85 protein-coding genes, 2 rRNA genes, 5 pseudogenes and 1 riboswitch are annotated in these 97,436 nt (G+C 70.9%); of the genes and pseudogenes, 43 read left to right on the forward strand and 49 right to left on the reverse strand.

Annotated elements, in window-relative coordinates; translation table 11 throughout:
* The 5 genes and pseudogenes from H297_RS38015 to H297_RS0123490 all read right to left on the reverse strand — a co-directional run.
* Window positions 1–1,200 (reverse strand): annotated as a pseudogene (locus tag H297_RS38015) (type I polyketide synthase); the annotation flags it as partial.
* A 56-nt stretch (window positions 1,201–1,256) separates the two neighbouring features.
* Window positions 1,257–2,129 carry a DUF5995 family protein gene (locus H297_RS44520; RefSeq protein ID WP_486589635.1) on the reverse strand — a complete coding sequence of 291 codons (873 nt, stop codon included), beginning with the start codon at window positions 2,127–2,129 and terminating at the stop codon, window positions 1,257–1,259.
* A 244-nt stretch (window positions 2,130–2,373) separates the two neighbouring features.
* Window positions 2,374–3,390: a 3-oxoacyl-[acyl-carrier-protein] synthase III C-terminal domain-containing protein gene (locus tag H297_RS0123480; protein WP_051352109.1), complete on the reverse strand. Its 1,017-nt coding sequence runs from the start codon at window positions 3,388–3,390 to the stop codon at window positions 2,374–2,376.
* 73 nt (window positions 3,391–3,463) lie between these two features.
* Window positions 3,464–5,089, reverse strand: coding sequence for an AMP-binding protein (locus H297_RS0123485; RefSeq protein ID WP_027739053.1), 1,626 nt, complete (start codon window positions 5,087–5,089; stop codon window positions 3,464–3,466).
* A gap of 53 nt (window positions 5,090–5,142) precedes the next feature.
* Window positions 5,143–6,150, reverse strand: coding sequence for an acyl-CoA desaturase (locus H297_RS0123490; RefSeq protein ID WP_027739054.1), 1,008 nt, complete (start codon window positions 6,148–6,150; stop codon window positions 5,143–5,145).
* Window positions 6,151–6,717: 567 nt separating this feature from the next.
* Here H297_RS0123490 and H297_RS0123495 point away from each other — a divergent pair.
* The 5 genes from H297_RS0123495 to H297_RS0123515 all read left to right on the forward strand — a co-directional run bounded on the left by H297_RS0123495 (window position 6,718) and on the right by H297_RS0123515 (window position 11,236).
* Window positions 6,718–6,969: an acyl carrier protein gene (locus H297_RS0123495; RefSeq protein WP_027739055.1), complete on the forward strand. Its 252-nt coding sequence runs from the start codon at window positions 6,718–6,720 to the stop codon at window positions 6,967–6,969.
* Window positions 6,966–7,832 carry an SAM-dependent methyltransferase gene (locus H297_RS0123500; protein ID WP_027739056.1) on the forward strand — a complete coding sequence of 289 codons (867 nt, stop codon included), beginning with the start codon at window positions 6,966–6,968 and terminating at the stop codon, window positions 7,830–7,832. The genes H297_RS0123495 and H297_RS0123500 overlap by 4 nt, the downstream gene beginning before the upstream one ends.
* A gap of 132 nt (window positions 7,833–7,964) precedes the next feature.
* Window positions 7,965–9,290: an NAD(P)/FAD-dependent oxidoreductase gene (locus H297_RS0123505; protein ID WP_027739057.1), complete on the forward strand. Its 1,326-nt coding sequence runs from the start codon at window positions 7,965–7,967 to the stop codon at window positions 9,288–9,290.
* Entirely contained in the window at window positions 9,287–10,297 is a 1,011-nt protein-coding gene (locus tag H297_RS0123510) for an SDR family oxidoreductase (RefSeq protein WP_027739058.1), read from the forward strand. Before H297_RS0123505 ends, H297_RS0123510 begins: the two co-directional genes overlap by 4 nt.
* Before the next feature lie 21 nt (window positions 10,298–10,318).
* The gene (locus H297_RS0123515; RefSeq protein ID WP_027739059.1) at window positions 10,319–11,236 is read left to right on the forward strand and encodes an SDR family NAD(P)-dependent oxidoreductase; all 918 of its coding nucleotides are present in this window, start codon (window positions 10,319–10,321) and stop codon (window positions 11,234–11,236) included.
* Here H297_RS0123515 and H297_RS0123520 read toward each other — a convergent pair.
* Together H297_RS0123520 and H297_RS0123525 are read right to left on the reverse strand one after the other, a co-directional pair.
* Window positions 11,211–11,972 carry a 4'-phosphopantetheinyl transferase superfamily protein gene (locus H297_RS0123520; RefSeq protein WP_027739060.1) on the reverse strand — a complete coding sequence of 254 codons (762 nt, stop codon included), beginning with the start codon at window positions 11,970–11,972 and terminating at the stop codon, window positions 11,211–11,213. The two genes, H297_RS0123515 and H297_RS0123520, sit on opposite strands and share 26 nt — an antisense overlap.
* 41 nt (window positions 11,973–12,013) lie before the next feature.
* Window positions 12,014–12,337 (reverse strand): LuxR C-terminal-related transcriptional regulator, encoded by a 324-nt coding sequence (locus H297_RS0123525; protein WP_078514521.1) that lies wholly within the window; start codon window positions 12,335–12,337, stop codon window positions 12,014–12,016.
* A gap of 234 nt (window positions 12,338–12,571) precedes the next feature.
* Between H297_RS0123525 and H297_RS0123530 the strand changes: the two genes are divergently transcribed.
* The gene (locus tag H297_RS0123530; RefSeq protein WP_027739062.1) at window positions 12,572–13,540 is read left to right on the forward strand and encodes a beta-ketoacyl-ACP synthase 3; all 969 of its coding nucleotides are present in this window, start codon (window positions 12,572–12,574) and stop codon (window positions 13,538–13,540) included.
* A 287-nt stretch (window positions 13,541–13,827) separates the two neighbouring features.
* On the opposite strand, the gene H297_RS0123535 is transcribed toward H297_RS0123530, so the two are convergent.
* Window positions 13,828–14,721 (reverse strand): LysR family transcriptional regulator, encoded by an 894-nt coding sequence (locus H297_RS0123535; RefSeq protein WP_027739063.1) that lies wholly within the window; start codon window positions 14,719–14,721, stop codon window positions 13,828–13,830.
* Between the two features lie 112 nt (window positions 14,722–14,833).
* On the opposite strand from H297_RS0123535, the gene H297_RS0123540 reads away from it, so the two are divergent.
* Window positions 14,834–15,922, forward strand: a complete 1,089-nt coding sequence (locus H297_RS0123540) for a quinone oxidoreductase family protein (protein WP_027739064.1) — start codon at window positions 14,834–14,836, stop codon at window positions 15,920–15,922.
* Between the two features lie 41 nt (window positions 15,923–15,963).
* Here H297_RS0123540 and H297_RS44525 read toward each other — a convergent pair whose 3' ends face one another.
* From H297_RS44525 to H297_RS38025, 3 genes are all read right to left on the reverse strand, one after another.
* Window positions 15,964–16,092 (reverse strand): hypothetical protein, encoded by a 129-nt coding sequence (locus H297_RS44525; RefSeq protein ID WP_486589636.1) that lies wholly within the window; start codon window positions 16,090–16,092, stop codon window positions 15,964–15,966.
* 346 nt (window positions 16,093–16,438) lie between these two features.
* Window positions 16,439–18,601 carry an MMPL family transporter gene (locus tag H297_RS38020; protein ID WP_486589637.1) on the reverse strand — a complete coding sequence of 721 codons (2,163 nt, stop codon included), beginning with the start codon at window positions 18,599–18,601 and terminating at the stop codon, window positions 16,439–16,441.
* A gap of 10 nt (window positions 18,602–18,611) precedes the next feature.
* Window positions 18,612–19,244 carry a TetR/AcrR family transcriptional regulator gene (locus H297_RS38025; RefSeq protein ID WP_037795257.1) on the reverse strand — a complete coding sequence of 211 codons (633 nt, stop codon included), beginning with the start codon at window positions 19,242–19,244 and terminating at the stop codon, window positions 18,612–18,614.
* 119 nt (window positions 19,245–19,363) lie between these two features.
* Here H297_RS38025 and H297_RS0123560 point away from each other — a divergent pair, with 119 nt between their 5' ends.
* On the forward strand, window positions 19,364–20,143 hold the full coding sequence (locus H297_RS0123560) for a DUF4097 family beta strand repeat-containing protein (RefSeq protein ID WP_051352110.1): 780 nt from the start codon (window positions 19,364–19,366) through the stop codon (window positions 20,141–20,143).
* Window positions 20,144–20,276: 133 nt separating this feature from the next.
* Here H297_RS0123560 and H297_RS0123565 read toward each other — a convergent pair whose 3' ends face one another.
* The 3 genes from H297_RS0123565 to H297_RS0123575 all read right to left on the reverse strand — a co-directional run bounded on the left by H297_RS0123565 (window position 20,277) and on the right by H297_RS0123575 (window position 22,831).
* Window positions 20,277–21,068 (reverse strand): histidine phosphatase family protein, encoded by a 792-nt coding sequence (locus tag H297_RS0123565; RefSeq protein ID WP_027739066.1) that lies wholly within the window; start codon window positions 21,066–21,068, stop codon window positions 20,277–20,279.
* Window positions 21,069–21,111: 43 nt separating this feature from the next.
* Window positions 21,112–21,525, reverse strand: coding sequence for a nuclear transport factor 2 family protein (locus H297_RS0123570; protein WP_027739067.1), 414 nt, complete (start codon window positions 21,523–21,525; stop codon window positions 21,112–21,114).
* A 133-nt stretch (window positions 21,526–21,658) separates the two neighbouring features.
* Window positions 21,659–22,831, reverse strand: coding sequence for an LLM class flavin-dependent oxidoreductase (locus tag H297_RS0123575; RefSeq protein ID WP_158693723.1), 1,173 nt, complete (start codon window positions 22,829–22,831; stop codon window positions 21,659–21,661).
* Between the two features lie 281 nt (window positions 22,832–23,112).
* On the opposite strand from H297_RS0123575, the gene H297_RS0123580 reads away from it, so the two are divergent.
* From H297_RS0123580 to H297_RS0123660, 17 genes are all read left to right on the forward strand, one after another.
* Window positions 23,113–23,352 (forward strand): acyl carrier protein, encoded by a 240-nt coding sequence (locus H297_RS0123580; RefSeq protein WP_037795248.1) that lies wholly within the window; start codon window positions 23,113–23,115, stop codon window positions 23,350–23,352.
* A complete protein-coding gene (locus tag H297_RS0123585; protein WP_051352111.1) occupies window positions 23,349–24,689 on the forward strand; it encodes an AMP-binding protein in 1,341 nt (446 codons plus the stop codon). Before H297_RS0123580 ends, H297_RS0123585 begins: the two co-directional genes overlap by 4 nt.
* Window positions 24,686–25,915, forward strand: a complete 1,230-nt coding sequence (locus H297_RS0123590; protein ID WP_027739071.1) for an FAS1-like dehydratase domain-containing protein — start codon at window positions 24,686–24,688, stop codon at window positions 25,913–25,915. Before H297_RS0123585 ends, H297_RS0123590 begins: the two co-directional genes overlap by 4 nt.
* Window positions 25,915–27,243: an FAS1-like dehydratase domain-containing protein gene (locus H297_RS0123595; protein WP_027739072.1), complete on the forward strand. Its 1,329-nt coding sequence runs from the start codon at window positions 25,915–25,917 to the stop codon at window positions 27,241–27,243. Before H297_RS0123590 ends, H297_RS0123595 begins: the two co-directional genes overlap by 1 nt.
* Entirely contained in the window at window positions 27,243–28,550 is a 1,308-nt protein-coding gene (locus H297_RS38030) for a DegT/DnrJ/EryC1/StrS aminotransferase family protein (protein ID WP_051352112.1), read from the forward strand. Before H297_RS0123595 ends, H297_RS38030 begins: the two co-directional genes overlap by 1 nt.
* 48 nt (window positions 28,551–28,598) lie before the next feature.
* On the forward strand, window positions 28,599–29,627 hold the full coding sequence (locus tag H297_RS0123605) for a hypothetical protein (RefSeq protein WP_027739073.1): 1,029 nt from the start codon (window positions 28,599–28,601) through the stop codon (window positions 29,625–29,627).
* Window positions 29,620–30,264 carry a hypothetical protein gene (locus H297_RS0123610; protein WP_027739074.1) on the forward strand — a complete coding sequence of 215 codons (645 nt, stop codon included), beginning with the start codon at window positions 29,620–29,622 and terminating at the stop codon, window positions 30,262–30,264. Before H297_RS0123605 ends, H297_RS0123610 begins: the two co-directional genes overlap by 8 nt.
* A complete protein-coding gene (locus H297_RS0123615) occupies window positions 30,261–31,142 on the forward strand; it encodes an NAD(P)-dependent oxidoreductase (protein ID WP_037795250.1) in 882 nt (293 codons plus the stop codon). Before H297_RS0123610 ends, H297_RS0123615 begins: the two co-directional genes overlap by 4 nt.
* Window positions 31,139–32,062, forward strand: coding sequence for an NAD(P)-dependent oxidoreductase (locus tag H297_RS38035; RefSeq protein ID WP_051352113.1), 924 nt, complete (start codon window positions 31,139–31,141; stop codon window positions 32,060–32,062). Before H297_RS0123615 ends, H297_RS38035 begins: the two co-directional genes overlap by 4 nt.
* A complete protein-coding gene (locus H297_RS0123625) occupies window positions 32,059–32,811 on the forward strand; it encodes an SDR family oxidoreductase (protein WP_027739076.1) in 753 nt (250 codons plus the stop codon). The genes H297_RS38035 and H297_RS0123625 overlap by 4 nt, the downstream gene beginning before the upstream one ends.
* Window positions 32,808–33,854, forward strand: coding sequence for a Gfo/Idh/MocA family protein (locus H297_RS40455; RefSeq protein WP_051352114.1), 1,047 nt, complete (start codon window positions 32,808–32,810; stop codon window positions 33,852–33,854). Before H297_RS0123625 ends, H297_RS40455 begins: the two co-directional genes overlap by 4 nt.
* A gap of 31 nt (window positions 33,855–33,885) precedes the next feature.
* Complete coding sequence (locus tag H297_RS0123635; protein WP_027739077.1) at window positions 33,886–35,106, forward strand: GNAT family N-acetyltransferase; 1,221 nt, start codon at window positions 33,886–33,888, stop codon at window positions 35,104–35,106.
* Window positions 35,081–36,106 carry an aldo/keto reductase gene (locus tag H297_RS0123640; protein ID WP_051352115.1) on the forward strand — a complete coding sequence of 342 codons (1,026 nt, stop codon included), beginning with the start codon at window positions 35,081–35,083 and terminating at the stop codon, window positions 36,104–36,106. The genes H297_RS0123635 and H297_RS0123640 overlap by 26 nt, the downstream gene beginning before the upstream one ends.
* A gap of 65 nt (window positions 36,107–36,171) precedes the next feature.
* Window positions 36,172–38,121: an MFS transporter gene (locus H297_RS0123645; RefSeq protein ID WP_027739079.1), complete on the forward strand. Its 1,950-nt coding sequence runs from the start codon at window positions 36,172–36,174 to the stop codon at window positions 38,119–38,121.
* A gap of 331 nt (window positions 38,122–38,452) precedes the next feature.
* The gene (locus H297_RS0123650) at window positions 38,453–38,977 is read left to right on the forward strand and encodes a PadR family transcriptional regulator (RefSeq protein WP_027739080.1); all 525 of its coding nucleotides are present in this window, start codon (window positions 38,453–38,455) and stop codon (window positions 38,975–38,977) included.
* Complete coding sequence (locus H297_RS0123655) at window positions 38,974–39,666, forward strand: ABC transporter ATP-binding protein (protein WP_027739081.1); 693 nt, start codon at window positions 38,974–38,976, stop codon at window positions 39,664–39,666. The genes H297_RS0123650 and H297_RS0123655 overlap by 4 nt, the downstream gene beginning before the upstream one ends.
* A complete protein-coding gene (locus tag H297_RS0123660; RefSeq protein WP_027739082.1) occupies window positions 39,663–42,005 on the forward strand; it encodes an FtsX-like permease family protein in 2,343 nt (780 codons plus the stop codon). The genes H297_RS0123655 and H297_RS0123660 overlap by 4 nt, the downstream gene beginning before the upstream one ends.
* A 146-nt stretch (window positions 42,006–42,151) precedes the next feature.
* On the opposite strand, the gene H297_RS0123665 is transcribed toward H297_RS0123660, so the two are convergent.
* Window positions 42,152–43,234, reverse strand: coding sequence for a glycoside hydrolase family 130 protein (locus tag H297_RS0123665; protein ID WP_078514511.1), 1,083 nt, complete (start codon window positions 43,232–43,234; stop codon window positions 42,152–42,154).
* A 212-nt stretch (window positions 43,235–43,446) separates the two neighbouring features.
* Here H297_RS0123665 and H297_RS0123670 point away from each other — a divergent pair, with 212 nt between their 5' ends.
* Window positions 43,447–43,686 carry a hypothetical protein gene (locus tag H297_RS0123670; protein WP_027739084.1) on the forward strand — a complete coding sequence of 80 codons (240 nt, stop codon included), beginning with the start codon at window positions 43,447–43,449 and terminating at the stop codon, window positions 43,684–43,686.
* On the opposite strand, the gene H297_RS0123675 is transcribed toward H297_RS0123670, so the two are convergent.
* From H297_RS0123675 to H297_RS0123685, 3 genes are all read right to left on the reverse strand, one after another.
* Entirely contained in the window at window positions 43,671–44,213 is a 543-nt protein-coding gene (locus H297_RS0123675) for a class I SAM-dependent methyltransferase (RefSeq protein ID WP_027739085.1), read from the reverse strand. The genes H297_RS0123670 and H297_RS0123675 overlap by 16 nt on opposite strands.
* 183 nt (window positions 44,214–44,396) lie before the next feature.
* Window positions 44,397–45,908 (reverse strand): aldehyde dehydrogenase family protein, encoded by a 1,512-nt coding sequence (locus tag H297_RS0123680; protein WP_037795251.1) that lies wholly within the window; start codon window positions 45,906–45,908, stop codon window positions 44,397–44,399.
* Window positions 45,905–46,810 (reverse strand): dihydrodipicolinate synthase family protein, encoded by a 906-nt coding sequence (locus H297_RS0123685; protein ID WP_027739087.1) that lies wholly within the window; start codon window positions 46,808–46,810, stop codon window positions 45,905–45,907. Before H297_RS0123685 ends, H297_RS0123680 begins: the two co-directional genes overlap by 4 nt.
* Before the next feature lie 279 nt (window positions 46,811–47,089).
* Between H297_RS0123685 and H297_RS0123690 the strand changes: the two genes are divergently transcribed.
* The 3 genes from H297_RS0123690 (at window position 47,090) to H297_RS38045 (ending at window position 50,746) form a co-directional block, all read left to right on the forward strand.
* Complete coding sequence (locus H297_RS0123690) at window positions 47,090–48,280, forward strand: enolase C-terminal domain-like protein (RefSeq protein ID WP_027739088.1); 1,191 nt, start codon at window positions 47,090–47,092, stop codon at window positions 48,278–48,280.
* Between the two features lie 72 nt (window positions 48,281–48,352).
* The gene (locus tag H297_RS0123695) at window positions 48,353–49,081 is read left to right on the forward strand and encodes a GntR family transcriptional regulator (RefSeq protein WP_078514525.1); all 729 of its coding nucleotides are present in this window, start codon (window positions 48,353–48,355) and stop codon (window positions 49,079–49,081) included.
* Window positions 49,082–49,354: 273 nt separating this feature from the next.
* Complete coding sequence (locus tag H297_RS38045; protein ID WP_064744869.1) at window positions 49,355–50,746, forward strand: MFS transporter; 1,392 nt, start codon at window positions 49,355–49,357, stop codon at window positions 50,744–50,746.
* 40 nt (window positions 50,747–50,786) lie between these two features.
* Here H297_RS38045 and H297_RS0123705 read toward each other — a convergent pair whose 3' ends face one another.
* Genes H297_RS0123705 through H297_RS0123725 form a run of 5 tightly spaced genes read right to left on the reverse strand, consistent with a single transcriptional unit; the run spans window position 50,787 to window position 55,418 of the window.
* Window positions 50,787–52,022: a cytochrome P450 gene (locus H297_RS0123705; RefSeq protein WP_027739090.1), complete on the reverse strand. Its 1,236-nt coding sequence runs from the start codon at window positions 52,020–52,022 to the stop codon at window positions 50,787–50,789.
* A 50-nt stretch (window positions 52,023–52,072) separates the two neighbouring features.
* Window positions 52,073–53,305 carry an FAD-dependent oxidoreductase gene (locus H297_RS38050; protein WP_051352116.1) on the reverse strand — a complete coding sequence of 411 codons (1,233 nt, stop codon included), beginning with the start codon at window positions 53,303–53,305 and terminating at the stop codon, window positions 52,073–52,075.
* A complete protein-coding gene (locus H297_RS0123715) occupies window positions 53,302–53,502 on the reverse strand; it encodes a ferredoxin (RefSeq protein ID WP_027739091.1) in 201 nt (66 codons plus the stop codon). Before H297_RS0123715 ends, H297_RS38050 begins: the two co-directional genes overlap by 4 nt.
* 42 nt (window positions 53,503–53,544) lie before the next feature.
* Window positions 53,545–54,192, reverse strand: coding sequence for a TetR/AcrR family transcriptional regulator (locus H297_RS0123720; RefSeq protein ID WP_486589638.1), 648 nt, complete (start codon window positions 54,190–54,192; stop codon window positions 53,545–53,547).
* A 5-nt stretch (window positions 54,193–54,197) separates the two neighbouring features.
* Complete coding sequence (locus H297_RS0123725) at window positions 54,198–55,418, reverse strand: cytochrome P450 (protein ID WP_027739093.1); 1,221 nt, start codon at window positions 55,416–55,418, stop codon at window positions 54,198–54,200.
* A 1,092-nt stretch (window positions 55,419–56,510) separates the two neighbouring features.
* Here H297_RS0123725 and H297_RS42895 point away from each other — a divergent pair.
* From H297_RS42895 to H297_RS44535, 5 genes and pseudogenes are all read left to right on the forward strand, one after another.
* Window positions 56,511–56,867 (forward strand): annotated as a pseudogene (locus H297_RS42895) (hypothetical protein); the annotation flags it as partial.
* 31 nt (window positions 56,868–56,898) lie between these two features.
* Window positions 56,899–57,696 carry an SAM-dependent methyltransferase gene (locus H297_RS0123730; protein ID WP_027739094.1) on the forward strand — a complete coding sequence of 266 codons (798 nt, stop codon included), beginning with the start codon at window positions 56,899–56,901 and terminating at the stop codon, window positions 57,694–57,696.
* A gap of 96 nt (window positions 57,697–57,792) precedes the next feature.
* A pseudogene (locus H297_RS44530) lies at window positions 57,793–57,959 on the forward strand (IS982 family transposase); the annotation flags it as partial.
* 75 nt (window positions 57,960–58,034) lie between these two features.
* Window positions 58,035–58,643, forward strand: a complete 609-nt coding sequence (locus H297_RS0123735) for a hypothetical protein (RefSeq protein WP_027739095.1) — start codon at window positions 58,035–58,037, stop codon at window positions 58,641–58,643.
* Between the two features lie 523 nt (window positions 58,644–59,166).
* A pseudogene (locus tag H297_RS44535) lies at window positions 59,167–59,498 on the forward strand (IS982 family transposase); the annotation flags it as partial.
* 30 nt (window positions 59,499–59,528) lie between these two features.
* On the opposite strand, the gene H297_RS0123740 reads toward H297_RS44535, so the two are convergent.
* A complete protein-coding gene (locus H297_RS0123740) occupies window positions 59,529–60,170 on the reverse strand; it encodes a TetR/AcrR family transcriptional regulator C-terminal domain-containing protein (RefSeq protein ID WP_027739096.1) in 642 nt (213 codons plus the stop codon).
* A 57-nt stretch (window positions 60,171–60,227) separates the two neighbouring features.
* Here H297_RS0123740 and H297_RS0123745 point away from each other — a divergent pair, with 57 nt between their 5' ends.
* Complete coding sequence (locus H297_RS0123745) at window positions 60,228–61,706, forward strand: FAD-dependent monooxygenase (RefSeq protein ID WP_027739097.1); 1,479 nt, start codon at window positions 60,228–60,230, stop codon at window positions 61,704–61,706.
* 60 nt (window positions 61,707–61,766) lie between these two features.
* Here H297_RS0123745 and H297_RS0123750 read toward each other — a convergent pair whose 3' ends face one another.
* The 5 genes from H297_RS0123750 to H297_RS42900 form a co-directional block, all read right to left on the reverse strand.
* Window positions 61,767–62,960, reverse strand: coding sequence for a winged helix DNA-binding domain-containing protein (locus tag H297_RS0123750; protein ID WP_027739098.1), 1,194 nt, complete (start codon window positions 62,958–62,960; stop codon window positions 61,767–61,769).
* Between the two features lie 196 nt (window positions 62,961–63,156).
* Window positions 63,157–64,686, reverse strand: coding sequence for a sulfatase family protein (locus tag H297_RS0123755; protein ID WP_037795267.1), 1,530 nt, complete (start codon window positions 64,684–64,686; stop codon window positions 63,157–63,159).
* Between the two features lie 100 nt (window positions 64,687–64,786).
* A complete protein-coding gene (locus H297_RS38055; RefSeq protein ID WP_051352117.1) occupies window positions 64,787–66,232 on the reverse strand; it encodes a sensor histidine kinase in 1,446 nt (481 codons plus the stop codon).
* Complete coding sequence (locus H297_RS0123765) at window positions 66,229–66,981, reverse strand: response regulator transcription factor (protein WP_486589639.1); 753 nt, start codon at window positions 66,979–66,981, stop codon at window positions 66,229–66,231. The genes H297_RS38055 and H297_RS0123765 overlap by 4 nt, the downstream gene beginning before the upstream one ends.
* Window positions 66,982–67,557: 576 nt before the next feature.
* A complete protein-coding gene (locus H297_RS42900; protein WP_027739101.1) occupies window positions 67,558–67,983 on the reverse strand; it encodes a DUF3459 domain-containing protein in 426 nt (141 codons plus the stop codon).
* 146 nt (window positions 67,984–68,129) lie between these two features.
* Between H297_RS42900 and H297_RS43345 the strand changes: the two genes are divergently transcribed.
* Window positions 68,130–68,288, forward strand: coding sequence for a type 1 periplasmic-binding domain-containing protein (locus H297_RS43345; RefSeq protein WP_158693724.1), 159 nt, complete (start codon window positions 68,130–68,132; stop codon window positions 68,286–68,288).
* A gap of 44 nt (window positions 68,289–68,332) precedes the next feature.
* Here the strand turns inward: H297_RS43345 and H297_RS0123780 are convergent, their stop codons facing one another.
* Window positions 68,333–69,016 (reverse strand): cysteine hydrolase family protein, encoded by a 684-nt coding sequence (locus H297_RS0123780; RefSeq protein WP_027739102.1) that lies wholly within the window; start codon window positions 69,014–69,016, stop codon window positions 68,333–68,335.
* Window positions 69,017–69,150: 134 nt separating this feature from the next.
* Here H297_RS0123780 and H297_RS0123785 point away from each other — a divergent pair, with 134 nt between their 5' ends.
* Window positions 69,151–69,615, forward strand: coding sequence for a pyridoxamine 5'-phosphate oxidase family protein (locus H297_RS0123785; RefSeq protein WP_027739103.1), 465 nt, complete (start codon window positions 69,151–69,153; stop codon window positions 69,613–69,615).
* A 160-nt stretch (window positions 69,616–69,775) separates the two neighbouring features.
* Here the strand turns inward: H297_RS0123785 and H297_RS0123790 are convergent, their stop codons facing one another.
* Window positions 69,776–71,107 (reverse strand): aminotransferase class I/II-fold pyridoxal phosphate-dependent enzyme, encoded by a 1,332-nt coding sequence (locus H297_RS0123790; protein WP_078514515.1) that lies wholly within the window; start codon window positions 71,105–71,107, stop codon window positions 69,776–69,778.
* A gap of 36 nt (window positions 71,108–71,143) precedes the next feature.
* Here H297_RS0123790 and H297_RS38065 point away from each other — a divergent pair, with 36 nt between their 5' ends.
* Window positions 71,144–71,908, forward strand: a complete 765-nt coding sequence (locus H297_RS38065; RefSeq protein WP_486589640.1) for a pyridoxamine 5'-phosphate oxidase family protein — start codon at window positions 71,144–71,146, stop codon at window positions 71,906–71,908.
* Here the strand turns inward: H297_RS38065 and H297_RS0123800 are convergent.
* The 3 genes from H297_RS0123800 to H297_RS0123810 form a co-directional block, all read right to left on the reverse strand.
* Window positions 71,895–72,992 carry an EamA family transporter gene (locus H297_RS0123800; protein ID WP_027739105.1) on the reverse strand — a complete coding sequence of 366 codons (1,098 nt, stop codon included), beginning with the start codon at window positions 72,990–72,992 and terminating at the stop codon, window positions 71,895–71,897. The genes H297_RS38065 and H297_RS0123800 overlap by 14 nt on opposite strands.
* Before the next feature lie 31 nt (window positions 72,993–73,023).
* Window positions 73,024–73,566 (reverse strand): Clp protease N-terminal domain-containing protein, encoded by a 543-nt coding sequence (locus H297_RS0123805; protein ID WP_486589641.1) that lies wholly within the window; start codon window positions 73,564–73,566, stop codon window positions 73,024–73,026.
* A gap of 164 nt (window positions 73,567–73,730) precedes the next feature.
* Window positions 73,731–74,444, reverse strand: a complete 714-nt coding sequence (locus H297_RS0123810) for a PadR family transcriptional regulator (RefSeq protein ID WP_051352118.1) — start codon at window positions 74,442–74,444, stop codon at window positions 73,731–73,733.
* Window positions 74,445–74,597: 153 nt separating this feature from the next.
* On the opposite strand from H297_RS0123810, the gene H297_RS0123815 reads away from it, so the two are divergent.
* Window positions 74,598–75,449, forward strand: coding sequence for a PhzF family phenazine biosynthesis protein (locus tag H297_RS0123815; protein WP_027739108.1), 852 nt, complete (start codon window positions 74,598–74,600; stop codon window positions 75,447–75,449).
* Window positions 75,450–75,499: 50 nt separating this feature from the next.
* Here the strand turns inward: H297_RS0123815 and H297_RS0123820 are convergent, their stop codons facing one another.
* The gene (locus tag H297_RS0123820) at window positions 75,500–76,315 is read right to left on the reverse strand and encodes a CPBP family glutamic-type intramembrane protease (RefSeq protein WP_027739109.1); all 816 of its coding nucleotides are present in this window, start codon (window positions 76,313–76,315) and stop codon (window positions 75,500–75,502) included.
* Between the two features lie 185 nt (window positions 76,316–76,500).
* Between H297_RS0123820 and H297_RS0123825 the strand changes: the two genes are divergently transcribed.
* Complete coding sequence (locus H297_RS0123825) at window positions 76,501–78,360, forward strand: substrate-binding domain-containing protein (RefSeq protein ID WP_027739110.1); 1,860 nt, start codon at window positions 76,501–76,503, stop codon at window positions 78,358–78,360.
* Between the two features lie 130 nt (window positions 78,361–78,490).
* On the opposite strand, the gene H297_RS0123830 is transcribed toward H297_RS0123825, so the two are convergent.
* The gene (locus tag H297_RS0123830; RefSeq protein WP_027739111.1) at window positions 78,491–79,987 is read right to left on the reverse strand and encodes a glutamate-cysteine ligase family protein; all 1,497 of its coding nucleotides are present in this window, start codon (window positions 79,985–79,987) and stop codon (window positions 78,491–78,493) included.
* A 561-nt stretch (window positions 79,988–80,548) separates the two neighbouring features.
* Between H297_RS0123830 and H297_RS0123835 the strand changes: the two genes are divergently transcribed.
* Both H297_RS0123835 and H297_RS0123840 read left to right on the forward strand, forming a co-directional pair.
* Entirely contained in the window at window positions 80,549–81,244 is a 696-nt protein-coding gene (locus H297_RS0123835; RefSeq protein ID WP_027739112.1) for a hypothetical protein, read from the forward strand.
* Window positions 81,245–81,571: 327 nt separating this feature from the next.
* Window positions 81,572–81,778: a DUF5999 family protein gene (locus H297_RS0123840; protein ID WP_027739113.1), complete on the forward strand. Its 207-nt coding sequence runs from the start codon at window positions 81,572–81,574 to the stop codon at window positions 81,776–81,778.
* A 175-nt stretch (window positions 81,779–81,953) separates the two neighbouring features.
* Here the strand turns inward: H297_RS0123840 and gcvP are convergent, their stop codons facing one another.
* Window positions 81,954–84,854 (reverse strand): aminomethyl-transferring glycine dehydrogenase, encoded by a 2,901-nt coding sequence (gene gcvP / locus H297_RS0123845; RefSeq protein WP_027739114.1) that lies wholly within the window; start codon window positions 84,852–84,854, stop codon window positions 81,954–81,956.
* A 189-nt stretch (window positions 84,855–85,043) separates the two neighbouring features.
* A riboswitch (glycine riboswitch) is annotated at window positions 85,044–85,141 on the reverse strand.
* A 134-nt stretch (window positions 85,142–85,275) separates the two neighbouring features.
* Here gcvP and H297_RS0123850 point away from each other — a divergent pair.
* Window positions 85,276–85,650, forward strand: a complete 375-nt coding sequence (locus tag H297_RS0123850) for a PRC-barrel domain-containing protein (protein ID WP_027739115.1) — start codon at window positions 85,276–85,278, stop codon at window positions 85,648–85,650.
* A 752-nt stretch (window positions 85,651–86,402) separates the two neighbouring features.
* Here H297_RS0123850 and H297_RS38070 read toward each other — a convergent pair.
* From H297_RS38070 to H297_RS0123910, 12 genes and pseudogenes are all read right to left on the reverse strand, one after another.
* A pseudogene (locus H297_RS38070) lies at window positions 86,403–87,965 on the reverse strand (DNA polymerase IV); the annotation flags it as partial.
* Between the two features lie 115 nt (window positions 87,966–88,080).
* The gene (locus tag H297_RS0123860; protein WP_486589642.1) at window positions 88,081–88,737 is read right to left on the reverse strand and encodes a MerR family transcriptional regulator; all 657 of its coding nucleotides are present in this window, start codon (window positions 88,735–88,737) and stop codon (window positions 88,081–88,083) included.
* Between the two features lie 168 nt (window positions 88,738–88,905).
* Complete coding sequence (locus tag H297_RS0123865; RefSeq protein ID WP_027739117.1) at window positions 88,906–89,379, reverse strand: bifunctional nuclease family protein; 474 nt, start codon at window positions 89,377–89,379, stop codon at window positions 88,906–88,908.
* A gap of 74 nt (window positions 89,380–89,453) precedes the next feature.
* Window positions 89,454–90,218 (reverse strand): transcriptional regulator FtsR, encoded by a 765-nt coding sequence (gene ftsR / locus H297_RS0123870; RefSeq protein ID WP_027739118.1) that lies wholly within the window; start codon window positions 90,216–90,218, stop codon window positions 89,454–89,456.
* An 18-nt stretch (window positions 90,219–90,236) separates the two neighbouring features.
* Window positions 90,237–90,764 (reverse strand): FHA domain-containing protein, encoded by a 528-nt coding sequence (locus H297_RS42040; protein WP_037795253.1) that lies wholly within the window; start codon window positions 90,762–90,764, stop codon window positions 90,237–90,239.
* A gap of 443 nt (window positions 90,765–91,207) precedes the next feature.
* The gene (locus H297_RS0123880; protein WP_027739120.1) at window positions 91,208–92,110 is read right to left on the reverse strand and encodes a DUF881 domain-containing protein; all 903 of its coding nucleotides are present in this window, start codon (window positions 92,108–92,110) and stop codon (window positions 91,208–91,210) included.
* Window positions 92,111–92,115: 5 nt separating this feature from the next.
* Window positions 92,116–92,448 (reverse strand): small basic family protein, encoded by a 333-nt coding sequence (locus H297_RS0123885; protein WP_016467540.1) that lies wholly within the window; start codon window positions 92,446–92,448, stop codon window positions 92,116–92,118.
* On the reverse strand, window positions 92,445–93,344 hold the full coding sequence (locus H297_RS0123890) for a DUF881 domain-containing protein (protein ID WP_078514530.1): 900 nt from the start codon (window positions 93,342–93,344) through the stop codon (window positions 92,445–92,447). Before H297_RS0123890 ends, H297_RS0123885 begins: the two co-directional genes overlap by 4 nt.
* 167 nt (window positions 93,345–93,511) lie before the next feature.
* A complete protein-coding gene (locus tag H297_RS0123895) occupies window positions 93,512–96,007 on the reverse strand; it encodes a mannose-1-phosphate guanyltransferase (protein ID WP_027739122.1) in 2,496 nt (831 codons plus the stop codon).
* Between the two features lie 110 nt (window positions 96,008–96,117).
* Complete coding sequence (clsA, locus tag H297_RS0123900) at window positions 96,118–96,726, reverse strand: cardiolipin synthase ClsA (RefSeq protein WP_027739123.1); 609 nt, start codon at window positions 96,724–96,726, stop codon at window positions 96,118–96,120.
* A 218-nt stretch (window positions 96,727–96,944) separates the two neighbouring features.
* A 5S ribosomal RNA gene (gene rrf, locus H297_RS0123905) occupies window positions 96,945–97,061 on the reverse strand.
* Window positions 97,062–97,154: 93 nt separating this feature from the next.
* Window positions 97,155–97,436 (reverse strand): 23S ribosomal RNA (locus H297_RS0123910); the annotation flags it as partial.

The following is a 97,436-nucleotide window of genomic DNA, read 5'->3' on the forward strand; positions in this document are numbered from 1 at the left end:
CGCAACAAGCGCATGCACATGATGACCATTGCGCCGCGCGTCACTGAGCCGCTCCAGCACCAGCACACCCAGACCGTCGGAAAACCCCGTGCCATCAGCAGCGGCATCAAAACTGCGACACCGCCCGTCCGGCGACAGAGCCCGCTGACGGGAGAACTCCACAAAAACATTCGGCGTGGCCATCACCGTCACCCCCGCCGCCACCGCCAGAGCACTCTCCCCCCGACGCAACGACTGAACCGCCAGATGCGCAGCCACCAAAGACGACGAACACGCCGTATCCACCGTCAACGCAGGCCCCTCGAACCCGAACGTGTACGCCACCCGACCGGACGCCACCGCGCTCAGCGTGCCCAGTCCCCAGTAGCCCTGGAGGCGTGTGCGGTCCGCGTGGGCCAGGTAGGCGTAGTCGGTGCCCGTCACCCCGGCGAAGACGCCTGTTCGGCTGCCGCGCAGGGTCTCCGGGTCGATGCACGCGTCCTCGAACGCCTCCCACACGCCCTCCAGCAACAGCCGCTGCTGCGGATCCATCGCCAGCGCCTCGCGGGGGCTGATCCCGAAGAAGTCGGCGTCGAAGCCGGCCACGTCCCGGAGGAAGCCGCCGCCCTTGGTGGAGGTGGTGCCGGGGTGCTCGGGGTCGGGGTGGTACAGCTCGTCCACGTTCCAGCCGCGGTCGGTGGGGAAGCCGGATATCGCATCCCGGCCCTCGGCCACGAGCTGCCACAACTCCTCCGGCGAATGCACCCCGCCCGGGAGACGGCAGGCCATCCCCACCACCGCGACGGGATCGTCCTCGGCCGCGGCCGCTCCCGTAGGGGCCCGCCGCGCGCTCCGTGTCCGCTCCGCGCCGGTGTCCCCGCTGCCCACCGTGCCGACGCCGTGCGCCGCCCCCATGTCCGTGGCCGCGCCCTGGGCCGCGTCGTCGGCCGTGGACAGGCCGAGCCGGGAGAGCAGGTAGTCGGCCACCGCCTGCGGGTTCGGCTGGTCGAAGAGCATCGTCAACGGCAGCTCGACGCCGTACAAACGGCCAAGCTGCTGCGTCAGTTCCACGGCGGCCAGCGAGTTGTAGCCGTAGTCCAGGTACGGCCGGGCCGGATCGATGTCGCCCGGCTCCTGGCCGAGGAGCGCCGCCGTCTCCGCCAGCACGACGTCCAGCACGACGCGGAGCCGGTCATGGGCAGGTGCGCGTGCTGCCTGTTCGGCCTGTGCAGTGCTCAGTTGCTCACCCACTGACTTCACCCTTTCGCGAGCCGGCTCTACGCGGTGGCCACCGTGAGCGCGGCGTCCGTGGTGCGCCACACCGCCGCGATCTCGGCCTGGACGACCGGCCTGGCCGGGGGAATCTGCAGCGCGAGGCCGTTGACGAAGACGATCGTGTAGAGCGCGGGCCCGGTCGTCGCCACGAGCGACCAGACGCCGCTGACGTCCACCCCGTACGCCTCCTTCGTCGCCTTCACGACGAGGCTGTTGTGCTTCAGGAGGGCGCCGACCACCGTCGAGTAGTCGGGGGCGTGCCGCAGCCGGGTGTCCACGTTTGCGAGCGCGTCACCGATGTCGACGACGAGATGGGCGTTGTAGCCCGCCATGGCGACCCGCGCCGGCGGCTCGTCGCAGCGGTGCGCCAGGTCGAAGAATCGCTTCCAGTGCGGCGGAGTGGGCCGCCCGCGGAACTCGTCGTGCAGGGTGGTCAGGTACAGCCGCAACAGTTCCGGCGTGAAGGCGTGCCCGAAGGCGGGATCGGTGAACGTCGTTTTGTGCAGCAGGGGCTGCATGACGGTGCGTTCCATGGCATCGAGGCCGACGGCGAACAGCCCGCGGCGGTCGTGGTGGCGTACCAGGATGGCGGTGATGCGCTGGTTGCGGGACACCTCCTCGTCGAAGCGGTCCAGCGGGTCACCGGTGAGGGTGGAGGTGTCCGACAGCGCGACGACGGAGCGCACCTCCGCGGCGGACAGCGGGGTGCCGCACGCTGACCGGACGGACGCGGGCGGGTCCGCTTCCGACGCACTGGCGGCGGTGACCGGGGTTGCCGAGACCAGCACGGCCAAGGCGGTGCCGACGAGCACGCCGCGTAGCGCGGATTGCCGGGATCGGCGTGCTGGGCGCTCACCGGTCGTCGTCGCTTGCATGTGTTTCTCCGTCACGTTCGTGCCGCGACCCCGTGCGGGTCGCCACGCCATTGCTAGTCGAGGTCCTGCCCGGGGGCCGGACACCAGGGGAACGAGGGAACAACGAGGGAAGAGCGAGGGAACAACGAAGGAACGGGGACCGGGGAACGATCCGGGTCGGGTCCTGAACGGGTCTGCTCGGCGCGGAAGGCGGGCGGCGGCTCGGAGGCGGACGGTTGCGGCAGCGGAAGCGGGAGGTGGCGGCTCAGAAGCGGAGGGCGGCGGCTGCGGCGAAGTCGCCGGCATGGGCGAAGCCGGCGGTCACCACCAGGTCTCCCGGCCCGATGCGGCCGTTCGTCAGCGCCTGGTGCAGTGTCACCGGAGCGGCGGCCCCGTAGAGGTTGCCGTACTGGTCGTAGGTGTCCACGTGACGTTCGGGGTCGAGGCCCAGTGACGTGCGCCAGTTGCGCAGGAAGATCCGGTTCGGCTGGTTCGTGATGAGGACGTCGATGTCCTCGACGGCGAAGTCGTGCTCCTGGGCGAGTTCCCTGACCAGTTCGGGCACGATGCGGTTGCCGAAGTCCAGGGTCTCCTTGGTCCTGGCCCCGTCGAACTGCACGTCCAGGACGCTGGAGCCGCTTTCCCAGTAGTGCCGGCCGTCCTCGGTCGCCATGCCGACGTCCCGGGCGGTGGAAGGGGTGTTGCGCGTACGCACCCCCAGCAGCCGGGAGGATGCGTCGGCGGTGAGGTAGGCGACGCCGCATCCGTCGCCGGCCACCACACTGTGCTGCTTGAGGCGGTTCCCTGACTGGGCGAAGATCTGTCCGGCCGTGTTCTGTACGTTCGCGAGCAGCGCGCCACGGGCTCCGTGCGCCGCCATCAGTGCCGCGGCGATCTGCAACATGTAGGGGAAGGATGCGCACCCCCCGTTGTGCAGGTCGATGATCGATGCGGGGGTGATGCCCAGCCGGTCGGCCGTGTCGGCCCCGCACCCGGTGAACAGGTCGTCGGGCAGCAGCACGTTGGTCAGCAGCAGGTCCACCTCCGCCGCCGGGTCCACCCCGAGCCGCTCGAACATCGGCAGCGCGGCGCGTTCGATCAGCTCGGCGGCCCGGTCCCCCGGTTTGACGTGGTGCCGCCACGACGGGGGGCGCAACAGCGGTCCGTTGTCCATCGGGCTCAGTTCGAGACCGGCCGCCAGGTACGTCTCCACACCGATCGGTTCGTGCGGGAGATGGCTGCCGGTGCCCGCGATGCCGACGGCGGGGGGCAAGACAGTCATGTGTCGCGTCCTTCCTGTGGTGGCTCGGGTGGGGCGGTGGACGGTGGACGGGCGCGGCTGACGCGCCCGCCTCTCATGCCAGGGCCACCCGGGCCACCGGTTCCAGCGATGCGTCCTGGAGCAGCGAGCGGCAGCGGAAGCGCTGGATCTTGCCGCTCGGCGTCTTGGGCAGGGTGCCGCGCGGCAGGAACAGGCACTCGGCGAGCGCGACACCGGCCCGGTCCATGGCCAGCGAGGCCGCCTCCTCGGCGAGGGGGCGGAAGTCGCGCGGCTTGCCCATCGCCTCGGCCAGCAGCACCAGTTGGACGCCGCCCGCACCCCCCGTCTCCACCACGGCCGCGCAGCCCTTGCGGATGCGCGTCAGGGAGTCGACGGCCGACTCGATCTCCGAGGCGTACACCTTCCGGCCGCCGACCGAGAGCATGTCGTCGACCCTGCCCGTCACATACAGCTCGCCGTCGTGCAGGAAGCCCAGATCACCGGTGTGCAGCCGGCCGTTCTTGAACCGCTCGGCAGTCCGCTCCGGGTCCCGGTGGTATCCGGCGGCCAGGCTCGGTGAGGAGACCTCGATCTCGGAGACCTGCCCGGCCCCGCCTGCGTGCACCGACACGCCTGGGAGCGCGACGCCGTTGGACACCAGACGGGAGGCCCTGGGGTGGTCGTGCTCCACCTCGACGACCGAGCCGTCGACGAGAGCGAGCCGGTCGAAGGCCAGCAGCCGTGGCTCGGACTGCCAGGGCTTGCCCGTCACGGCCAGGGTGGCCTCGGCCATGCCGTAGGCCGGTTGGAACGCGGTGCCGGACAGCCCGAAGGGCCGGAACTTCTCGGTGGCCGCGGCCAGGGTGTCCCCGTCGATGCGCTCCGCGCCGATCACGGCCGCGCGCAGCCGCAGTTGCCGAGGCAGCGAACTCCTGGCCTGCGCGCGGGTCGCCAGATGCACGGCGGTGCTGGTGCCCGCGGTCATCGTCGCCTCGTATTCCGACATGTCGCGGAACCAGGTGCGGGGCGCCATACCGAACCGCTCGGGCGTCGAGAGGACGAGGTCGAAGCCGTACGCCCACGAGTACAGCAGGCAGCCGAACATGCCCATGTCGTGGGAGAGGGGGAGCCAGGAGACGACGGTGTCCGCTCCCGGACGTCCACCCGTCAGGTGCAGGATGATCTCAAGCTGCCGCTCGATCGAACCGGTCGTCAGCGCGCATCCCTTGGGCGTGCTGGTGCTGCCCGAGGAGTACTGGATGAACGCCAGTTCGTCGCGGCCGGGCGGGGAGGGGTCCACCGAGCCGCCGCCGTGCAGCGTCGCCCAGCCGCGGATCGGTACCTGCGCCGCCAACTCCTCAGGAACGAGGGGGACGAGCTCGTCGTCCAACAGGAGCAGCGTGGGCTCCAGACGTGCCGACAGCGCGACCAGTTGCTCACCGTACGCCTCCGCGCTCTGGCCGCGGGTGGGCAGCGGCATGGAGGCCACTGCCCCGCCCGCCAGCCAGATCCCGAGCAGCCCCCGCACGGTGTCGGGGGTGTTCGTGAGCACGCAGGCGACACGGGTGCCGGGCCCTACGCCCAGTTCCCGCAGGCGGGCGGCCATGCTGTGCGCGTCCCGGGCCACCTCGCGCCAGGGAAGGTGCACGAACGCGTCGCCCGTCCAGGCGTGGAGCACGCCTCGCGCGGACCCGTTGGTGAGGGCCTTGAAGAAATCCATCGAACCCCTTGTCTCGTCGCCCGGTCTTCCCGTCGCCGCGCCCCGGCGGCGAGCTACTCCACGTCCACCAGCGAGGTGTCGGAGTCGCGGCGGCGTTCCGCCATGGGCGCCAGCTTCTGCTGGCGCTCCAGCAGCTCACGGCGGTCGAGCGACGCGCCTTCCACCCGGCTGATGCCGGCTTCCCGCAGGGTCAGCCGCTCGCTGTCGATCCGGATGACCTTCCAGGCCAGACGGGTCTTCTCCAGGCACCAGATGAGGACGGCGCTGAGGTCGACCTCGTACCACTTCATGCCGTGCCGGGCCGAGCGCGGGAACGCGTGGTGGTTGTTGTGCCAGGCCTCGCCGAAGGACGGCAGCGACAGCCAGGCCACGTTGCGCGACTCGTCGGTGGTCTCGAAACGGCGGCGCCCGAAGTAATGGCCGACCGAGTTGACCGCGTACGTCATGTGGTTGATCAGGAAGATGCGTACCAGCCCGCCCCAGACGACGCCGGTGAGCGCGGCGTACAGCGATCCGCCGGTGATCGCGAAGGCGAGGACACCCGGGAGCAGCACCCCGGCCGTGACGACCAGCAGCAGGTGCTGGCTGAGCCAACGCAGCGGCTTCTCCCGCACCAGGTCGGGGCAGTAGCGCATGGGTTCGGAGGTCAGCTCGACGTCGAAGAGCCAGCCCAGGTGGGAGTGCCAGAGCCCGGCCATGGCGCCCCGGATGCCGGGGGGGAAGTCGAGGTGGGGGCTGTGCGGGTCGCCCGTCTTGTCGGCCACCCGGTGGTGCTTGCGGTGGTGCGCGGCCCAGATGAGCGGCGGTCCCTGCCCCGCCATGGCTCCCGCGGTCGCCAGGGCGACGCGGATGGGCCGGTACGTCTCGAAGGAGCGGTGGGTGAGCATGCGGTGGTAGCCGGCCGAGATGCCGAAGCCGGAGATCACATACATGATCGCCAGCACCGCGACGTCCGACCAGTAGAAGACCCGGTTCCACAACAGGGCCATCGCGCCGAAGACCGCGATGAGCGGGATCACCGACGCTCCGAGCATGAACCAGCGGTGTTCTCGGCCGTCCATGGGCCGTCATCTCCCAGAAGTTGGCTGACTGCTTGGAATCGTGCTGTCACCTGGCCGGTGCGCGCGGCGCGGGCGGGAGCGGATGGAATGAGGACGCGATCGTGACGGCGAGACGGTACGGCGAGGGCGGCCGGACGGGGCCGCCGGGCCCGACCGTCTCGGTCGGTGGTGCGGGACTAGCTAAACATCCCCACCGGCGTTCCGTCAGCACGAATCCGGCGGCGGCCATTGCCCTTTGGGGCATTGCCCCAAAGGGCAATGGCCGCCGCCACCACAGTTCTCGTAGCGTGAGGGTCTTCCGCACACCGCAGGCGGCCGGAATGCCCTGGCGCATGCATCCCGGAACTGCCTTCGGGCGTTCCGCGCCCGGCGTTGCGGCACCAATGCATGGAGCGGGAAAGTACCTGGATACGCAATTCCCGCGCGGCGCACGTGCACACGGAAAAGACGCGCGACACGTATCCGCGAGACAGCGCAACGCGTATGCGGGAGAACATACGGGCTCGTGCGACCAGATCACGCCCTGCACCGTCCGGAACCGGGCACGTCCTCATGGGAAGGTTTCCGTTGATCACCGCTGAAGAGATCTGCGAACGCATCGCCAAGAAGCTCGGCAGCAAGGCGTCGACAATGACACTGAACGCCGATACCACCTTCGAGTCGGTGGGCCTGTCCAGTCTCCAGATCGCCGACATCGTCTACGGCATCGAGGACGACCTCGAAATCACGTTCGACGAGAGCAAGGCGGCCGGCGTCAAGACGGTCGGCGACCTGGTGAAGCTCGCCGAAGAGACCGCCACGAACACCTCCGCAGCGTGACCACCGCCGCATACCAGGGAGCCACGGCCGAGTCCATCCGGCACCACTACGACGTGTCGAACGACTTCTACGCGCTGTGGCTGGACGCCGACCTCACCTACACCTGCGCGCTGTGGAAGGGTGACGAGACGCTGGAGAGCGCGCAGCGGCGCAAGCTCGATCACCTGATCCACCAGGCCCGGGCCGAGGGCGCCGGCCGGGTTCTGGACATCGGATGCGGCTGGGGCAGTCTGCTGGCACGCCTCGTCGAGCGGCACGGTGTCGGGCACGCCGTCGGCCTCACCCTCAGCGACAGCCAGGCGGAACACCTGCGGGCCCGCGCACTGCCCCGCACCGAGGTGCGGGTGGAGAACTGGCTGGAACACGAACCCGACGAGACCTACGACGCGGTCATCTCCATCGGCGCCTTCGAGCACTTCGCCCGCACCGGCCTGACCCGGCAGGAGCGGGTGGCCGCTTACCGGGAGTTCTTCGCACGCTGCCGCGACTGGCTCCCCAGGGGCGGCAGGCTCGCGCTGCAGACCAACATCAAGGGCAACAACGTGCGGATGGACCGGCAGACCGTGCGCGATCTGCTCTTCATCATCGAAATGATCTTCCCGGAATCGCAGATTCCCGCGCTGTCGGAAGTCGTCGAGGCGAGCGAGAAACACTTCGACGTCGTGACGCTCCGCAACGACCCGGACCACTACAGCAGGACCTGTGCGGAATGGCTCCGGCGGCTGCGTGCCAACCGGAAGGCCGCCGTCGAGAACGCCGGAGAGCGAGTCGTCGCCGATTACGAGCGTTATCTGGGTGCGAGCGTCGGACACTTCGACAACCGCCACCTGGGACTTTCTCGCATCACCTTCGAAGCCACCTGAAGCCGCACACTCCCCCTACCGAAGCCACCCGGCATATCCGAACGCCCGCCCGTTTCCCCCTCCCGAAGCCCACCCGATCCCTCCCGAAGCCGCCGGATTCCGGCACCACCATGGCCTGTCGAGGAGCGCTCATTGGACGCGTACAAGCACGTGGTCTACTGGCACGACACCGAGCGGGTGACCCCCCGCCCCCCTCTGCGGGGAGACGCCGACTGCGACATCTGCATCGTCGGTGGCGGCTTCACCGGCCTGTGGACCGCGTATTTCCTCAAGGAAGCCGAACCGGCCCTCGACATCCGCGTCGTCGATGCCCGCCACTCCGGGTACGGGGCCTCCGGCCGCGCCGACGGCTTCGTCACCCCGACCATCGGCAAGGACCTCCAGGCGCTGGTCGAGCGGTTCGGAGCGCAGCGGGCGCTGGAGGCGTCACGGGCCGTCGGCAGATCCATCCTGGAGATCGGCAGGTTCGCCCGGCGCAACCGCGTCGACGCCGCGTACGAGGCCAACGACTACCTCATGGTCGCCACCAGCCCGGCACAGCTCGGACGCCTGGAGGGCGACCGGGCGCTCGCCGAGCGGATGGGCGCCGCACAGCCCGGCATCCTGTCCTCCGACGCCACCCGCGCCCTGGTGGACTCACCCGCCCTGCTGGGCGGCCTGCGCACCGGAGGGGCCCTCGTCAACCCGTTCAAGCTCGCCCGGGGCATCGCGCGGGTGGCCGAGGAGAAGGGCGTGACCCTCTACGACGACTCGCCGTGCCTGCGCGTGGAACCGGGTGTGCGGCCCACCGTCGTGACCCCCGGCGGGCGGGTGAAGGCCGACAAGGTCGTCCTCGCCACCAACGTCCACATGGACGCCTTTCCCCCCTTCCGCCGCAAGGTCGTACCGGTGTGGACGTACGCCATGGTCAGTGAACCGCTGACCGACGCCCAGCTGGCCCGTGTCGGGTGGGAGGGACGCGAAGGCCTCGTCGAGGCCAAGTCCCTGCTCACCTGCGCGCGGCTCACCCAGGACAACCGCGTCCTGTTCGCCGGCGGCCCCGTCCCCTACTACTTCGGCCGGGACAAACGGCAGCGGAACATGAACCGCCCCGGCGTCTACCGCGCCATCCACCGGGAGTTCCTGCGCTTCTTCCCCCAGTGGGCAGACGTGCGCTTCACCTACGCCTACGGGGGCGTGGCCGACGTGGTGCGCGACTTCGCCCCGCACTTCGGCACCCTGGCCGGCGGCTCCGTGCTGTACGGCTACGGCTACTGCGGCAACGGGATCGCGGCCACGCACACCGGGGGCAAGGTGCTGCGCGACCTGGCGCTCGGCAAGGAGACCGACCATGCACGGCTGCTCTTCGTCGACGGCGCAGGGCGCAGACCACCCGCCTCGTTCCCGCCCGAGCCGGCGCTGTTCGCCGGCGTACGCGCCGCGACGCGGCTGATGGACTGGAAGGACGCACGGGCATGAGCAGTCCCCGCACGGTGCTGCTGACCGGCGCTTCGGGTGTCGTCGGCCGCGCCGTCCTGCGCGAGCAGCACCCCGGCCGGGTGCGGATCATTCCGGCCGCCCGCAGCGCGCCGGTACCCGAGGCCGCCGAACCTGTGCTGCGCTGCGACCTGTCCCGCGAACGCCTCGGTCTCGACCCGGACAGCTACCGGTCCCTCGCTGCCCAGGTGGACGTCGTCATCCACTCCGCCGGGCTGACCGAGTGGGGGCTGCCGGCCGCCGCCTACCGTCCCGTCAACGTCGACGGCACCCGGCGCGTGATCGACTTCGCCGCGCAGGCGGGGGCGGCGGTCCACTTCATGAGCACCGAGTTCGTGGCCGCCCTGCTGCCCGGCGCGTCCGCGCGGCTGCGGCCGGAGAACATCTGCCGCAACTACATCGAGTCCAAACGGCAGGCGGAGGAGCTGCTGCGGGCCAGCGGCCTGCCGCACACCGTCTTCCGGCCGACCAACCTCATCGGCGACGCCGCCACCGGATGGACCTCCCGAGGGCAGATCGTCCAGCAGATGTCCGACTGGCTGCTGCGCGGCCGAGCCCCCTTCGTGCCCGTCCACCCCGGCATCCGCATGGACTTCGTGGCTCAGGACCTGCTGGCCAAAGCTGTCGTGCGGGCAGTCGAACTCGGCGACGACGAGGGCGCCTTCTGGGTCTCCTACGGACCCGAGGCGATGGATGTCGAAGGCTGCCTGCGCGTCCTGGCCAAGCACGCGGCGACCCTGGGCCGGACGTTCACCCCTCCGCCGCTGGTGGACGCGGACACGCTGGCCCCCGAGGAGATCGAACGGCGCGACCCCATGTCCCGCGCCTACCTGTCCGTGCTGCGCGACGTGGGCGAGGTCACCCGGTGCAGCGGCGGCGTCCTGCCCACGTCCATGCCGGAGCTGCGCCGCCGCTACGGCATCCCCGCGGTCGACGACGCCGCGGCCTACGCGACCAGTCTCGCCTACGCCGCCGAACACCTCGGCTGAACCCACGGAAGGACACTGGTGGTGAACGAAGTCTGGAAAGCGCCGGATCTCGGCGGGAAAGTGGCCGTGGTCACCGGAGCGAGCCGAGGCGTCGGGCGGGGCATCGCGCTGGCGCTGGGCGAAGCCGGCGCCACCGTCTACGTCACCGGGCGCAGCACCCGGAACGGGCGGCGCACCGAGGACCTGCCCGGCACCGTGGAGGACACGGCCGAGGAGGTGACACGACGCGGCGGAACAGGCATCGCCCTGTGCTGCGACCACGGCGTCCCCGAACAGAACGAGGCCCTCGCCGAGCGGCTGAGCGCCGAACAGGACGGGCTCGACCTGTTGGTGAACAACGCCTGGAGCGGCTACGAACGCTCCCACGAAGTCCGGTTCGACGCCCCGTTCTGGGATCAGCCGCTGTGGCGCTACAGCCTCTGCGAAGCCTCCCTGCGCGCACAGTACGACGTGACACGGCGACTGGCACCGCTGATGCTGCCGCAGCGCAGTGGACTGATCGTCGGTATCAGCTTCTCCGACGGCGACATCTACCTCGGCCAGGTCGCCTACGACGTCTTCAAGACGGCGGCCGACCGCATGTGCCGAGGCTTCGCCTCCGACCTGCGCAAGCGGGGCGTCGCCGCTGTCAGCCTGCATCCCGGTTTCGTGCGGACCGAACGCGTCGAGGCCGCGTGGGAGGCGCTGGGCAGCGGCCCGGCCTCGGTCGTGCACTCGGCGGAGTACGTGGGACGGGCGGTGGCCGCGCTGCTCGCCGACCCCGCCGTCATGGAACGGACCGGCCAGGTGCTGGCCACCGGCGACCTGGCGGCCGAGTACGGCTTCGACGACGTGGACGGCAGGCGACCCCCGGTCTTCCGCCTGGAGGGGCGGATGAGCCTGGCCACCAGGATGGACAGACTGAACCGGGTGGTCAAAAGCGCGGGGCAGCAGCAGTGAGGCGGCGGGTACGGCGCACCGCCGGGAAGGGACGGTCGGCGTCCGGGTGGTGCACGGCCACCGCGGCCTGGTATCCCTCGGGGACCCGCACGTCCCGCAGCATCCAGTCGGCGGGCCCCTGCGGCACGGCAGGCTCCCGCGAGCCGGAAGCCGGGGGCGCTGCGAAACGCTCGGGGAGGCCGACATGGTGAGCGCCGAGCCCGCCGGCGAGCCCCGTCCCGATACCTTTGCCGTACGCCTCCTTCCGTACCAGGCAGCCGAGCACAGCCGTCGCGCGGACGGCTGCCGGCAGGGCGGCGAGAGAGCGCTGTTCGGCCGGGTGCAGCCGCCGCTCCGCCCGCTGAAGTCCGTCGCGCACCAGCGCCTCCGACTCGATGTCCGCCCCCACCGGGGTAGAGGCCAGCGCGAGGAGCGCCATGTCCCCGGCGTGCGAGAGCGAGAAGTGCGCCTCGGGCCTTCCGGCCACAGCGGGGCGCCCGTGCGGACGCCCGCACCCCGGCATCCCGCATTCCTGCCGGGTGAACGCGAGCGTCCGCGGGTCCGTGCCCAACTGCGCCCCCAGGAACAGCCGCAGCCCCACGTGAGAGGTGATGAAGCGCTCGTGGGCGACGGCGTCCTGGAAGGCGGCGGCCCGTCTTCGCTCCTCGTCGTCCAGCACCTCGGCGGCTTCCCGCGCAGCAGCGACGTACCCCGGCAGCCACAGCAACTCCACCGCCACCTCGTGAACAGGGGGCACACCTGCCGCTGCGCCCCCTGGACCGCGGGCGGCCACGGCAGTTACCGGCCGTCGCCGTCGGGCCGCTTGGGCAGCAGGTCATCCGTCCACTGCATCGACAACAGCACGGCCTCGACCCTGGACCTCAGCCCGAGCTTGCGGGTGATGCTCGTCAAATGCGCCTTCACCGTTCTTTCCGCGATCCCCAGCTTTCGACTGAGAACCCGGTTGCTTTCCCCGGCCGCCAGTACCCTGAGGACCTCGCGTTCACGATTGGTGAGACTCTGCAATGCGGACCGTTTCGCCGATAGCGTGCTCACGCGCGATCCGGCGGTTTCTGTTAAGCGGTGTGCGCCTTCCCAGTCCGGCCGTTCATCCCCGTTCATCGTGCACTCCAACTTCCCGAGGCTCACCTCGTCGCAGGAGAAATGCTGATCCGGACACACCCCGCCGTCCTTCCGGCTGGAACCGGAAGGACAGATACCGGTACTCCGCGGGCCCCGGGGCGGCCGGAAAGCGTCTCCTGGTCATACTCGCACTGCCGTACCCGGTCGGCAACACCCCCTCGGGGCAGTCGGCATGACGGCGCATCACAGATTTGGCGGGTGGATGGTTTGTCAATCCCGAAACCTTCACATGCGGCGGCCGAACTTCCCGGCTCACGGATCGCAGCGGTAGCCGCCAGCCGTCCCGAGCGGACGGTGAGCAACGCGGACTTGGTGCATTCTTTAGGCGTCACACCGGAATGGATCGAGCGCCGTGTGGGCATACGCGAAAGGCGATTCGCAGGCGCGTGCGAATCCATCCCCAGAATGGCGGCCCACGCCGCCTCCAAGGCACTCTCCTCGGCCGGTCTGACACCCGACGACGTCGATTTGCTCATTCTGGCAACCTGCTCGATGCCGTCACCGATGCCGGGCGGTGGCGCCCTCACGGCCGCGGAGCTCGGCATGCCGACCGTCGGCGCGTTCGACGTCAACGCGGCGTGCGCAGGCTTCTGTTACGGCCTGGGCGTGGCCGACAGCATGGTGCGGGCGGGCACGAGCCGCTGCGTCCTGGTGATCGGCGCGGAGCGGATGACCGACTGGGTCGACCCCGAAGACGTCAACACCGCCCCCATCTTCGCGGACGGCGCCGGCGCCGCCGTGGTGACGGCAGCGGACCACACCGGGATGCACCCGGTGGTATGGGGCGGGGACGGCGACCGCGCCGCACTCGTGGCCATTCCCGACCGGCGGGGCCACCTGACGATGCAGGGCCAGCCCGTCTACCGGTGGGCGACCACGGAACTGGTGGCGGTCGGAGCGGAAGCGTGCCGGCGTGCCGGACTGACCCCGGCGGACCTGAAGGGCCTGGTCGTCCACCAGGCCAATCTCCGCATGATCGAACGCATGGCCGAGGGCCTCGGTGCGGTGAACGCCGCCGTGGCCCGGGACGTGGTGGAGAGCGGCAACACCTCCGCCGCCTCCGTTCCCTTGGCCCTCACCCGCCTCATCGACCTGGGCGAGCTCCGCTCCGGCGACCCGGTACTCCTCCTCGGCTTCGGAGCCGGCCTCAGCTACGCGGGGCAGGTGGTGGACTGCCCGTGAGAGGGGCCCGAGAAAGGTGAGGGAGTCGTGGGACCGAACAGGGCTGACGCGTTCTCGACGAACGAGATGAGTCGGCGTGCCCCGCCTGGTGTCTGACGGACTGTGTGCCCGGCCGGAAGCAAGAGACGCGACATCAGATGATCAAGGTTGTCGAGATCGAAGACCGCCCTGGAGTCGTGTCCGCGTCCCCCCTGCCTGACCAACGTCCTCGCGTGCCACTGCGAAGGCGCTGCTGCATCCGGCCTGCCCGTCCGCGGCGCGGCCCTGCGCGCGGCCTTGGCGGCGGTTCAGGCGGCCGACGTGATCGCTCGGGTGACGGCCGTGATCGCCGGGGCGGGGTGGCCGGAGAGGCGTGCCACGAGTACCCGGCGGATCTCGGCAGGTGCGCCGTCGACGCGCAGCAGACTCACCCCGGGCGGCAGCACCGGTGAGAGCTCGGACGGCACCGTGGTCACGCCGAAGCCGCCCGCGACCAGATGGAGCTTCGTCAGCCAGTCGCGCGCGGAGTGGACGACGCGCGGCCGTCCGGGCAGTCCGGGCCAGACGCCGAGCAGCGGCTCGGAGCCCGACGACGGGGTGGCGATCCACGCGGCGTCGACCAACTCGTCGACGTGCACCGTGGTGCGTCCGGCGAAGTCTCCGGTCGAAGCCACCGCCACGACCAGTTCGGTGTCCGCGACGGTTTCGAGGTGCAGGCGCGGCAACTCGCTGTCGAAGGGCCGGTGGGGTGGGCGGGAGGTCAGCACGGCGAGGTCGAGCGAGCCCGCGCGCAGCGCCCGGATCAGGGTGGGTGTGGTGCCCTCGCGGGTGGTGACCGTGATCTGCGGGTCGGCCGCCGCGAGGTGCACGAGTGCGACGGGCAGGATCGTCGAGCCCGCGCTCAGGACTGCCCCGAGCCGCACCAGTTCGGTCCGGGCAACGGTGCCGGTGAGCTCACGCTCGGCCGCTGCGAGTGAGGCGAGGACCGTATGGGCGTGCCGCAGCAGGGTCAAGCCGGATGGGGTGAGCCGTACCCCGTCCGGGCGGCGTTCGAAAAGGGTGGTGCCGGCGCTGCGTTCGAGGGCGGCGGCCTGGCGTGAGACGGCCGACTGCGTGTAGCCGAGTCGGTCGGCTGCCGCGGTGAAGCTGCCGGACTCGGCGATCTGCCGCAGGACCCGCAGTCCGGTGCTGGAGACATCCATGCGGCCTACGCATACCACAGATGCGAGATCATCGCTTCCTGCATGGCCTGTCCCGCTCCTGGTGTCGATCCCACGAGCACGGACAAGCACGGACGAACACGGAGGTCATCACGTGCGAGCAGCAGTTCTGACGCAGTTCGGCGCCCCACTCACGGTGCGGGAGGTGCCGGACCCCGAGGCCGGGGGCGGTGAGGTGGTGGTCGAGGTCCTTGCCGCCAACGTGGCGCCCTACGCGGCCGAAGTCTTCAGCGGCAAGCGGAAGTACCCCCTCGTCCCACCCGTCGTGCCCGGTGTCGGCGCGGTGGGGCGGATCGTCCACATCGGCCCTGGCGCCACCCGGCTGCGGGTCGGCGACCTGGTGTGGTGCGACGCGACGGTGCGCTCGCGGGACGACGCCCTGACGCCCGACATCACGCTCCAGGGCTGGAGCTCGCGCGGCGAGGGCGGCGCGCGGCTCGCCGCGTACCTGCACGACGGCGCGTTCGCCGAGCTCATGCGGGTCCCGACGGAGAACGTCTTCCCGCTGCCCGCCGCGGCAGAGGACGATCCGGCCCGCTGGGCCGCACTCACCGTGCACGCCATCTCCTACGGCGGGCTGCTGGCGGGCGGCCTCGCAGCCGGAGAGACGCTGCTCGCCAGCGGGGCCACCGGCAACCTCGGCAGCAGCGCGGTCGCGGTCGCGCTTGCAATGGGCGCGGGCCGCGTGGTCGCCCCCGGCCGCAACCAGGCCGCGCTCGACCTCCTCGCCGACCGGTTCGGTCCGCGTCTGCGCCCGATCCCGCTGACCGGAGACGAGGCCACCGACCGCGCGGCGATGTCCGCGACAGCCGAAGGGCCGATCGACATGGTGATCGACATGCTCCCGCCGAGCGCACCCAGCTCGGCCTCGCGCGCGGCGGCCATGGCCGTGCGCGAGTACGGCCGGGTCGTCCTCATGGGCGGCGTCGGCATGCTCGGTGGTGACGACCTCGCGCTCCCGTACCCATGGATCATGCGCAACTCGATCACCGTGCGCGGGCAGTGGATGTACCCGCGCGCCGCCAACGTCGGCATCATCCGGCTCCTGGCCTCGGGCACTTTGGACCTCGCCCCCGAACGGGTCCGCTCGTTCGGCCTCGACGCCGTCAACGACTCCATCGCGTACGCCGCCGCACACGGCGGCCCGTTCGACCGCACCAGCCTCAGCCCATCGGCCGGCTGACAAGGCTCACTGATCACCACCCGTTCAGGGCTGATGCGCTCTCAGCAGGTGATCTGCAGGAGTGCGGCGGCATGGTCGGAGCGTGACCGGTAGCGGTCTGCTGCGGCGGCGATGGTGGTCCAGCCGGCCCGGCGCACAAGGCCGATGGCGGGGTTGCGCAGGGTGGCCATGACGCGGGGGGTGCGGATGCGGGAGGCGTCCTCAGCAAGGTCACGTCTCGCACGTGGTGCAGGGCTTCCACGGACCGGTGCCCCTGGACGAGTCGGGTCAGCCGGGCGGGGCCGGCCTGGTCCGGGGCGAGGCTGGTGACGGCGTGGACGGTCTTCGTCTGGACCTTGCCGGTCTGCTTGTTCACGCGGCGTCGCTCGATCTCGACGGCCCGGACCGAAGCACACTCATGAACACACCTTCGACCGGCGCGGACAGCGAACGGCATCGGAAGTACCGAGCGTTACGGGTGGGTCGTCGTGGGCGTGCTCTCACGGCTGATGCCGCACGTCTGCGGTTCCGGGCCGCTCAGGCCGGCGCCTTCGATGTCGAGGTTTCAGGCACGACCCGGTCGAGTGGACGGGGCAGCCACCAGGCCGTCTTGCCGACGAGGACAAGTACGGCTGGGACCAGGGTCAGCCGAATGAGGAAGGCATCGACGAGGATGCCGGCGGCGAGGCCGACGGCAATGGGTTTGAGGGTGAGGTCCTCGGTGGTCGCGAAGCTCGCGAACACGGAGAACATGATCAGTGCGGCTGCGGTGACGACCCGCGAGGCGTGTCGTGACCCTGCGATCACTGCCTCGTGGTGGCTGCCGGTGTGGACGTACTCCTCACGCATACGGGAGACGAGGAAGACTTCGTAGTCCATCGCCAGTCCGAACAGGACGGCGATCAAGACGATCGGCATGAAGCTGAAGACGGGTCCGGTGGTCGCGACGCCGAACAGCGTGGCGAGCCAGCCCCATTGGAAGATGGCGACGACGGTACCGAGTGCGGCGCCGAGCGAGAGCAGGAATCCGATGGCGGCCTTGACAGGGACGACGACCGAGCGGAAGACCAGCAGCAGCAGGAGCAGCGCGAATCCGACGACGATCGCACCGAAGGGCAGCAGCGAATCGCGCAGCCGGTCCGATACGTCGATCGCGGCGGCGGTGGAGCCGGTGACGAGGATGTCGGCGCCCGCCCTCGCGCCCAGGGCCGGGGCGGCGGAGCGGATGTCGCGCACCAGCTGTTCGGTCTTCTCCTCCCGTGGCCCGCTCTCGGGGACGACGGTGAGGATCGCGGTGCGGCCGTCGGTGCCGGGCTGCGGCGCGCCGATGGAGGCGATGCCGGGCAGGCCGAGCCTTTCGAGCCCGGCCGCGACATCGTCGGCGACGGGTTCCGGATCGCCGTTCGTGGCCTGGACGAGGAGGAGCAGCCGTCCGTTGTTGCCGGGCCCGAAAGCCTCGGAGATCTGGTCGTACGCCTTGCGTTGAGTCGACTCGGGCGCGGCGGTGCCGTTGTCGGGCATGGACAGGCTGAGACGGAAGGCCGGGATCGCGACGACGGCAAGGCCAAGGACGACGGTCAGCACGGTGACGAAGGGGCGGCGGGTGACCATCCGTGCCCAGCGCTCGCCGCCGTTGCTTCGCTCGCCCTCGCGTCCGCCTGCGGCGCGCTCTCGCCGGTCGGCCCGCGAACCCGGCTCGGGCCGGAGCCGTTCCCCGGCCAGTCCCAGCAGCGCGGGCAGCAGCGTGACCGCCACCGCCACGGCCATCAGTACGGTCCCGGCCGCCGCGAGGCCCATGACACTCAGGAAGGGGATACCGACGACGGTCAGCCCCGCCAGCGCGATGATCACGGTCAGCCCCGCACAGACCACGGCGCTGCCCGCGGTCGCGGTGGCCCGGGCAGCGGAATCCTCCGCCTTCATCCCGGCGGCGAGCTGCGCCCGGTGACGGGAGAGGATCAGCAGCGCGTAGTCGATGCCCACGGCGAGACCGACCATCAGCGCCAGGCTCGGCGCCGTGGAGGAGACCGTGGCGATGTTCGAGACCAGGAGCAGCCCCAGCAGTCCGGTGGCCAACCCGATGAGTGCGGTCAGCAGCGGCAGCCCGGCCGCCAGGAGCGATCCGAAGGTGAGCACGAGCACCAGGACCGCGACCGCGAGGCCGACGACTTCGCCGATGCCCGGGGACATGCCGGCGGTGCTGTACAGGGTGCCGCCGACCTCGGCCCGCATGCCGCCCCTCCGTGCCGACTCGGTGACCCGCTCCAGCGCGGTGACGCTGGAGTCCTCCAAAGCGTCGCGCTTGATCGGGTAGAGGACCTGGGCGAGCGCCGTACGGCCGTCGGCCGAGACGTTCTTGGCCCGGAACGGGTCGAGAGCGCGCTCCACCTGCGGGGCCTTGGCCGCCTCCCGCACCGTTTCGCGGATGACCGCGCGGTGGGCCGCGTCCTTGACGCTCTCGCCCTTCGGAGCGACGAAGACGAGCTGCGCGGTGACTCCTGTGGCGGACGGGAGCGACTTCTCCAGTACGTCGATGCCCTCCTGCGACTGCGAGCCAGGAATGGTGGCCTCACTGTCCAGGTGCGAGCCGAGTGTCCCTAATCCGCCGCCCACCAGTGCTATCAGCAGGAGCCAGCAAGCGAGGAAGCGGCCGCGGTGGCGGAACGCCGCCCGTCCGAGGGAGTGGAGCACGGTGGCCATCAAAGGTCCTTCAGCTCGTGGGAGGGAGGGCAAGCAGCGCGGCGAGGACGACGGAAAGGGCCTCTTCGACGGTCTCGGCGCCGACTTCGTCGGGATCGGCGAGGTGCTCCATGGACAGGCCGTTGGTCAGACAGTGCAGGATCAGTCCCGCCAGCTCGGGGCTGACGGCGGAGTGGAGTCCGGATCGTTCGACGACTTCGTCGACCGACCTGGCCGCCGCCGCGCGCTGCGCGCGGCGCATCGGCGTGACCACGCCTTTGGCCTGCTCGTCGCGGGCGGCGCGCGCTGCGAACTCCAGCCCGAGCCGACCCCGTTCGGTGTCCCCGACGATCCGCCTTGCGACCAGGCGGGCCGCCGCGCGCACAGCGGCGGCCGGGTCGTCGGCGTCCCGCACCCCGGCCATCACGGTGGCGTGCTCGGTGTCGGAACTCTCGCCGAGGATCGCGCCGAACAGACCCTGCTTGCTGCCGAAGTTGGAATAGACAGCACCTTTGGTGAAGCCCGCCGCATGAGCGATGTCCTCCACCCGGCTGTCCTCATAGCCGCGCTCGGCGAACACCCGCGCGGCAGCCTCCAGCAGCCGACGGCGCACCTCCTCGCGAGGAACGCGTGGGACCGGACCCGTGGGATGCGTCTCTGTCATACCGCGCAGCATCGCATACCGATGGTATCGAGTACCAGGGGTACTGGATACTTCGGGTACTGAGTGCTGTTAGGGTCGGGCTCACACCCGGAAAGATCCCTGATACCCGGAGGCATTTCGTGGCCACGCCCTTCCGCCCGACGCGCATACTCCTGTTACTGGGCGCAGGCGCCCTCCTGGTGCTGGCGCTCTCGTTCGCCCTGTTCCTCATCAGCGGTGGCTCTGCGAACGGCGAAGGGCCGGAGAAGCGCAGCTTCGGACCGCCCGGCGATCGGCTCACCCTCGCCAAGAACGACGGGGACCTCGACATCCGGCCCGCCGACGTCGACGAGATCGAGGTGACACGCCGGTTCTCCGGCTGGGCCCTGCTCAGCACTCCCGAGGCGGCTTGGGGCGTCGAGGACCACACCCTCACCCTCGCCACCGACTGCGGACCCGTCGGCCACTGCGAAGCGCACTACGAGGTGCGCGTCCCCAAGGCCACGACACTCACCGTCAACGCCGACAACGGAAAGACCACCGCTTCCGGGTTCAGCACCCCGCTGCGCATCCGCTCGGACAACGGCACGGTCTCCGTCAAGGACATCTCCGGTCGCCTCACCCTGGCCACCGAGAGCGGAGAACAGCGCGGCACCGGGATCACCTCGCGCCGCGTCCGGGCGGACTCCCAGAACGGAGATGTCCGCCTCTCCTTCGCCCGCGTGCCCGACCAGGTGGACACGACCACGGACAACGGCGCAGTGGAGGTCGAGGTACCGGACGTCGGCACCGCGTACAAGGTGGCCACCACGACGGACAGCGGCGACGTACGCACCGACATCCCCGAGGACACCAACAGCCCCCACACAGTGACGGTCCGGACCGAGAACGGGCCGATCACCCTGCGCAGGGCCGACTGACGAGATCGTGCATGGTTCTCCTGCGTGCGGACGTGGGACGGCTGCACCGCAGCAGCAAAGGTCCCGTTCTCCATGCCCGAAGGCACCGGGTCACCGTTCTCGACCGAACCGACGCTGCCCAGGAGCCGCTCGGCTACGCGGCATCCGGTCCGAGCCAGGGTGCCGTGGTGCGGGGGAGGATCCACCGGTCCGTGCGGTCCCGGTAGTGGATCGTCGCAACGTGACGGCCCGGGATCGCAAGGACGTGGACGGTCTCGCCGTTCCTCGGCTCGCCGCGGTCCTCGCCGCTCGCCGCCGCGACGAGCGCGCGCAGGCAACCCGAGTGCGTGGCGACCACGGTCGCCGTGGTCGGGTCACCGGCGTCGGCAAGCTCGGCGATCGCGCGCCCGATCCGGTGGACGACGGCGACTGGTGGTTCGAAGGAGGGAAGCGGCTGGCGCAGCCAGTAACCGACTGGGTCACTTCCGAGGCGCTGGCGCTCCAGGTAGCGAGCGAAGTCGGTGGTCCAGTCGGCCACTGCGCCGACGTCCCGCATCCTGCGATGCAGCGCGTGGGCTCCCGACGGCTCTTCGGCGGTGTCCCCGCACCAGATGCGGAAGTTACCGAAGGCCGGGTCAGGCTTCGGTTCGCCGACTGTCGGCGGTCCGGACGCGTCGGTCAGGCCCGAGCGCAGGGCCTCGGCGGTCTCGCGCGCTCGTTCTGTCGGCGCGTGGCGCAACACGATCCGGTCCCGTCCGGCCAGGGCCCGGGCCAACTCCGTTCCCCGCGCGTACGCCTGGCCCTCGCCGCGATCGGTCAGGCCGACGTCGCCGTCGTACGTGCGGGTTTCACCGTGCCGGACGAGGACCACCTCGGTCTCCCCGGCACCGGTCCGGGAGGGACCGGCCACGTCTGTGGCACGTACGGGCGGCTGCCCCTTGCTCACGATTTCGGTCAGTCCCTTCCTCCGCAGACGACCAACGGGAGGCTCAGCCCTGAGCCCAGGTCCGCGTCACCACGAGCCGGCGAACGGTCCACGTGGCTTCGTCGACGACGACGTCGTACTCGCCCAGGGTGTTGAGCACCGGGTCGGGTTCGAGTACATAGCGGGTGTAGTGCGCCCGCGCGTTCCAGGTGCCCGGGGTGTCTCCGGGCAGGACAAGCAGGTTCGACAGGTCGTGCCGGTGCTTGATGGGGTTGCCCCAGAGTTTGCCGAACAAGGCCCGAGCCGACTCGGGATCGTGCGACGACCCGGCCGGGAAGGACACCTCGGCCTCGCCGAGGACGGCAACCGCTGCCTCGATGTCCTTCCGGTCCGCCGCCTCGAGGTAGGTGTTGAGCAGATTGGCGATCTGGTGCCGTGCGACGACCGTGTCGTTGAGCGAGCGGGAAGCAGTGGTCATAGCTCAGGCTCCTTGGGGCTGCGACCGGGGGCCGGTCTGTGGAATGCGTTCTGTGGAATCCGTTCCGTGCTTGCGTCTCGCGGGCCTGTTCGTCTGGCGGGGGGCGCGGCGAGGTCGTTGGGCGGTGCGAGGGTCAGCCGAGGCCGGCCGGTGCCAGCACCTCCTCTCGCAGGCGAAGCGCATCCTCGCCGTCGGGCACGACGAGCCAGTCGAGATGTCCGTCGGCATAGCGCTGTGCCAGGCGCTCGCGAAGCTCGTCGCGCTCACCGACGAGGGCGTAGGCGCAGTCGTCGAGGTCGATACGAGGCACGCCGAGCGCCCGCGCGTACCGCTCGGCGTACTCGGTCTTCTCCTCACGCCCGCACAGGCGCAGAGAACTGAGCGTCACCGATGTCGTGCCGGCATCCTCGCGGCCGAGCGCGCGCCGCAGCTCGCGCCAACGAAGGGCGTGGTCCCGGACAGCCGCTACCGGGGTGAGCAGCCGACGGCGGGTGTCGCAGTCACGTGCGCGTCGGCCCGATCGTGAGGCGCTCTGCGGCTCGATGCCCGGAGGCGTGTTCACGTCGAGGTGGTCGCCGTGCCGGGCGGCCAGCTCCAACAGGCCCAACGAGCCCCCGCCGAAGAGGAACCGCGGCGCGGTCGCCACCGCCGGTGACAGCGGCAGTTCCGCCGCGACACCGTCCTCGGTGGCGACCTCACCGGCGAACAACGCCCGGGCGAGCCCCACCGTGCGGTCGAGCTCGCGGAGCCGGTCGGCCAGCGGGGGCATCGTCCGGCCTACAGCCTCGTACTCGATCGCGTTCCAGCCCGCCCCGAACCCGGCCCACACGCGATCGGCGCCCGCCAGAGCAACGAGCTGAGCAACTTCCCGCAGGACGTGCACCGGGTGGCGGACCGTGTAGTTGCTCACGACCGTTGCGAGGTCCAGCCGGTCGGAGAGAGCACTCACGGCGGCGAGCAGTACATAGGGCTCCACGCGGCTGTGCACAGGCGACTTCGCGGTCGACGAGGCGACCCCGAAGAGGTGGTCGCCGGCGACGACGCCGTCGATCCCGGCGTCGAGCCAGCGCGCGACCCGCTCGCGCAGGGTCGCGACGTCGGTCGATGCGCTCACTTTGACCAGGACTCGCATGGTGTGGGTTTTCCTCCGAGTGATGACCAGGGCAATGGCGCAACCGGTCGCTTCGGCCGAATGGCGCGCCTGGACGAGGCGCGGCCCACAGGACGGCGGTTTCCCCATTGTGCACACCAAAAGCTTCCCGGCCAGAGGACCGGGCCAGGTAAAGAATGGCTGAATGTTTTCCAACCTCCGATCATCGACTCGGGGCGATGCTTAGAAGCGCCGCCCGGTGTGAACGCGCGACCCTCTTTACCAATCCTTGACGAGCGCATGGCGAGGACATGATTGATCAGCGAGGTCGATGATGCTGACGTGGTCAGTGACAGGCGATTGAATTCGATCTTCATATGCCTGGCGGTTCGTAGAGGGTCCAGGCTCCGATGCACGTACTCACTGATTAATCGGCATCTCGCGCCGGCTGCGCTCCTCGGATTCGAGGGAGCGCCCGTCGGATTCGAAGGAGTGCTATGCGTACGGATACCTTGAACGAAGCATTTCACAAGGGCCTCGACCTGCCGCCGAATACAGATCTGACTGCCATGCGCTATGGGCGGCATCCGCACTGGGACTCCCTCGGTCACCTTTCCCTGGTCGTCGCGCTCGAAGAGGCCTTCGGTGTCGAATTCGACGAGGAGGAGGTCCTGGCGCTGGACAGCTACAGCACGGCCGCCGAAATAGTTGCCAAGAAGGAAGCGGACCAGCCGTGACCGTGCTGTCCTGGATGGCGGAGCCGCCACCCACCACGGCGCTGGTGGACGCCGGTGGCGACCGCGTACTCGGCTACCGGGAACTGGCCGACCGCGTGGCCGCTCTCGCGGAAGGGTTACGCCGACCGCGGAAGTCCCTGGTGATCTGTCCCTGCGGTCCTGACGTGGACACGGTGCTCGCCTACCTCGCGAGCCTCCATGCCGGGCACGCCGTGCTGCTGGCCGACGCCGAGCGGCCCGGACTCCTCCCGGCGCTGGTCGAACGCTTCGGTGCAGCCTTCGTCGTGGGCCCGCACCAGCAGATCCAGGAGTTCGAGCACTCCCCCGACGTGCACCCGGACCTCGCGGTACTGCTCGCCACGTCGGGCTCGACCGGGAACGCGAAGTACGTCCGGTTGAGCCACGGTGCCCTCAACGCCAACGCCGAACAGATCGGCAGCGCCCTCGATCTGGACGAAACGGGGCGTGCCGTGCAGAGCCTGCCGCTCCATTACTCCTACGGCCTCTCGGTACTCAACTCGCATTTGCAGGCACGAGGATCGGTCGTGTTCTCGGCACACAGCGTGGTGACCCGGGGCTTCTGGAACGATGTTGCCGAACACCGGTGCACCAGCTTCGCCGGCGTACCGTTCTCCTTCACGATTCTGGACCGCATCGGATTTCCCCGCATGGCGCTTCCGGCCCTGCGCACCCTGACCCATGCCGGCGGCCGTATGCCAGCGGAAGCCATTGTCCGGTACGCCACGCTGATGGAGGACCGGGGCGGTCGTTTCTATTCCATGTACGGACAGACCGAGGCCACGGCGCGGATGTCTGTGGTCCCCTGGCGGCAAGCCGTCGAGAAGGCGGGAACAATCGGCCTGCCTGTGCCGCACGGGGATTTCGAGACAGCCGACGACGGGGAATTGATCTACCGGGGTCCCAACGTCATGATGGGATACGCCGAATCGTACGGCGATCTCGCGCTCGGAGATGTCGTCGGGGGCACATTACCCACTGGTGACCTGGGGCAACAGGATGACGACGGGTTCTATTACCTCGTCGGCAGGAAGAGCAGAATTGCGAAGGTCGCGGGTTACCGGATCAATCTCGACGACGTCGGGGCCATGAGTGAAGCCGGTCCCATGGTGGCCGTCGAGCACAACGAACAGGTCGTGATCGTCCGCGAGAGACGGCCCGGTGGTATGAGTGCCGAGGAATTGTCGCGGCACATCGGGAATTACGTAGGGCTGCCCTCGCGGTTCTTCCGGGTCCAAGAAGTCGACGCGCTGCCCATGACCGGCACCGGAAAGATCGACATCTCCGCCGTCTCCGAAGGAGTGGTCCAGAGCTCGTGACCGACACCCAGCCCCATCTCGCTCAGCCGCCGTCGACTCCGGCCGGCCGGGACCCCGATCCGGCCACGGTGTCCCGGACCACGGTCACCCCTGCCGCGGTGGCCGAGGCCACCACCCGCTACCTCGGGCACGTCGCCCCCGACACCCAGGACGGTATCGGTGCTGCCACGTGGCTCAACGTGAGCCGCTTCGTCGAGGCGACCGGCGACACCGACCCGCTGTACACGGACGTCCAGTACGGCGCCGGGTCGGTGCACGGGACGATGCTCGCACCCCCGACGTTCGTCCTCGCCGTCCGCCGGCCGAGTTCCTCGGGAGCACTCGACACCTTGCCGGGACACGACCTGGTGGAGCGCACCGAGTCGATGCGGGCGACGTGGCGGGACCGGATCCCGCTGGGCGCACGGCTCGGGGCGCGCTCGTCCCTCGTCGACGTCGCGCATGAATCGGGGTCGCCCGCCACGACCCGGATCGTCACCGAGACCGGTTACACCATCGATGGCCGGCCGATCGCCGATGTCGGCGCCACCGTCGCTGTCCGCGAGCGGGACGTGCCCGCGCGCGGGATCCACCAGTACGCGGCGACAGACGTGAACGACCTTGTCGAGCGCCTGGAGAACGAGCCGTCCGGGCGGGGACACCGGCCGCGCTTCTGGAGCGAGACCGAGCACGGCGAATCGTTGCCCGAACTGCTCAAGGGACCGCTGACGTTCTCCGACCTGTTCGTGTGGACCATCGCCGAGGCACGCTCGGTACAAGCGGGCAATCTGCACCTGAAGGCGCTGTCGAATCTGCCGGGACGGCTGCGTCGCAACCCGGAAACCGGCTGGACCCGGTGGGACCGCCACGACGCGTGGATCGACTCGGCCGCGTCGCACGAAGGTGGCCTGGGCGCGCCCGCCGCACCGGCGGAGCTGGTCTTCGCCCTGGCCGGCCAGCACATCACCCACTGGTGCGGAGACACCGGGTTCCTGTGGCGGCTGAGGCTGCATCTGTCGACGCCACTGCTCTACGGCGACTGCCTCCACCTCGCGGGCCGGGTGACCGACCGCTGGCACCAGGAGGTGCCGGGCGGCGACGAACAGAACGCGGTGCTGCTCACCACCAGCGGCACCAACCAGCGTGGCGAGACCGTCTTCACCGCCGACGCGACCGTGCTCCTCCCCGAACCGGGCCGCTTCGTGGAGCTGCCCCTGACCGGCACCCCCCGACTGCGGAGCGCCTGATGCAGCAGACCTTCGACGAAGCCCTTGAGGAATTCCTGACGCGCAGCCGGCAACTCCTGCACCACGAGAGCCAGGAAGACATCCCGCCGCCGCACCCGGCTCCGCTCGCGCGCGGCAGGGTGCCGGTGCCCTCGGCGTTCCTGCTCACCCCCGAATCGATCAGCCGGTACGCCGCGACCATCGGAGACGACAATCCGGTCTACACCGACGACCGCTACGCCCGGAGCACCCGCCACGGCAGTCTCATCGCGCCAGGTCCGATCCTCGTGCACGCGCGCTACCCGGGCGATCACGGCGCACAGCGCGCCATCGGCTACCCGGTGGCGAACTTCCTGTCCGGGGTGGCGTGGGACTTCTACGACGTGCTGCGCCCGGGCATGCAGTTCGAGTCCTCGAAGATCCCACGCGAGCTCGTAGTGGCCGGTGGCCGCCAAGGCCGCACGATCTCCCACCACTCCGAGACCTTCTACTGGGACAACCGCGGTGAGCTCAAGGCGAAGTCGTACGGACGGTTGCTGCACATCCCGGTCGAGCAGATGGGCGGGCGGCGCGTCATGCCCCCCGACCGGCTCGGCGAGCGCATGTTCTACGACTACGAGCCCTACGAGTACAGCGACTCCGAAATCGCCGCGATCGAGACAGCGCTCGCGGGCGAGACCCGTCGCGGCGCGATGCCGCGCTGGTGGGAAGACGTCTCGGTGGACGACGAGTTGCCCGCCATCGTGCAGCCGCCCTACAGCGTGCGCGACGAGATGACCTACCAGTCGCTGCACCACGGCCTGATCGCCGCGTTCGACGGCACGCGCCTGGTGCGGGCGTTCCGTCCCGCCTACGAGCGGTGCCGGGAGAACGCCGACTTCGCCCGCACCCACCCGATCACGGGCTGGCCCTACACGCCCTACGACGAGCACGAGGACCGTCACCTGTCGGCCTACCGGTGCGAGCCGCTGCCGTTCGACTTCGGCGTCCAGCGCGCCCAGATCCCGATGCGGCTGCTCACCAACTGGGCGGGCGACGACGCGTTCGTTCGACGCATGTACACCTCGATGCGCCGCCCGGTCTTCTACGGCGACACCGTCACGTTCACCGGGATCGTGCGCCGCAAGTACCAGCTCGATCTCGACGACGAACACGGCCGCGCCGCGTCCTACCACGCAGTCGCCGTCGAGATCACCGGTGTCAACCAGCGAGGGGAGGTCCACTGCCTCGGCTACGGCTCCGTCCTGCTGCCGTCACGGGAGTTCGGGCCGCCGGAACTCCCCCTGCCCCACGACGACCGCCCACCGTACGTCCCGTTCGACACCCACCGTCGGGCGGAGTGGTTCTGATGACCACTACTACTGATCTGCCCGCCCGGCTCGGCGGTCGCCCGGTCGTCACCGCGGACGCCCACCGGCCGTGGCCGCAGATCACCGACGACGACCGGCGCGCCCTCGACCGCGTACTGACCCGCGGGGTGCTGGCCGGCCCCAACGCCCCGGAGCTGCGGGCGTTGGAGGAGGAGTACGCCGAGCTCGTCGGCGTGCGCCACTGCGTCTGCACCGGCAGCGGCACTTCCTCGCTGCACGCCGCACTGGCCGCCGTCGGGGTGCAGGCGGGTGACGAAGTGGTGGTGCCCGCCTTCACCTTCGTCGCCTCCGGTTTCGCCGCCGTGCACCAGGGTGCCGACGTGGTGTTCTGCGACGTCGATCCCCGGACCTACAACCTCGACGCGGCCGCGCTGGAGGCGTGCATCACCGAGCGGACAGCCGCAATCATGGCGGTACACGTCCACGGACAGCCTGCCGACATGGACGAGATCCTCGCCGTCGCCGCACGCCACGGCGTGCCCGTCGTCGAGGACAACGCACAGGCCCACGGGATCCGCTACCGGGGGCGGGTGGCGGGTGGCCTCGGCGCGGCCTCCGGGGCAAGCATCAACGTCTCGAAGAATCTCTCCGGCGGCGAGGGCGGCCTGTTCACGACCGATGACGACGACGGGGCACTGGTCGCGCGGCGCATGGTCCTCTACGGCGAGGACGTGCGGCCCGGCGAAATCCGCCCGTACTGGTCGCACGGAGTCGGGTACAACTACCGCGGGCAGGAGCTGGTGGCGGCCTTCGCCCGCAGCCAGCTTCCCCGGCTCCACGAGTTCAACGCCCGGGCGATGGCGAACGCAGCGATCCTCGACGCCGGCCTGCGCGAACTCCCGGGCATTCGCCCGCCGTTCGTGCACGCGGACCGCGAGGCGTCCTACTGGCGCTACGCCGTCCAGCTCGACCCCGCGGCCATCGGGTACGACGGCGATGTCCGAGACCTGAGGGACACGGTCATGCACGCGTTGAGCGACGAGGGCGTCGCGGTGAACATCTGGCAGCCGCAGCCCGTGCCGGCCCAGCCGGCGTTCCGGCGGCGGCACGCCGTCTGGCACCCCCGCAACGCAGCCGAGCCGCTGTCGGAGTGGCACCGCGAGGCCTTCCCCGCGGCATCGCGGATCTGCGACTCGACAGTGAACCTCGGTGCCGTCTTCACCCCCCTGTACGTACAGCGCGCGGAGCTCATGGAGTCCTACGTCGAGGCCGTCCGCAAGGTCTTCGCACACCTCGACCAACTCCTCGAACTGCCCGCCGACCCCCAGCCCCGCAACATCGCCTGAGCGAAGACCCGCGACTCCTCCAGTACCCCCACGAACTAGGAGAGCAGTATGAAGCTTGCGATCGCCGGCGTCGGAAACAACATCTCCGCGCTGCTCCAGGGAGTCACCTATTACGGGATGCTCGACGCAGAGGTGCTGCCCGGTGTCGCCCGCCCCTCCCTCGGCGGCATCTCCGTCACCGACGTCGAAGCGGTGGCTGTCTTCGACCTGGCACCGAACAAGGTCGGCAAGAAGCTCTCGGACGCGATGTTCGCCGAGCCGAACAACTACCCGAGGCTGAACATCCCGGGTCTGAACAACGATCCCGAGGTCGTCTTCGGGATCGCCGACCCCTCGGACCAAAGCCAGATCGACGCCGTCGCGCAGGTGCTGCGGGACAGCGGCGCCGAGGTCTTCCTCTACTCACTGCCGACCGGGCTGCCCGAGGTCGCCGCGGCGTACGGCCGCGCGGCGGTCGACGCGGGCGTCGCGGTGGTCAACTGCACTCCCGATCCGATCGCCGGGCTGCCCGAACTCTTCGCCGAGGCCCGGGACAAGAACATCCCGATGGTGGGCGACGACCTGCAAAGCCACATCGGCAGCTCGATCGTCCACGGCACGGTGCTCTCCCTGCTGGAGGAGCGCGGCATCACGTTGACCGGCTCGTACCAGCTCAACATCGGCGGCAACGCCGACTTCAAGAACCTGCGCGAACACGGCGGGAACAAGGAGGCCTCGAAGCACCGGGCCCTGCGCCAGAAGATCAGCAACACCGATGCGGTCACGGTGATCCCGTCGGCCGGTTTCGTCGGCCACCTCGACGATCGCAAGATCGCACACATGTCCGTGGAGGGCCGGGGCTGGGCCGACATGCCCGTCCGCATGGAGATCTCGCTACAGGTCCAGGACTCCAGCAACGCCGCCGGCGTGATCATCGACCTCATCCGGATAGCAGCGGTCGCCGCACGCGGGGGCGAAGGCGGGTTCCCGGTGGCCGCCACCCAGCTGCTGAAGTCGCCCCAGAAGCTCACCGACTGGCAGGAACAGGTACCCGACGGGCGCGCCGCGCTGTCGGCCCTCGCCACCGACCATGCCTGAGCGGACCAGCCTCGCGGACCTCGCCCGGGCCAAGGCCCTGCCCGAGGATGCCCTGCGCCGCTTCGGCGTGACCGACGTCGACGGCGGCGGGGTACGGGAGGAGTACCTCTCCCCCGACGGCAGGCCGGTACGCGACCGGTTCCGGTGGACCCTGGGGGGCCCGACCAGCTCCACCTGGGAGGAACGGGATCTGCCACGCACCGCCTACTGGCGGCCGTTCGTCCCCGGGCTCGCCCGCGAGCGCGGGTACCTCCTGCTGTGCGAGGGCGAGTCGTCCTGCTGGACCGCCTGGCACAACGGCGTGGCAGCCGTCGGCTTCCCGGGTGCCGACCACATCGATGTACTCGGCGCCGGCCACCTCGCCGGCGCGGATCTCATCGGAGTCGTCGTCGAGCCCGACGACCCCGGCACCTATCCCATGGGCGCCGACGCCTACCGCAGAAAGGTCCTCGCCCGGCTCGCCGAGCTCGGCCTGCCCGATGGGCAGCGACGCGTCGTCGTACTGAACCTGACCGGTGCGGCAGCCGACCTGGTCGAGCTGCACCAGCAGGACCCCGGGGGGTTCCCGGCACGGCTGCGGTCCTTGCTCGACGGCGCCCCCGACATACGCCCCTTCTTCGTCCAGGAGCAGCAATGACGTCATCAGCATCCGACCACCGTCCCACCGTAGCGGTGCTCGGCACCGGCACTCTGGGCGCCCCGATGGCCCGGCACCTGACGCAAGTGGCGGACGTCCGCGTGTGGAACCGCTCCGCCGACCGCGCCGCGCCCCTGGCCGAGCACGGATGCACGGTGTCGGCCGGCGCCGCCGAGGCCGTCGCCGGCGCCGAGGCCGTCCTCACCGTCCTGGCCGACGATTCCAGCCTCCAGGACGTCATGACCAACGAGGTACTCGACGCGGCGGCCGAGGGCACCGTGTGGGTGCAGTCGAGCACCATCGGAGTCGGCGAGACACAGGTGTGGGCCGAGCGGGCGGCGAAGGCCGGCATCGCCTTGGTCGACGCACCACTGCTGGGCACCCGCGGCCCCGCCGAGCGGGGGCAGCTCGTGGTGCTCGCGTCCGGGCCCGACAGCGCCCTGGACCGTGTGACTCCGCTGCTCGACAGTTACGCGAAGACCGTCCTGAGGGTCGGCGAAGCAGGCGCGGGCACCCGGCTCAAGCTCGCCGTCAACAGCTGGCTGCTTTCGCTGGTCCAGGTGCTGGCCGAGTCGATCGCGTTCACCCGGGCCCTGGGATTCGAACCCGAGACTCTGTTCGACACGCTCGATGCGGGCGGCGTGAGTCTTCCCTACGTGCGGCTGAAAGGCGGAGCCATGGCGGCGGAGAACTTCCCGCCGGACTTCACCCTCACCCTGGCCCGCAAGGATCTCGCCCTGGTCCTCGACGCCGCCGCCGACAGGATTCCGATGACCGCCGCGGCCACCGCGCTCGAAGGCTTCGACCGCGCCATCGCCCTCGGGCACGGAGAGGACGACTACGCGGCCACCTACCTGGCCGTGCGGGGTGACCGGTGAGCGCGGCGGGCGCGCCCGTCGCCGTCCTCGGCCTCGGGCACATGGGTCGTGCGGTATCGGGCCGGCTGCTCGCGGCCGGGTACCCGGTGCGCGGTCACGATGTCAGTGCCGGGGCCCGCGAGGCGGCGCTCGCGGCCGGCGTCGACGTACGTGACGGGCTGGCTGCGGCGGTCGAGACCGCCGCGGTGGTGATCAGCTACCTGCCCGACGCCGGTGTGGTCGGCGACGTCGGCGACGACGTCCTCGCGGCGGCAGCGGCAGGCACGATCTGGCTGGAGATGAGCTCCTCGCACCCGGACACGACCCGCGCGCTCGCAGAGCGGGCCGAGCACAGGGGCGTGCGGTTCCTGGACGCCCCGGTGGCAGGCGGGGTCGCCGGCGCCGAGAACGGCACTCTCACGGTCATGGCTGCGGGGCCGGCCGAGCACCTCACCGACGCCACGCCCGTGCTCGACATCATCGGCGGGAACATCATCCACGTCTCCGAGCACCCCGGCGCCGGCGACCTCGCGAAGGTCATCAACAACCTCCTCGCCGCGGCCAACCTGGCGCTGGCCGCGGAGGGGCTCGCTCTGGGTCTGGCCGAGGGGCTGGATGTCGAGGTCCTGCTCGACGTGCTCAACGCGAGCAGCGCGACGTCCTTCGCAACCCGCACGCAGATCCCGCGCTTCGCGCTGACCGGCCGGTTCGACGCCCGCTTCACCACCGGTCAGTACAGCAAGGACGTCGACGTCGCCCTCGACGTGGCGCGCCGACGGGGTATCGACCTCGCGCTCGCCGGAAGCGCCGGTGCGCTGTGGCGCGACCTCACCGCCGAGCACGGCCCGGAGGACTACACTCACCTCGTCGAGTGGGTCGCCGAAAGCGCGGGTACCACTTGGCCCACGCCTCGACGCGGGAATCCGGAGGCGGACCTGTGAGCCCGACCATCGCACTCGTCACCGGAGCCGCGGGCGGCATCGGGGCAGCCACCGCCCACGCACTCGCCGAGGCGGGCCACCGGGTCCACGGGATCGATCTGGCCTGGCCACAGGCGCCGACCGACGACCGGATCAGGCCCTGCACGCTCGACGTCAGCGATCCCGGGAAGGTCGAGCAGTTCTTCACCGAGCTCGACGACGAGCTGTCCCGTGACGGAGCGCAACTGCGCGTACTGGCGAACGTCGCCGGGACGGTGCTGGTGAAGCCGTTCCTCGACACCGCGTGGGAGGACTACCGGCGGGTGATCGATGTGAACCTCGGCGGCACTTTGCTGTGCTGCCGCCACGCGGCGGCCAGGATGTCTCCGGGCTCCGCGATCGTCAATGTGGCATCGATCTCCGGGCACATCGGGCAGACCCAGCACGCGGTGTACGCCGCGAGCAAAGGCGCCATCCTTGCCCTGTGCCGGGCGCTGGCCTGGGAGTTCGCCCCTCTGGGGATCCGGGTCAATTCGGTCTCCCCGGGCTCGGTCGACACCGCGATGCTGCGCTCGGACATCGCCGTCGAAGCACGCCGGCTCGGTCGGCCGTTCGACGAGGTCAAGGCCGATCGCGAGGCCGAGCAGTCGCTGGGGCGCTGGGCCGACCCGGGCGAGATCGCTTCGGCGATCGCGTTCCTCGCCGGCGGGGGCTCCTCTTACGTCAACGGTGCCGACCTGCTCGTCGATTCGGGGTGGGTGGCCCGATGAGCGGGGGAGCACGCGGCGATGTCGTCCGGATCGGCATCATCGGTCTCGGCCGGGTGAGCGCCGATCACGTGGCCGGTTACCGGGCGCTGCCGGGCGAAGCCGAAATCACCGCGGTGTGCGACACCGACCCCGCCACCTTGCTGCCGGTGGCCGCCGACCTCGGGGTGGCCGGCCACCTCGACCACCACGAACTGCTCGCCCGCGAGGACGTCGACGCCGTCGTCGTCCTGCTGCCCCACCTCCTCCACGGCCCGGTCGTCCGGGACGCGTTGACCGCCGGGAAGCACGTCACGGTGGAGAAGCCGCTGGCCGCGACGGCCACCGAGGGGGAACAACTCGCGGCGCTCGCCACCGAACTCGGGCTCGTGCTGTCGGTCTCGGAGAACAGCCGCTTCGTCGAGTCCTACACGCAGGTGGCGGAGGTGATCGCGCGGGGCGGCCCGGGCCCGGCCCGCCTCGTTCGCGGGCTCATCCACGGCAGTGCCGTACCCGAGTACCGGGACGACACTGCGCTGTGGAAACGCCAGGAACAGGGCTTCGCCGCCGTCCTCGACGCCGCCACCCACTTCTTCTACGTGCTGGCTTGGATGTTCGGGCCGGTCGCCTCGGTGCAGGCGGTCACCCGGCACTGGGCGACCGACCGCCTGCCCGGGGTCGAGGTCGAGGACGGAGCGGTGGTCACCGGGACCCTGGAGTGCGGCACGTTCTTCAGCATCGAGGTGGGCCTCGCGCTGGAACTCCCCTGGGGAGAACGTTTCGAGGTCTACGGGGACCGCGCGTCGATCATCTGCGACCAGTTGCGTGATCCGCCGGTGATCGTTCATCACGGTGCACTGGATCCGGGCGTGCCACTGGCAGGAGTCCCCGCCGAGCCGCGCACCTGGAGAGCGTCGTCGATGGCGCGTGGCGCTGCGGACTTCGTGCGGGCGTTGCGGGACGGGCGAGCGCCCTCCGTCGACACCGGGCACGCCGTGCACGCGATACGCGTAGCCGAGGCCGCCTACCGTTCGGTGCGCGCCGGTGGCACCGTGCAGACCGTCTGACCGCCCTGACCGCCCCTCGCTGGAGCCGCTTATGCCGCCCGCCGCCGTCCGCCACGAGGCGTTGCTCACCGAGATCCACACCGACATCGACGGGATCGACCGGGACCGCTGGGATGCGCTGGAGCGTCCCTCCGTGTATCTGCGATACGACTGGTTGCGCGGGCGCAGTCGCACCGTCAAGGGCGAGTCCCGATTCGTGACAGTGAGCGGCTCCGGCGGCCGTCTGCTGTTCGCCGCTCCGGCCTACCTCACGGACGAGGGCGCCCATCCGGCCTACGACCTGGCCCAGGTCCTGTCCATGGAGGAACTCGACGAGGACGATCTGAGCGGGCTGCCCGAGACCCACCAGTCCCTCACGAGGCTGCGCACCGACGCGACGCCATGGCGCCCCAGCATCGTCGCCGGCTCGCCGGGGCGGATGGGCGGCGTCGCCTACGCCCGCGAACTCGACGCCGAGGGACGCAGACGGGTCGCCGCGGCAGCGGTGGAAGCCCTTGAGCGACGCGCGGATGCCGACGGAGCCGCCCGGGTGGCGTGGCTCTACCTGCTCGAACAGCACGACCCGGCGCTGGAGGGCGCACTGGCCGGACGCGGCTACCACGATGTCGTCATCGGCGCCGACGCCTACATCCCCATCGACTTCGACGACTTCGACGGCTATCTCGCACAGTTCACCTCGCACCGCCGGTTGAATGTCCGCAAGGAGATCGAGGCATTCGACCGGTCGGGGATCTCCGTGGCGGTGCACGACGCCGACGTGCTCGGCCCGCGACTTGCCGAGCTCGAGTTGCGCTGGCGCGCCAAGTACGGGCGGGCCGCGGATCTCGACGACACCGTCGCCGGTTACCGGTCGCTGCGGGAGAACATCGGCGACGCGCTGCGGGTGGTGGTCGCCTCCCGCGACGACGAGCCGATCGGGTTCGTGGTCTTCCTGGCGGACGCGCACACGTGGTGGGCCCGCTTCGGCGGCTTCGACTACAGCGACAAGAAGTCGTTCCTGTACTTCAATCTCGTGTTCTACCGGCCGGTCCAGCTGGCCGTCGAACGCGGCCTCGGCGCCCTCGCCTACTCGATGGGTTCCTACTGGGCGAAGCACACCCGCGGGGCACGGCTGCGGCACTTCATGGGCTACGTCTCCGGTGTCGCTCCTGACAGCCGCGCCGCGGGTGACCTCGCGAGGGTGGACGGTGCCCAACGTCGCAAGTTCGAAGCCGTGATGCAGCGCCATGTCCTGCGCCAGGAAGGGAGTTGAGAGCGTGGTCGCCCCGCGGTTCGCACCCCCCAGCCGGCTCGGCTTCGGCGCCGCGACCATCGGTAACCTCTACCGGGCGGTGACCGAAGAGGCAGCAGCCGAGGCGCTGGCCACCGCCTGGCAGCTCGGGATCCGGTACTTCGACACCGCCCCGCACTACGGACTCGGCCTCTCGGAGCGCCGCCTCGGCTCCGCTCTTGCCGGGCGGCCCCGCCAGGACTTCGTCGTCTCCACGAAGGTGGGGCGCCGGCTCGATCCGCGGGACGCGCCGGTGAACGACCTGGCGGAGGGTGGCTACGCCGTCGAGACCTCTGTGCGCAGGGTGTGGGACTTCTCGGCCGACGGCGTGCGGAGAACCCTCGACGACTCACTGAACCGGCTCGGTCTCGACCATGTCGACCTGGTGTTCATCCACGACCCCGACGATCACGTCGAGGAGGCTCTCAGCGGGGCCTACCCGGCGCTGGAGAAGTTGCGCGACCAAGGGGTCGTACGGGCGATCGGGATCGGGATGAACCAGTGGGAGGTCCCGGCCCGGTTCGTCACCGAGACCGACATCGACGTCGTCATGCTCGCCGGCCGCTACACCCTGCACGAGCAGCCGGCGCTGGAAGAACTGCTGCCCAGGTGCGTGGAGCGCGGCGTACGTGTCGTGGCAGCAGCAGTGTTCAACACGGGGCTGCTCTCGGCCACCGAGATCGGTGACGACGCCCGGTACAACTTCACCGACGCGCCCCGCGGCCCGATCCTGCGCGCTCGCCGACTGGCCGAAGTCTGCCGACGGCACGAGGTCGCCCTCCCCCACGCCGCGTTGCAATTCCCCCTCGCTCACCCAGCCGTCGAAGCCGTCGTCGTCGGCGCCCGCTCCGCCCAGCACATCACCGACGACGCCGGATGGCTCGCCACGCCGATCCCGGACGCCCTGTGGGCCGACCTGCGGGACGAGGGTCTCATTCCGGCCGACGCACCCGTTCCGGGCAGCCGTTCCGCCCAGCGATAACGAAAAGGACGACGCACCATGCTCTCAGCGATTCCCGCTCCGCCAGAGAAGACGCTGGGCAGCCAATGAGCGACACCGCCCGCGGTGGATGGTGGAACGCCGCAACGGCGCGCTACACACTCGGGGAACTGCTCTCGCAGTCCGGTACCTACGTGTCCTCCACAGCTCAGGCATGGGTGGTGCTCAGCGCGACCCAGGATCCGCTGTCGCTGGGCATCTTCATGGCCCTGCGGTACGGGCCGGCCGCACTCGTCACGCCGTGGATCGGAACACTGGTCGACGGGCGGAACCCCCGCCGGGTGCTGAAGCTGTCCAACCTTGTGCAGATGGTCCTCGCCCTGGCTGCCGGAGCGCTGGCGTTCAGGCCCGGCGCACTCGCCTTCTGGCCGTTCGTGCTCGTCGGTGCCTGCAGCCAGGTTCTGGCGGTCGCGGAATACGCCAGCCGCACCTCCTACCTGACCGCACTGGTTTCCGACGAGCACCGGGTCCAGCTCGTGGGCGCCACGACGTCGGCGTCCAGTGTGGGCCGCGTGCTCGGGCCCGCGGCTGCCGGAGCGATGCTCAGCGCCGCGCCCAGCGGGCTGTGCTTCGCCGTGGACGCCGTCACGTTCCTGCTCTCCGCAGTGCTGCTGCCCCGCGGGCACTACCGTATGGAAACGCCCAGGCGAGCCTCGTTGCGGGAGAGCTTCCGAGAGGTCTGGCACCTTCCCGTCGTCCGCGACCTGCTCATCGTCTTCGCCCTCGTCAGCCTCGTCTCGTTCAACGTGGCCACGCTGGTGCCGCTCTTCGTCCGCGACGCCTACCTCAACGACCCGAAGGCCCTCGCACTGCTCAACGCGACGTTCGGAATCGGCTCCGTAGCCGGCGGACTGCTGCGCGCGGCCATCAGGGTTCCTCCCTCGCTCACCACGGTCGGCGGGCTCGCCCTGTTCGGGGTCGCCTTCGCCGCTGCCGGGATCGGGGTCCCCCTGTGGGCAGTGGGAGTCCTGTTCTTTCTGGCCGGGTTCGGGCGACTCATGTTCGCGGCGTCGTCGAATGCCGTGCTGGTGACCGGAGTCGAGGAGGGACGGCGGGGCTTCGTGGGCAGCCTCTACGCCTTCGCCTTCACCGGTGTGACCCCGGTGGGCGCGCTGCTCGCCTCCTCCCTGTCCTCCACCGTCGGCGCCGGCGCCACGATCGTCGCCGTAGGCGGGTTCGCCGTGCTGGCCGCGTGCGCGTACGCCTTGAGGCTCGCCCGTGGACACCGGAAGCCCGGCTCGGCACCTGCCGCGCCGCAGCAGCGCGTCGAGATGAGTACCGCTCCTACCCGCACTCGCATCTTCTCGCATGCGTCCCGAACCGTGGAGGACACCGTGACCGCTGACGACACGATCCGCTTCGTCCGCGAACGAGCACTCACACTGTCCATGCGCCCAGGCAAGATCGAGGCGCTTCAACGGATCGCCCGGGAGGTCGAGAGGTCTCATGTGCCCGGCATCTTCGTCGAGGCCGGCGTCGCGCTGGGGGGGTCAGCCATCGTCCTGGCCAAGGCGAAGACACCCGGGCGGGAACTGCGGCTGTACGACGTGTACGACCTGATTCCCGCACCCGGAGTAAACGACGACCAAAGGTCTCACGACGACTACTCCAAGCTCTTGGCGAAGAAAGCCGACCGACCTGCCGTGGCCAATTACCTCGCCCACACCACGGACATGCTCAAGCAGGTGAAGATCAACTTCCACCAAGCCGGAATCGACGTGGAACAGGAGGACGTCCACTTCATCCAGGGACTTTTCGACAGCACCCTCGTCCTGGACAGCCCGGTCGCGTTCGCTCATGTGGACTGCGACTGGTACGACCCGGTGACCGTGTGCATCGAACGGCTGCGTGACCACATCAGCTCCGGAGGGGTCATCGTGTTCGACGACTACAGCACTTATGAGGGCGCCAGGCGCGCGGTCGACTCCTGGCTGGCCGAGGACCGTCGCTTCGAGGTCATCCACCACGATCGTTCACTTGCCGTCCGACGGCAGTGACGTGCTGACGTCCGGAACCGGGACGCCGGCGCCCGCAGTCGTGGTCGGCCGGAACGGCCAGGGGTCGGACCCTGGCCGCCTGGGCCCGTGCGGGGCACGCGGATGCCGGACAGCGCCGCCTCGAAGGTTCCACCCGGGAACGCTCCGCCGGTGACCGCGGCCTCCGGGGAGTCCGCCGGCCCGCTCCCCCACCGAAAGCGCCGCCCCAGGGCGAGCGGCCCCGTGACAGAACCGTGACAACGTACTCCGACCTGCGGTTTTGTACCGTACAACACGGAGTACACACCCGCCGTATACAACGCAGGTATACATGGTGTGTAGAGTCCCCGGCATGTCCATCGCTCACACGCTGCTCGGACTTCTGGAGTCCGGGCCCCGCCACGGTTACGACCTGAAGCGGACCTTCGACGAAAAGTTCGGCCACGACCGGCCGCTCCACTACGGCCAGGTCTATTCGACGATGTCCCGGCTGCTGAAGAACGGGCTCGTGGAGGTCGACGGCATCGAGGCCGGCGACGGCCCCGAGCGCAAGCGGTACGCCATCACCGACGCCGGCATCACCGACGTCGAACGCTGGCTCGCCACGCCCGAGAAGCCCGAGCCGTACCTCCAGTCCACGCTGTACACCAAGGTCGTCCTCGCCCTGCTCACCCAGCGCAACGCGGCCGACCTCCTGGACGAGCAGCGATCCGAGCACCTGCGTCACATGCGCGCCCTCACCGAACGCAAGAGCAAGGGCGACCTCGCCGACCAGCTCATCTGCGACCACGCCCTGTTCCACCTGGAGGCCGATCTGCGGTGGCTCGAACTGGCCGCCGCCCGCCTCGACAAGCTCCGTGAGGCGGTGTCCCGATGACGCACTCCCCCGACGGCTCCCTGCTGACGGCCGAGCGGCTGCGCAAGGCCTACGGTCCGACCCTTGCCCTGGACGGCGCCGAGTTCTCCATCCGCCCCGGCGAGGTCGTCGCCGTGATGGGGCCCTCCGGCTCCGGCAAGTCGACGCTGCTGCACTGCCTCGCCGGGATCGTCCCGCCGGACTCCGGGACGATCCTCTACGACGGCCGGGAACTGTCCGCCATGAACGACGCCCAGCGCAGCGCGCTGCGGCGCACCGAGTTCGGGTTCGTGTTCCAGTTCGGCCAGCTCGTCCCCGAGTTGACCTGTGTGGAGAACGTCGCGCTGCCGATGCGGCTGAACGGCGCCTCCCGCAGGGAGGCGGAGCGGGCCGCGCTCGGCTGGATGGAACGCCTGGAGGTCGACGACCTGGCCAAGAAGCGGCCGGGCGAGGTATCCGGCGGCCAGGGACAGCGGGTCGCCGTGGCCCGGTCGCTGGTCACCGGCCCGCGGGTGCTCTTCGCGGACGAGCCCACCGGCGCGCTCGACTCGCTCAACGGCGAGCGCGTGATGGAGCTGCTCACCGAGGCGGCGCGGTCGACCGACGCCGCAGTCGTCCTCGTCACCCACGAGGCCAGGGTGGCCGCCTACTCGGACCGCGAGGTCGTCGTGCGTGACGGCAGGTCCCGGGACATGGAGCGCGCCGTATGAGGCGGTGGGCCACGGATCTCGCCCTGGGCGTACGGTTCGCCCTCACCGGCGGACGCGAGGGCTGGGTCAGGGCCCTGCTGACGGGGGTCGGTGTGGGGCTCGGCGTGGCGCTGCTGCTGCTGACCTCCGCCGTCCCCAACGCGCTCGCCACCCGGCACGACCGGGACGATGCCCGTACGGACGTCTCCTTCGCGAACACCAACAAGCTGGAGAAGGCGGACAACACCCTCCTGGTCCGCCGGGCCGACACGGAGTTCCGCGGGACGGAGATCCGGGGCCGCGACCTGCAACCCGAGGGCTCCGACGCTCCGTTGCCGCCCGGCGTGAAGGCTTTCCCCGCCAAGGGAGAGATGATCGTCTCCCCGAAGCTGAAGGAGCTGCTGGAGTCGGACGACGGGAAGCTGCTGCGCAAGCGGCTGCCGGACCGGATCACCGGCACCCTCGCCGAGGAGGGCATGGTCGGATCGCAGGAGCTGACCTTCTACCGGGGCGGCGAGAACCTGGAGGCCAAGCAGCTCCGTTACAACGTCACCACCCGGATCGACCACTACGGCTACCAGGGCGACAGGGCCGAGGAGGAGACCGACCCGGTCCTGATTCTTCTGATACTCGTGATGTTCGTGGTGCTGCTGATGCCGGTCGCCGTGTTCATCGCCACGGCCGTGCGGTTCGGCGGCGAGCGGCGCGACCGCCGGCTCGCGGCCCTGCGGCTGGTGGGGGCCGACGCCGCGATGACCCGGCGGATCGCGGCCGGTGAGGCCATGGCGGGCGCGGCCTCGGGACTGGTCTTCGGCACGGGGTTCTTCCTCATCGGCCGCCAGATCGCAGGCGGCGCCGAGGTGTTCGGGGTCAGCGTCTTCCCGAGCTATCTGAACCCCACGCCGCTGCTGGCGCTGCTGGTGGCGGTGGCGGTCCCGGCCGCCGCGGTGCTGGTCACGCTCTTCGCACTGCGCGGGGTGGCCATCGAGCCGCTCGGTGTGGTGCGCACCGCCAAACCTGCCCGGCGCCGGCTGTGGTGGCGACTGGTGCTGCCGCTGGCCGGTCTGGCGATGCTCTACCCGATGATCGGCCAGGGCAACGACCACGGCGACTTCAACCAGTACCTGGTGACCGGCGGCGTCGTCCTGCTGCTGGTCGGTGTCACCGCGCTGTTGCCGTGGACCGTGGAACGGGTCGTCGCCCGCCTCGGGAGCGGCAGCGTCTCCTGGCAGCTCGCGGTCCGCCGCCTCCAGATGAGCAGCGGTACCGCGGCCCGCATGGTCAACGGCATCGCGGTGGCCGTCGCCGGTGCCATCGCCCTGCAGATGCTCTTCGCGGGCGTCGACGGCGCCTACACCGAACAGAACGCCGACCAGGACGTGATGCGGGCGCAGATGCAGGTCAGCCTGCCGAACGGCACGCCGGCCCAGCCCGCCGCCCCGAAGTTCGAGGCCACCGGGGGCGTCGAGGGCGTGTACGCCTACGACGAGGGTGCCCTCGGTGAGAAGCGCAAGGACCCGGAGAAGTCCACCGCGATGACGGTGGGTACCTGCGCGGCGCTGAAGGAGGTCGCGAAACTGCCCTCCTGCAAGAACGGTGATGCCTTCGCCGTACGGGACGTCGAGGGAGACACCGAAACGGCCGCGCTGGCGAAGCCGGGGAGGCACCTGTACCTCGACCCGACCTTCAGGCAGGACGGCTCGAAGAATGCGGAGGTCCCCTGGCAGGTGCCGACGCAGTTGAAGGACGCCAAGACCCGCATCGGCATGACCAACAACGAGCAGCAGGGCTTCCTCCTCACCCCCGGGGCGCTGCCGGACAGCCTCCTGCCGGGCCTGACCGGAGAGGTCTATCTGAAGCTGGACAAGTCCTACCCGGACGTCGAGGACCTGGTGCGCAACACGGCCGCCGCCGTCGACCCGCAGGCGGACACCACCGTCTGGTCGGCCACCAGAACAGCCGGGGAGTACACGGCGATCCGCACCGGTCTCCTCGCCGGCGCCTCCTGTGTCCTGGCGCTGATCGGCGCGAGTCTGCTGGTGTCGCAGCTGGAGCAGCTCCGGGAGCGCCGGAAGCTGCTGTCGTCCCTGGTCGCCTTCGGCACCCGGCGCCGCACCCTCGGCCTGTCGGTGCTGTGGCAGACGGCGGTTCCGGTCGCGCTGGGTCTGGTGCTGGCCGCGGGCGTGGGACTGGCGCTCGGCGGCGTCCTGCTGAAGCTCACGGACACGCCGATCGGCATCGACTGGACGAGCGTGCTGTCGATGACGGGCGTCGGCGCGGGCGTGGTCCTGGTGGTGACGCTGCTCAGTCTGCCGCCGCTGCTGAAGCTGGTACGGCCGGAGGGCCTCCGCACGGAGTAGCCCGGAGTACTTCAGCCACCGCGGGGCTGACGTCCCGCACGGGGAGCTCGCGGACCCCCTCCGAGAGGGGGCCGCGAGCTCCCCGTTTCCGGTAGCCCGGGGCCGCGCCCGAGCTCATGGCCACTGAGACGTTCCCCGGTGTGCTTTCAGCCGGCGGGACGCCACGTGGCGGCGCCGAGGACCGAGTCGGCCATGCCGTAGTAGAGGAACCAGGTGCCGCGGAAGCGGACGAGTCCCTCACTGAAGACGACGTGGTTGACCTGGCCGCCCTGCTCGTCGTCCGACGTGGGGACGAGGAACGGGCGCTCCAGCCGTGCCACCGCCTTCGTCGGATCGGCCGGGTCGATGAGGAGCTGTCCACCGGAGTACTGGCCCTTGGTGTAGCCGCCCTCGCCGTCCGAACGGCCGTTGTAGACCAGCAGGATGTGTCCGTCGTCGGTGAGCAGCGGCGGCGGGCCGGGTTCGATCAGGGACCCCTCCCAGGGGTGCAGGGGCTTCGCCACCGGGTCGTCGTTGCCGACGGTCTTCCAGTGGATGAGGTCCTTCGACGTGGCCCAGTAGACGTTCGACTCACCGAAGTACATCCAGTACGTGCCGTCGATGGGCGTGGTCAGGATCGCGCCCGACTTGTTCCAGGGCTTGTCGCCGTGGATCGGGTCGGGCAGTTCGGGGAAGAGGGGCCCGTGCTTCTTCCAGTGCACCAGGTCCTTCGAGGTGGCCAGGCAGAGCAGGGCGCTCGTGCCGTCGTAGCCGGTGTAGGTGAGGTAGTACGTGTCGCCGATCCGCACCACGCGCGGGTCCTCGCAGCCACCGGGCTTCTCGTACGGCTCGGTCGGTACGAGCACCGGCTCCGGCCTGCGCCGGAAGGTGAGTCCGTCGTCGCTCCAGGCGAGGCCGATGCTGGAGGTCTTCGCCTCGTCCTGGGCGCGGTAGAGCAACGCGATCCGGCCGCCGACGACCAGGGCGCACGGATTGTAGAGGTACGCCGACTCCCACGCGTGCGCGGGCTCGGGGCGCAGGATCGGGTTCGCCCCGCTCTTGGTGAAGGGACCGAGTGGGAAGCGGGCGGGCCCGCCCGGGGGGTCCGGGTGTCCCCTGCCGGCGGCGGCAGCGGGCGCCGTCGCCGCGAACGTGCCCGCCAGCGCGGCGCCGACCACCCCGGCCGAAACCTTGAGCACCCCGCGGCGCCCGTGCTCCGCCGTCCTCGCCTGCCGGTCGTTGTGCCGCATGTACGGACGACCTCCCGCCCTCGCCGTTGACAACGTTGTCGGACACTGGGCCTCCGGCCCCGCATCCCGTATGCACCGGGCCTACACACTGGGCGACGCGTCACGCCCCGTCAAGGGAGCGGGCATCACGTCCTGCCCGTCGCCTGCGCGGGACGGCACGCCGCCCTCGAACGGCGGGACAGGACCGCACCGACGAGCGGACCTTCTCCGGCGTGAGGTGGCGTCACCTGTTCACGCCGGGCCGGCGGCCTCATCCGGAGTACGGATTCGCCCTGTACGCCGTGGCGCTGTCCCGCGACGGCTCCGCCGCTCCCGACCTCGCGCGCAGCCGTACGGCCACCGCCGCCTCTTCAGCCGACGTACCGCGCACGGACCGAGGCGCAGGGCCGAGCACGGCCGGGGAGGACGTCGGGACCGGCCAGCAGGTGACCGCCCGTCAGAGCCTGCGGTGAACGGAGACCGCGTACTGTCCACCGGCGTACGGCTCACGCTCCCATGCCCCGTACCGGGCTTCGAGGGCGAGACCCGCCGCCGCGCACTGTGCGTCGTACGCGTCCAAGGTGTAGCCCCGGCCCAGCGAGAACCCCGCCACCAGACGGCCGCCCGGCCGTACGTGCGCCGCCACCCCGGCGACGAGGTCGGGCTCCGTACCCGGCTCCGTGAACAGGGGCACGTTGCCCGCCATCACCACCACGTCGAAGGCGACCCCGAGGTCGAGCCCCGCGAGGTCGCTGTGGTGCCAGGGAATGTCGGGGGCCAACTGCCGTGCCGAGGCCAGCATCGACGCGTCGAGGTCCACCCCCGCCACCTCGATGCCGTGCCGCGCCAGCTCGATGGCGACCCTGCCCGTCCCGCACCCCGCGTCCAGGACGCTGTCCGGTTCCAGGGCCCGCACGAAAGCGGCCTCCCCGTGCACATCGCCGCCCTCGGCGGCGATGCTGTCGAACCGCGCCTGATACGCCTCGCCGTCCCACGCCATGCACCCCACCCTGACACACCCGCCCCTCGGGGCCCGGGGCTCAGCTCGCCCCGTGCGGTTTCGGGGTGGGTGGCCGCCGGCGGGCCCGGGTCGCGCCGCCGCCCTCCCCGCGAGAGGGCCGACGCTCGACGCCCGTCGGCATGCGGTCGAAGTCGGGGCGGAACGGTTCGGGCTGCATCACGGTCACGTCGGCGGAGTCTGTAGCTGTCCGTCGACTCGGCGGGGCACCGTGCCTGTGCCCTCCCGGAGTTCGGCAGGCAGGAGGTGCTCGGGGCTGTTCTGCCAGGCCAGGGGGCGCAGGAAGCGGCGGATGCCGGCCGGGCCCACGGAGGTGTGCTGGTTGTCGGTGGCAGGCCAGGGGCCGCCGTGGTGCTGCGCCCAGGTGACGGCTACGCCCGTGGGGTAGCCGTCGAAAAGCAACCGGCCGCTGCGGGCGGCCAGCGCGCAGGCCACGGCGTCCCGTACCGGATCGTCTTCTGCGCCGCCGTGGACCGTGGCGACCAGGGCCCCCGGGAGCTGTTCTACGAGTCCGACGAGTGCCTCGGGCCGGTAGCGCACGAGAAGGGCCAGGGGACCGAAGGTCTCTCCGACGCGGGGGGCGTCGAAGTCCTCGGCGTCCAGCACCGCGACCGCCGGCCGGGTGCGGAAGCCCTCACCCTCCCCGGCCTGCGACTGCGTGAGTTCCGCGGTCGTGCCGAGCCGGTCCAGGCTGCCGCGGTAGGAGGTGGCGATGGCCTCGTTCAGCATGGGCGGGAGCGGGGCGGTCGCCGTCCGTCGGCGTACGTCCGCGACGAGTCGGTCTCCGGCCTCTCCCCTGGGTACGAGGACGAGTCCGGGCTTGGTGCAGAACTGGCCGCCGCCCAGGGTGAACGATTCCACGAGGCCCTGGGCGATCCCGGCTGCTCGCTCGTCGGCTGCGCGTGGTGTGACGACCAAGGGGTTCACGCCACCGAGTTCCCCGTAGAAGGGGATCGGTACGGGGCGGGCGGCAACCACCTTCTTCAGCGCTGCCGCTCCGGCGTGCCCCCCGGTGAAGGCGACAGCCGTGATCCGTGGGTCGGCAACGAGGGCGCGGCCGGCGGCGGTTCCGTGGATGAGGGACACGGTGCCTTCCGGTGCCCCGTGCGCACGTATCGCGTCGCGGAGGATCCGCCCGCACAGCTCCGAGGTGAGGGGGTGGCTGCCGTGGGCCTTGGCAACGACCGCGCACCCGGAGGCGAGAGCGGCTGCCGTGTCGCCGCCCGGCACGGAGAAGGCCAGCGGGAAGTTGCCGGCGCCGAAGACCGCTACCGGTCCCAGGGGGACGAGCATTCTGCGCAGGTCCGGGCGCGGTCCCATCGGGGTGTCGCCGGCGTGGTCGACCGTTGCTTCGAGGTAGCCGCCCTCGTCGACGACGTCGGCGAGCAGGCGCAGTTGGTAGGTGGTGCGGGCCAGTTCGCCGCGCAGACGCGGGGTGCCGAGCGCCGTCTCCCGGTCGGCCGTCGCGATGATCTCGGCTGCTGCCGCTTCGAGTGCCTCCGCCATCCGGCGCAGCAGCGCGCTGCGGAAGGGCCTGCCGAGCGCGGCCAGTTCGTCGGTGGCCTGCGCGGCCTGCGCGCAGGCCGCGGCCACCTCTTCGTCCGTGGCCGTGCGCAACGCCGTGGTGGTCACCACGCCGGTGCTCGGGTCTGCTGTGGTGACGGTCTCGCCGCTCACTTGACACCCCACCCTTCCAGGATTGCGGTGATGCGTCGACTGATCTGTGGGCCCGGCCGGGAGGACGGGGGCCTGACCCAGGAGCTGCCGAGGCCGATCTGGTGCAGTGCCTCCTTGATGACGCTGACGTTGTCCGCGCTGTTGCGGGCCAGCCGCAGCTCCTCGAACTCGCGCACGTCGTCCCAGATCTTCATCGCGGCATCGAAGTTGCCGCCGGTCAGGGCGGACTGCATACCCGTCGACAGGTGCGGAGCGATGGTGGCGAGCCCAGAGGTGAAGCCGCTCGCGCCGACTGCCGCGTATCCGGGTGCGTACAGCTCGGCCAGGCCCGCGATCCAGGTGAACCTGTCGAGTCCGGCCCGCCGTGCGACGGCGGCGAAGGTCGCGGCGTCCGGCAGCGCGTACTTCACCGCGACCACGTTCGGGCAGACATCGGCCAGTTCCTCGAACTGCGCCGGGCCGACAGCCGGATTCTTGACGTACGGCACAACGCCGACGTCGGGGACGGCCGAGGCGATACGCCGGTGGTAGTGGACCCACCCCTCCGGAGAGAGGTAGGGGTGCACGGGCTGGTGCACCATGATCGCCTCGGCGCCGCGGTCGCGGGCGTAGCGTGCGTCCTCGACCGCGGTTGCGATGTCGAAGCCGACCCCGGCCAGGAGCAGGGCGCGCCCGGCCGTGCCCCCGGCCACCACGTCCACCGCCGTGCGGCGCTCGTCCGGCGTCAGGCAGTAGAACTCGCCGGTGTTGCCGTTCACGGTCACCACACCGATTCCGCCCTCCACCAGCCGCGCCACGGCGCGTTCAAGAGCGGGACGGTCCATCTCGTCCCCCTCGGCGAAGGGTGTCGGGGTGATCGCCACGACGTCGGCCAACCGGGACCGGATCGCCGAAAGGTCCATGTTCCTTCTCCGTCCAGCGGTAGTTTCATATACGAGATATGACGGTAGCAGCGCCGCGTCAGGGGTCAAGAGGCGGTCGGGACCACGACAGCCCGACGCGGACGGCGCCTCGCGCACGCGGACGCGAGCCCCGGCTGCTTCCCGATGCACAGCCCTTGACGTGCCCGTGCGAGCTGCTTAAGTTCGGCCGAGTCATATACGAGATATCTGATCGCCGCATGGGTGGGCCGGAACGGCCTCACCGCTTCCCGTACCGCACGCAGCAGACCAAGGAGCGTCATGTCACTCGTGGAGAAGGTCGAGATCATCCAGTTCAACGAGGACGAGCCGGACTTCGTCCGGGACTTCGCCTCGGAGGACCGGGCGGGGTCGTGGTACTACACGCCCGGCAGCGTCGGTTCCCGGGGCAGTCTGATGGTGCGTGTGCACACCGCGGACGGGCTGACGGGAGAGTATGCGTACCACGCGGCGGCCAGTGCCTGCGCGGTCCAGGCCGTCGATGTGGCGCGGATCCTGGTCGGGCGCCCGTGGCAGCACCGCGAGCGGCTGTTCCGCACGGCGCGGCGGATGGCGCGCCCGATGCACAACTACGGCCTCTCCTTCGTCGACAACGCGCTGTGGGACCTGGCGGGCAAGGCGTACGGCGCCTCGCTGACCGAGCTGCTCGGCGGCTGGCGGGACCGCGTTCCCGCCTACGCCTCGACGGTCAACGGCGACCGCGCGGGCAGCCTCTCCTCCTCCGAGCAGGTCGTCGAGTTCCTCACCGAGCTGCAGCAGGCCGGCTGGACCGGGTTCAAGATGCACAGCTGGCACGAGGGGGACAAGTGGGAGGAGGCCCGCAACGTCGCCCGCATGAGGGAGGTCCTGGGCGAGCGCGCCGAACTCATGCTCGACCCCGCCTGCGTATTCGACTCCCTCAGCGACGCGATCTTCGTCGGAAAAGCGTGTCAGGAGGCGGGATTCCGCTGGTACGAGGACCCGCTGCGGCCCATCGGGGTCGGCGCCCATCAGCACCGCCAGCTCAGGGACGCGCTGGACATCCCCCTCCTGCAGACCGAGCACGTGCCCGGCCCGGAGGCCAAGGCCGACTTCCTGCTGGCCGGCGGGACCGACCTCCTCCGCGTGGACAGCCACTACGACATGGGTGTCACCGGCAGCCTCACCACCCTCAAGTTCGCACAGTCGCTCGGCGTGAACGTCGAGGTGCACGGACCGAGCCCCGTCCACCGCCACCTCGTCGCCTCCATGCAGAACACCTCGCTCTACGAGGTCGCGAACGTCTCCCCACACCACTCCGACCCGTCCCCGCACATCTACACCTGCGGCTACACCGACGACTGGACGGGCATCGGCGAAGACGGCACGCTGCCGGTGCCCACCGGCCCGGGCATCGGCGTCGGCTACGACCACGACCTCATCCGCAAACAGGCCGTCGCCACCTGGGTCGTCACCGCCGACGGCGTCAGCTGACAGGACGGCGGCGCATTGACCGGTCAGCCAGCGCATCATAGGGTCATATCTGATATGCACGAGGAGGAGTCGATGAGCAACCGTCGCACGGCGGACGAGACGGCATCGCCCCTCGGCTTGACCCTCGACCATGTCGACCCCGCCGCCAACCGCACCGAGCAGGCGGCATCCGTCATCCGGCGGGCGATCCTGACCGGGCAGCTGCGTCCGGGCCAGCCCCTCGTCGAGTCCGACATCGCCGCTTCCCTGGGCATGTCGAAGACACCGATCCGCGAAGCCCTCAAAACCCTCGTCGGGTCCGGGCTCGTGCTGCTGAGCCCTTACCGGGGCGCCAGCGTCCGGGCGATGGACAGCGCTGCCGCCGCGGAGGTGTACGACATGCGCCTCCTGCTGGAGCCCGAGGGCGTACGCCGCTCCGTGCGCAACGGCGGGGACCTCGGCGCGGCCCGCCGCTCGCTCGACCTGGCCGCCGCGACCGACGACACCGCAGAGATGAGCCTGCACAACCGGGAGTTCCACCGGGCCCTCTACATGGCCTGTGGAAACCCGATCCTCACCAGGACTCTTGACGAGCTGAGGGACCAGGCGGCGCTGGTCAGCGTGTCGGGATGGCGCTCCGCCGGTGGCTCCAGCAGCGAGACGGCGGAGCACGAGGAGATCCTCGCCGCCGCCCTGGCAGGCGATGCCAACCGCGCCGCGCAGCTTCTCGCCGCCCACATCTCCGGCTTCATCAACCGTGTCCTGCCCACGCTCGACGGTCGGGTCGATCCGGCAGGGCCTGCGGCAGGCCGCCCGCACTGAGCCCTCCCGGGCCTCTTCAGCAACAGAACACCGGCACTCCCCTCCCCCGGCGGCCACCCTCTGCGTATGCGCGGCAGCCAGGCCGGGGGTATCACGAACCGCAGCCGACAGCAGCCATACGGAAGCTTGTGAGCGCCCTGCGCTCCCGTCGCGGCGCCGACCGAGCTCGCCGTCCGAGCGAGCAGAGCTCCCGGCACGGCCTGTACACCTTTCTCTTCCTTCAGGAGCGCTCCGCAGCGCTCCCTTGCCCCTTCGCGCTCCAAGGCAGGTGCAATGAAGCACTCTCCAGCAGCAGTCATCGATCCGCCGGCGCTGACGGCCGCCACGAAAAAGGCCTACTGGCGACTCGTTCCGCTGACCATGCTGATGTTCGTCGTCAACTACATCGACAGGGTCAACATCGGCTTCGCGAAGGACGCGTTGGAGGCGGACTCCGGTATCGGAGCCGGCGCCTACGGCCTGGGCGCCGGGCTCTTCTTCGTCACCTACGCGATCTTCGAGATCCCGAGCAACATCCTGCTCGAACGCTACGGCGCGAAGTTCTGGCTGACGCGCATCATGATCAGCTGGGGTCTCGTCTCGGCGCTGATGATGTTCGCGCACAACGAGGCGGTCTTCTACATGCTGCGCATGGCTTTGGGCGCAGCGGAGGCCGGTTTCTTCGCGAGTGTCATCTTCTACTTCACCCAGTGGTTCCCCAACGCCGTGCGCGGCCGGGCCAACGCCGCGCTGTACTCGGCGTCGGCCATCGCCGCAATCATCGCCGGGCCGCTCTCGGGGGCCCTGCTGAGCATGCACGACACCCTCGGGCTGCACGGGTGGCAGTGGATGTTCCTGATCGAAGGTCTCGCCGCCGTCGCCATCGGTCTTCTGGTCTGGTCCCGGCTGGTCTCCCATCCCTCCGAGGCCGGCTGGCTGTCCGCAGAGGAGAAGGAGGCGCTGCTCGACCGGCTGGCGGCCGAAGAAGCGGAGCGGGCCGCGGCCAGGCAGGAGAAGGTACCCTCCCGATGGTCCATGCTGCGCGACCCGCAGATGCTGCTGTTCTGCTTCGTCTACTTCGCCGCCCAGCTCGCCCAGTACGCCGTCACCTTCTGGCTGCCCGACTTCGTACGGGACATCGGAGGACTGAGCGAGTTCATGATCGGCCTGATCGCGGTCGTGCCCTTCATCGCGGCCTTCTTCGCCGTACTCGCCGCCGGCCACCTCTCCGACCGCACCGGACTGCGCCGCACGGTGCTCGGCTCCGGGTACCTGTTGGCCGCCCTCGGCCTGACCACCGCCGCCCTCACCACTCCGGTCGTGGCCGTCATCATGCTGGTCGTCGCGACAGCCGGCTTCAAGGTGGCGGCGTCCTCGTTCTACGTGATCCCGCAGCAGTATCTGGTGGGAGCGATGGCGGCCCCGGGCATCGCGCTGATCAACTCGATCGGCAACCTCGGGGGGTTCGTCGCACCGACGCTGCTCGGGCAGGTACAGGAGCGCACCGGCAGCGTCAGCACGGGGCTCCTGATCGTCGCCGGCATATCCGTGGTGGCCCTGGCAGGGTGCGCGTTCCTGCGCTACCAGCACGGCGGGCCGATCAGCGAGGAAGAGAGCCCGGCCCAGCACGCCCCCTTCGCCGCACCGGACGCCGCGCCCGACGGCATCCGGCACAGCAACCGCTGAAGGGCACCGCGGGCGGTGGTGCCTGGTGCTCCGTGTACCGCTACCAGGTGACCGGCAGTGCGTGGACGCCGTAGATGACGGCGTCGTGTTTGAAGGGGATCCGTGTCAGGTCCACGGTGGTGCGGAGGGTGGGGATGCGCCGTAGCAGGGTGGGATAGAGGACCTGGAGTTCCATGCGCGCGAGTGGTTGGCCGACGCAGTGGTGTGTCCCGGCTCCGAAGGCGAGGTGGGGCCGGGCGTTGCGGGTGAGGTCGAGCGTGTCGGGGTGGGGGAAGACTTCGGGGTCCCGGTTGGCCAGCTCGCTGAGGAGGATGACGCCCTCCCCCGCCTTGATGGTGCGGCCTGCGATCTGGATGTCCTCCAGGGCTGTCCTGCGGCGTCCGAGGTGGACGACGGAGAGGTAGCGCAAAAGTTCTTCCACCGCTTCGTTGACGACGGCGGGGTCGTCGGTGTCCCGGAGGACGGCCAGTTGCCCGGGGTGTTCGAGCAGCAGGAGCGTGCCGAGCGTGATCATGTTTGCGGTGGTTTCGTGGCCGCCGATCAGCAGGAGGACGCCCATGGCCGCTGCCTGGCGGCGGGTGAGTTCCCCGGCCTCGACGCGTGCGCCGAGTGTGGAGAGCAGGTCGTCGCCCGGCTCGGCGATCTTTTTGCCCAGCAGGTCGTCGAGGTAGTCGCCGAGGTTGGTGTGTGCGGTGCTGCGGGCCTCGGCCGAGGTGACGGAGGAGACGATGGTCTTGCTGTTGCTCTGGAAGAAGTCGTGGTCTTCGTAGGGGACGCCGAGCAGTTCGGAGATGACGAGGGAGGGGAGGGGCAGCGCGAGGGCCTGGACCAGGTCGGCGGGCTTGGGTCCGGCGAGCATGGTGTCGATGAAGTCGTCGGCGAACCTCTGCACGACGGGGCGCAGTGCTTCGATGCGTTTGACGGTGAAGACACCGCTGACCATGCGGCGCAGGCGGGCGTGCTCGGGGTCGTCCATCCCGACGAAACTCATGTCCGGCCTGTGCCGTCCGGCCTTGTCGGGGTCGACGGGACTGGGGAAGCCGGGGTGGGAGAAGTCGGCGCTCAGGCGCGGGTCGGACAGCAGCGCTTTCTGCTCGGCGTGGCTGGTGACCACCCAGGGGGTGCTTCGGCCCCAGGACCTGACCCGGGTGAGGGGGCCGCGGTCCTGCAGGGCGCGCATCTGCGGCGAGACGCCGAAGGGGCAGGCGGCGGAGCGGGGGTGGGGGAAGTCGGGAAGCTGCGCGAGGTCGGGGGCGGTCTGCGGCAGGGCGGTCATGTGTGTCCTCCCCAAGTCGGCACGGGGTGTCATGGTCTGGTGCTGGTGCTTCAGGCCGGGGCGGCCGATGTGGCGGCGCCGGATGTCAGAGCTGTGCTCCCGCTGTCGGAGGGCGCAGGGGCGGGAGGGGTGCTCAGAGTTCTGCCGTGCAGGCGGGCCTGTTTGGGCATGTTCCAGCCCAGGACGGCGCTGGTGTGGCCGTCCCGCTCGTAGCGGGCGACGAACCGCTGTCCTTCCTCGCCTTCGACGACGGTGATCTGTGCGTCGGAGGCGGGGGTTCCGAAGACCTGGACCCTGGTGTCGAACTGGTCGGTCCAGAAGTAGGGAACGGGCCGGTAGGCGGTCCGGGCGCCGAGTATGTCGGCCGCGACGGCGCCGGCCTGTGCGGTGGCGTTCGTACGGTTCTCCAGACGCACGTGCTCGTCGACGTCCTGGTGGTACCAGCGGGCCACGTCACCGACCGCGTAGATGCCGGGTGCGGCGCGGCACCGGGCGTCGCAGACGATGCCGTCGTCCAGTTGCAGGCCGCTGCTGACGAGCCAGTCCGTGGCGGGTGCACAGCCGATGGCGACGACGACCGCGTCGGCGGGCTGTACCTCCCCGGTCGACAGGTGGACGCCGGTCACCTGCCCGTGCGCATGGGCGAGGCCGCCGACACCGGTGCTGCTCAGTACGCGTACCCCGTTACGGGTGTGGAGGCCCGCCAGGTGCGAGGCGATCCGTGAGCCCAACTGGGCTGCCATGGGCGCGGTTTGCAGGCCCACCAGTGTGGTGTGCACGCCCAGCTGTGCCGCGGTGGCGGCGGTCTCGCAGCCCAGGACACCGTCTCCGATGACGACGAGGCGCCGCGTGGTGCTCAGGGCGGCACGCAGGGCCAGTGAGTCGTCGAGAGTGCGCAGCAGGTGCACGCCTTGCAAGCCCTGTTGCCCCGGGAGCCGCCGGGGGTGGGCGCCGGTGGCCAGCACGAGGACCTCTGCGCCCAGGGCCCGTCCGCTGTCCGTGTGCACGGTACGTGTCCCGACATCAAGGGAGACGGCCGTCTCGGCGTGGTGGAACTCCGCGTCCAGTGCGCCGAGTTGCTCCTCGGTGCGCAGGTGGGACCGCTCGGGCTGCCAGGCGCCGGACAGGACCTGTTTGGACAGCGGCGGCCGGTCGTAGGGCGGACCGCTCTCGTCCCCCACGACGGTGATCCGGCCCTGGTACCCCTTGCGGCGCAGGGCTTCGACTGTGCTGAGACCGGCGACCGAGGCGCCGACGACCAGCACGTCGGCGGGTGCGCTCACGCGTCCTCGCTCAGGTGGATGGCCGCGGCGGGGCACACGTCGGCGGATTCCCGCACCGCTTCCTGCTGGTCCGCGGCGGGGGCGTCGTCGAGAAGGACGACGATGCCGTCCTCGTCGCGCTGGTCGAAGACCTCCGGCGCGATCATGACGCACTGCCCGGCGCCGCAGCACTTCTCTTGGTCAACGCTGATCTTCATGGTTGCAGTCACAGGTCCTTTGCGGTGTGGTGGTGCGCCCGGTCAGGTCCGGGGTGCAGTGACGGGGGCGGTCAACAGGCCGACGATCGCATCGGTCAGTGCGTCGGCGGCACGCTCCCATGTCTCGTGCGCAGGCCCGTCGTTCCCGGCCAGGGCACGCTCCCGTTCCGCGCATGTGTGCGTGATCAGGTAACGGGACATGGTTCCGCGCTCGGCGCGGACGGCAGCCGGAAGGTCGGCGAGGCACCGGCCCAGGCCGTCGAGGATCTGCCGCAGGTACGGGCGGGAGCACGCCTCTTCGGAGACCAGATCGCGCATGGTGGGCTCCGTCATGACCTGGACCGTCATGCGGGCGTTCCACGAGGGGACGCCGAGCGAGTCCAGGTGCTCGGTGACGGGCCGTACCAGGGCACCGACCCAGTCCCGGATGTCCGGACTGCCGTCGATCACCACGAGGTACCGGCGACGGATCCGGTCGGTCTGCTCGCCGTGCCGCGTCATGATCGCCCGCACCAGGTCCGTCTTGCCGCCGAAGTGGTAGCCGACCGCGGTGTTGTTCCGCTGTCCCGCGGCCTCTGCGATCTGCCGGTTGGAGACGGTGACCAGGCCGTGCTCGGCGAACAGCCGTTCAGCCGCGGCCATGATGGTGTCCCGGGTCTCCGCCGTACGGTCGCGGTGAGCGGTCTTCACGGCGGTCACCAGGTCACCGGGAGGTCACGCAGCGGCGCGGTCAACAGCCCCTCGTGAGCGCGCAGGCGGGCGGGTTCGACGGCGAGGTCGAGCGTGGGCAGGCGGCGCAGCAGCACGCTCAGCGCGCCCTGCATCTCCGTGCGGGCCAGCGGCTGCCCGAGGCAGGAGTGCGCGCCGGCGCCGAAGGTGAGGTGCGGATTGGGGCTGCGCCCCAGGTCCATCTCGTGCGGGTTCTCCCAGGCGCTCTCGTCGCGGTTGGCGGAGGACATGCTGCACACCACGGTGGTGCCCGCGGGCACCGTGCCGCCGGAGAGTTCGGTCTCCTCTTCCGTGTAGCGGAGCATGCCGAAGTTGGCCCCGTTGGGATCGAAGCGCAGGCTCTCCTCCACGGCGAGCCGGACCAGCGAGGGGTCGGCCAGCAGGCGCTCCCACCTCTGCCGGTCGGCGAGCAGGTGCGCAACCATCAGTGCGATGAAACCCGCGGTCGTCTCATGGCCCGCCAGCAGCAGCGCCTGCCCGGTGGCCACCAGGGCGTCGTGCTCCATCGGCTCGCCCGCACCATCGGCGCCGGTCAGCAGCAGACTGAGCAGGTCGTCCCCGGGCTCGGCGCGCTTGTCGTCGACGAGCGAGGCCATGTACGCGGCGAAATCGTGCTGAGCCGTCTTCATCTCCTCAGCGCTGTAGCGCGTGGTGTTCAAGAAGATGTCCGACCAGGCCTTGAACCGGTCCCGGTCCCGCTCGGGCACTCCCAGCATGCGGCAGATCACGTACACCGGCAGCGGAAACGCCAGGCCGGAGACCAGGTCAGCGGGGCGTCCCCGCTCCACCATGCCGTCGATGAGGTGCGCGGCCATGGCCTCGATGTCCGGCCGCAGTGCCGCCATGCGCTTCGCGGTGAACCACTTGCCGACCATGCGGCGCCACCGCGCGTGCCCCTGCGCGTTCAGCGTCCTGGCCATCGGACTGTCGAACACGCCCTCCGCGTCTCCGGCCGACACCCTTGCCGCATCAGGACGGGTCAGCCCCTCGCGGCTGAAGCGGGGATCGGCCAGCGCCGTGCGCACGTCTTCGTACCTGGTCAGCAGCGATGCCTCGTCCTTGCTGGGCAGCGCCACCCGCGCCACCGGGCACTCCGTCCGCAGCCGTGTCCAGGTCTGTGACGGCTCCAGCACCGACGGCGCCTTCAGCGGGTAGGCGAGCGGTTCCGCCTCTTCCGTTCCTGTCATGCGCGTACTCCTTCGACCCGTGCAGCCAGGCGTTCCCGACGACCGAGTGTCGACCTTCACCATTCGTTACGTCAATCACTTGACTTAAAGTTGCCTCCGGCAACCATACGCGGAGAGCTTCCGTCCCGAGAAGAAGGTCCCGGCTGTGAAGGACACCCGACCGGCGCTGCGGTTGCCCGCCCTCGCGCGCCTGTCGCACACCGGACCGGGGAACCGAGCCGTCGTCGTCACCGCGGGCAGCACCGACATCGGCCGGACGGTCGCCCTGGCCCCAGTCGACGACGGCCCCCGAGGAGCGGACGTGAGGCGCGATGCCGCCGGGCCCCTCGAAGAACTCGCCGTCGCCCTCCGTAACACCCACCCCGCGGTTCCACCGAGCGCGACAGACACCGAAGAACGCTGCTGCGCCATCTGTTGTCGGCCCGGCGAGATGCATGACCCGTTGCGGGTATCTGCCCGATATGCCGACGGGAAGCATGCAGTCGTGCCTCGGAGGCCGTCGAACGCCCGCTGCCACGAACTCAAGAGGTCGAATACCAGTGCACGCCCAGGAAGCCAGTGGCCCTTTCCGGCCGACTGCCGCGCCGGTCGGAAACAGAACGCGTCTTCCTTCACCGCGGCCCGGCCCCAGCCGCATCTCCCTGATCACCGGCCTTGCGAGTGAGGAGCGGTCGGCTTCGACGTCCGCCCACATATGCCCCGCCCGTGCCGGTGGAGCTCCCTTTTCGTCTTTGCCCACCACCGACAATCGGCATATCCGCAGGTCGCGCCGCTGCCGAATATGGGTACAACATATGCCTGTTGCATTCTCGCACCTTCGCTCATTCCGCCCATTTACGTGCCGCCCGCTCCCGACGCGTGGGCGAGAACTCTGCCGGGGGCCACTGCATTGCGCGGTGAGGATTCTCAGCCGTATCGCGGGGCCGCACGGGCGCAGGAGTAACTGACGGCCGGTCGGGAATACTTGATCCGACGCGCAGGCATGCAATTGCACGCCTGCGAGGGGGAAGCAACGACGGAGGTTGCGAGATGACGCGTGCAGGCGCCGGTCTCAGTCGAGACGCCGCCTGGCCCAAGTAGCGGAAGAGCTCCTACAGCGATCGCAACGGGGAGTGCGAGAAGGCAGCCGACACGGGCGCAGCCGTGGCCTTCCGCGACGCGAAGCAACCCAGCGGACCCGAGCCGGGACGGCGTCCGCGCCTTTCGTGCCGTGGCGCAGGGCCACAACGCCCTGGCCGGATCCACCCGGGTACCAAGAAATGCGGCAGCGACCATGCGGCGGGAGTGCGGCGCTCCTCGACGGAACACGCCCTTGCACGAACCGACAGGACTGGCACAACTCCCCTGCGCCTCGGCGCAGTTTCTCCTCCAACCGCCGGACAGCAACCAAGGGAGCGGATACCGCGTGGGTGGCGCAGACGAAGACCTCCAGCCGACCCGTGGCCGTGACGGCGCCTTGGACCAGGGCCGCGCCTCCAGCATGCGCAGGTACGACCAGGACCGCCCCCACAGCGCGCGGATGTACGACTACTACCTGGGCGGGAAGACGAACTACGCCGTGGACCGGGAGGCCGCCGAAAGAGCCATCCAGCAGTTCCCGGCCATTCTGACCGTCGCGCGGGTCAACCGGACGTTCATGCACCGGGCAGTACGCTTCCTTGCCGACGACGCCGGCATACGGCAGTTCCTGGACATCGGCTCCGGCATCCCGACAGCACCCAACCTGCACGAGATCGCCCAGGAGCAGGACCCGTCGTGCCGGATCGTCTACGTGGACACCGATCCGATCGTTCTCGCCTACTCCGACGCCCTGCTGACCAGTTCCCTCCAGGGGCGCACGAGCTACCTTCAAGGCAGCGTGACCGAACCGGACGCTCTGATCGCAGCCGTCGAGTCCGATGGCTGCATCGACCTCGACGCACCTGTCGCCTTGTCCCTCCATGCGCTGCTGCACTTCGTGCCGGACGACCAGCGACCGTACCGCCTGGTGGAACAACTCCTCGACCGCCTGGCCCCTGGCTCGTACCTGAGCCTGAGCCATTGCACCGGCCAGTTCGCCCCACAGGCGTGGCAGTCCATCGTGGATCTCTACCGCCAAGGCGGCACCCCGGCCCAGGTGCGCAGCCGCGAAGAGATCGAGCAGTTCTTCCGCGGGCTGGACGTCGTGCCACCCGGCGTCGTCGTGGCACACCAGTGGAACCCCCGGACCGCCGGCGGGCCCAGCCTGATCTCGAATGCCGACGCCTCGCTCTACGCCGGCATCGGCAGGAAGCGCTGACTCAGCCGGGCACCTCCAGCACTCCTCCCGCTGCGCCACGTCCGCACCGCGGACGCGGCACGCGTTGACCGAAGTCCGGCAGGCGGGGCCCTCGGAAGGCGCCGGATCGGGCGGTCCCCGAAACTCACGGACGCCGGCTGCTGCGCCTGGCCGTCGCTCAGGTCCCGCTCGGCTTTCCGCCGGCCCGGCACTGGATCCGCTTCACGCATGCCCGGTTGGGGGACCTCTTCCGCTACCCGTCCCAGCAGTCCGCCTGCAACAAGCTGGTAGCGACCTGTGGAGCATGCCTGGGAATCCGGTGCAACTGCTCGCATCGCGGACCTGCGATGCTGTCCGTCATGGATTCCGAGCCGCGCACTGATCTCGTCCGCCACTACGACGCCGGAGGCTGGTTGGTCCGGTTCGCGGGTCGGATGCTTGTGGTATGTCCGCGGTGCGGGGGGCGCGCGCTCGTGATCCCCCGGCCTGGCCTTCCCGATCCCAGATACTTCAGCGAACTCCTTTTCCAGCCGCGCCGCCTGGCCTGCGGGGGATGCGGTGCAGTCACCGAATGGAAACCTGAGGTGCGGGGGGCTGGGCTGGTCGGCGCGGTATTGGGTGGCAGTGAGGATCCGTTCTTCCACCGGCCGCTATGGCTGCAGACCCGTTGCGCCGGTCACATCCTGTGGGCCTACAACGAGGAGCACGTCGACGAGCTGTCCGCCTATGTCGGGGCGCGCTTGCGGGAGCGTGGCGGAGCGCGGCCGACAATGTCGATGTTCGCTCGGCTGCCGGCCTGGATGAAGGCGTCGGACAATCGCGCGGAGGTACTGGCCGGCCTGGAGACGCTGCGGACGCTGGCCGAACGGGTGGCACCTGCCGACCGCTCCGATGCCGCGCACGGGCGCGGTGACCGTCCACGAGCGCACGAGAGCTTGTACTTCCGCGGCGGCCCCTATGAGTCTTGAGAACCTTGTCACAGCCATTCGTTGACGGTTGCAACGAGGACGGTTGCCTCGTAGCGGACCGCGAGCTCGTCGTATCGAGTGGCGACCGCCCGGTGCCTTGTGAGCCGGTTGATCCTGCACTCGGCCGCGTGGCGCTCGCGGTAGCCGGCCGGGGCGCACCCGTGGGCGGCCCGGTTCGATCCGGGGCACGCGAGCCTTCTGTGGCACGGGTTCGCACTGCGCCGAGTCTCCGCGCTGTCCTGCCGTCATCACGATGGACATGGGTTTCCGGCCTTGCTCGACGGCCAGGCGAAGCTTGCCGGTGAACCCGCCGCGCGACCGGCCCAGCCCGTGATCACGGGGCGCGGTGAAGATGCCACCCGGTGGTTCCTCTGTGGGTGGCCCTCCCTGCGGGTCCCGGCCGCGTGCTGAGGGGCGCGGCACACCGTGGAGTCGACGCTCACTTCCCAGACGATCACACCTTTCGCGGCGGCCAGGGAGTGAAGCCGGGTGCGGATCCGCTGCCAGTTGCCGTTCCCCTGTCGGCCTGCTGCTCATCGGGGACGAGGGCTGCGCCTCCAAGGAACGTGAGGCCGATCCGGCCTTGCGCGGGGCCGCATTGCCGCGGCCGTTGCCCAAACGGGAGAAACGCCGCGCGGGTGAGTCCCTGCTGAAGTCGATGCGGCGGCTGACCGAGTCGGTCAACGACACACTCAAGGGCCGGCTCGCCCCGGAGCGGCAGGCGGCCGGACCTTCGAAGGAGTCGCCGTGCACGTCGCTCAGCGCGCCCTTGCTCTTGCCCTTGCCACGGCGATCCGGCACAGCCACAAGACCAGACAACCGGTCATACGATCCCTGATCACCTACGGCCACTGATCACATCGGAACAACGCGTCCGGGGCCCTCTCAGCCGGTCGCCCGGCTCGGCGGCCGTTCCTGGGGCGGGGAGAGGAGTGAGTCCAGGCCGAACTCGAACCGGTCGTCGAATGATCCGGGGGCGAGGTGGCCGAGGGTGCGGTGCAGAGCAGGGTGGCTGTCCGGGGCCAACGCCGCCGCCAGGCGCTGACCGACCGGTTGGCTCCCGGCCGACTGTTCCTCCTGGGTGAGGCCCAGGGTGAAGTAGATGACCGCCCACGTGGTCCAGGCGGCGTCGCGTTCGTTCCTGCCGCTGTCCAGAAGCGCGGCGACGAGGGCTTCCGCGGCGCGCAGGGTGTGCGGTTCGGCGGGATAGGTGCCGGCCATGAGCGCGGCCCCGTCGCGGTGGGCCAGTACGGCGTGGCGGTAGCGGCGGGCGATTTCGCGTGCACGCTCGTCGGATGAGTCCGGCAGGTCGTCGAGCGAGATCTCGCCGACGATCGCGTCCGCCATGAGATCCAGCATCCGGGCCTTGGTCTTCACGTGCCACAGCACGGTGTTCATCCGCACTCCGAGCCGGTCCGCGACGGCCCGGGTGGACAGGGCGTCCAGCCCTTCCTCGTCGAGCAGTTCCAGCGCGGCGTCGATCACGGTGGCGGGCTGGAGTCGCCCGCCGACTTGCCTGTTGGTCATTGACCTAGTTTACTCCGGGCAGACAACATTGGTCAGCGACCAAGAAAGGTTGAGGGCATGGACCAGCGAAACGTCGTCATCGCCGGGGGCGGCCCGGTCGGGCTCTGGCTCGCCGCGGAACTGCGCAGGGGGCAGGTCCCCGTCACCGTGATCGAGGAGCGCACTCAGATCGACGAGCATTCCAAGGCGCTCACCATCCATCCCCGCACCATCGAGGTTCTGGCCTCGCGCGGGCTCCACGACACGTTCCTCGCCGAGGGGGTGCAGATCCCCAACGGACACTTCGGCGTGCTCGGCAACCGGCTCGACTTCCGGACGCTGGAGACCCCGTACCCGTTCACCCTCGCCCTGCCCCAGAGCCGCACGGAACAGCTCCTGGAGGAAGAGGCGCTCCGCCTCGAAGCCACCGTCGTACGCGGGCACCGGGTCACGGGATTCACCGAGCACGCGGAAGCCGTGACCGTGCAGGTGCAGGGTCCGCAGGAGGCATACGAGCTCCGGGCCGCCTGTCTCGTCGGCTGTGACGGCACCCGGAGCACCGTGCGCACCGCCGCCGGCATCGACTTCCCCGGCACGTCCTCGACCACACTCGGCTGGCTCGGCGACGTCGTCCTCGATGACCCGCCGCGTCTCGGCTACAGCGCCTTCAACCGGCACGGCGGGCTCCTGATCGCTCCCTTGCCGGGCGGACTCCACCGGATCGTCGGGCACAGCCCCGACAGCTTCACCACCGAGTGGCCCGGCGACCTCACACTGGCCGAACTGCAGCGGAACGTCCAGGCCATCGCCGGTGACGACTTCGGCATGCACGACCCCTCATGGCTCTCGCGCTTCGGCAACGCCACCCGGCTGGCCGCCGAGTACCGGCGCGGCCGCGTCCTGCTGGCCGGAGACGCCGCTCACCAGCACCTTCCCGCAGGCGGCGTCGGTATGAACGTCGGCATCCAGGACGCGCACAACCTCGGCTGGAAGCTGGCGGCGACGCTGAACGGCTGGGCCCCGGACACCCTGCTCGACACCTACCACGACGAGCGCCGGCCGGTGGGCGCCCGTCTGATCGAGCACACGCGCGCGCAGGCCGCGTTGGTGACCGCCTTCACTCCCGAGGGCCTCGCCCTGCGCGCCTTGCTCAGCGAGATGATCGCCGAGGTTCCGGCGTTCAGCCGCGAGCTGGCGATGCGGCTCACCGCACTCGACGTGTGCTACCCCGCCACGGACCCGGCCGCCCATCCGCTCACCGGCACCCGTGCCCCCGATCTGTCCTTCGCGGGCGAGGACGAGGGGCTCTTCGCCATGCTGCGCACAGACGCGTATCTCCTGCTCGATCTCACGGCCGATCACGTGCTGAGCGACCGCACACCACCGCGACTCGCCGCCCGCACCGGGCCGCTGGTCGAGCCGCCTGCCGCCTGGGACGGTGTGCGCGCCGCTTTGATCCGCCCCGACGGGCACGTCGCCTGGGCCGGCACCGACACGGAGGACTCCGCACTGCTCGCAGCCCTGGAACACACACTGGACACCACCATGGTGCGGTAGGCGACAAGGACCGCCTGCCACCGTTGGCGGCATCACGAAGGGCGCCGGTGGTGAGAACTGTCAGAGGGTGTCGAACTCGATGTGCACCGACGACGCCCCCCGCAACGGCGCCAGTTGCTCCGCCTCGGTCTCCAGCGACTTCCTGTGACGGGCTGACAGCGGGCCGAATGACGTGATGCTGACGGTCAGCTTCCGCCCGCTCGTGCGTGGGCGCCACGATCCCGTGATCCGACCGTCGGTGAGGACTGTGCCCGGTGCTCCGACGGCCTTCCATACGTCCCGGTGGTACTTCTTGTCGACGATCGTGTCCCGGTCACGGAGCTGGATGTACGGGTCGCGGGGCGGGAGCAGTCGTGCCCCCTTCGGGGTCGGTGGCGACCGCAGAGCGTCGAGATCGTCGGCCAGGACCCACGTCGTCCTCCGTCCGAAGCCGACCTGGACCATCTCGTCCTCGACCTGGCTCCACCACGGGGCGACGTCGCCGGCGCGGAGGCCCAGCCAAGCGGCGAAGTCGGCGCGCGTGGACGGCCCGTAGCAGCGCAGGTAGCGGCGGAGCAGTTCGGCGCGCGCCGCCTCCGGCTCGGTGCGGGGGACCGGACCGCGCAGCCACTCGTGCGCCAGGACGAAGGGTGCCTTGTTGCCTGCGCGCGGCGCGAAGCAGACCACCTGCTGCAACGCGAGGACGCGGACGCAGAAGTGTACGACGGCCTCGCCCAGCGGCTGACCGGCCGCGTGCGGGCCCTCCTGCTCCCAGATGTCACGTCGCCCCTTGGACAACTTGCGGCCGATCCGCTCGGCGATCCGAGCGCCCAGTGCGTCGATCGCGAGCCGTCGGCCGGTCAGGACGTCGACGATCTCGGCACCGGCCAGCTCGACGGCCTCGGTGAGGTCGAGGCCGAGCTTGTCCACTGCCGGACCTGCCCCGAGAACGAACTGGCGCAGCGCGCCCTCGGTCGGCGGCAGCACGCCGGTGGTGAACACCGGTGCGTCCTCGGTCGGGAAGTGGAACGGAGCGCCGCGCATGCACCAGCTCTGCAGCAGGCTCCTGTCCTCGGCGACTGCTTCGTCCACCCGTTCCCTCGTCAGCTCGTGCACCCTCGCGTGCAGGGCAAGCAGCGCTGAACCGGGCGGGCTGTTCTGGACCCCGCACCGCCCGGACGCGTCCAGCAGTCCGCCCCGACTCACGCGCTCCGTGAGGTGATGAGCGTGCAGACGAAACGCGATGACGTCGTTCGTCGAAAACTGCGCGGTCATCGGCTCAGACCATCCGCGGCGGCTCCGCCGGAACGCCCACGCCGAGCGGTCTCCCTGCGGCGTTCCGGCGAAAGAGGGGTCGCAAAGAGAGGGCTCGGTGCCCGAGGAGGCTTCAGGGGGCGCGGCGTGGCAGCAGGCCCCCGGGCGGCGCTCAGTGGCGGGGCCGACTGCGCAGACGGGCAGCCGGCCCGCCTCGTCACTCCTGTCCGGCCTGTGCCGCCTTCCGGCAGGAGTCGGCGCCCTTGCACTTCTCCAGCCGGGCCAGCGCACCGTGCAGCCGGTCACGCCGCCCGGCGGACAGCTCGTCCGCCCGGTTCGTCAGCTGCTGCGGGTCGGAGCGCAGGTCGTAGTACTCGCGCTGCCCGTCGGCGTACTCGACATACAGCTCCTGCGCCGTCCTGAGTGCCTCATAGCTCGGCGGGTTCCCCGCCTTGTCCGGCCCCGCGTCCGGATCGTCCTTCCGGGGCGCCGAGTGACGGTGCTCGACGAGAACGGCGTCGCGCCAGTCGTCCTCCTCGGGGCGCCCGTGCAGCAACGGGGCGAGGCTCCGCCCGTCCGCGCCCTCGTCGGAGCCGAGGCCCGCCAGGTCCTGGAAGGTGGGGGTCATGTCGGTGTTCTGCGCGAGGGCGTCGACCTTTTTGCCGGCCGGCACGTCCGGGCCGGTCGCGATCAGCGGCACGTTCACGTCCGTGTCGTAGGCCGTCTGCTTGCCCGGACGCAGCCGGTGTTCACCCATGTGGAAGCCGTTGTCCGAGCCGAACACGAGGTAGGTGTCGTCGGCGATGCCCTTGGCCCGGAGCTGGTCCTGCAGCTTGCCGATCATGTCGTCCACCGCCTGCACGGAGCGGACGCGCTTGGCGAACTTCCGGTCGATCGAGCGCTGTTCTGTGTCGGTGAGCGGCTTCAGCCCCTGCTGCCACTCCGGAGCGTTCTCGGTGGCATGGTCGTACGCCTCGGGGCGGGGCGCCTTGAGGTGCGGGTAGGAGTCCTTGTCACGCGGGGCGGGCGTGGCGGGCCCGTGCGGTGCGAACGTCGCGAGCTGCAGCATGAACGGCTGCTTCTTCTCGGCCGAGGCGTCGACGAACGAGGTGGCCTTCCGGGAGACGACGTCCGTCAGGTAGTCCTCGGGGTCGTGCCCGTAGTGGTGGACCTTGCCGTTCTCGTTGAGCGCGTAGTTGTACTCGGGATAGCCGTTGCCCGCGACGTCCCACTCGTCCCAGCCGGGTGGGACGTGTCCCGTCGCGGCGCCCTTCTCCTCCGCCGGCTGGTAGCCGTTGAGATATTTGCCCATGAAGCCGGTCCGGTAGCCGGCCTGCTGCATCGTCGGGGCGTAGCAGTGCTTCTCGTTGCCGTGCTGCATGAACGCGCCGTAGCCGCCGTCGTCGCCGGTGTTGGTGAAGACGCCGGTGTTGTGCGGGAAGCGGCCCGTGAGAATGGTGGAGCGGGAGGGGCAGCACAGCGAGTCGGTGGCGAAGAAGTCGGAGAACGTCGTGCCCTCCTGCTGCATCGTCCGTAGGTGCGGCATGTACTGCACCAGATTCTCCGACAGGTCGTCGGTGAGTACGTACACGATGTTGGGCTTGCCGGACGCGTGGTCCGAACCGGTCGCAGTGGCCGAGGAACGCGCTGCCTCGGCGTCCTTGCCGCCGGAGCAGGACGACGCCAGGAGGGCAAGGGCCGCGCACAGCACGGCGATCAGCGTGGGAGAGCGGCGGACAGGGGGCATGAGCAGCACCTCCGCGGTCAGGGGGTGACGGAACGCCCCGACGGTAGCGGCGGTCTTTGTGGAATTCTTGTGGCCCGCGCACGGCCTCCCGGCCCTGGCCTCACCCCGTTTGCCGCCCGTCGCGCGGTGTCCCTCCCGCCGGGCCGCACCACCGGGGAAGACGGACCTCGCCGCGCGTACCGGTGCCGTCCGGGTGGTCGCCGACGTGCAGGGCTGCTCCGTGCAGGGCGGCCTGCTGGGCGACGAGGGCGAGCCCCAGGCCGTGGCCCGCGCTGTGCGGCCCGCGTCGGAAGCGGGCGAACAGGGTGTCCCGGAGCTCCGTGGGGATGCCGGGCCCGTCGTCGTCGACACGGAGCACCACCGCGTCGGCCGTCTCGTGCAGCGAGACCCGTACGCGGGGCTCAGGGCCGTCCCGGCGGCGGCCATGGGTGAGGGCGTTCGCGATCAGGTTGTCGGCGAGGGTGCGCAGCCCGTGCTCCCAGCCGCGGACCGGGCACGGGCCGGCGGGCAGCCCCGACGACAGGTCCGCGCCGGGCAGTCGGCGGCGGGCGTCGGACACGGCGGCACCGATCACCTCGGCAAGGTCGACCGTGGTCATCAGCTCGCGTCCCGCGAGTTCGCCGCGGCCGAGTTCGCGGAGCATCTCCAACAGGCCCAGCATCCGCGCGTGCTCGTGCCGCAGGTCGCCGACGATCTCGTGCAGCTCTGCGGGGGCCAGCCGCTCGTGCTCGGCGAGGACGTCCAGGTCGGTGCGCATGCTCGTCATCGGGGTACGCAGTTCATGGCCCGCGGTGGCCGCGAACGACCGCGCCGTCTCCAGGGCCGACGACGTGCGCACGACCTGTTCGTCGTAGCGGGCCAGCACCGTGCCGAGGGTGGCGGCCAGGTCGTCCACCTCGCTGATGCCGGAAGGCGTGTGTGCAAGCCGTGCGGTGCCGGCATCCGGGTCCAGGCCGCTCGCCTGCTGTTGCAGCCGGCGCAGCGGGCTGCCGGCGCGGGAGACCACCGCCCAGGCCAGCAGGGCGGAGACCGGGGCCGCTCCCAGGGCCACGGCGACGACCCGGTGCCGCACCGAAGCGAGTTGCTCCCGGCCGGCGCTGTCCGAGGCGAAGAGCCACAGCCTGCCGTGCACGCCCGCGTGCGGGCCGTCGATGCGCCGTACCAGCACGCGCCAGGTGCCCCCACCCCCGTGGCCCTCCTCGACGGTGACCGGGCCGTCGGCGGCGGTGGGGAGTTGTGTGCCCACCGCCGGCTGCGGCCCGCCGGTGACCGTTCCCGAGGGACCCTCCAGCCGGATCCCCACGTCCAGGGCGGAGCCGAACATCTGCCGCTCCCGCTGCTGGGCGAGCGCCGGTTTGCCGTCCGCGGTGACGCGGAGCAGTTTGCGGGCGTCCCGGGCCACGCCGGCGGCCCGCTGACGGAGGTGGGTGTCCTGTTCGGCGTGCAGATCGTGCGCGATGAGCAGGTGGAGGAGCCCTCCGCAGACGAGCACGAGCACCGGCACGAGGAAGCCGACGGCCACGGTGATGCGGGTGGACAGCCTCACGCGCGGCCTGCCTGCTCGTCGCGGAAGACGAACCCGACGCCGCGTACGGTGTGCACCAGCCGGGCCCGCCCGTCCGCCTCCGTCTTCCGCCGCAGGTAGCTGACGAAGGTGTCGACGACGTCGCTCCGCACGGCGAAGTCGTACCCCCACACGCGGGACAGGAGCTGGTCCCGGGTCAGGACGAGACCCGCGTTGGCGGCGAGCACTTCCAGCAGTGCGAACTCCCTCCCGGTCAAAGCGAGGTCACGCCCGTCGAGCAGCGCGCGGTGCGCGGTCGCGTCGAGGGTCAGCCCGCCCACGCGGAGTGCGCCGGTGTCCGCGGCTGCCGGGCCGGGCCGGCGGCGCAGCAGGGCGTCGAGCCGGAGGACGAGTTCCTGCAGAGCGAAGGGCTTGACGAGGTAGTCGTCGGCTCCGGCTTGCAGCCCGGCGATACGGTCGGCCGTCTCGTCGAGTGCGGAGAGCATCAGCACCGGCACGTCGTCTCCCTCGTCGCGGAGCGTGCGGCACACGTCGATGCCACTGACGTCGGGCAGCGACACGTCGAGCACCACCGCGTCGGCACGGCCGCCGCGCAACGCGGCGAGGGCCTGGGTGCCCCGCTCCGCCCGCTCGACACGGAAGCGGTGCAGGCGCAGTCCGCGGCTCAGCGAGCGCAGGATCGCGTCGTCGTCGTCCACGACGAGGACCCTTCGGCCGGGGCGGGCCTCCGCGGCGTGCCGCACAGGTGCGCCGGTCTCGTGTGACGTCACGCGGTCCCCTCCCCTTCGTGTCGCCGGGTGCCCCCCGGGGGGCACCGGTGCGGGCACGTCGCACCTCGTCGTGCAGGCGTCGGGGTGCGTGGCGGGTGAGCGCTCCCCGGGGCCGGTTGGAAGGGTACGTCGCCGAAGGCGGTGCAGCCGCTGCCGGACAGGTGGCGGAGGCTGAAGCCGGTCAGGTGGTCGTCCTCGGAGTCGTAGAGGCCGGGCGTCGATCACGCCGTGTCGGGTCCTTACTGGGGCATGCCGCAGGGCGCCGTGGCGGCGGGGTGCGGGTTGCCCTTGGGGAAGTTCTCCCCCTCGCCTGCTCGGTTCTCTCCGAGTTGGGTGCCGTGCCCGTGAACACGTCCACCAGAAAGACGGGGGCCTCGGGCCCGGCGTCCGCGGTCGCTGCGGCCGGTGCGGGGAAAGGCCGAGGAGGGGCAGCAGGCAGCCGAGCGTGACGGCTGCGGCCCTGCGCGCGGGTACGGGCGCGGGTGGTAAAGCGGGCTCCGTTCCGGGCGCCGGGGCATCGGGACCGGGGCGACAGAGGGCGGAGCGCGGTGGGGACGCGCCGCCGTGGCGCGGGCCTCACGCGGTCTCCTGCCCTTCCCGGCCGTGGCCTCGGGTGCGGTCCTGGGCGCGGGCGCCGGTGGACGGCCACACGGCGGCGTCCGGGGGCACGGAGGTGAGGGCGGCGTCCGGGGGGAGACCGTCCAGCAGCCGTTCCGCGTCGTCGGGCAGCGGCACTTCGGCTGCGCCGAGATTCACGACGCAGCGCAGCGGACCGACGGTGAAGTCGAGGGTGTCGGGGGCGGAGTGCGGGTACCGGACGAGCTGCTCGTCGGGGGCGACGGCGGACCGGAGCCGCAGGGCCCGGCGGTAGAGGGCCGGCATGTTGTCCGGCTCGTCGCGTTGGGAGGCGACCGACAGCGGGCCGAACGTCTCCGGCTGCGGCAGCCAGGCGGGCGCGGGACCGGGGCCGTACGGTCCGGACGGCTGCCACGGCAGCGGCACCCGGCACCCGGCACCGGTCCCGCCCCTTGCGGGTGCCCGAGGAGCGGCGGCTGACCGGGGCCTTGAGGACCTCCCGTGGCAGGTCGGCGGCCTCGGGCGGGCCCAACTCCTCGCCCTGGTAGAGGTAGACGGCGCCGGGCAGCGCGGTGACCCCCGGCGTCACCGCGGTGGACGCCGTGGCCCTGGGCGAGGCCGCCATCGACCGCCTGCTGACCCGGGTCGACACCCCGGACGCGCCCGTGGAGACCGTCGTCGTCGACGCGGAGATCCACGCCCGCGGCTCCACGGCCGCCCCGCGGGACTGAGGCGGTGCGCAGCTCGACGGCCGCCCCGCAGGGGGACGGGACGGTCACCCCTCGCACGCGGACGGGGCCGGATCCGCGCCCTCGGCGGGTCTCCGGGCCGTGGCGCTCCAGCATCCCAGCACCTTCTCCGTCGTGGTGACCGTGGCGACGAGGGCGAGGGTGTGCCGGACCATCGCGGAGGTGTAGTCGGCGGGCACGCCCGCGATCGCGTCGGCGGGCACCACGGCGGTGTAGCCCAGGTTGACGGCGTCGAAGACCGCGTTGGGCACCGCCACGTTCGCGGAGACGCCGGTGACGACGAGCGTGCGGATCCCCAGGTTGCGCAGCAGCGCATCGACGTCGGTGCCCGCGAGCGGGGAAAGGCCGTGCAGGCGCCGCACGACCAGATCCTGCTCCGCCACCGGCAGGCCCTCGGCGACCCGAGCCGCCGACGACCCCGCGAGCTGCTGGACGGGGAGCCGTTCGGCGGCGCGGAAGAGCCGCGCGTTGCGACTGGAGCCCCGCCCGTCAGGGCGCCGCTCGGCGATCGCGTGCAGCACCTGGACGCCGGCGCGGTGCGCGCCGGTGGTGAGCCGGGCGACGCGTTCCAGCATGCCCGACCGGCGGGCCTCCTCCGCGAGTTCGGGCAGGGCACCGTCCGTGCCGACGACGCCGCGCTGGCACTCGACGGTGAGCAGGGCAGTGGTGGCGGGGTCGAGCTGGGAGGCGAGCCGGTCGTGCCCGGGCATGGGGTGCTCCTCTCCCTCGTCGAGGTACTCCGAGCGGCGGCAGAATAGGGAGCATTGCGCAGGAGGGGAAGAGCCACCATGCTTTTCCTGACGGGCCGTCAGGAGCGGTCGGGGTCGCAGGAGAGGCGGGACACATGGCTGTCACACGGCAGCGGCGGGGGCGCCGCATCATGATGACGCCCGAGGAGCTCGACGACTTCCTCACCGCCCGGCGCACCTGCCGGGCCGCAACAGTCGGTACCGACGGGGCGCCGCACGTGGGCGCGCTGTGGTTCGTCTGGGACGGCACGTCCCTGTGGCTGTACTCGCTCACCCGCAGCCGCCGTTGGTCCCAGTTGCGGCGCGACCCGCGCATCGCGGTGGTGGTCGACGACGGCGAGGAGTACGGACAACTGCGCGGCGTGGAGCTTTCGGGGCGGGCGGAGTTCGTCGGGGAGGCGCCCCGCACCGGCGAGCCCTGCCCCGAACTGGACCGGGCCGAGGAGCTGTTCCCCGCGAAGTACTTCGACCTCGCACAGATGCCCCACGACGGGCGCCACGCCTGGCTGAAGCTCACACCCGCCTCGCTCGTCTCCTGGGACTTCCGCAAGCTGGGCTAGATGAGCAGGTCCGAGGGCTTCGGGTGCGGCCGCCGGAAACGGAATCCCCCGTAAGCCCACCGCGCGCGGCGCCGGGCACGGACGCAGGCCCGTTCGGCGTCCGGGCGCCGGGCGTCCGTGCTGCGGGCACGGGCCCGCCACGGTGTCGCTCACCGGGGGCTCAGTCGTAGCGCCCGGTCTCGGCGGGGCGGAGGGCGGCGGCCGTGTCGTCGGCGAGGCGGTCGATGTCGGCGGGGGTCAGGCAGGAGACGGTCAGCCGGACGCCGGGCGGGGAGGCCAGCCGGAAGCGCGCACCGGGTGCGGCGGCCCAGCCCGCCCTCAACAGCCGCGCCACCGTACCCGTCTCGTCCCGCACGGGCACCCACGCGTTCATGCCGCTGCGCCCTCGCGCCGGCACGCCGCGCGATGCGAGGGCGTCGAGCAGGGCGGTGCGGCGCGTGTCGTAGGAGGCGGCCACCTCGGCAGGGTCGGGGCTGCGGGACCGCCACAGGTGGGCGACGGTCTGCTGGAGCAGGTGGCTGACCCAGCCCGGGCCCAGCCGCTGCCTGCCACGGACCCGGTCGACGGTGAGCTGGTCACCGGTCAGTACGGCCAGCCGCAGGTCGGGGCCGTACGCCTTCGCGGTGGAGCGGGCCAGTGCCCAGTGGTGGGTGGTACCGGCGAGCGGATGCAGGGGCTCGTCGACGATGCCGTGCCCGTGGTCGTCCTCGATCAGCAGCACGTCGGGGTGGGCGGCGAGGACGGCCCGCAGTTCGCGGGCGCGCGTGGCGCTCACGGCCGCGCCCGTGGGGTTCTGCGCGCGGTCGGTGACGACGACGGCGCGCGCTCCCTGCCCCAGCGCCCGCTCCAGTTCGGCGGGCAGCGGCCCCGCGTCGTCGAGGGCGACGGGCAGCGGACGCAGCCCGAGGGCGGGCACGAGGTCCAGCAGAGCTCCCCAGCCGGGGTCTTCGACGGCCACGGGGTCGCCAGGCCGCAGATGGGCGTCGAGCACCCGCTCGATGGCGTCCATGGAGCCCGAGGTCACCGCGAGCGGCCCGGCGGGTACCCCGTCGGCGTCGAGGGCGGCGCGGGCCGGGGCGGCGAGCTCCGGGGCGATGTCCGGGCTGCCGTAGAGCACCGGGGAGGCGGCGGCAGCGGCAGCGGCGGCGGCCAGCGCGGGGCCGAGCGGCGGCAGCAGCGCCGGGTCCGGGTTGCCGGTCGAGACGTCCAGGCCGCCCGCGGGCGGGGGGACCCGGGCGGGCTCGCGCGGCGCGGTGGCCGGCCGCTCCCGTACGCGTGTCCCCCGCCGCCCCGCCGTCTCGATGACGCCGCGTTCGCGCAGGGCGCGGTAGGCGGCCGCAACAGTGTTCGGGTTCACGCCCAGGGTGACCGCCAGCTCCCGCAGAGGAGGCAGGGGGTCCCCGGGAGCGAGGGCGCCACCACCGACGCCGCGCTCGATACTGGCCGCGATCTCTGCTGCGCCGCGCCCTTCGATCCGGTAATCTCCTAGCACAAAACACATTATGCACTAGTGCAATAGGAGAGGCCAGTGACGAGTCCTGTGCCCGACGACGAGACGACGACCACCAGCAGCAGGGACACGACGGCCGGCGACGACGCGGTCGCCGGACCGGGAACCGGCGGCAGCACGCCGGACGGCAGGGCCGCGTACCCCAGAACCGCGCGCACCACCGCCACCCGGGCACGGGAGCGGGTCTCCTACGACCGCGAACTGGTGCACGGCATCCTGGACGCGGGGTACCTGTGCCACTTCGCTCTCGTGCGGGACGGGGCGCCCGTCGTCATGCCGACGCTGTACGCGCGCGTGGGAGAGCACCTCTACATCCACGGCTCCACCGGCTCCCGGCCGCTGCACGAGGCGGGAAAGGCGGATCCGGGCATACGGGCGTGTGTGACGGTCACTCACGTCGACGGGCTGGTGCTGGCCAGGTCCGGCTTCCACCACTCGGTCAACTACCGCTCGGTGGTGGCGCACGGTCTCGCCTACCAGATCACCGACCCCGGGGAGCGGGTGACGGCGCTCGACGCGATCGTGGACCAGGTCGTACCAGGTCGCGCGCGCGACTGCCGCCCGGCCTCCCCGAAGGAGTTGGCCGCGACCGCTGTCGTCCGGCTCGATCTGACGGAGGTCTCGGCGAAGTCCCGCACGGGCGGCCCCGACGACGAACCGGAGGACCTGGCCCTGCCGTACTGGACCGGGGTGCTGCCCGTCTCCACCTCCTACGGCGCCCCCGTGCCGGCCGACGACCTAGCGCCGGGGATCCCCGTGCCGGACTACCTCACCGCGGGGTGACGTCCGCCTCCGCGCCGGTCGCCCCCTCCGAGGCGGCAACCGGCGCGGAAGAGCCGCGCCGTGCGGCGCCGGAGCGCTGCCGGGGGGTGGAGCGCTGCGCGATGAAGGCGCCCAGCAGCACGACGGCACCGCCGCACAACTGGACCGCGCTCAGATGCTCCCCGAGCAGCACCCACGCAAGCACGGTGGCGATCACCGCCTCCAGGCAGGCGACCACTCCCGCGACGGGTGGCGAGAGCAGGCGCACCGAGAGCACCCCGCTCAGATAGGCGGCCGCGGTGGCCACCAGTACGATCCAGGCCAGCAGCGCCAGCCCCGGCACGAGGCTGCCGTCCAGCTCGGCGCTGCGGGTGAGCACCGCCCAGTCGGTGTTCCAGGGCCGGGCCACCACCGTCAGCGCGAGGGCGCCGATCAGCAGCCCGTAGGCGATGACGCCCATCGGGTCGGCAGGCCCTCGCGCGGTCGGCGCCGCACCGTTCCCGCCGTTGTTCTCTCCGCCTGTCCCGTCGTTGTTCCCGTCCCTGCCGTCCGGTCCCTCCTCGACCGTGCTGCCGTGGTCGGAGAGCACGAAGTACCCCACCTGGCAGCAGGCAGCCCCCAGGGCCAGCAGCAGCCCGAGCCCGTTCAGCCGCAGCCCCGACCACACCTCGACGACGCAGCCGAGGCCCCCCACAGCCAGCACCATGCCCACGGCGGCGGACCGGGTCACCGGGCGGCGCTGGACGAACCGCACCCACAGCAGCACGAGGGCGGGCGCCAGGTACTCGACCAGCAGCGCGACGCCCACCGGGATGCGGGAGAGCGCCGTGAAGTAGCAGGCCTGCACCCCCGCGACGGCCAGCAGCCCGAAGCCCAGCAGCAGCCACGGACGTTCCCGCACCAGCGAGCGGTGCCGCCAGGCGAGCGGCAGCAGCACCAGGGCGCCGCCTGCGGCCCGCAGCCAGGTGACGTGCAGCGGTTCCAGACCCGCCTCGATCAGCGGCTTGGCCGCGACACCGGAGCTGCCGAAGGAGCAGGCGGAGACGAGAGCGAGAACGAGACCCGTGGTGCGGGAGGCGTCCACGGTGGCAGAGGTGGCGGGCATGGCCGCATCCTCTCAACCCGCGACAGGAGTGTCACCCCCGTCGCTCCTGTCGCACTCCGAGCCGTCCGGCCACCCGTGCCACGTCCACCCCGGCGCGGCGCAGCACCTCGGCACCGCGGCACTCCGGGTCGGCCACCACACCGGCGAACAGGTCGAGGCCCTCGGCCTTCGCTCGGCCCCGCCCCTGGGCCCGATCGGCCGCCAGTTCCATGGCCGCCCGGGCGCTGGGAGACCAGCCCGGGACACCGCCGGGCTGCTCCGAGACGGCAGGCACCGCACCGGAGTCCTCCACGGTGCTCTGCCACCGGAGCCCGTAGCCGATGCTGCGCTGCACGAGATAGCCGAGGAGCTTGCCGACCTGCGGGCTGCCGCCGTCCAGCAGCTCCCAGGTGCCGCTGTCCGACTCCAGCAGGCTGTGCAACAGATGCGCCGTGTCGATCTGCCGGTCGCCGTCCCGCGCAGCCCGTCGGCGGGCCGTCGCGATCACTGCAGCCAGCGCGTCGCTGACCTGCGGGTCGACGACGTCGTCGGCTTCCAGGTCGGCTGCTCGGCTGGACGGTGGAGGGTTGCGCACACGAACACCACATCACACACACCTGTGCCGGCCCATCGGCACCCCGTGGCATATGCCGGTCCACCGGAGGGCGGGGAGAAGGGCGTCTCCTCCTCCCCAAGGAGGAGGAAGCGGGCCCACCGCTTCCGGTGCGCCCGCCTCCCCCGGCCGTCCCACGAGCCGGGTCAGCCCTCTTCGGCCAGGATCAGATAGAGGCTCTTCCTGGCGTCGTTGACCACCTGGAGCGCCTTCTCCCGCTGCTCGGACGTGCCGGTCGCCCACACCTGCTGGAAGGCGGCGGCCAGACCGCCCGCCGCAGTACGGGCCTCCTGCATGGCCTCCCAGTCGGCGCCCCGCCCCGCGTCCTCCCAGGGGGCCTCGGCGCCGGCCTCGGCCTCGGCGGTCCCGGCCTCGGTGAGCGAGAAGTGCTTCTTGCCACCCTCGCTCTCGCTGGCGATCAGACCCTCGTCCTCCAGGAGCTGCAGCGTCGGGTAGACCGAGCCGGGGCTGGGCTTCCACGCGCCGCCACTGCGCTCGGCGATCTGCTGGATCATCTCGTAGCCGTGCATGGGGCGCTCCTTGAGCAGCGCCAGGATCGAGGCCCGCACGTCGCCGCGGCGGGCCCGGCCCCGCGGGCCACCCCGGCCGCGCGGGCCGCGGCCGCCGAAGGGGCCACCGCCGAAGGGCGGCCCGAACGGCCCGAAGGCCGCACGGCCCCAGCCTCGCCCCGGCCCGCCACCGGGCCCGCGTCCAGGCCCGCCACCATGCGGCCCGCAGGGGCGGCCCGCCTCGGGTCCGTCCGCGCCGTACTCCGGCCCCGGGCCGTACCTGTGGGGGCCCTGCTCCATACCGGGGCGCCGTCCGCGTTCCTTGCCGGCTTCCGTTCCGAAGGGATACATCGCTGACTCCTTCCACATCACATCTTTGATCAGTCGCGATGCTTCAAAGATATATCGGAAACTCTTTTACGACAACCCCCCGGGTGATCCCTCGGTCCGCCGGCTGCCCACCGGCCCTGTGCCGGCCTGACGGCACCCCGTACCGTCCCGGGAATGAGGATCCGTACCGTCGATGCGTTCACCACCCGCCCGTACACCGGAAACCCCGCGGCTGTCGTGCTGCTGGAGCCCCAGGAGCAGGGCTTCCCCGATGCCGCCCGTCTCCAGGCGCTGGCTGCGGAGATGAACCTGTCCGAGACCGCGTACGCGCACCCGCTCACCGGAGACCCGGAGGCCGACTGGGCGCTGCGCTGGTTCACCCCGACGACGGAGGTGGACATGTGCGGGCACGCCACGCTGGCCACGGCACACCTGCTCGCGGAGGACGGCGTGCTGCCCGAAGGCGCGGGCGTACGGTTCCGCACCCGCAGCGGCGTGCTCGGCGCCGCCCGCGAACCGGACGGCACGCTCGTCCTGGACTTCCCCACCGCCGAACTGACGGCGGCACCCGTTCCGGACGGCGTCGCGGCAGCCCTCGGCGCCCGCCCGGTGGCCGCGTGGCACACCGGGGGTCTCGACATGCTGGTCGTGGAGGTGGCCGACGAGGCGACACTGCGGACGCTGCGGCCCGACTTCGCGGCCGTGGCGGCGCTGTCCAGCCCCGCGGTCATCGTGACGGCGGCCGCCGCGCCGCCCGCCCGGCGCGCCGCCGACGCTCCGGCGCACGACTTCGTCTCCCGCATGTTCGCCCCCGCGCAGGGCATTCCCGAGGACCCGGTGACCGGCAGCGCCCACACCGCGCTCGCCCCGCTGTGGTCGCAGCGCACCGGCCGCGACGAACTGACCGGCCTCCAGGTCTCACCGCGTACCGGCCGTGTGCGCACCACACTGCGCGGCGACCGCACCCTGCTGGGCGGCAGCGCCGTCACCGTGCTGGACGCGACACTGCACGCCCCGCTCCAGTAGGGCGGGCCGCGGAGGGAGCCGCCCCTCGTGTCAGGGGGCGGTGGTGCGGTTCAGGGGGTGGGCAGCCAGTCGACCTTCCCCGCCAGCAGGCCGTAGCCGACGAACGCCACGATGTCGATGAGGGCGTGCGCCGCCACCAGTGGTCCGACGCGGCCCCACCGCCGGTAGAGAAGTCCGAAGACGATGCCCATCGCGACGTTGCCGAGGAAGCCACCCACGCCCTGGTAGAGGTGGTACGACCCGCGCAGCACCGCGCTCGTCGCCAGGGCCGCCGGCCATGAGCTGCCCAACTGGTCCAGGCGGCGCAGCAGATAGCCGACGACGATCACCTCCTCCAGCACGGCGTTCTGGAGGGCGGAGGCGATCAGCACGGGGTACTTCCACCACACCTCGGGCAGGGACTCCGGCTCCACCGTCAGGTTGAAACCACTCGCCTGCGCCAACAGGTAGAACCCGATACCGCAGCCGCCGATCACGGCGGCCACCGCGGCCCCCCAGCCCAGGTCGAACCCGGGCCTGCGCCGGTCCAGGCCCAGCACCCGCAGCCCGCCCACCCCCTCACGGGTCAGCAGGTGCGCCACCAGGAGGACGGGCACCAGCGCGGTGGCGATCCCGAAGAGCTGCCACGTGAGGTCGAGCAACGGCCGCCCGGGCGCCTGCGAGGCGTTGAGCCGCGCCGCCTGGTCGCCCAGCCCGCCCGGTTTCGTCAGCGCGCCGAGGAAGTCGATCAGCGAGGAGACGCCGCTGGCCCCCAGCGACAGCGCCAGGACCAGCAGCAGCTCCGTACGGAGCATGCGCCGCGGGAGCGGTCCGCCGGGGAAGGCCGCAGTGGGGGGCTGCGGGTTGTCGGGCGCCTGTGCGCGCACACGAACCTCCTGTTGCATATGCCGTCTTGACTGCGGTTCAGCGATCACGCCTCACCCGCACCGTCACCACGTTAGGGTCACGGCAGCAGGTACAGGATCGTGCGCGGCGACCGGGGACGAGCGCCGACGAGGTGTGCCGCCCTCCCCCGCTGCCGCAGGACGGCTTCCGGGAGGGGCGCTACGCCATGCCACGACACAGCTTGCCCGACGACGCGGGAGCGTCCGCCGCGCGGGGGCCACGTGCCGCGCACCCGCCCCGGCGCTCCGGCACCCGCGCCAGGCGCCGCTTACGCAGGCGCACACTGGTCCTCGCCCTGACCCTGGTGATCGCGCTGGGTGCCGGGGCGCTCGTGGCGACGCGCTCCGGGCTGCTCCCTCCCGGTGGTGGCTGCGGCTCGTCGACGGTCGCGCTGCGGGTGGCCGCCTCCCCCGAGATCGCCCCCGTCCTGCGCACGGTCGCCGACCGGGCGCGCACGTCGGACGCCCGGTCGGACGGGCGCTGCCTGGACGTAGGGGTCACCGAGCGCACCGGTGCCGAGGTTGCGGCCGCGCTGCAAGGGGGCGGCGGGGGCGAGTCCGCGGGCTTCGATGTCTGGCTGCCCGACTCCCGGGTGTGGGTGGACCGCGTCTCCGCCTCCGAGAAGGCCCCCTCCCTGGAGCCGCTCGGCAGCGTCGCCGCCTCCCCGCTGACCCTGGCCGCCGTTCCCGCCGCCGCCGAGAAGATGGGCTGGCCGAAGAAGATCTACTCGTGGGCACAACTCGCCTCCGCGACGAGCGGCGGCGACGGTGCGCACGTCGGCGCCGCCGACCCGGCGCGCAGCGCGACCGGCCTGCTCGCCCTCACCCGCATCCAGGGCGCGACGGCCACGAAGGGCGGCGCCTCCGCCACACAGGCGGCCGCGGCAGCCGAACAACTGTCCCGACGCACCGCCCCGGGCGACACCCAGGCACTGGCCACCCTGCCGCGCGACTCCTCCGGCGCCGAGATGGGCAACCCCCGGCGCAACCAGGCGCTCGTCCTGTCCGAACAGGCCGCCTACACCCACAACACCAAGACCGGCAAGCGATACGACCTCCGCCTCTTCTACCCCGACCCGGAGGAGGACCAGGACGATAAGGGGGACGCTCCGCAAGGCTTCACGGCGCTGGACTACCCCTACACCCTGCTCGCACCCGACGAACGGGACACCCGCACCAACCGCGCCGCCACCCGCTTCCAGACCCTGCTGGGCGACACGGCGGGCCACCGGGCGCTGCACCGGCACGGCTTCCGACTGCCCGACGGCAAGGCGGCGGCCGAGGTCTCCCGCCCGGCCGGTGCCCGCACGCCCCAGCCCTGGACCGCGACACCCGACGAACCACCCGCCGCCGCAGACGTCCGCGCCGCGCTGGGGATGTGGACGATCACCGTGCAGAGTGCCCGCTTCACGCTGGTCGTGGACGCCTCCGCCTCGATGGCGGCGCCGGTGCCGGGGCGCTCGGGCCAGTCCCGGATGGACGTCACCAAGGCGTCGCTGCTGCGGGGACTGGGCCGGTTCACGGCGCAGGACGAGGTGGGACTCTGGGAGTTCTCCACCCGGCTGAGCGGCAAGAAGGACTACCGCGAACTCGTACCGCCCCGCAGGCTGGGCCGCAAGAGCGGCGAGGGCACCACGCAACGCGCCGAGCTGACCGAGGCGTTCCGGACGATGAAGCCGGTACCCGGCGGCGCCACCGGCCTGTACGACACGACGCTGGCCGCCTACGAGGACGCCCGGAGGGGGTACGCCAAGGGCAGGTTCAACGCACTCGTCCTGCTGACCGACGGCGCCAACGAGGATCCGGGGAGCATCTCCCGCGCCGACCTGGTGACCGAGCTCAAGCGGCTGGCCAGGGGCAGCGCGCCCGTGCCCCTCATCGCGATCGCAGTGGGCCCCGACGCCGACGAGAAGGCCGCCGGAGAGCTGGCGCAGGCGACCGGCGGCTCCGCCCACCAGGTGAACGACCCGGCGCAGATCCACCAGGTGATCCTGGAGGCCGTCATGGAGGCGGGCAGCCGGAGCTGACCGCCTCCCCCCGCAACCCGCGCGCGCTGTCCCCCTTCCGCCTTGCGGTTGCCGTCGGCCGGACGGTCCCCCGGCGTCCGCCGGTCTTCCGGTGCCCGACGGTCTCCTGTGGTGCCTCGGGCTTGCTCCGCTAGAGGCCGTGGTCCCAGGTGTGGACGGCGGCGCCGTCGGCGGCCCGGTCGCAGTAGGCGCGGGTCACGGCAGCCAGCGCCTTGTCGCGGTCGAGGCCCGACTCCCTCGCACGGTGGTAGGCCGACGCCTGCCAGGAGGCGCCGTTGATCCGCAGTCGGCAGCGCTCCTCGACGACCGACAGACAGCGGTCACGGTCGGCGGGCTCCACGCCCCAGGCATCGAGCCCGGCCGCGGCGAGCGGCAGCAGTTCGTCCCGCACGAGCTGGACGGCGGGCCGCCGAACCAGCCCCGTACCCCGGCCGGAGCGGGGCCACCACAGCTCGGCGTCGATGCCGTAGCGGCAGGCGGCGTCGAAGTTCCGCTCGGCGTATTCGAAGGGCATCCGGTTCCACACCGGCCGCGGGTCGTCGGCCAGTGCCCGCACCAGCCCGTAGTAGAAGGCGGTGTTGGCCAGCACGTCGGCCACCGTCGGCCCGGCCGGCAGCACCCGGTTCTCCACCCGCAGGTGCGGGGCGCCCTCCATGACGCCGTAGACGGGCCGGTTCCAGCGGTACACGGTGCCGTTGTGCAGCGACAGTTCGGCCAGCGACGGTGTCCCGCCCCGGGCGAGCACCTCCTGGGGGTCCTCCTCCTCGCAGAGCGGCAGCAGCGCGGGAAAGTAGCGGGCGTTCTCCTCGAACAGGTCGTACGCCGAGGAGATCCAGCGCTCCCCGAACCAGGTACGCGGGCGCACGCCCTGGGCACACAGCTCCGGCGACCGGGTGTCGGTGGCCTGCAGGAAGAGAGGGATCCGGGACTCGCGCCACAGCTCGCGGCCGAACAGGAACGGCGAGTTGGCGCCCATGGCGATCTGCGCCCCGGCGACGGCCTGCGACGCGTTCCACACGTCGGCGAACCTGCCGGGCGTCACCTGCAGATGCAGTTGCACGGAGGTGCAGGCGGACTCCGGCGCTATCGACTCCGACGTGGTCGTCAGGCGTTCGACCCCGTCGATGTCGAGGACGATCTCTTCACCGCGGGCGGCCATGATCTGGTCGTTGAGCAGCCGGTAGCGGTCGACGTCGGTGAGGTTGGCCAGGGTCAGGTCCTGCGGAGTGAGCGTCGGCAGGGTCCCGATCATCACGATCCCGGCGTCCGCCTCGCGTGCCTGCCGGTCGGCGTAGGCGAGGCCGGTGCGGAGTTCCTCGGCAAGCTGGTCGAGAACGCGTCCCGACAGCGCGTGCGGAACAATATTCACTTCGAGGTTGAACTGTCCCAGTTCCGTCTGGAAATCCGCGCTCGCAATACGTTGAAGAACCTCGGCATTCACCATGAGCGGCTGGCCCTGGGCGTCCGCGAGATTCAGTTCGATCTCCAGCCCCATCAGGTTCCTGGGCCGGTCGAACCTCTTCTCTTCCAGGAGCTGCCACAGTCCCTCCAGACACGCGTGCAGCTTCTGCCGGTACCGCCGTCGATCGGCCAGGTCGAACCTGTCGGCGACGACCTTTTCTCCCATCGGGGGCTTCCTCCCTGCTCGTGGCTGGTGCCGGACGCGGGCCGGTGGCGGGCGCCAGGGCGCACTGCAAGGAGTGCCCGGCCGAGCGTGCACCGAATAATGCCCCCTGGAGGGAGGGATAACGCCTGACAGGGCTGACCGGACGAGGAACAGCCGCTACGCTGGCGGATGCCGGACGGCACATTCCTTCGGCATAAGGCGGCGGCGCAGCCCCGCGGCACTTCACCTTCGCCACCGAACCGATCACCTCGTCACCGCACCGGCAGAAACCGGCCGACCGCGATTGCCCCGGTGTTCGAGGCCACCGCCGTATCCCCCGCATCGGCGCAGGTGAAAAGGCCAACTTTTCGGCCGGTTACCCCCTTTCCGGAAACACCGGAGAACGGTAGCGGAAACCTTTCTCGAACACATCTCGTATAAACTACGCGAACGAGGCGAAGACTTGGCGCCCCCGGCCCGCCCCTGTCGACCCCTCCCCGCCGCGCTCGCGGCCACCCCGCGCCGACACCGCTGTCCGCGTTTCCGCCAGCACCGTGTGTCTCTTGAGAGAGGCGACCCGCCATGCCGCTGCACGTACCTGAAGCACCCGCCCCGGCCCTGCGCAGTGTTCTGACCGCCCTCGGTTCCCCGACCGCGGTCAGAGGCACCCACGCACCCGCGACCCTGCGGACCGCCCAGGGGCCGCTCCGCCCCGAACTGCCCCTTCCCGCCTACGAAATGGCACGGGTGGCCCCCCGTGCCACCGAGCGCGCCCCCGAGGGGGCCGCGTCCGGGCCGCGCACCCGGCTGACCGGCTGGCGCTTCCTGCTCCGCGACGAGTCGGCCGACGGCGCCTCCGTGCACGGCGCGGGCCACATCGGCACCGCCGAGGCCGTCCTGACCGCCGACGGCTGGGCGTTCGGCCAGTTCCGCCAGGGCCCCTACGTGCTGTCCACGGTGCGGGCGATGCGGCAGGCGGAAGCGCTGGCCACGCCCTACCAGCCGCGCCTGCTGTCGGTTCCCGAGCTGTACATGCTCACCCTGTGGCTCCACCGGGACATCGGCGCCGACCCCTCGGAAGGCGTGCCCGACCCGGCCGATCTGCTGATCCCGCTGGCCCCCGCACCGCCGGGCATCGTCGTGCACACGGCGCACCGCGTGGACGCGCTGCTCCCGGTACTGACCCGCCGGCTGGTGACCGTCCCGGGTGCCGTGTCCGTACCGTCGGCCATGGTCGACGGTACGGACACGGCACCGCTGCTGGGCACCTCCGCCTGAGCGGAGCGCGCGAAGCGCCGTCCTGGGCGCGCTCTCCGGACACTTCCCGGGTACTCCCGTGCTCTCTCGTGTCCTTCCGCCTCCCCCGGACGTACCAGTCCGCCCCGGCGCGCCCAACCCCCCGGAAGCACCACCAGGTTGGGCGCAACCGCCCGCAGGGGTGACGCGTCTGAGCTGTTGGGTACGAGCTGACGCGAAATCCCTGCGAATTCGGGCCAGCGGCGGAACACTGGGAGAAGGACCGGAACGTACACGGTTACGGGGGGAACGGTCATGCAAAGCGAACGCCGCAGGACAGACGCCATCACACGGAAGACGACAGCGACAATGTGCCAGCACCAGCCACCGTGCCCGACAGCCGACTCTGCCGACAGGGAAGCCGCGCAGCCCGTGGCCTACCACCCCGAGCAGGGGTGGAGCCTGCTCTGCAACGGCGTGCTCTTCTTCGAGGACACGGGAGAGCTGCTGCCGGACGGTCAGATCATCGCGCCGCACCGGCCGCTCGGCACCCGGCATGTGACCGCGGCCGCCTGAGACGGCTGCTCCACCGGGAGGACCGCACGGGGCGGCTCACTGCTGCGACACGGGGCACCACCGGGGCCCGCAGGACGCACCTGCACAAGACCGGCACCGGGCCGGTGCGGCAGCTGCCGCACCGGCCCGGTGCCGGTTGTTGCGCTTTTCGCGCCGCCGAGCGGCGCACCGGCGACTACCCGGCGTCGTACTCGTCGACCGGGGGGCAGGAGCAGACCAGGTTGCGGTCGCCGAAGGCACCGTCGATGCGGCGCACCGGCGGCCAGTACTTGTCGGCGGCCTTGACGCCGGCCGGGAAGACGGCCTCCTCACGGCCGTAGCCCTGCTGCCAGTCGCGGGCGAGCATCGCGGCGGTGTGTGGGGCGTTGTGCAGCGGGTTGTCCTGTGCGTCCCACTCCCCGGTGCCGACCTTGTCGATCTCCGCGCGGATGGCGATCATCGCCTCGCAGAACCGGTCCAGCTCGGCCAGGTCCTCGCTCTCGGTCGGCTCGATCATCAGCGTCCCCGCGACGGGGAAGGACATCGTCGGCGCGTGGAACCCGTAGTCGATGAGCCGCTTGGCCACGTCGTCGATGCTCACTCCGGTCTGCTTGGTGAGCGGACGGACGTCGACGATGCACTCGTGGGCCACCAGCCCGCCGGGGCCGGTGTAGAGGACGGGGTAGTGCGGCTCCAGACGCTTGGCGATGTAGTTGGCGCCGAGCACCGCCACCTGCGTCGCCCTGCGCAGCCCCGCGGCACCCATCAGCCGCACGTACGCCCAGGAGATCGGCAGGATGCCGGCCGAGCCCCACGGCGCACCGGAGACCGGCCCGATGCCCGTCTCGGGGCCCGCGGCCGGCTGCAACGGATGGTTGGGCAGGTAGGGCGCCAGGTGTGCGCGCACGCCGATGGGGCCGACGCCGGGACCGCCGCCGCCGTGCGGGATGCAGAACGTCTTGTGCAGATTCAGGTGCGAGACGTCGGCGCCGAAGCGGCCCGGCTTCGCCAGGCCCAGCAGCGCGTTGAGGTTGGCACCGTCCACGTAGACCTGGCCACCCGCATCGTGCACCGCGGCGCACACCTCGGTGATGTGTTCCTCGAACACGCCGTGCGTCGAGGGGTAGGTGACCATGAGCACGGCCAGCTCCTCGCCGTACTGCTCGATCTTGGCGTGCAGATCCGCCACGTCGACGTCACCGTTGTCGCTGGTCTTGACGACAACGACCTTCATGCCCGCCATCACCGCGCTGGCCGCGTTGGTGCCGTGGGCCGAGGACGGGATGAGGCAGACGGTGCGCTCCGGGCGGCCGTTGGCACGGTGGTAGGCGCGGACGGCCAGCAGCCCGGCCAGCTCGCCCTGGGAGCCCGCGTTGGGCTGGAGGGAGACCTTGTCGTAACCGGTGACCTCGGCCAGCCGCTCCTCCAGTTCGCGGATCAGCGTCAGGTAGCCCTCGGCCTGCTCGGCGGGCGCGAAGGGGTGCAGCGAGCCGAACTCGGGCCAGGTGACCGACTCCATCTCGGTGGTGGCGTTGAGCTTCATCGTGCACGAGCCGAGCGGGATCATGCCGCGGTCCAGCGCGTAGTCGCGGTCCGCGAGCCGGCGCAGGTAGCGCAGCATGCCGGTCTCGGAGCGGTAGGCGTGGAAGACCGGGTGGCTCAGGTAGTCGTCTTCGCGCAGCAGCGCCGCCGGAAGCGCGTCGTCGGTGGCGGCGTCCAACGCGTCGAGGTCGGCTTCCGGTACCCCGAACGCCTGCCACACGGCGGCCAGGTGCGCACGTCCGGTGGTCTCGTCGCAGGCGATGCCGACGTGGTCGGCGTCGGTCTGCCGCAGGTTGATCCCGGCCGCGCGGGCCCCCTCGACGACCTCGGCCGCCCGGCCCGGGACCCGCGCGGTCACCGTGTCGAAGAAGGCTCCGTGCACGACCTCCACCCCGCCGGCCCGCAGACCGGCGGCCAGCAGCGCCGCACAGCGGTGGGTACGGCGGGCGATCGCGGCCAGCCCGTCGGGGCCGTGGTACGCGGCGTACATGCCCGCCATCACGGCGAGCAGCACCTGCGCGGTGCAGATGTTGCTGGTGGCCTTCTCACGGCGGATGTGCTGCTCGCGGGTCTGGAGGGCGAGCCGGTAGGCCTGTTCACCGTCCGCGTCCTTGGAGACACCGACCAGACGCCCCGGCAGGCTGCGGGCGAACGCGTCCCGCACCGCCATGTAACCCGCGTGCGGACCGCCGAAGCCCATCGGCACCCCGAAGCGCTGGCTGGAGCCGACCGCGATGTCCGCGCCCAGCTCTCCGGGCGAGGTCAGCAGGGTGAGGGCGAGCAGGTCGGCGGCGACGGTGACCACGGCACCCGCCTCGTGCGCCTGCTCGACGACGGCACGCGGGTCGCCGACGGCTCCGGAGGCGCCCGGGTACTGGAGCAGCACGCCGAACACACCGCGCTCGGCCACCTCCTGGGGGATGCCGTCGGACAGGTCGGCGACGACGACCTCGACCCCGGTGGGCTCCGCCCGGGTCCGCAGCACGGCGACGGTCTGCGGCAGGCAGTCGGCGTCGACCAGGAAGACGCCGCCGCCCTTCTTGCCCACCTTGCCGACCCGGCGGGAGAGCGCCATCGCCTCGGCCGCCGCGGTCGGCTCGTCCAGCAGTGAGGAGCCGGCGGTGGGCAGTCCGGTCAGGTCGCTGACGACGGTCTGGAAGTTGAGCAGCGCCTCCAGCCGGCCCTGGGAGATCTCCGGCTGGTACGGCGTGTAGGCGGTGTACCAGGCCGGGTTCTCCATCACGTTGCGGAGGATCACCGGTGGCGTGAACGTGCCGTAGTACCCCAGGCCGATCATGGAGTGGAGCACCTGGTTCCGCCGGGCCAGGGAGTGCAACTCGGCCAGCACCTCGGCCTCGCTCCGCGCCGCGGGCAGCGCCAACTCCTCGGTGCTCTTGATCACGTCGGGCACCGCTGCGGCGGTCAGCTCGTCGAGCGACCCGTAGCCGACCTGCGCGAGCATCTTGGCCTGCGCGCCCGCGTCGGGTCCGATGTGGCGGCTCTCGAAGGGGGTGCCGCCCTCCAACGCGGAGAGCGGGGTGCGGTGAGAAGTCATCTGCGGGGGCCTCCTGGTCTGTACGACCTGTGAGGGCACCTCCCACGGGTGCCCGGTCGGCCTCCCCCTCTGTCATCTCGACCTGAGAGTTTCACCGATCCGCCCCCACTTCCCGGGCGCTCGGCTTACACCGTCGGTGAGGAGGGGCTTCGGCGCTGGTCCGGGGCCCGCCCTGCTTTCCAGAGTGACCTCGTCCGTGCGGTACGTGAGCCTGAGAGATTCCGGGGAGGAGTTGCTCCTTCGGCGCCTCCGGCGCGCTCACCGGAGGGCTCTCCCGCACGGGGTCGACAGCCGATAACGAGCGTATCAGCGCCCCGTGAGCGGTAACCCGGAGTGTGTTCAAGTGGCCGACGGCCGAAAAGTACCGTTTCGTAGTGGGTACGAGCATGACCACCACGTCACGCCCCGTGGGAGGAGCCCCGTGCAGACCGACATAGATCCACGCAGCCTGATCGGGCGCAAGGCCTTCGACAGCCAGGGAGTCAAGATCGGCACCGTGGACGAGGTGTACCTGGACGACGCGACCGGCGAACCGGAGTGGGCGGCCCTGCGCACCGGACTCTTCAGCCGCGACGCGTTCGTACCGCTGGAACCCGCCCTGCTGGACGAGGCGGGTCTGCGGGTGCCCTTCGAACGGAACCTGATCAAGGGCGCCCCGGACTTCGGTGTCGGCCGCCACCTGTCACCGCAGCAGGAGCTTCAGCTGTACCGCCACTACGGGCTCGACGTTCCCGTCGCCGGCGAGACCTCGCCCCCGGACCGCGACTTCGGCCGCATCGCCGGGGCGGAGGACTGACTCCCGGGTCCCGCAACTTGCCCCGCTCCTCCCCCGGACGGCCGCTCCTCCCCCGGACGCCGTCCCGGCGCCGAGTGCTGCCCCTCCGGCGCCGACGCCCTCCCCGTCGGCGCCGAGGGTCGGCCCTCCCGAACCGGTGACGGGCCCGCCGGTACCGAAGGCCGCCCGGATCCTTGCCCGCCCACCGGACGTACTCCGGCCCCCGCCGTCGTCGAACGGCCCCCCACGACGGACCGCTCCCCCGCGCCGGGGCGGCCCCCCACGGCTGGGCCCCCCATGGCTCGACGGCCACCCTCGGCGCTGCGATCCCCCATGGCGGGACCCTCCCCAGCCGCGGAGCGGTCTTCCGTGGCAGGGCGCTCTCCCGCAGCAGGGTGCCTTGCGGCTCGGCGGCCCCCCGCAGCCGACCGCTCCACCGCCGCAGGGCCGTCCCCCCTGGCGGGGCGGCCACCCGTGATCGGCCACTCCCCCGTGACAGGGCAGTCCTCCGCGGCTCGGCGGCCCCCCGCAGCCGACCGGTCCACCGCCGCAGGGCCGTCCCCGCTGGCTCGACAGTCACCCTCGGCGCTGCGATCCCCCATGGCGGGACGCTCCCCAGCCACGGAGCGGTCTTCCGTAGTAGGGCGCTCTTCCGTAGCCGACCGCTCCCCCGCCGCAGGGCCGTCCCCGCTGGCTCGACGGCCACCCTCGACGCTGCGATCCCCCATGGCGGGACCCTCCCCAGCCGCGGAGCGGTCTTCCGTAGCCGACCGCTCCCCCGCCGCAGGGCCGTCCCCGGCGGGGCGTCCGCCCGTGATCGGCCGGTCACGGGCAGGCGGTGCGGGCCGCCGGGCCAGCGCCGTGGCGATGCGGGCGTCGAGCATGACCGGCTCGGCCGGCTCCAGTGCGGAGTCGTCGACGGAGAAGGTGCGCACTCGTCCGGGCGGCGTGTCGGGCTCCTCGAAGCGGACGGTCACCTTCCCGACACCGCTGCCCTGCACCCAGCCCCTGCCGTGCACGGCATGGCGCACGTCCCGGCCGGGGATCCACTGGCGGTCCGCCGGCACCGCGGCGCCCGGTTCCTCGACGACCGCGCTGTCGTGTTCGGTGTCCGTCTCCGCCGCATGCCGTGCTGCCGGATCACGGTCCGCCGCCTCGCTCCGCGCCGCCGCACCCGGCCGACCGTCGGCCCGCTCGGCCTCGCCCCTGGCAGCCTCCGCCCTGGCCGCCTCGGCGGCTTCGGCCCGGGCAGCTTCGGCCTGGGCGAAGAGGTCCTCCTGCGTGAAGTCGGCCAACCCGCTGACGCCCACGCCCAGCAGCCGGACCCCGGCCGTGGTGTCCACCCCGTCCAGCAGCCGCAGCGCTGCTTCCTTGACGACGCCCGGGTCGTCGGTGGGCCCGCGCAACGTCTCGGACCTGGTCAGCGTCGAGAAGTCGTAGCTGCGCACCTTGATCACCACGGTGCGGCCCGAGCGCCCGGCGCCCCGCAGCCGCGTGACACAGCGCCTCGCCAGCCGCTCCAGTTCGAGCCGGACGCGGGTGCGGTCGGTCAGGTCGACGTCGTAGGTGTCCTCGACCGAGACGGACTTCGCGTCCCGCTCCGCGACCACGGGGCGGTCGTCGACACCGTGGGCCATGGCGTGCAGGGAGGTGCCGTGCGCCTTGCCGAGCAGCCGCAGCAACTCGTCCTCGCCCGCCTCGACCGCCTCTCCGATGGTGGTGATCCCCGCCCTGCGCAGCGTCTCACCCGTGGCCGGGCCCACCCCGGGCAGCGTCCGCACCGACATCGGAGCCAGCCGCTCGCGCTCGGTGCCCGGGGTGATCAGCACCAGCCCGTCCGGTTTGGCCTGTTCCGAGGCGATCTTCGCCAGCATCTTGGAACCCGCCAGTCCCACCGAACCGCTCAGACCCGTGGCCGCCCGGATGTCCTGGCGCAACTGCTCACCGACCTGTCGCGCCCCCTCGGCGCCGCCCTGCGTCCCTGCCAGCGCTTCCCCGGCCTCCAGGTCCACGAACGCCTCGTCGAGGCTCAGCGGCTCCACCAGCGGCGAGAGGCCGTGCAGCAGTTCCATGACCACCTCGCTCACCGCCCGGTAGAGGCCGAAGCGGGTACCGAGGTAGGCGGCGTTCGGCGCCAGGCGTCTGGCCTGAGCGGTGGGCATCGCGGAGTGCACACCGAAGCGTCTGGCCTCGTACGAGGCGGTGGAGACCACACCACGCGGCCCGAGCCCGCCGACCACCACGGGTTTCTGGCGCAGGCTGGGCTTGGAGGCCTGCTCCACGGCGGCGAAGAAGGCATCCATGTCCAGGTGCAGGATGGTCGGCTCGGTCCTCACCCTCCCGATGCTGCCTCACGGCACTGACATCGCCCTCGCCCGAACCGTCCGAAGCGGGCAGCAGGGCCACCCGGCACGCTCCGGGGCACCGCCCGCGCCCCCGTCGCCGGGCCCGCTATCCGGCGCGGTTGCGCCGACGGGCCAGCTCGTCCTCGGGGTGGTCCCTGACCAGGGTCTCCCCCGTGTCGACGCGCTCGCCGTGGAGCTGGGAGAGCGCGCCCTCGACGTCCTTCCAGACAACACCGACGGCGATGCCGAAGACGCCCTGCCCGCCCTGGAGCAGATCGACGACCTCGTCGGGCGAGGAGCACTCGTAGACGGTCGCCCCGTCGCTCATGAGCGTCATACGGGCCAGATCCGTGCGCCCTCGGGAGCGCAGGTGCCGCACGGCGGCCCGGATGTTCTGCAGCGAGACCCCGGTGTCCAGCAGGCGCTTGACGATCTTGAGTACGACGATGTCGCGGAAGCCGTAGAGCCGCTGGGTGCCCGAGCCGTAGGCGGGGCGGATGCTGGGCTCCACCAGCCCGGTGCGGGCCCAGTAGTCGAGCTGGCGGTAGGTGATGCCGGCCGCCGAGCAGGCCGTCGGCCCGCGGTAGCCGACGTGCTCCGCCGAGGAGTCCGCGGCTGCGGTGGGGGCACCGTCCGGCCGGAGACCGCCGGGTGGTGCGGGGGACGGCCGCCCTGGGGAGACCTCCCGGCCAGGAGGCGGGGGCGGACCGTCGGAAAGGGACGAGTCGCCAGCCGCCGTACCTTCGCCGCCGGTGCTTGCCACGCCGACCTCCGTCCATCGCATCCCGGGTCACCCCCGGAACCTGCCCACATGAAGGTAGGCAGTCACTCCGAGTGCGTCAACGATCGCCACACTCGGCACGGCGAGTGATAATCCCCCAGAGGGTGGTTTCGCGTGTCCCCGTTCCGGGAAATGCTGGCCGGTTGCCCGTCACTGGCTGCTGGTGCCGAAGTCCTCCGGAGAGATCTGGTCGAGGAACTCGCGGAACTTCTCCACTTCGTCCTCCTGCTCGTCGGGGATCGCGATTCCCGCGTCGTCCAGCACGTCGTCACTGCCGTAGATCGGCGTACCGGTACGCAGCGCCAGCGCTATGGCGTCGGACGGTCGAGCGCTGACTTCCACACCGCTGGCGAAGACGAGCTCCGCATAGAACACGCCTTCCCGCAGATCCACGATGCGGACCGCGGTCAGCTCCTGACCCACTGCTTCCAGGACGTCCTTGAACAGGTCATGGGTGAGTGGGCGTGCGGGGGTCATGCCCTGCTGGGCGAAGGCGATCGCGGTCGCCTCCCCGGGGCCGATCCAGATGGGGAGGTAGCGGTCGCCTCCCACTTCTCGCAGGAGCACGATCGGTTGGTTGGTGGGCATTTCCACCCGGACACCCACGACGTCGAGCTCATTCACACAGCAACCCTAGGCCGTGCCGCGCCTGTTTGGGTAGTCGGGCAGCCGTCCGGCGACGGCGTCGGTGTGCTGATTCAGTCACCAGCGGTGTCGGCAGCGGCCTGCACGAAGGCCGTGTAGAGCCTCGCGGAGAGCGCCGCGAGCTCCTCGGCCGTGCCCGCGGCGTCCTTCCGGATCCGGGCGTCCGGATGCCGCCGCAGGGGTGCCACACGCTGCTCGGCGAGGGCCCGCTGCCCCTCCGCGCAGATCTTCAGCGCCCGCAGGTGACGCGCCTCCAGCCCGTGCCGGCCCAGCCGGGCGACCACGTGCGCCACCGTGACCTCGGCCTGCCCGTACGTACCGTCCTCGTCGGCGCCGAGCAGCCCGTACTCCTCCCAGGCGGCCAGCTCCTCCGCTGCCGCTCCGGTGGCCTCCAACAGCTCCTCGCGGCTCATCCGCACCGCCGGAAGCGCAGCTGCCCCAGCCGGCGCCGCAGAGCCCTCGCCCGGCACCGGGAGCCCCTCCGCGGAGGCCGGAGCCCCGGGAAAGGGCACATCCGGCCCGACGCCTTCGAGCTGCTCCCTGATCACCTTGAGCGGCAGATAGTGGTCCCGCTGCATCCGCAGGATGCAGCTGAGCCGCTCGACGTCCTCGGCACCGAACCTGCGGTACCCCGACGGGGAGCGCGCCGGCTCCACCAGCCCCTCCGCCTCCAGAAAACGGATCTTGGAGACGGTGACCTCGGGGAACTCGGCACGGAGGGCCTGGAGGACGGCACCGATGCTCATCGGCCCGTTCTCCTGGTCCACGGCCCCGGCGGCGGTGCCCACCGGGGCACCGCCGGACGGTGTGTGCAGCATGAGCCTCCCTGCGGGATCTCAGACGGTACGCGGGCTCCCGTAGAAGACCAGCCGGTACTTGCCGATCTGTACCTCGTCGCCGCTCGCCAGCGGCACCCCCGACTCCATCCGCTCACGGTTGACGTAGGTGCCGTTCAGGCTGCCGACGTCGGAGACGGTGAAGACGCCGTCGGGGCCGCGCCGGAACTCCACGTGACGACGCGAGACCGTCACGTCGTCGAGGAAGATGTCGCTCTCCGGGTGGCGACCGGCGGTGGTCAGCTCGCCGTCGAGCAGGAAGCGGCTGCCCGAGTTCGGGCCGCGCCGCACCACCAGCAGGGCCGAGCCCGTCGGCAGCGCGTCCACGGCAGCCTGCGCCTCAGGGGGGAGCACCGGTGAGGCGTGCTGGCCCGTCGACTCCGAGTCGTAGGCCTCCAGCCCGGAGATCGAGATGGTGGACGTCGTCTCGGACGAGCCCTCCGCGGGGGCGCCGCCTCGCAGGGGGGCGCCGCAGTTGGAGCAGAACCGGCTCGCTTCCGCGACACGGGCTCCACACCTGTTACACACCGGCAAAGCAGAACCTCCACCTGGATTTGAGGTTTGCGGTGCCTGGGAACCTATGCGCCCCTGCGTACCGGGGTCAACAGAAACCGCGCCGTGACCACCCGAATTGTCGCCCCCGGGACCGGCCACCTCGTCGCGGAAGAGCGGACGCTCGGCGCCGGCCTCCGGCATGGTCCCGGTCATCTCCGTGTCGCGGGGCGCACGGTGCCGCGCGGACGCAGTGCCGCCACCCCGGCGACTCTTGCCGAACAACTTCGCAAAAAAACTCACGGGCGATTCCCCTCGCACGAAACAGACCCGCCCGTGGGGCAGGACAGACCCTCGATGCTCTCATTGGTCACTCTCGACGCCCGACTAACGTCCGTGACCCGTAGACAGTTTCCCTCACGCGGTGCCCGACCGGCCCGCCGACCCCCCGCAACTTTCTCCACACTCTTCCCACGATCTCACCGCGAGGACGACCGAGCGTAGTCAGGCCGCTTCGCCTCTCGCAAGGCGTCCACAGTGATCTTCCCCGAGCGGGTCACCTCCACCGTGGCCTGCTTGTTCTTCAGTGTCTGCACGACTCCGCCGGGGATGTTCAGGGCCGGTTCGAGATCGGCCGGCTTCCCGATGACCTCGAACGTGTACGGAGCGTCGATCCGGTGACCGTCCACGTTCACCCCGCCGTCGCGGTCGGTGAAATAACTGCTCGCCACCACCCGCACCCCGTCGACCTGCATCGCCTCGGCCCCCGCGGCCCGCAGCTCCTGCACGGCGTCCAGCAACGTGTCCGAATCGGTGGTGCCCGCTCGGTCGTTGATCGTCATCCGGATGCCCGGTCCCTCGGCCGCCACCGTGCCGGCCAGCACCCCCAGCTGTGCCGCCTTCTCCCTCGTCTGCTTACGGGCCTCCTCCGCCTGGTCCGAGCTGCTCTCCAGCTCGGTGCGCTGCCCGCTCAGCTTCCGCTTCTCGTCCTCCAGCCGCTTGGTCCGGTCGTCCAGCTCGTCCAGGATGCGCACCAGATCCTCCTGGCGGGCCCCGCGCAGAGCGCTGTTCTCGCTGGTGGAGCGCACCTGGATGGCCAGGCCCAGGCCGAGCACGAACAGCAGGAGCGCCACGATGAGTTGGGCGCGCGTCACCCGCGGCGGCCACATCGCCTCGGCGAGCCGCTGCCGCCCGGCGAGCTTCGGCGTGTCCTGTGCCTTCTCTGCTGCTGGGTCCTCGGCCCCCTCGGGTGCCGCCGAACCGGGATCCGCAGGATGTTTCGAAGGGTCCGGCTGTTCGCCCTCACGGGGTGCGGGCTGTTGCTGGGGGCCGGGACGTTCCGGGGGCAGCTCCCGCCCCGAGGTGGTGCCGTCGTCGCTCATCGGCCTCACGCCCGGAACACGTGCCGACGGATGGCGGCCGCGTTGGAGAAGATCCGGATGCCCAGGACCACGACCACGCCGGTGGAGAGCTGGGCGCCCACTCCGAGCTTGTCGCCCAGGAAGACGATCAGCGCGGCCACCACCACGTTGGAGAGGAAGGAGACGACGAAGACCTTGTCGTCGAAGATGCCGTCCAGCATGGCCCGCAGCCCGCCGAACACCGCGTCCAGCGCGGCGACCACGGCGATGGGCAGATAGGGCTCGACCGCCATCGGCACCACGGGCCGGACGACGAGTCCGGCCACCACTCCGACGACGAGGCCCAGTACGGCGATCACGATGTGCTGCCCTTCCCTGTCCGCACAGGTTTCGCTGTTCTCAGGTTCAGACTCGGCGCGGCCGGCAGCCGGACCTCGTCCTGGACGGAGATGCTGGTTCTCGCACCGTAGTCCTTGTGCAGGATGTACAGATACTGCCCGTCGACGCTGTCCTGGAAGGTTCTGCTGAACTTCTGGCCAGGCCCGACGGCAAGCAGCGTATAGGGCGGCACCAGCGGCTTGTTGTCGACCAGCACGGCGTCGCCCGCGGCGCGGATGGCGGAACGCGAGGTCAGCCGCTGATTGTTGATCGAGACACCTTCGGCACCCGCCGCCCACAGGCCGTTGACGACCCGCTGGAGATCGCGGTCCCGGATACGCCCCGTGTCGGAGAACCCGTCGCTGTGACGCGGTCCGTCGCCGTCCCCCGAGCCGCTGTCCTTCGCGTCGTCCACCACCAGTTTGAGACCCGGCCCCCGGGCGGGGGTCGCCCCGGCCAGCAACGCCGCGGTCCTGCCCCGTGCGTCACCGTGCTTCTGCAGGGCCTCGCGCTGCTCGGCCTCCACGGAGGACCGCAGCTTGTCGACGTCCTTCTGCAGCCCGTCCGCTTCTTTCCCGCCCGACTCGATCCGCTCGATGAGCTCCTGCTTCTCCTTCGCGATGGACGGCGCGGAGATCCGTGCCTGCGCCGCGCCGACGGTCACCACGAGCGCGGCGAGAACCAGCCCCGCCGCCAGGCCGAGTTTGGCGCGCACGGTACGCGGCATGCGGGAGCGGCCCGTCTCTCCCCGACGGGCCGCGGCCTGCGCGTACCCCTCGTCGAGGCTGTGCTCCATCACGTTGGTCAGCAGCGACATGGAGGCGTCGGGGCGCGGGAAACGCGACGGCGTCCTCCGGGTGGGCTGCTGCTGCGACATGACGCACATCGTCGCACGTGAAGGCCCGTGCCGCCGAATGGACCCACCACGTCGCCGTGCGGCGGGACTTGGCCCTGATCCGGAGCCCGGCCCCGCCGCTCGGTGCCCGGTCGCGCGCGACGCACGTGCCGCGCGCGACCGGGCTCAGCTGTGTGCGCCGGGCCCGTTCAGTGCCCCGCACTGTCGACGACAGCGGCCCACTCGTCCAGCAGCTCCTGCGCCGAGGTCTCGTCGGGCCCTTCCGCCCACAGATGCGTGACGGCCTCGGCCGGGTCGGGCAGCACCATCACCCAGCGGCCGTCGGACTCCACGACCCGCACCCCGTCGGTGGTGTCCACCGACCGGTCCCCGGCCGCCTCCACGACGGTCCGCATGACCAGCCCCTTGACGGCCCACGGGGTCGGCAGGTCCCGCCTGCTGACGTGAGCCTGCGGAATGCGCGCGTCGATCTGGCTGAGGGTCAACTGGGTACGCGCCACCAGGCCGATCAGCCGTACGAACGCGGCCGCGCCGTCGAAGACGGAGCTGAACTCGGGGACGATGAACCCGCCCCGCCCGTCACCGCCGAAGACGGTCGCCTCGTCCCGGCTGACACGTGTCAGATCGTCGGGCGAGGTCGTCGTCCATTCGACCTGGGTGCCGTGATAGGCCGCGACCTGCTCGGCGATACGGGTCGTCGTCACCGGCAGCGCCACCCGCCCGCTGCGCCGCTCCGCCGCCACCAGGTCGAGCATCACCAGCAGCGCCCGGTCGTCCTCCACGATCCGGCCACGCTCGTCCACCAGGGAGATCCGCTCCCCCACCGGGTCGAAGCGCACCCCGAAGGCCGCGCGCGCCGAGGCCACGATCTCCCCCAGCCGCACCAGGCCGGCCCGTCGGCTCTCGGCCGTCTCCGTCGGACGTGCCTCGTCCAGGCCCGGGTTGATCGTCAGAGCATCCACCCCGAGTCGTCCCAGCAGGCTCGGCAGCACCAGACCGGCGCTGCCGTTGGAGGCGTCCACGACGACCTTCAGCCCCGACTCCGCGATCCCCGTGGTGTCCACGGCACGCAGCAGCGAGCCGGTGTAGGAGTCGTAGACGCTGGAGGGGAAACTCAGGTCCCCGATCTCGCCCGGGAAGGCGCGACGGTACTCCTGCCGCGCGTACATCCGGTCCAGCTTGCGCTGCTTGGCCTGGGAGAGGTCGGCGCCGCGCTCGTCGAAGAACATGATGTCGACCGAGTCCGGCACGCCGGTCGTCGTACGGATCATGATGCCGCCGGCGCTGCCGCGTGCCGTCTGCTCGCGGGCCACCGGAAGCGGCACGTTCTCCAGGTCGCGTACGTCGATGGCGCTGGCCTGGAGTGCGGAGATGATGGCCCGCTTGAGCGCGCGGGCACCCCGGGAGTGGTCACGCGCGGTACAGACCGTGGAGCCCTTCTTCAGGGTCGTCGCGTACGCTCCCGCCAGCCGTACCGCCAGCTCCGGGGTGATCTCCACGTTCAGGATCCCGGACACCCCCCGGGCACCGAACAGATGTGCCTGGCCGCGCGACTCCCAGATGACGGAGGTGTTGACGAACGCGCCGGCCTCGATCGTCTTGAAGGGGTAGATCCGCACGTTCCCCTGGACGATCGATTCCTCACCGATGAAGCACTCGTCGCCGACGACGGCCCCGTCCTCGATCCGCGACGCCCGCATGAGGTCGGTGTTCTTACCGATGACGCAGCCGCGCAGATTGCTCTGCGGCCCCACGTAGACGTTGTCGTGCACCACGGCCCGGTGCAGGAAGGCGCCGCTCTTGACGACGACGTTCGAGCCGATGACGGAGTGCTCGCGCACCTCGGCGTCCGCCTCGACCTTCGCGTAGTCGCCGATGTAGAGCGGACCGCGCAGCGTGGCGTCCGGATGCACCTCGGCTCCCTCGGCCACCCAGACCCCGGGGGACAGCTCGAACCCGTCCCGCTCGACGTCCACCTTTCCCTCCAGGACGTCCGCCTGGGCCTGCACGTAGCTCTCGTGGGTGCCGACATCCTCCCAGTAGCCCTCGGCGACATAGCCGTAGATCGGCTTGCCCTCTTCCATGAGCCGCGGAAAGACATCGCCCGACCAGTCGACCGACGCGTCCGGCTCGACGTAGTCGAAAACCTCCGGCTCCATCACATAGATGCCTGTGTTCACCGTGTCGGAGAAAACCTGCCCCCAGGTGGGCTTCTCCAGGAAACGGTCGACCTTTCCGTCCTCGTCCACAATGGTGATGCCGAACTCCAGCGGATTCGGCACCCGCGTCAGACACACGGTCACCATCGCACCGCGTTCCCGGTGGAAACGGATGAGGTCCGTCAGATCGAAGTCCGTGAGCGCGTCACCGGAGATGACGAGGAACGCGTCGTCCCTGAGCGCCTCCTCGGCGTTCTTGACGCTGCCCGCCGTACCGAGTGGCTTCTCTTCGTGGGCATAGGTGAGCTCCATGCCGAGCTCTTCACCGTCACCGAAGTAATTCTTGACCAGCGAAGCCAGGAATTGCACGGTCACCACGGTCTCGGTGAGCCCGTGACGCTTGAGCAGCTTGAGCACGTGCTCCATGATCGGCTTGTTCACCACTGGCAGGAGCGGCTTGGGCATGCTCGCAGTCATCGGGCGAAGGCGTGTGCCTTCCCCACCAGCCATCACGACGGCCTTCATGTCGGAAGCGTCCTCCTCATACAGACGACGGTCATACCGACCCTCACCCACCCAGCATGACCCACAAAGGCATTTTCAGGGCGGTCGACCTCCGGGGAGGAGGTGGGTGTTCAGTCGGCTTCAGCATCCGCGCTGATCAGACGGCGGACCTGGACCACGTAGAGGATCCCTGCCCACCAGTAGAGCGCAGTACCCCAACCGGCGAAGGCCCATCCCAGAATCGCAGCGAGTGACGCAACCCAACTACTTCCGTCACTGAGCAGCAGCAACGGGAAGGCGTACATCAGGTTGAAGGTGGCGGCCTTGCCGAGAAAGTTGACCTGGGGCGGCGCGTAGCCGTGGCGGTCCAGTACCCACACCATCACGAGAAGCAGGAGCTCGCGCGCCAGCAAGGCGATGGTCAGCCACAGCGGCAGAATCTCCCGCCAGGTGAGCCCCACCAACGTCGAGAGGATGTACAACCGGTCGGCGGCCGGATCGAGAATACGTCCCAGGCTGCTGATCTGATTCCACCGGCGGGCCAGTTTGCCGTCGAGGTAATCGCTGACTCCGCTTGCCGCAAGCACGAGAAGGGCCCACAGGTCGCAGTTGGGTCCCCCGAACTCGGGCCACAGAATCAGCCACAGGAACACCGGCACGCCGACCAGACGAGCCATGCTGAGGATGTTCGGGATGGTGAGGACCCGGTCCGTCTGGACCCGTGTCTCCTGGACCTCCACCCGTGAGCCTCCTGTGTGAGCGTGCCGACGATGCTCCCTGACCCTACCCGGCACCGCTCACCCAGCGTGCACGGGGTGGTCTTCAGGGTGCGTGAGGTGCGACGACGGGGGGCGCACACGGCGTGGACACCCGGAGCCGGCAGTCAGACGGAAAAAGCAGCAAGCATGGCAAAGGGAAAGCCCCGTTGGCTGGGCCAACGGGGCTTTCCCTACACAAAGTTCGGCGGCGTCCTACTCTCCCACACGCTCCCGCATGCAGTACCATCGGCGCTGAAAGGCTTAGCTTCCGGGTTCGGAATGTAACCGGGCGTTTCCCTCACGCTATGACCACCGAAACACACAACACACACCAACACACACCCCCCGCGAAGGGGAATGATCGTGTCGGGGTTGTTGTCTCAGAACCCACACAGTGGACGCGAGCCTCTATGGACAAGCCCTCGGCCTATTAGTACCGGTCACCTCCACCCATTACTGGGCTTCCAGATCCGGCCTATCAACCCCGTCATCTCCAGGGAGCCTTAACCCCTCACAGGGGGAGGGAGTCCTCATCTCGAAGCAGGCTTCCCGCTTAGATGCTTTCAGCGGTTATCCTTCCCGAACGTAGCCAACCAGCCATGCCCTTGGCAGAACAACTGGCACACCAGAGGTCCGTCCGTCCCGGTCCTCTCGTACTAGGGACAGCCCTTCTCAAGACTCCAACGCGCGCA

Source organism: Streptomyces sp. CNT360, from assembly GCF_000424785.1.

What these genes read in the sequence shown, in the direction of transcription:
- H297_RS44520 (WP_486589635.1), bottom strand. Translation starts at nt 2,129, where the DNA reads ATGCAAGCGACGACGACCGGTGAGCGCCCAGCACGCCGATCCCGGCAA.
- H297_RS0123480 (WP_051352109.1), bottom strand. Translation starts at nt 3,390, where the DNA reads ATGACTGTCTTGCCCCCCGCCGTCGGCATCGCGGGCACCGGCAGCCAT.
- H297_RS0123485 (WP_027739053.1), bottom strand. Translation starts at nt 5,089, where the DNA reads ATGGATTTCTTCAAGGCCCTCACCAACGGGTCCGCGCGAGGCGTGCTC.
- H297_RS0123490 (WP_027739054.1), bottom strand. Translation starts at nt 6,150, where the DNA reads ATGGACGGCCGAGAACACCGCTGGTTCATGCTCGGAGCGTCGGTGATC.
- H297_RS0123510 (WP_027739058.1), top strand. Translation starts at nt 9,287, where the DNA reads ATGAGCAGTCCCCGCACGGTGCTGCTGACCGGCGCTTCGGGTGTCGTC.
- H297_RS0123525 (WP_078514521.1), bottom strand. Translation starts at nt 12,337, where the DNA reads ATGAACGGGGATGAACGGCCGGACTGGGAAGGCGCACACCGCTTAACA.
- H297_RS0123535 (WP_027739063.1), bottom strand. Translation starts at nt 14,721, where the DNA reads ATGGATGTCTCCAGCACCGGACTGCGGGTCCTGCGGCAGATCGCCGAG.
- H297_RS44525 (WP_486589636.1), bottom strand. Translation starts at nt 16,092, where the DNA reads ATGGCCACCCTGCGCAACCCCGCCATCGGCCTTGTGCGCCGGGCCGGC.
- H297_RS38020 (WP_486589637.1), bottom strand. Translation starts at nt 18,601, where the DNA reads ATGGCCACCGTGCTCCACTCCCTCGGACGGGCGGCGTTCCGCCACCGC.
- H297_RS38025 (WP_037795257.1), bottom strand. Translation starts at nt 19,244, where the DNA reads ATGACAGAGACGCATCCCACGGGTCCGGTCCCACGCGTTCCTCGCGAG.
- H297_RS0123570 (WP_027739067.1), bottom strand. Translation starts at nt 21,525, where the DNA reads ATGACCACTGCTTCCCGCTCGCTCAACGACACGGTCGTCGCACGGCAC.
- H297_RS0123580 (WP_037795248.1), top strand. Translation starts at nt 23,113, where the DNA reads ATGCGTACGGATACCTTGAACGAAGCATTTCACAAGGGCCTCGACCTG.
- H297_RS0123595 (WP_027739072.1), top strand. Translation starts at nt 25,915, where the DNA reads ATGCAGCAGACCTTCGACGAAGCCCTTGAGGAATTCCTGACGCGCAGC.
- H297_RS38030 (WP_051352112.1), top strand. Translation starts at nt 27,243, where the DNA reads ATGACCACTACTACTGATCTGCCCGCCCGGCTCGGCGGTCGCCCGGTC.
- H297_RS0123605 (WP_027739073.1), top strand. Translation starts at nt 28,599, where the DNA reads ATGAAGCTTGCGATCGCCGGCGTCGGAAACAACATCTCCGCGCTGCTC.
- H297_RS0123610 (WP_027739074.1), top strand. Translation starts at nt 29,620, where the DNA reads ATGCCTGAGCGGACCAGCCTCGCGGACCTCGCCCGGGCCAAGGCCCTG.
- H297_RS0123615 (WP_037795250.1), top strand. Translation starts at nt 30,261, where the DNA reads ATGACGTCATCAGCATCCGACCACCGTCCCACCGTAGCGGTGCTCGGC.
- H297_RS40455 (WP_051352114.1), top strand. Translation starts at nt 32,808, where the DNA reads ATGAGCGGGGGAGCACGCGGCGATGTCGTCCGGATCGGCATCATCGGT.
- H297_RS0123635 (WP_027739077.1), top strand. Translation starts at nt 33,886, where the DNA reads ATGCCGCCCGCCGCCGTCCGCCACGAGGCGTTGCTCACCGAGATCCAC.
- H297_RS0123640 (WP_051352115.1), top strand. Translation starts at nt 35,081, where the DNA reads ATGTCCTGCGCCAGGAAGGGAGTTGAGAGCGTGGTCGCCCCGCGGTTC.
- H297_RS0123645 (WP_027739079.1), top strand. Translation starts at nt 36,172, where the DNA reads ATGAGCGACACCGCCCGCGGTGGATGGTGGAACGCCGCAACGGCGCGC.
- H297_RS0123650 (WP_027739080.1), top strand. Translation starts at nt 38,453, where the DNA reads ATGTCCATCGCTCACACGCTGCTCGGACTTCTGGAGTCCGGGCCCCGC.
- H297_RS0123655 (WP_027739081.1), top strand. Translation starts at nt 38,974, where the DNA reads ATGACGCACTCCCCCGACGGCTCCCTGCTGACGGCCGAGCGGCTGCGC.
- H297_RS0123660 (WP_027739082.1), top strand. Translation starts at nt 39,663, where the DNA reads ATGAGGCGGTGGGCCACGGATCTCGCCCTGGGCGTACGGTTCGCCCTC.
- H297_RS0123665 (WP_078514511.1), bottom strand. Translation starts at nt 43,234, where the DNA reads ATGCGGCACAACGACCGGCAGGCGAGGACGGCGGAGCACGGGCGCCGC.
- H297_RS0123675 (WP_027739085.1), bottom strand. Translation starts at nt 44,213, where the DNA reads ATGGCGTGGGACGGCGAGGCGTATCAGGCGCGGTTCGACAGCATCGCC.
- H297_RS0123685 (WP_027739087.1), bottom strand. Translation starts at nt 46,810, where the DNA reads ATGGACCTTTCGGCGATCCGGTCCCGGTTGGCCGACGTCGTGGCGATC.
- H297_RS0123690 (WP_027739088.1), top strand. Translation starts at nt 47,090, where the DNA reads ATGTCACTCGTGGAGAAGGTCGAGATCATCCAGTTCAACGAGGACGAG.
- H297_RS0123695 (WP_078514525.1), top strand. Translation starts at nt 48,353, where the DNA reads ATGAGCAACCGTCGCACGGCGGACGAGACGGCATCGCCCCTCGGCTTG.
- H297_RS38045 (WP_064744869.1), top strand. Translation starts at nt 49,355, where the DNA reads ATGAAGCACTCTCCAGCAGCAGTCATCGATCCGCCGGCGCTGACGGCC.
- H297_RS0123705 (WP_027739090.1), bottom strand. Translation starts at nt 52,022, where the DNA reads ATGACCGCCCTGCCGCAGACCGCCCCCGACCTCGCGCAGCTTCCCGAC.
- H297_RS0123715 (WP_027739091.1), bottom strand. Translation starts at nt 53,502, where the DNA reads ATGAAGATCAGCGTTGACCAAGAGAAGTGCTGCGGCGCCGGGCAGTGC.
- H297_RS0123725 (WP_027739093.1), bottom strand. Translation starts at nt 55,418, where the DNA reads ATGACAGGAACGGAAGAGGCGGAACCGCTCGCCTACCCGCTGAAGGCG.
- H297_RS0123730 (WP_027739094.1), top strand. Translation starts at nt 56,899, where the DNA reads ATGCGCAGGTACGACCAGGACCGCCCCCACAGCGCGCGGATGTACGAC.
- H297_RS0123735 (WP_027739095.1), top strand. Translation starts at nt 58,035, where the DNA reads ATGGATTCCGAGCCGCGCACTGATCTCGTCCGCCACTACGACGCCGGA.
- H297_RS0123740 (WP_027739096.1), bottom strand. Translation starts at nt 60,170, where the DNA reads ATGACCAACAGGCAAGTCGGCGGGCGACTCCAGCCCGCCACCGTGATC.
- H297_RS0123745 (WP_027739097.1), top strand. Translation starts at nt 60,228, where the DNA reads ATGGACCAGCGAAACGTCGTCATCGCCGGGGGCGGCCCGGTCGGGCTC.
- H297_RS0123750 (WP_027739098.1), bottom strand. Translation starts at nt 62,960, where the DNA reads ATGACCGCGCAGTTTTCGACGAACGACGTCATCGCGTTTCGTCTGCAC.
- H297_RS0123755 (WP_037795267.1), bottom strand. Translation starts at nt 64,686, where the DNA reads ATGCCCCCTGTCCGCCGCTCTCCCACGCTGATCGCCGTGCTGTGCGCG.
- H297_RS0123780 (WP_027739102.1), bottom strand. Translation starts at nt 69,016, where the DNA reads ATGCCCGGGCACGACCGGCTCGCCTCCCAGCTCGACCCCGCCACCACT.
- H297_RS0123785 (WP_027739103.1), top strand. Translation starts at nt 69,151, where the DNA reads ATGGCTGTCACACGGCAGCGGCGGGGGCGCCGCATCATGATGACGCCC.
- H297_RS0123800 (WP_027739105.1), bottom strand. Translation starts at nt 72,992, where the DNA reads ATGCCCGCCACCTCTGCCACCGTGGACGCCTCCCGCACCACGGGTCTC.
- H297_RS0123810 (WP_051352118.1), bottom strand. Translation starts at nt 74,444, where the DNA reads ATGTATCCCTTCGGAACGGAAGCCGGCAAGGAACGCGGACGGCGCCCC.
- H297_RS0123815 (WP_027739108.1), top strand. Translation starts at nt 74,598, where the DNA reads ATGAGGATCCGTACCGTCGATGCGTTCACCACCCGCCCGTACACCGGA.
- H297_RS0123825 (WP_027739110.1), top strand. Translation starts at nt 76,501, where the DNA reads ATGCCACGACACAGCTTGCCCGACGACGCGGGAGCGTCCGCCGCGCGG.
- H297_RS0123830 (WP_027739111.1), bottom strand. Translation starts at nt 79,987, where the DNA reads ATGGGAGAAAAGGTCGTCGCCGACAGGTTCGACCTGGCCGATCGACGG.
- H297_RS0123835 (WP_027739112.1), top strand. Translation starts at nt 80,549, where the DNA reads ATGCCGCTGCACGTACCTGAAGCACCCGCCCCGGCCCTGCGCAGTGTT.
- H297_RS0123840 (WP_027739113.1), top strand. Translation starts at nt 81,572, where the DNA reads ATGTGCCAGCACCAGCCACCGTGCCCGACAGCCGACTCTGCCGACAGG.
- gcvP (WP_027739114.1), bottom strand. Translation starts at nt 84,854, where the DNA reads ATGACTTCTCACCGCACCCCGCTCTCCGCGTTGGAGGGCGGCACCCCC.
- ftsR (WP_027739118.1), bottom strand. Translation starts at nt 90,218, where the DNA reads ATGCTGCACACACCGTCCGGCGGTGCCCCGGTGGGCACCGCCGCCGGG.
- H297_RS0123880 (WP_027739120.1), bottom strand. Translation starts at nt 92,110, where the DNA reads ATGAGCGACGACGGCACCACCTCGGGGCGGGAGCTGCCCCCGGAACGT.
- H297_RS0123890 (WP_078514530.1), bottom strand. Translation starts at nt 93,344, where the DNA reads ATGTCGCAGCAGCAGCCCACCCGGAGGACGCCGTCGCGTTTCCCGCGC.
- H297_RS0123895 (WP_027739122.1), bottom strand. Translation starts at nt 96,007, where the DNA reads ATGAAGGCCGTCGTGATGGCTGGTGGGGAAGGCACACGCCTTCGCCCG.